The organism is Streptomyces sp. NBC_01622 (assembly GCF_045209635.1).
Lineage (GTDB): Bacteria > Actinomycetota > Actinomycetes > Streptomycetales > Streptomycetaceae > Streptomyces.
Window position 1 is genome coordinate 4810502 of the sequence record NZ_CP109293.1, and the last position, 115343, is coordinate 4925844.

102 protein-coding genes, 2 tRNA genes and 5 pseudogenes (2 of these 109 running past the window's edge) are annotated in these 115343 nt (G+C 70.4%); 47 read left to right on the plus strand and 62 right to left on the minus strand.

Annotated features, from left to right (window positions below; genetic code table 11):
• Together OH768_RS21580 and OH768_RS21585 are read right to left on the minus strand one after the other, a co-directional pair.
• Positions 1-2029 carry the 5' portion of an MMPL family transporter gene (locus OH768_RS21580; RefSeq protein WP_406455970.1) on the minus strand. Its footprint begins 194 nt before the window's first position, so the window shows 2029 of its 2223 coding nt (coding positions 1-2029); the start codon lies at positions 2027-2029; the stop codon falls past the left edge of the window.
• 130 nt (positions 2030-2159) lie between these two features.
• The gene (locus tag OH768_RS21585) at positions 2160-2759 is read right to left on the minus strand and encodes a TetR/AcrR family transcriptional regulator (RefSeq protein ID WP_406455972.1); all 600 of its coding nucleotides are present in this window, start codon (positions 2757-2759) and stop codon (positions 2160-2162) included.
• Positions 2760-2924: 165 nt separating this feature from the next.
• On the opposite strand from OH768_RS21585, the gene OH768_RS21590 reads away from it, so the two are divergent.
• Positions 2925-6194, plus strand: a complete 3270-nt coding sequence (locus OH768_RS21590) for a S41 family peptidase (protein WP_406455974.1) — start codon at positions 2925-2927, stop codon at positions 6192-6194.
• Between the two features lie 150 nt (positions 6195-6344).
• On the opposite strand, the gene OH768_RS21595 is transcribed toward OH768_RS21590, so the two are convergent.
• The 4 genes from OH768_RS21595 to OH768_RS21610 form a co-directional block, all read right to left on the minus strand.
• Positions 6345-6584: a hypothetical protein gene (locus tag OH768_RS21595; RefSeq protein ID WP_406455976.1), complete on the minus strand. Its 240-nt coding sequence runs from the start codon at positions 6582-6584 to the stop codon at positions 6345-6347.
• An 85-nt stretch (positions 6585-6669) separates the two neighbouring features.
• Positions 6670-7557 carry an SDR family oxidoreductase gene (locus OH768_RS21600; RefSeq protein WP_406455978.1) on the minus strand — a complete coding sequence of 296 codons (888 nt, stop codon included), beginning with the start codon at positions 7555-7557 and terminating at the stop codon, positions 6670-6672.
• Positions 7554-8489, minus strand: a complete 936-nt coding sequence (locus tag OH768_RS21605) for an alpha/beta fold hydrolase (protein WP_406455980.1) — start codon at positions 8487-8489, stop codon at positions 7554-7556. Before OH768_RS21605 ends, OH768_RS21600 begins: the two co-directional genes overlap by 4 nt.
• Positions 8486-9985 carry a flavin-containing monooxygenase gene (locus OH768_RS21610; protein ID WP_406455982.1) on the minus strand — a complete coding sequence of 500 codons (1500 nt, stop codon included), beginning with the start codon at positions 9983-9985 and terminating at the stop codon, positions 8486-8488. Before OH768_RS21610 ends, OH768_RS21605 begins: the two co-directional genes overlap by 4 nt.
• Before the next feature lie 192 nt (positions 9986-10177).
• On the opposite strand from OH768_RS21610, the gene OH768_RS21615 reads away from it, so the two are divergent.
• On the plus strand, positions 10178-10819 hold the full coding sequence (locus OH768_RS21615) for a MerR family transcriptional regulator (protein ID WP_406465392.1): 642 nt from the start codon (positions 10178-10180) through the stop codon (positions 10817-10819).
• Between the two features lie 15 nt (positions 10820-10834).
• On the opposite strand, the gene OH768_RS21620 is transcribed toward OH768_RS21615, so the two are convergent.
• Positions 10835-11638 carry an exodeoxyribonuclease III gene (locus OH768_RS21620; protein WP_406455984.1) on the minus strand — a complete coding sequence of 268 codons (804 nt, stop codon included), beginning with the start codon at positions 11636-11638 and terminating at the stop codon, positions 10835-10837.
• Positions 11639-11706: 68 nt separating this feature from the next.
• Here OH768_RS21620 and OH768_RS21625 point away from each other — a divergent pair, with 68 nt between their 5' ends.
• Positions 11707-12183 carry a GNAT family N-acetyltransferase gene (locus tag OH768_RS21625; RefSeq protein WP_406455986.1) on the plus strand — a complete coding sequence of 159 codons (477 nt, stop codon included), beginning with the start codon at positions 11707-11709 and terminating at the stop codon, positions 12181-12183.
• A 25-nt stretch (positions 12184-12208) separates the two neighbouring features.
• Here OH768_RS21625 and OH768_RS21630 read toward each other — a convergent pair whose 3' ends face one another.
• The 10 genes from OH768_RS21630 to galU all read right to left on the minus strand — a co-directional run bounded on the left by OH768_RS21630 (position 12209) and on the right by galU (position 22185).
• Positions 12209-12397 carry a hypothetical protein gene (locus OH768_RS21630; protein WP_406455988.1) on the minus strand — a complete coding sequence of 63 codons (189 nt, stop codon included), beginning with the start codon at positions 12395-12397 and terminating at the stop codon, positions 12209-12211.
• A gap of 117 nt (positions 12398-12514) precedes the next feature.
• Complete coding sequence (locus tag OH768_RS21635) at positions 12515-14581, minus strand: WD40 repeat domain-containing protein (RefSeq protein ID WP_406455990.1); 2067 nt, start codon at positions 14579-14581, stop codon at positions 12515-12517.
• Between the two features lie 188 nt (positions 14582-14769).
• Positions 14770-16383, minus strand: a complete 1614-nt coding sequence (locus OH768_RS21640; protein WP_406455992.1) for a hypothetical protein — start codon at positions 16381-16383, stop codon at positions 14770-14772.
• Positions 16384-16558: 175 nt separating this feature from the next.
• Positions 16559-16632 (minus strand) — tRNA-Ala (locus OH768_RS21645).
• A gap of 61 nt (positions 16633-16693) precedes the next feature.
• On the minus strand, positions 16694-17989 hold the full coding sequence (glpR, locus tag OH768_RS21650) for a gephyrin-like molybdotransferase receptor GlpR (RefSeq protein ID WP_406455994.1): 1296 nt from the start codon (positions 17987-17989) through the stop codon (positions 16694-16696).
• Between the two features lie 216 nt (positions 17990-18205).
• Entirely contained in the window at positions 18206-18844 is a 639-nt protein-coding gene (locus OH768_RS21655) for a GNAT family N-acetyltransferase (protein WP_406465393.1), read from the minus strand.
• A complete protein-coding gene (locus OH768_RS21660) occupies positions 18841-19383 on the minus strand; it encodes a molybdenum cofactor biosynthesis protein B (protein ID WP_406455996.1) in 543 nt (180 codons plus the stop codon). Before OH768_RS21660 ends, OH768_RS21655 begins: the two co-directional genes overlap by 4 nt.
• Positions 19380-19892 carry a cyclic pyranopterin monophosphate synthase MoaC gene (gene moaC / locus OH768_RS21665; protein WP_019066545.1) on the minus strand — a complete coding sequence of 171 codons (513 nt, stop codon included), beginning with the start codon at positions 19890-19892 and terminating at the stop codon, positions 19380-19382. The genes OH768_RS21660 and moaC overlap by 4 nt, the downstream gene beginning before the upstream one ends.
• Before the next feature lie 62 nt (positions 19893-19954).
• Positions 19955-21277: a gephyrin-like molybdotransferase Glp gene (gene glp, locus OH768_RS21670; protein WP_406455999.1), complete on the minus strand. Its 1323-nt coding sequence runs from the start codon at positions 21275-21277 to the stop codon at positions 19955-19957.
• Between the two features lie 5 nt (positions 21278-21282).
• Positions 21283-22185, minus strand: a complete 903-nt coding sequence (gene galU / locus OH768_RS21675) for a UTP--glucose-1-phosphate uridylyltransferase GalU (RefSeq protein WP_406456001.1) — start codon at positions 22183-22185, stop codon at positions 21283-21285.
• 132 nt (positions 22186-22317) lie between these two features.
• Between galU and OH768_RS21680 the strand changes: the two genes are divergently transcribed.
• Positions 22318-22899, plus strand: coding sequence for a 5-formyltetrahydrofolate cyclo-ligase (locus OH768_RS21680; protein ID WP_406456003.1), 582 nt, complete (start codon positions 22318-22320; stop codon positions 22897-22899).
• A gap of 47 nt (positions 22900-22946) precedes the next feature.
• Here the strand turns inward: OH768_RS21680 and OH768_RS21685 are convergent, their stop codons facing one another.
• Complete coding sequence (locus OH768_RS21685) at positions 22947-25697, minus strand: penicillin acylase family protein (RefSeq protein WP_406456005.1); 2751 nt, start codon at positions 25695-25697, stop codon at positions 22947-22949.
• A gap of 194 nt (positions 25698-25891) precedes the next feature.
• Between OH768_RS21685 and OH768_RS21690 the strand changes: the two genes are divergently transcribed.
• From OH768_RS21690 to mscL, 6 genes are all read left to right on the plus strand, one after another.
• Complete coding sequence (locus OH768_RS21690) at positions 25892-27472, plus strand: potassium/proton antiporter (RefSeq protein ID WP_406456007.1); 1581 nt, start codon at positions 25892-25894, stop codon at positions 27470-27472.
• A 278-nt stretch (positions 27473-27750) separates the two neighbouring features.
• On the plus strand, positions 27751-29013 hold the full coding sequence (locus OH768_RS21695; RefSeq protein ID WP_406456009.1) for an MFS transporter: 1263 nt from the start codon (positions 27751-27753) through the stop codon (positions 29011-29013).
• A gap of 69 nt (positions 29014-29082) precedes the next feature.
• Positions 29083-29412, plus strand: coding sequence for an FmdB family zinc ribbon protein (locus OH768_RS21700; protein WP_406456011.1), 330 nt, complete (start codon positions 29083-29085; stop codon positions 29410-29412).
• A 143-nt stretch (positions 29413-29555) separates the two neighbouring features.
• Positions 29556-30389 (plus strand): S-methyl-5'-thioadenosine phosphorylase, encoded by an 834-nt coding sequence (locus tag OH768_RS21705; protein WP_406456013.1) that lies wholly within the window; start codon positions 29556-29558, stop codon positions 30387-30389.
• Between the two features lie 156 nt (positions 30390-30545).
• Entirely contained in the window at positions 30546-31115 is a 570-nt protein-coding gene (locus OH768_RS21710) for a hypothetical protein (RefSeq protein ID WP_406456015.1), read from the plus strand.
• A 159-nt stretch (positions 31116-31274) separates the two neighbouring features.
• Positions 31275-31736: a large conductance mechanosensitive channel protein MscL gene (mscL, locus tag OH768_RS21715; protein ID WP_093628491.1), complete on the plus strand. Its 462-nt coding sequence runs from the start codon at positions 31275-31277 to the stop codon at positions 31734-31736.
• Positions 31737-31774: 38 nt separating this feature from the next.
• On the opposite strand, the gene OH768_RS21720 is transcribed toward mscL, so the two are convergent.
• Positions 31775-31963, minus strand: coding sequence for a hypothetical protein (locus OH768_RS21720; protein WP_406456017.1), 189 nt, complete (start codon positions 31961-31963; stop codon positions 31775-31777).
• Between the two features lie 112 nt (positions 31964-32075).
• Here OH768_RS21720 and OH768_RS21725 point away from each other — a divergent pair, with 112 nt between their 5' ends.
• The 4 genes from OH768_RS21725 (at position 32076) to OH768_RS21740 (ending at position 36742) form a co-directional block, all read left to right on the plus strand.
• Entirely contained in the window at positions 32076-33278 is a 1203-nt protein-coding gene (locus OH768_RS21725) for a low temperature requirement protein A (protein ID WP_406456019.1), read from the plus strand.
• Between the two features lie 128 nt (positions 33279-33406).
• Positions 33407-34435: a P1 family peptidase gene (locus OH768_RS21730; protein WP_406456021.1), complete on the plus strand. Its 1029-nt coding sequence runs from the start codon at positions 33407-33409 to the stop codon at positions 34433-34435.
• A 173-nt stretch (positions 34436-34608) separates the two neighbouring features.
• Entirely contained in the window at positions 34609-35835 is a 1227-nt protein-coding gene (locus tag OH768_RS21735) for an Ig-like domain-containing protein (RefSeq protein ID WP_406456023.1), read from the plus strand.
• 157 nt (positions 35836-35992) lie between these two features.
• The gene (locus OH768_RS21740) at positions 35993-36742 is read left to right on the plus strand and encodes a DUF6227 family protein (RefSeq protein WP_406456025.1); all 750 of its coding nucleotides are present in this window, start codon (positions 35993-35995) and stop codon (positions 36740-36742) included.
• A 15-nt stretch (positions 36743-36757) separates the two neighbouring features.
• Here the strand turns inward: OH768_RS21740 and OH768_RS21745 are convergent, their stop codons facing one another.
• From OH768_RS21745 to OH768_RS21775, 7 genes are all read right to left on the minus strand, one after another.
• Complete coding sequence (locus tag OH768_RS21745; protein WP_406456027.1) at positions 36758-37012, minus strand: hypothetical protein; 255 nt, start codon at positions 37010-37012, stop codon at positions 36758-36760.
• Between the two features lie 93 nt (positions 37013-37105).
• The gene (locus tag OH768_RS21750) at positions 37106-39139 is read right to left on the minus strand and encodes a fructose-specific PTS transporter subunit EIIC (protein ID WP_406456029.1); all 2034 of its coding nucleotides are present in this window, start codon (positions 39137-39139) and stop codon (positions 37106-37108) included.
• Between the two features lie 163 nt (positions 39140-39302).
• The gene (gene pfkB, locus OH768_RS21755) at positions 39303-40250 is read right to left on the minus strand and encodes a 1-phosphofructokinase (protein ID WP_406456031.1); all 948 of its coding nucleotides are present in this window, start codon (positions 40248-40250) and stop codon (positions 39303-39305) included.
• Positions 40247-41008, minus strand: a complete 762-nt coding sequence (locus OH768_RS21760; RefSeq protein ID WP_093628483.1) for a DeoR/GlpR family DNA-binding transcription regulator — start codon at positions 41006-41008, stop codon at positions 40247-40249. Before OH768_RS21760 ends, pfkB begins: the two co-directional genes overlap by 4 nt.
• A gap of 120 nt (positions 41009-41128) precedes the next feature.
• A complete protein-coding gene (locus OH768_RS21765; protein WP_406456033.1) occupies positions 41129-41644 on the minus strand; it encodes a hypothetical protein in 516 nt (171 codons plus the stop codon).
• 60 nt (positions 41645-41704) lie between these two features.
• A complete protein-coding gene (locus OH768_RS21770; RefSeq protein WP_406456035.1) occupies positions 41705-42436 on the minus strand; it encodes a Crp/Fnr family transcriptional regulator in 732 nt (243 codons plus the stop codon).
• Positions 42437-43818: 1382 nt separating this feature from the next.
• Complete coding sequence (locus OH768_RS21775; RefSeq protein WP_406456037.1) at positions 43819-45330, minus strand: MFS transporter; 1512 nt, start codon at positions 45328-45330, stop codon at positions 43819-43821.
• A 91-nt stretch (positions 45331-45421) separates the two neighbouring features.
• Between OH768_RS21775 and OH768_RS21780 the strand changes: the two genes are divergently transcribed.
• Complete coding sequence (locus tag OH768_RS21780; protein WP_406456039.1) at positions 45422-46405, plus strand: helix-turn-helix transcriptional regulator; 984 nt, start codon at positions 45422-45424, stop codon at positions 46403-46405.
• 48 nt (positions 46406-46453) lie between these two features.
• On the opposite strand, the gene OH768_RS21785 is transcribed toward OH768_RS21780, so the two are convergent.
• Both OH768_RS21785 and OH768_RS21790 read right to left on the minus strand, forming a co-directional pair.
• Entirely contained in the window at positions 46454-47170 is a 717-nt protein-coding gene (locus tag OH768_RS21785) for a TetR/AcrR family transcriptional regulator (RefSeq protein ID WP_406456041.1), read from the minus strand.
• A 470-nt stretch (positions 47171-47640) separates the two neighbouring features.
• On the minus strand, positions 47641-48639 hold the full coding sequence (locus OH768_RS21790; protein ID WP_406456043.1) for an RNA polymerase sigma factor RpoD/SigA: 999 nt from the start codon (positions 48637-48639) through the stop codon (positions 47641-47643).
• 181 nt (positions 48640-48820) lie between these two features.
• Here OH768_RS21790 and OH768_RS21795 point away from each other — a divergent pair, with 181 nt between their 5' ends.
• Positions 48821-49351, plus strand: coding sequence for a GNAT family N-acetyltransferase (locus tag OH768_RS21795; RefSeq protein WP_406456045.1), 531 nt, complete (start codon positions 48821-48823; stop codon positions 49349-49351).
• A gap of 51 nt (positions 49352-49402) precedes the next feature.
• Here the strand turns inward: OH768_RS21795 and OH768_RS21800 are convergent, their stop codons facing one another.
• A complete protein-coding gene (locus OH768_RS21800) occupies positions 49403-50194 on the minus strand; it encodes a dioxygenase (protein ID WP_406456047.1) in 792 nt (263 codons plus the stop codon).
• Positions 50195-50292: 98 nt separating this feature from the next.
• Here OH768_RS21800 and OH768_RS21805 point away from each other — a divergent pair, with 98 nt between their 5' ends.
• The gene (locus OH768_RS21805) at positions 50293-50799 is read left to right on the plus strand and encodes a MarR family transcriptional regulator (protein WP_362971869.1); all 507 of its coding nucleotides are present in this window, start codon (positions 50293-50295) and stop codon (positions 50797-50799) included.
• Positions 50800-50911: 112 nt separating this feature from the next.
• Here the strand turns inward: OH768_RS21805 and OH768_RS21810 are convergent, their stop codons facing one another.
• Positions 50912-52474, minus strand: a complete 1563-nt coding sequence (locus OH768_RS21810) for an MFS transporter (RefSeq protein ID WP_406456050.1) — start codon at positions 52472-52474, stop codon at positions 50912-50914.
• Positions 52475-52602: 128 nt separating this feature from the next.
• The gene (locus OH768_RS21815) at positions 52603-53247 is read right to left on the minus strand and encodes a TetR/AcrR family transcriptional regulator (RefSeq protein WP_406456052.1); all 645 of its coding nucleotides are present in this window, start codon (positions 53245-53247) and stop codon (positions 52603-52605) included.
• Positions 53248-53527: 280 nt separating this feature from the next.
• Between OH768_RS21815 and OH768_RS21820 the strand changes: the two genes are divergently transcribed.
• Together OH768_RS21820 and OH768_RS21825 are read left to right on the plus strand one after the other, a co-directional pair.
• Complete coding sequence (locus OH768_RS21820) at positions 53528-54811, plus strand: M6 family metalloprotease domain-containing protein (protein ID WP_406456054.1); 1284 nt, start codon at positions 53528-53530, stop codon at positions 54809-54811.
• Positions 54812-54896: 85 nt separating this feature from the next.
• Positions 54897-56567: an IclR family transcriptional regulator C-terminal domain-containing protein gene (locus tag OH768_RS21825; protein WP_406456056.1), complete on the plus strand. Its 1671-nt coding sequence runs from the start codon at positions 54897-54899 to the stop codon at positions 56565-56567.
• Positions 56568-56591: 24 nt separating this feature from the next.
• Here the strand turns inward: OH768_RS21825 and OH768_RS21830 are convergent, their stop codons facing one another.
• From OH768_RS21830 to OH768_RS21885, 12 genes are all read right to left on the minus strand, one after another.
• The gene (locus OH768_RS21830; protein WP_406456058.1) at positions 56592-57890 is read right to left on the minus strand and encodes an MFS transporter; all 1299 of its coding nucleotides are present in this window, start codon (positions 57888-57890) and stop codon (positions 56592-56594) included.
• A 91-nt stretch (positions 57891-57981) separates the two neighbouring features.
• Positions 57982-59238, minus strand: coding sequence for a helix-turn-helix domain-containing protein (locus OH768_RS21835; RefSeq protein ID WP_406456060.1), 1257 nt, complete (start codon positions 59236-59238; stop codon positions 57982-57984).
• A 174-nt stretch (positions 59239-59412) separates the two neighbouring features.
• Positions 59413-59553 (minus strand): hypothetical protein, encoded by a 141-nt coding sequence (locus OH768_RS21840; RefSeq protein WP_406456062.1) that lies wholly within the window; start codon positions 59551-59553, stop codon positions 59413-59415.
• Positions 59554-59800: 247 nt separating this feature from the next.
• The gene (locus OH768_RS21845) at positions 59801-60478 is read right to left on the minus strand and encodes an MSMEG_1061 family FMN-dependent PPOX-type flavoprotein (RefSeq protein WP_406456064.1); all 678 of its coding nucleotides are present in this window, start codon (positions 60476-60478) and stop codon (positions 59801-59803) included.
• 79 nt (positions 60479-60557) lie between these two features.
• Positions 60558-61802 carry an ATP-grasp domain-containing protein gene (locus OH768_RS21850; RefSeq protein WP_406456066.1) on the minus strand — a complete coding sequence of 415 codons (1245 nt, stop codon included), beginning with the start codon at positions 61800-61802 and terminating at the stop codon, positions 60558-60560.
• Positions 61803-61855: 53 nt separating this feature from the next.
• Positions 61856-63115: an ATP-grasp domain-containing protein gene (locus OH768_RS21855; protein WP_406456068.1), complete on the minus strand. Its 1260-nt coding sequence runs from the start codon at positions 63113-63115 to the stop codon at positions 61856-61858.
• Between the two features lie 69 nt (positions 63116-63184).
• Positions 63185-64618, minus strand: coding sequence for a hypothetical protein (locus OH768_RS21860; RefSeq protein ID WP_406456070.1), 1434 nt, complete (start codon positions 64616-64618; stop codon positions 63185-63187).
• Positions 64615-65883, minus strand: a complete 1269-nt coding sequence (locus OH768_RS21865) for an ATP-grasp domain-containing protein (RefSeq protein ID WP_406456072.1) — start codon at positions 65881-65883, stop codon at positions 64615-64617. Before OH768_RS21865 ends, OH768_RS21860 begins: the two co-directional genes overlap by 4 nt.
• A gap of 36 nt (positions 65884-65919) precedes the next feature.
• Positions 65920-67179: an MFS transporter gene (locus OH768_RS21870; RefSeq protein ID WP_406456074.1), complete on the minus strand. Its 1260-nt coding sequence runs from the start codon at positions 67177-67179 to the stop codon at positions 65920-65922.
• A gap of 16 nt (positions 67180-67195) precedes the next feature.
• On the minus strand, positions 67196-68500 hold the full coding sequence (locus OH768_RS21875; RefSeq protein ID WP_406456076.1) for a metallopeptidase TldD-related protein: 1305 nt from the start codon (positions 68498-68500) through the stop codon (positions 67196-67198).
• A complete protein-coding gene (locus OH768_RS21880) occupies positions 68497-69840 on the minus strand; it encodes a TldD/PmbA family protein (protein WP_406456078.1) in 1344 nt (447 codons plus the stop codon). Before OH768_RS21880 ends, OH768_RS21875 begins: the two co-directional genes overlap by 4 nt.
• Positions 69841-69894: 54 nt before the next feature.
• Positions 69895-70863 (minus strand): TauD/TfdA family dioxygenase, encoded by a 969-nt coding sequence (locus OH768_RS21885; protein ID WP_406456080.1) that lies wholly within the window; start codon positions 70861-70863, stop codon positions 69895-69897.
• A 240-nt stretch (positions 70864-71103) separates the two neighbouring features.
• On the opposite strand from OH768_RS21885, the gene OH768_RS21890 reads away from it, so the two are divergent.
• The 15 genes from OH768_RS21890 to OH768_RS21960 all read left to right on the plus strand — a co-directional run bounded on the left by OH768_RS21890 (position 71104) and on the right by OH768_RS21960 (position 85879).
• The gene (locus OH768_RS21890) at positions 71104-71964 is read left to right on the plus strand and encodes an isocitrate lyase/phosphoenolpyruvate mutase family protein (protein WP_406456082.1); all 861 of its coding nucleotides are present in this window, start codon (positions 71104-71106) and stop codon (positions 71962-71964) included.
• An 80-nt stretch (positions 71965-72044) separates the two neighbouring features.
• Positions 72045-73019: a 2,3-diaminopropionate biosynthesis protein SbnA gene (gene sbnA / locus OH768_RS21895; RefSeq protein ID WP_406456084.1), complete on the plus strand. Its 975-nt coding sequence runs from the start codon at positions 72045-72047 to the stop codon at positions 73017-73019.
• A complete protein-coding gene (gene sbnB / locus OH768_RS21900) occupies positions 73012-74115 on the plus strand; it encodes a 2,3-diaminopropionate biosynthesis protein SbnB (protein ID WP_406456086.1) in 1104 nt (367 codons plus the stop codon). The genes sbnA and sbnB overlap by 8 nt, the downstream gene beginning before the upstream one ends.
• Positions 74112-75791, plus strand: coding sequence for an amino acid adenylation domain-containing protein (locus tag OH768_RS21905; protein ID WP_406456088.1), 1680 nt, complete (start codon positions 74112-74114; stop codon positions 75789-75791). Before sbnB ends, OH768_RS21905 begins: the two co-directional genes overlap by 4 nt.
• 1 nt (position 75792) lies before the next feature.
• Positions 75793-76980: a nucleotidyltransferase family protein gene (locus tag OH768_RS21910; protein WP_406456090.1), complete on the plus strand. Its 1188-nt coding sequence runs from the start codon at positions 75793-75795 to the stop codon at positions 76978-76980.
• Complete coding sequence (locus tag OH768_RS21915) at positions 76977-77849, plus strand: hypothetical protein (protein WP_406456091.1); 873 nt, start codon at positions 76977-76979, stop codon at positions 77847-77849. The genes OH768_RS21910 and OH768_RS21915 overlap by 4 nt, the downstream gene beginning before the upstream one ends.
• Positions 77846-78973, plus strand: a complete 1128-nt coding sequence (locus tag OH768_RS21920) for a pyridoxal-phosphate-dependent aminotransferase family protein (protein WP_406456093.1) — start codon at positions 77846-77848, stop codon at positions 78971-78973. Before OH768_RS21915 ends, OH768_RS21920 begins: the two co-directional genes overlap by 4 nt.
• Positions 78974-78977: 4 nt before the next feature.
• Entirely contained in the window at positions 78978-81218 is a 2241-nt protein-coding gene (locus tag OH768_RS21925; protein WP_406456095.1) for an FAD/NAD(P)-binding protein, read from the plus strand.
• A complete protein-coding gene (locus OH768_RS21930; protein WP_406456097.1) occupies positions 81215-81940 on the plus strand; it encodes a maleylpyruvate isomerase family mycothiol-dependent enzyme in 726 nt (241 codons plus the stop codon). The genes OH768_RS21925 and OH768_RS21930 overlap by 4 nt, the downstream gene beginning before the upstream one ends.
• A gap of 62 nt (positions 81941-82002) precedes the next feature.
• Positions 82003-82545, plus strand: coding sequence for a thiamine pyrophosphate-binding protein (locus tag OH768_RS21935; protein ID WP_406456099.1), 543 nt, complete (start codon positions 82003-82005; stop codon positions 82543-82545).
• A 2-nt stretch (positions 82546-82547) separates the two neighbouring features.
• Entirely contained in the window at positions 82548-83096 is a 549-nt protein-coding gene (locus OH768_RS21940; protein ID WP_406456101.1) for a thiamine pyrophosphate-dependent enzyme, read from the plus strand.
• 75 nt (positions 83097-83171) lie between these two features.
• Positions 83172-83432, plus strand: coding sequence for a phosphopantetheine-binding protein (locus OH768_RS21945; RefSeq protein WP_406456103.1), 261 nt, complete (start codon positions 83172-83174; stop codon positions 83430-83432).
• Entirely contained in the window at positions 83429-84508 is a 1080-nt protein-coding gene (locus tag OH768_RS21950; protein WP_406456105.1) for a FomB family phosphonate monophosphate kinase, read from the plus strand. The genes OH768_RS21945 and OH768_RS21950 overlap by 4 nt, the downstream gene beginning before the upstream one ends.
• Positions 84505-85359, plus strand: a complete 855-nt coding sequence (locus tag OH768_RS21955; protein ID WP_406456107.1) for an EamA family transporter — start codon at positions 84505-84507, stop codon at positions 85357-85359. Before OH768_RS21950 ends, OH768_RS21955 begins: the two co-directional genes overlap by 4 nt.
• A 10-nt stretch (positions 85360-85369) precedes the next feature.
• Complete coding sequence (locus tag OH768_RS21960) at positions 85370-85879, plus strand: CYTH domain-containing protein (protein ID WP_406456109.1); 510 nt, start codon at positions 85370-85372, stop codon at positions 85877-85879.
• A gap of 506 nt (positions 85880-86385) precedes the next feature.
• Here OH768_RS21960 and OH768_RS21965 read toward each other — a convergent pair.
• On the minus strand, positions 86386-87078 hold the full coding sequence (locus tag OH768_RS21965) for a TetR/AcrR family transcriptional regulator (protein WP_406456111.1): 693 nt from the start codon (positions 87076-87078) through the stop codon (positions 86386-86388).
• 162 nt (positions 87079-87240) lie between these two features.
• Between OH768_RS21965 and OH768_RS21970 the strand changes: the two genes are divergently transcribed.
• Positions 87241-87918: an SDR family NAD(P)-dependent oxidoreductase gene (locus OH768_RS21970; RefSeq protein WP_406456113.1), complete on the plus strand. Its 678-nt coding sequence runs from the start codon at positions 87241-87243 to the stop codon at positions 87916-87918.
• Between the two features lie 944 nt (positions 87919-88862).
• Here the strand turns inward: OH768_RS21970 and OH768_RS21975 are convergent.
• The 4 genes and pseudogenes from OH768_RS21975 to OH768_RS21990 form a co-directional block, all read right to left on the minus strand.
• Positions 88863-89771: an NADP-dependent oxidoreductase gene (locus tag OH768_RS21975; protein WP_406456115.1), complete on the minus strand. Its 909-nt coding sequence runs from the start codon at positions 89769-89771 to the stop codon at positions 88863-88865.
• A 637-nt stretch (positions 89772-90408) separates the two neighbouring features.
• A pseudogene (locus OH768_RS21980) lies at positions 90409-91452 on the minus strand (LLM class flavin-dependent oxidoreductase).
• A 15-nt stretch (positions 91453-91467) separates the two neighbouring features.
• A pseudogene (locus tag OH768_RS21985) lies at positions 91468-92105 on the minus strand (NAD(P)-dependent oxidoreductase).
• Positions 92106-92339: 234 nt separating this feature from the next.
• The gene (locus OH768_RS21990) at positions 92340-92465 is read right to left on the minus strand and encodes a hypothetical protein (RefSeq protein ID WP_406456117.1); all 126 of its coding nucleotides are present in this window, start codon (positions 92463-92465) and stop codon (positions 92340-92342) included.
• Between the two features lie 412 nt (positions 92466-92877).
• On the opposite strand from OH768_RS21990, the gene OH768_RS21995 reads away from it, so the two are divergent.
• Positions 92878-92953: transfer RNA gene (locus tag OH768_RS21995), tRNA-Arg, on the plus strand.
• A 223-nt stretch (positions 92954-93176) separates the two neighbouring features.
• Here OH768_RS21995 and OH768_RS22000 read toward each other — a convergent pair.
• Together OH768_RS22000 and OH768_RS22005 are read right to left on the minus strand one after the other, a co-directional pair.
• Positions 93177-94529 (minus strand): annotated as a pseudogene (locus tag OH768_RS22000) (site-specific integrase); the annotation flags it as partial.
• The gene (locus OH768_RS22005; protein ID WP_406456119.1) at positions 94526-94660 is read right to left on the minus strand and encodes a hypothetical protein; all 135 of its coding nucleotides are present in this window, start codon (positions 94658-94660) and stop codon (positions 94526-94528) included. The gene OH768_RS22005 and the pseudogene OH768_RS22000, both read right to left, overlap by 4 nt.
• Positions 94661-94693: 33 nt before the next feature.
• Between OH768_RS22005 and OH768_RS22010 the strand changes: the two genes are divergently transcribed.
• The 4 genes from OH768_RS22010 (at position 94694) to OH768_RS22025 (ending at position 98701) form a co-directional block, all read left to right on the plus strand.
• Complete coding sequence (locus OH768_RS22010; RefSeq protein WP_406456121.1) at positions 94694-94972, plus strand: ion channel; 279 nt, start codon at positions 94694-94696, stop codon at positions 94970-94972.
• A 377-nt stretch (positions 94973-95349) separates the two neighbouring features.
• Positions 95350-96966, plus strand: coding sequence for an MFS transporter (locus OH768_RS22015; protein ID WP_406456123.1), 1617 nt, complete (start codon positions 95350-95352; stop codon positions 96964-96966).
• Between the two features lie 555 nt (positions 96967-97521).
• The gene (locus OH768_RS22020; protein WP_406456125.1) at positions 97522-98013 is read left to right on the plus strand and encodes a hypothetical protein; all 492 of its coding nucleotides are present in this window, start codon (positions 97522-97524) and stop codon (positions 98011-98013) included.
• Between the two features lie 121 nt (positions 98014-98134).
• Entirely contained in the window at positions 98135-98701 is a 567-nt protein-coding gene (locus OH768_RS22025) for a hypothetical protein (RefSeq protein WP_201056448.1), read from the plus strand.
• On the opposite strand, the gene OH768_RS22030 is transcribed toward OH768_RS22025, so the two are convergent.
• Positions 98619-99449: an IS5 family transposase gene (locus OH768_RS22030; protein ID WP_406456127.1), complete on the minus strand. Its 831-nt coding sequence runs from the start codon at positions 99447-99449 to the stop codon at positions 98619-98621. The genes OH768_RS22025 and OH768_RS22030 overlap by 83 nt on opposite strands.
• 683 nt (positions 99450-100132) lie before the next feature.
• Between OH768_RS22030 and OH768_RS22035 the strand changes: the two genes are divergently transcribed.
• Positions 100133-101059: a hypothetical protein gene (locus OH768_RS22035; protein ID WP_019067335.1), complete on the plus strand. Its 927-nt coding sequence runs from the start codon at positions 100133-100135 to the stop codon at positions 101057-101059.
• 977 nt (positions 101060-102036) lie between these two features.
• Here OH768_RS22035 and OH768_RS22040 read toward each other — a convergent pair.
• From OH768_RS22040 to OH768_RS22055, 4 genes and pseudogenes are all read right to left on the minus strand, one after another.
• Entirely contained in the window at positions 102037-102282 is a 246-nt protein-coding gene (locus OH768_RS22040) for a glycoside hydrolase family 15 protein (RefSeq protein ID WP_406465395.1), read from the minus strand.
• A 2-nt stretch (positions 102283-102284) separates the two neighbouring features.
• Positions 102285-103058 (minus strand): annotated as a pseudogene (locus tag OH768_RS22045) (glycoside hydrolase family 15 protein); the annotation flags it as partial.
• 24 nt (positions 103059-103082) lie between these two features.
• Positions 103083-104501, minus strand: a complete 1419-nt coding sequence (locus tag OH768_RS22050; RefSeq protein WP_406456129.1) for a DUF2252 domain-containing protein — start codon at positions 104499-104501, stop codon at positions 103083-103085.
• Between the two features lie 275 nt (positions 104502-104776).
• A complete protein-coding gene (locus OH768_RS22055) occupies positions 104777-106114 on the minus strand; it encodes a hypothetical protein (RefSeq protein ID WP_406456131.1) in 1338 nt (445 codons plus the stop codon).
• 176 nt (positions 106115-106290) lie between these two features.
• Here OH768_RS22055 and OH768_RS22060 point away from each other — a divergent pair, with 176 nt between their 5' ends.
• The 4 genes from OH768_RS22060 (at position 106291) to OH768_RS22075 (ending at position 108504) form a co-directional block, all read left to right on the plus strand.
• Positions 106291-106713, plus strand: a complete 423-nt coding sequence (locus tag OH768_RS22060; RefSeq protein WP_406465397.1) for a DUF6325 family protein — start codon at positions 106291-106293, stop codon at positions 106711-106713.
• A gap of 29 nt (positions 106714-106742) precedes the next feature.
• A complete protein-coding gene (locus tag OH768_RS22065) occupies positions 106743-107030 on the plus strand; it encodes an SHOCT domain-containing protein (RefSeq protein WP_406456133.1) in 288 nt (95 codons plus the stop codon).
• A gap of 403 nt (positions 107031-107433) precedes the next feature.
• Entirely contained in the window at positions 107434-107853 is a 420-nt protein-coding gene (locus OH768_RS22070) for an SHOCT domain-containing protein (protein ID WP_406456135.1), read from the plus strand.
• A gap of 366 nt (positions 107854-108219) precedes the next feature.
• Entirely contained in the window at positions 108220-108504 is a 285-nt protein-coding gene (locus OH768_RS22075; RefSeq protein ID WP_406456137.1) for a hypothetical protein, read from the plus strand.
• Between the two features lie 593 nt (positions 108505-109097).
• On the opposite strand, the pseudogene OH768_RS22080 reads toward OH768_RS22075, so the two are convergent.
• Together OH768_RS22080 and OH768_RS22085 are read right to left on the minus strand one after the other, a co-directional pair.
• Positions 109098-109358 (minus strand): annotated as a pseudogene (locus tag OH768_RS22080) (aminotransferase class IV); the annotation flags it as partial.
• Positions 109359-109517: 159 nt separating this feature from the next.
• Positions 109518-109682, minus strand: a complete 165-nt coding sequence (locus OH768_RS22085; protein WP_406456139.1) for a hypothetical protein — start codon at positions 109680-109682, stop codon at positions 109518-109520.
• A 96-nt stretch (positions 109683-109778) separates the two neighbouring features.
• Here OH768_RS22085 and OH768_RS22090 point away from each other — a divergent pair, with 96 nt between their 5' ends.
• Together OH768_RS22090 and OH768_RS22095 are read left to right on the plus strand one after the other, a co-directional pair.
• The gene (locus OH768_RS22090) at positions 109779-109994 is read left to right on the plus strand and encodes a hypothetical protein (protein WP_406456141.1); all 216 of its coding nucleotides are present in this window, start codon (positions 109779-109781) and stop codon (positions 109992-109994) included.
• Entirely contained in the window at positions 109995-110360 is a 366-nt protein-coding gene (locus OH768_RS22095; protein WP_406456143.1) for a transposase, read from the plus strand. It abuts the gene before it with no gap.
• Between the two features lie 189 nt (positions 110361-110549).
• On the opposite strand, the gene OH768_RS22100 is transcribed toward OH768_RS22095, so the two are convergent.
• From OH768_RS22100 to OH768_RS22120, 5 genes are all read right to left on the minus strand, one after another.
• Positions 110550-111020 carry a hypothetical protein gene (locus tag OH768_RS22100; RefSeq protein WP_406456145.1) on the minus strand — a complete coding sequence of 157 codons (471 nt, stop codon included), beginning with the start codon at positions 111018-111020 and terminating at the stop codon, positions 110550-110552.
• A gap of 110 nt (positions 111021-111130) precedes the next feature.
• Entirely contained in the window at positions 111131-111814 is a 684-nt protein-coding gene (locus tag OH768_RS22105; protein WP_406456147.1) for a hypothetical protein, read from the minus strand.
• Positions 111811-113463: a polyprenyl synthetase family protein gene (locus tag OH768_RS22110; RefSeq protein WP_406456149.1), complete on the minus strand. Its 1653-nt coding sequence runs from the start codon at positions 113461-113463 to the stop codon at positions 111811-111813. The genes OH768_RS22105 and OH768_RS22110 overlap by 4 nt, the downstream gene beginning before the upstream one ends.
• A complete protein-coding gene (locus tag OH768_RS22115; RefSeq protein WP_406456151.1) occupies positions 113456-114541 on the minus strand; it encodes a hypothetical protein in 1086 nt (361 codons plus the stop codon). The genes OH768_RS22110 and OH768_RS22115 overlap by 8 nt, the downstream gene beginning before the upstream one ends.
• Positions 114542-114722: 181 nt before the next feature.
• On the minus strand, positions 114723-115343 hold the final stretch of the coding sequence (locus tag OH768_RS22120; protein ID WP_406456152.1) for a serine/threonine protein kinase. 1263 nt of this gene lie beyond the right edge of the window; 621 of the gene's 1884 nt are visible here — the last part of the coding sequence; the start codon falls outside the window, past its right edge — the gene reads right to left on this strand; the stop codon is at positions 114723-114725.

A 115343-nucleotide genomic window follows, 5' to 3' on the forward strand; every position in this document is an offset into this window, starting at 1 on the left:
CGGCGATCGCGAGGCCGAAGCCGATCATCTTGATCATGGATTCGCTGGAGCTGATGAAGCCGGAGAACACCGCGATCATGATGACGGCCGCCGCCGTCACCACCCGGGCGCTGTGCTTGAAGCCGGTGACGATCGCCTGGCGCGGCTTCTCGCCGTGGACGTGGGCCTCGCGCATCCGGGTCACGAGGAACACCTCGTAGTCCATGGCCAGTCCGAAGACCACGCCGACCATGAAGATCGGCATCATCGACATGACGGGGCCGGTCTCCTCGACACCCAGCAGGCCGGACAGCCAGCCCCACTGGAAGACCGCGACGACCGCGCCGAGGGCCGCCATGACGGAGAGGAGGAAGCCGAGGGCCGCCTTCAGCGGGACCAGGATCGAGCGGAAGACCACGATCAACAACAAGAACGCCAGGCCCACTACCAGGATCAGGTACGGAATCAGGGCGTCGTTCAGCTTCTGCGAGACGTCGATGTTCATCGCGGTGGTGCCGGTGACCAGGACCGTCGAGTCGGTGTCCGTCCTGATCCGGGTGCCCGCGTCCCGGATGCCGTGGACGAGGTCCTCGGTCGTGACGGAAGACGGTTTGGAGTCCGGGATGACGGTGATCGTCGCGGTGTCGCCGTCCTTGTTGAAGGTCGCCGGGGTGACGCTGGTGACGTCCTTCAGGGACTTGATCTTGTCGGTCACCGTGGTGACGTCGGCCTTGGGGGTCTTGCTGTCCTTCGCGTCGACTACGACCATCAGCGGGCCGTTGAAGCCGGGGCCGAAGCCGTCGGACAAGAGGTCGTAGGCCCTGCGCTGGGTGGTGGAGGTGGGCTGCGAGCCGTCGTCGCCCAGGCCCAGTTCGAGGGAGGCCGCGGGGATGGCCGCCGCGCCGAGTCCGATCACGCCGAGGAGCAGGACGGCCAGCGGGCGTCGTACGACGAAGCTCGCCCAGCGGGTGCCCATGTTCGGGCGGGACGCCTTCTGCGCGGAGGCGGCGCGTCCGCCGCCCAGGAGCTTGCTCTTCTGGCCGGTCGGCTTGATCTTCCGGCCGGCGTAGCCGAGCAGGGCCGGGATCATGGTCAGTGCGATGAGGACCGCGATCGCGACTGTGCCGGCCGCCGCGACGCCCATCTTCGTCAGCATCGGGATGTTGACCACGGACAGGCCGACCAAAGCGATCACGACCGTCAGGCCCGCGAAGACGACCGCCGAGCCCGCCGTGCCGACGGCCCGTCCGGCCGCGTCCTCGCGTTCGCGGCCCTCGGCCAGTTCGGCCCGGTAGCGGGAGACGATGAACAGGGCGTAGTCGATGCCGACCGCGAGGCCGATCATCATCGCGAGGGTGGAGGTGGTGGTGCCCAGGTCGAGGGCGCCGGCCAGGGCCGTGATCGCCGAGACGCCGATGCCGACCCCGATCAGGGCGGTGAGCAGCGGGAATCCGGCCGCGAGGAGTGAGCCGAAGGTGATGACCAGGACGACTGCGGCCACCGCTATGCCGATGATCTCCGTGGAGCCCGTCTCGGGGGTCGCGGTGAGCGCGTCACCGCCGACCTCGACGGTCAGTCCCGCGTCACGTGCCTGTTGCGCGGTCTCCTTCAGGGCGTCCTTGGAGGCGTCTTTCAGCTCCATGCCGGAGACCTTGTACTTCACGGACGCGTAGGCGATCGTGCCGTCCTTGCTGACGGCCTTGCCCTTGAAGGGGTCGGCGACCGAGACGACCTCGGAGCCGTCGCCGAGGCCCTTGACGGTCTTCTCGATCGTGGCCTTGTTGGCGCCGGTGTCGAGCTTCTCGCCGGCCGGGGCCTTGAAGACGACCCGGGCGGTGGCGCCGTCGGCGCTCATCCCGGGGAAGCGCTGTTCCAGCAGGTCGAAGGCCTTCTGGGCCTCGGTTCCCGGTACGGAGAAGGAGGTGGATCCGGCTGCGGGCGCGCTGGCCGCGCCCACTCCCGCGAGGGTCAGCAGCGCTATCCAGAGGAGGGCGACGTAGTGCCGTCGCCTGAAGGCGAGCCGGCCGGCTTTGTAGAGGAACGTGGCCACGAGGGCGTACTCCCGGTCAGGTCGTGGGGTTCTTCGGGGCAGGTGTGACCGGCCGGTTGGGGACACGGCTGATCGGCCCGACGACGTGAGCGGTTACGTCAGGTGGGCTTGCTGGGTGTTGTGGGGTCGGTCAGGTGGTGGGTGCGCCCAGTGCGGGGAGCACTACGGCGTCGATGTACGAGGTCAGATAGGCCTTGGTCGGCGGCAGGTCCTCGATCACCGTGCGGGTGGCGAAGGCGCCGATCATCATGTGCACCACGAACTCCAGCGCGGGGCAGTCCGCACGGACCTCGCCCCGGTCGACTGCGCGCTGCATGACGACGCGGAACTCTTCCATCTCCGGTTCGACGAGGAGCTCCCGGAATGCCTGCAGCAGGTCCGGGTTGTTGTGCGTCGCCATGGCCAGACCCCGCATCAGCGCGGAGTTCTGCTCGATCCGGCAGTCGTCCTCGCGGGCCACCATGGCGTGCATGTCGCCCCGGAGTGTTCCGGTGTCGACGTCGGTGGGCCGGCCCGGCTTGTTGTGCCGCACCGCTTTGGCCACCAGCTCGGCCTTGCCGCCCCACTGGCGGTAGAGGGTCGCCTTGCTGGAGCGGGTGCGGGCGGCGACGGCGTCCATGGTGAGGGCGTCGTAGCCGACTTCGCGGAGCAGGTCGAGCACGGCCGCGTAGAGCTCGGCCTCGCGCTCGGGTGTGATGCGACTGCGACGCGCCGTTGCGACTTCAGTCATGCGACTCACCTTCCAGCTCCGAACGACACGGTTTCGTACATGACGAATGTAGCGCACCCTTCTACGAAACGAAACCGTTTCGTACGTGTGCCGGGTCACCAGTCGAGTCCCCTCGGTGATTTTTCATAAGTTGCTCCGGTCCGTCCCGCGGAAAAGCATAGGGACGTGAGCTATCTGCGCCTGCCGCACCTCAACGGAGACCTCCTGAGCTTCGTGGCCGAGGACGACCTCTGGCTGGCCCCCCTCGACGGCGGGGGCCGCGCCTGGCGCCTCACCGTCGACCGCACCAAGGTCGGCCACCCCCGCTTCTCCCCCGACGGCCACCACCTCGCGTACACGACCTGGCGGAGCCTGGTCCCGGAGATCCACCTCGTCCCGGTCGACGGCGGACCCGGCCGCAGACTCACCTACTGGGGCAGCGCCGACACCCAGGTCTGCGGCTGGACGCCCCCCGACGGGGAGGGAAACTCCGACATCCTCGCGGTGGCCTCGCACGGCGAGCCGTTCTCCTACTTCACCTGGGCCCACAAGGTCCCCACCGACGGCGACCCCGGCGGCCGGCTCCCCTGGGGCCCGGTCTCCGACATCCAGCTCGCCGACATCGACGGCGAGCACCGGACCCTTCTCCTCACCGGCACCCCACCGCACGAACCGGCCGCCTGGAAGCGCTACCGCGGCGGCGCCACGGGCCGCCTCTGGCTGCACGGCCGCCGCCTCCTCGCCGGCCTCGAAGGCCATCTGCACTCCCCGATGTTCGTCGACGGCCGCATCGCCTTCCTCTCCGACCACGAGGGCATCGGCAACCTCTACTCCTGTTCCTACGACGGCTCCGACCTGCGCCGCCACACCGACCACGACGCCTTCTACGCCCGGCACGCGGCGAGCGACGGCACCCGGGTCGTGTACCAGTGCGCCGGTGACCTGTGGATCGTCGACGACCTGTCGCCGGCCTCGGTCCCGCGCAGGCTCGACGTCCGCCTGAGCGGCCCGCGCCCCGGCCGTCGTACGTACCAGGTCCCCGCCGCCCAGCACGTCGACGGCATCTCGGTCGACGAGACGGGCCGGGCGAGCGCCGTAGTCGTCCGCGGCAGCCTGTACTGGCTGACCCACCGCGACGGCCCAGCCCGCACCATCACCGACACCCCGGGCGTACGGGTCCGGCTCCCCGAGATGCTCGGCTCGGGCGGACAGGTCGCCTACGTCACCGACGCGGACGGCGAGGACGCGATCGAGATCGTCTACCTCCCCCGCGCCACCGGCGACCGCGCCCCCCGCCGGCTCGCCTCCGGCGAGCTGGGCCGCGTACTGGAGCTGGTGTCGGACCCGGCGGGCGAGCGCCTCGCGGTCGCCGCGCACGACGGACGGCTGCTCCTGCTGGACGCGACCGAGGGCTCTGGGGGCACCCCCCGGACGGACTCTGGGGAAGGCGAGGTGACGGAGCTGATCTGCTCGATCAACGGGCCGGTCCGGGACCTCGCCTTCTCCCCCGACGGCAGCTGGCTGACCTGGTCCCACCCTGGCATCGGCCGCTCCCTCCGCCAGATCAAGATGGCCCGGATAAAGGACCGTCTGATCGTCGACGTCACCAACGGCCGCTTCGAGGACGAGAATCCGGTCTTCACCAGGGACGGCCGCTACCTCGCCTTCCTCTCCTGGCGCGGCTTCGACCCGGTCTACGACGTCCACACCGGCGACCTGTCCTTCCCGCTGGGCTGCCGCCCCTACCTCGTCCCCCTCTCCTCGGCCACCCCCTCCCCCTTCGCCCTGACCCCGGAGGGCCGCCCGGCCGCCGGGGGCCTCGACGCGGCGGAGGACGACGAGGGCGCGGACGGCGCGGTGACGGTGGAGGTCGAGGGCCTGGAGAGCAGGGTCACCCCCTTCCCGGTCTCGGCCTCCAAGTACTCGGCGCTGTACCCGGTTTCGGGCGGCGGCCTGGTCTGGCTGCGCTGGCCGATCTCGGGCGCGCTGGGCGAGACCTTCGCCAACCCGGACGACACCAGCGGCCGGCCGACCCTCGAGTACTTCAACATCAACAAGGCGAAGAAGTCCGAACTCGTGGACCACCTCGACTGGTTCGCGGTGAGCGGCGACGGCTCACGGCTGGTGGTGGTCGACGAGGACGAGCTACGAGCGGTCCCCTCGACGGAGTCCGGCGACGGAGATTCGACCGTCTGGATCGACCTGCGCCGCATCCTGCACGAGGTCGACCCGCCCGCCGAATGGCGCCAGTCCTACGAGGAGGCGGGCCGCCTGATCCGCGCCTACTACTGGGACCCGCAGATGTGCGGCATCGACTGGAACGGAGTCCTGGACCAGTACCGCCCCCTGGTGGAACGCGTCGCGACCCCCGACGACTTCGCGGACCTGCTCCGCGAAGTCCTGGGCGAGTTGGGCACCTCGCACGCCTACGTCACCCCGTCCCGCCGCAACGAGGGCCCTCCCCACTACCAGCGCCGCCAGGGCCTGCTGGGCGCCAACCTGGTCCGCAGGGAGGGAGGTTGGACGGTGACCCGCATCCTCCCCGGCGAGTCCTCCGACTCCAAGGCCCGCTCCCCGCTGGCCGGCACGGGCATCCGCGAGGGCGCGGTCCTGACCCACGTCGACGGCCGCCCGGTGGACCAACTCACGGGCCCCTACCCCCTGTTGGCGGGCGCGGGCGGCACAACGGTGGAGCTGACGTTCACCCCGGCGGAGGGCGAAGGCAGAGCACGCCGTGTAGCCGTGGTCCCCCTCATCGACGAACGCCCCCTCCGCTACCAGGACTGGGTGGCCAAACGCCGGGCGGTGGTACGGGAGTTGAGCGGCGGTCACTGCGGCTACCTCCACATCCCCGACATGGGCGGCTCCGGCTGGGCCCAGTTCAACCGCGACCTGCGCCTTGAGGTCTCCCGCCCCGCCCTCATCGTCGACGTACGCGGCAACGCGGGCGGCCACATCAGCGAGTTGGTCGTCGAGAAACTCACCCGCACCATCCTCGGCTGGGATCTGACCCGCAACGCCCAGCCGGTGTCGTACGCCTCAAATGCCCCCAGGGGCCCGGTGGTTGCGCTGGCGGACGAGGCGACCTCGTCGGACGGCGACATGATCACGGCGGCCTTCAAGCTGCTGAAGCTGGGTCCGGTGGTCGGCCAACGCACCTGGGGCGGAGTGGTCGGCATGACCGGCCGCCACCAACTCGGCGACGGCACGGTGATCACCGTGCCGATGAACGCGGCCTGGTTCGACGCCTACGGCTGGTCGGTGGAAAACAGGGGCGTAACCCCGGACTTGGAGATCCTCCGCACGCCATTGGACTGGGCGGAGGGCAGACACGCCCAGTTGGACGACGCGATCAGGCTGGCGCTGGATCTGCTGGCGATCCACCCGGCGGCAACACCGCCGAACTACAACGACGTACCGGACCGCTCGAGACCCAAACTCCCGCCACGTTCTTGAGAAACCGGCGGGCAACTCACCTAGGAGCGCGGGGCTGTATCTATTGCGGCTCCGCCGCGTGTGCGCGCCCGGCCCCTACCGGCCCCGCACCCAACAACGAAACGTGGGACGCCCCAATAACCCAGGGCGCCCCACGCAATCAGACTCCGACTAAACGTCGTAGTCCTGGTCCATCCGGTCCTCTTCACGCTGCATGCGCTCGGAGGTCTCGTCCCGCTGCTGCCCGCGCTGACGCGCCGCCTCGTCCGGGCGACCCTGGCCGCGCTCGCGCGCCTCTTCCGGGCGGCCCTGGCCGCGCTCGCGCGCCTCGTCCCGCCCCTGGCCCGCCTTCTCCTTGGCCTTGTTTGCGAGCTCTTCGGCCTTGTCCTGGAACTTGTCCTTCTTACCCATGTGGGTTCACTCCCGTAGTGGGGGGAAACGGCCCTTGACCGGGCCTCGACCAGATTCACACGCCCGATCACCCCCCGCATCTCGATCAGTCACCCTCCGTAGCACGCGCGGCCTCGTCGGCCGCCCCACCCGCGCCGACGAGCCCGGACCGCATCCCGTCGAGCCGCGCCCCGAACCGCCGCATCTCCCGCTGCCCCACCGCCCCGATGATCCCCGGCAGATACCCGCGCACGCCCTGCGTCCCCCGCAGCCACCCCTGCCCGTACACATGACTCGCCCGGCGCTCGATCCCGGCGACGATCCGGTCCACGGCCGGCCCCAGTGGATACGTCTTGTTGGCCGGCCACGGCAACCGCTGCCGCAGCTCCCGCATGACGTCGTCCTGATCGGCCCCGCGCACCATGTCCGTGTCGGTCCACGACAGATACCCGACGCCGACCCGCACGCCCTTGTAGCCGACCTCGGCGCGCAGGCTGTGCGCGTACGCCTCGACGCCCGCCTTGGACGCGCAGTACGCGGTCATCATCGGCGCGGGCGTGATCGCGGCGAGGGACGCGATCTGCAGCAGATACCCGCGGCTCTCCATCAGCACCGGCAGGAACGCCCGCGCGGTCACGGCGGACCCGATCAGATTGACCTCGATCACCCGCCGCCACGCGACCGGATCGGAGTCGACGAAGGGCCCGCCGCCGGCGACCCCCGCGTTGGCGACGACGATGTCGACCTTCCCGAACCGCTCCTTGACCTCCCCGGCCACCCGCGCCATCGCCTCGTGGTCCGTCACGTCCGCGTACCAGTGGCCGCTGTCGGTGTGCAGCCGCTCGGCGACCTGCTTGAGCGCGTCCGGCTCCAGCCCGACCAGCGCCACCTTCGCGCCCCGCGCGGAGAGCTTGCGGGCGAGCAGTTCGCCGACGCCCCGCGCGGCCCCGGTCACGACCGCGACCTGACCCTCCAGGCTCACCTTGTTGCTCATGCGCCCTCCTTGATCTGATCGCTCGGGTCCAACTCGATGTAGGTGGCGGCCAGTTCGCGGATCTTCCCGCTGACCAGCTCCGGCGCCTCGACGGGGGTCATGTGCCCGAGCCCCGTCAGCTCGGTGCTCCCGACGCACTGCGGCAGCGCGGCGACCAGCGCCCGCGCGTGCACCGGCGGCGTCATCCGGTCCGCCGTACCGACGACGACGGCCGTGGGCACCGCCAACTCCCGTACGCCGTGGTCGAGATCGAGGGAGTCGAGGACCTGCGACCACGCGTGCCGCACCGTCCTCGGACACGCGTGCACGATCCGCGCGCACGCCTCGACCATGTGCGGCGCGGAACCGGGTCCCATCGTCCCGTACTTCAGGATCCGGCGCGCGGCGGGCGTGACCGGCCCGAGCGGCGCCCGCGTGCCGAGGACCTTCCGGGTCAGCCAGGTCCGCGTCCGCCCGGCCCGCACCGGCACCACGAGCGACTCGTCGACCAGCCGCGAACTGCCCGTACTGCACAGCAGTACGGCCACCGCGTGCTCCCGGAACCGGGCCCGCCCGGCCGCCGCCAGCACGGTCATCCCGCCCATGGAGTGCCCCACGATCACGGCCTTCTCGCCAGGGGTGAGGGTCGCTTCGAGTACGGCTTCCAGGTCGTCGGCGAGCGCGCCGGTGCTGTAGGTGAGGGCCGCCGGACTGCGCCCGTGCCCCCGCTGGTCGTAGACGACGACCCGGTGGTCGACCGCCAAGTCCCTTGTCTGCGCGGCCCAGAAGGCCGTGGAGCAGGACCAGCCGTGCGCGAGGACGACGGCCGGCGCGCCCTCGGGGCCGTGCACCTCGACATGCAGCCGGGAGCCGTCGGCCGAGGTGACGGTCAGTTCACGGACGGGGACGGGCGGGGCGTAGGGCCCGGAGACGACATGCATGAGACGGCTCATACGGCGGCCTCGGCCTTCTTCTCGGCGGGCGCCCGTACGACCTCGTACTCGGCGAGGTGCACGCGCCGCGTGGCCGTGCGGAACTCGGCGGTCGTGCCGGGCCAGATGGTGGTGTTGCGGCCGTTGGCGTCGAGGTACCAGCTGGTGCAGCCGCCGGTGTTCCACACGGTCCGCTTCATGCGTTCCTGCACGCGCCGGTTCCAGGCGTCCACGGCGGCGGGCCGCGCGTCGAGGGCGACGCGTCCGCCGAGGACGTCCAACTGCCGTACGTAGTCGGCCATGTAGTTCAACTGGGACTCGATCATGAGGATCATGGAGGAGTTCCCGAGGCCGGTGTTGGGCCCGATGATGGTCATCCAGTTGGGGAACCCGGCCGCCGAGGCGCCGCGCAGCGCCTGCATTCCGCCCTGCCAGGCCTCGGCCAGCGTCCGCCGGTCCGCGCCGACGACCCGGTCGGCGATCGGCATGTCCGTGACGTGGAAGCCGGTGCCGAAGACGATCGCGTCGACCTCGGCCGTACTGCCGTCGGCACCGACGACGGTCGAGCCTCGCACCTCGCTCAGCCCGCTGGTGACGACGTCGACATTGGGCTGGGCGAGGGCCGGATAGTAGGCGCTGGAGAGCAGGATGCGTTTGCACCCGATGCGGTAGTCGGGGGTGAGCTTGGCGCGCAGGGCCGGGTCCTTGATGGAGCGGGCCATGTTCCGCTTGGCCAACTGCTCGACCATTCCCAGCTCGTTGGGCCGCTTGGTGAACGCCTGGACCTGCAACTCCCGCAGGCCCCACAGGAGTCCGCGGCGGGCCTGGGTGGTGAAGGGCAGCGCGCGGTGCAGGGCGCGTTCGGCGCCGCTGATGGCGCGGTCGACGCGGGGCATGACCCAGGGCGGGGTGCGCTGGAAGAGGGTGAGGCGTTCCACGTCGGGCTGGATCGACGGCACGATCTGGATCGCGGAGGCGCCGGTGCCGACCATGGCGACACGTTTGCCGCGCAGGTCGTAGTCGTGGTCCCAGCGGGCGGAGTGGAAGACCTTGCCGGGGAAGGAGTCGAGCCCCGGGATGTCCGGGATCTTGGGGTCGGAGAGCGGTCCGGTCGCGGAGACGACGAGGTCGGCGGAGTAGGAACCGCTGCTGGTCTCGATGTCCCAGCGCAGCCGCTCCGCGTCCCAAGTCATCATCTTCACTTCGGAGTTGAAGCGGATGTGGGGGCGGAGCCGGAAGACGTCCGTGACGTGCTCCAGGTAGCCGCGGATGTGCTCCTGCCCGGAGAAGGTGCGCGGCCAGTCGGGGTTGGGCGCGAAGGAGAACGAGTACAGATGGGACGGTACGTCGCAGGCGCACCCGGGGTAGCTGTTGTCCCGCCAGGTCCCGCCGACGCTGTCGGCGCGCTCCAGGACGACGAAGTCGGTGACGCCCTCGCGCCGCAGCCGCACCGCGGCCCCCAGCCCGCCGAACCCGGACCCGATCACCGCCACCCGCACATGCTCGTGTTCGGTCATCCCGTGCCCTCCCATACGACCGTGCAACCGCGCCAGTGAACGCTGGCGCAATCGGAGCGTAGAGCAGCTCCGTACTCATGGGTAGGGGGCGGTACGAGGACGTTTACATCAGCGGCTGCCGCCGCGGGTACCTGGGGTACGACGTAGGGTGCGTGCGTGGCGGAGAAGGCAGACCAGAAGCGCGAGTACCGCATGGAGGAACTGGCCGAGCGGGCCGGCATCACGGTGCGCACCCTGCGCTTCTACCGCGAGCGCAAACTCATCCCCCCGCCGCGCCGGGAGGGCCGTATCGCCTGGTACGACGAGACGCACCTGGCCCGCCTGCGCACGATCTCGGCGCTCCTCGAACGCGGCCACACCCTCAACGGCATCGCGGAACTCGCCGAGGCCTTCGACCACGGCCGCAACGTCGGCGAGCTGCTGGGCCTGGGCGCGCCCACCGAGGAGACCCCGGTCCGGCTCACCCCCGAGGCCCTCGCCGACTACTTCGGCGACCAGGCCACCCCGGAGAACTTCGCCGCCTCACTCGAACTCGGCTACCTCGGCACCGACGGCAGCGAGATCGTCCACATCAGCCGCCGCCTCCTCGACGTCACGGCCGCCCTGGTCCGCGAGGGCATCCCCCTCGCCGACGTCCTCGACGCGGGCCGCCGCGTCCGCGAACACACGGAGTCCCTCGCCGAACTCTTCGCCGACCTGGTCCTCGCCCAGGGCGGCACGACGGAGGACCTGCAACGGCTGCGGCCGCTGGCGAAGAGCGTGGTGGAGGCGGAGCTGTCGATGGCGATGGACCGGCGGCTGCAACAGGGCGGCCAGGGCCCTCAGAGGCCGTAGCCGACCGTCACACCGTCAGAGGTCGTAGACCACGGTCACCGGCGCGTGGTCCGACCACCGCTCGTCATGCGTGGCCGCCCGCTCGACATACCCCTTGACCGCCTTGGCGGCGAGCCCCGGCGTCGTCACGTGGTAGTCGATGCGCCATCCGCTGTCGTTGTCGAAGGCCCGCCCCCGGTACGACCACCACGAGTACGGCCCCTCCACGTCCGGATGCAGCGCCCGTACGACATCGACGTACGCCCCGTCCGCCGCGTCGAAGACCCGGGTCAGCCACTCGCGCTCCTCCGGCAGGAAGCCGGAGTTCTTCTGGTTGGCGCGCCAGTTCTTGAGGTCGGCCGGCTGGTGGGCGATGTTCCAGTCGCCGCAGACGACGACCTCGCGTCCGTCGGCAGCCGCACGCTCGCGCAGTTCCTTCAGATAGGCGAGGAACTCGTCCATGAACCGGATCTTCTCGTCCTGCCGCTCGGTGCCGACCTCGCCGGAGGGCAGGTAGAGGCTCGCGACCGTGACGCCGGGGAGGTCGGCCTCGACGTACCGGCCGCTTCCGTCGAACTCGGCCGACCCGAAGCCGACCCGGACGCGGTCCGGCTCGCGGCGGGTGTAGAGGGAGACGCCCGCGCGCCCCTTGGCGGCGGCCGGCGCGTGCACGACGTGCCAGCCCTCGGGGGTGCGGACGTGCTCCGGCAGCTGCTGCGGCTCGGCTCGCACCTCCTGGAGGCAGAGCACATCGGCGGAGGTCCCGGCGAGCCACTCCACGAAGCCCTTCTTCGCGGCGGCCCGCAGTCCGTTGACATTTGCTGAGGTCACAGTGAGCACTCCGGCACGATACCGGCACACTGGACGGAGTCCGGATCCTCCTTTCGAGCAGGTATACGATTTTCGGCGTGAATATTCGCACTGTTCCCTTCGACCACCCCGACGCCGTGAAGCTGAACGACGAGGTCCAGGCGGAGTACCACGTCCGCTACGGCGACGGCGGCGACTCCACCCCGCTCGCCCCGACGGACTTCGAACCGCCGCACGGCGTGTACTTCGTCGCGTACGACGACAACGACGACCCCATCGCCACGGGCGGCTGGCGCTCCCAGAACGCCAACGGGGAGGGCAACGAGGACGGCGACGCCGAGCTCAAGCGGATGTTCGTGATCGAGCAGGCGCGCGGCCTGGGTCTCGCCCGCCGCATGCTGGCCGCCCTGGAGGAGAACGCCCGCGCCGCCGGTCGCACCCGCATGGTCCTGGAGACCGGCACCAAGCAGCCCGAGGCCATCGCCCTCTACACGTCCAGCGGCTACGAGCCCTGCGTGAAGTTCGGCTACTACCGCCTCTTCGACGACAGCCGGTGCTTCGCCAAGGCACTGTGACCGCGGGCGCCGGTCGGCTCTCCGGTCAGGTGAGCACCAGCTCGCGGGCTGTCGCACCGCTGGGCCGGCCGTGCGCGACCAGCCCCAGCACCTCCCGCTCACACGCGTACTGGCTGAGCACCAGCACCAGCAGTCCCGGCCGCTCCGCCCGCGGCCGCCCGGGCAGCTCCAGCTCCGTCAGACAGCTGTCCCCGTTGTCCGCGTCGACCGCCAACCGTGAAATCCCGTACTCCTACGGCCCGTTGGGCGCGCCCGGACCGACCCGTCGCGTCTCTGTCACGCGGGGTCTCGGCGTCCGTCCCGAGGCCGTTCCTCACTGGGTGGGACGGGACTACGGCCGGCTCCCGGTGAGCGGCAGTGCGAGAACTCCGCGGCCGTGTCCGACGATCAGGTCCGAACCCGCGGCGGCCAGCGAGGTGAGCGCCACCTCCAGGGCGATGTGCCGCACTGTTCCGGTCTCCGGTTCCCACACCCGCAGGCCACGCAGGAGTCTGCTGCCGGTGACCAGGACCGAGCGCCCGCCGTCCAGCGTGGTGGCGGCGATGAGCGGGAGGCCGGCGGTACCCGTCGAGGACGGCAGGGCGTCGCCGACCGGATCACCGGTCGCGAGGTCCCACAGCATGACCACACCGCGGTCGTCCCCGGTGGCCAGCACGGTACGGCCGTGTGCGGCCACGGCCGCCACCGTCACCGCCCGGTGGTCGGCGTCGCTGAGGGCGTGTTTGCTCAACTGCACGGCCGCGCCCCGTTCCCAGGGGTCGTCGACGGCCGGATCCCACACGTGCACGCGGCCCCCGGTGTCCGCGGCGGCGATCAGCGTATGGCCCTCGGAGATCGGGAGGGCGGCGATCGAACGGATCGGACTGCCATAGGGGTTGAGGCTCCCGACGGACTCGCCAGTGGAGGGGTCCCACAGGCGGACCGCGCCCCGGGAGGTGGCGGTGACGAGCAGGGTCCGGCCGTCGGGGACGGTCGCGGCACACATCCCGATCACCTCGCCGCGCCGGTCGCCGGGGCCGGCGAGTTCACGGCGCTGCCGACCGGTGGTGGCCGGATCCCACAGGGTGATCGCCCCTGTCTCGCCTCCGGTCGCCAGAAGGACACGGCCGTCGGGCAGGGGCAGAGCCGTCATCGACCGGACGCGGTCAGGGTGGGCCGGCAGCGGGTCGTGGACGAGTCGGCCGTCGGCCGGATTCCAGAGGCAGACCACACCCTGTTCACCGGCACCGGCACCGGCACCGGCACCCGCGACGAGCGTCGGCCGACCGGGGCCGGCCACGACCGCAAGTGAGTTGACGCCCCCGATGGAAAGGGGCGCGGAATCAGAGAACTCGGTATCAGAGAACACCACCAGCCGGCCCCACCGTGTGCCGTCGGCCGTGAGCAGGGCACTTCCGTCCTGCCGGAGCCGGGCCGGCACTTCACCGGTGCGGCCTGCCGCCGCCGACGTCACCGTGGAAGCCGGTCCGTCGGCAGCCGTCGACTCCCCGCTCGGCTGGTTCTCAGGCTGCGCGCCGTTCGGGTTCTCCGCCAGGCCGTCGGCGATCGTCCAGGTCCGCTCGCAGTTCCAGCAGCGGAACTGCCCGGTGAGCAGCATCAGTTGACGGGCCCATTCCGCCCCGGCCCGCTGCGGGGTGCCCGTGGCCGCGACCAGGCCGGCGACCAGGGACAGGACGGCGGGCCATGGAGTCTCGGCGGATACCCCGGCCGCCGCGACGTCACGTGCCACCCGCAGAAAGGGCTCCCACCCCTCCCCCAGGGCCTCCTCGCGCAATGCCGCGGCGACCTCGCCCCAGGGGTGTTCCCCCGCTCGGACACGGACCGGATCGGGCAGCCCCGGTGCCTCAAGAGGCGGACGCACCGGGTCCACGAAGAACTCGGGGATCTCGGTATCGCTGCCGCACCCGGGACACAACACACCGAGGTGCCCTTCCTGCGGCTCAAGAGACCACAGTGCTGCGCCGACGCGGTGACCGGCGAAGGCGACACACGACAGCGCGAGGAAGACGCAGACCTCCGCCGGAGCACCGACGGCGAGGAGGCTCCGTACGGCCGACTCCTCGGCCAGCCGGAGCGCGGCGCCGAACCCCTCTTCCAGATCGGCCGGGACCGGGGGCCGGTCCTCCGCGGTCACGATGTATCCCAGGTCCACCCAGAAATCCGCGGTCTGTCCCGGCTGCAGGGCCGCTGCCGCCTCGACGAGATACGGCAGGGCCGCATAGGCCCCGTTGGAGACGGTCCCGTCGTCCAGCAGCCCTCCGGCCAGGTCGGTCCAGGTCTGCCGCCATGCATCGCCGGTCCCGGTGGCAGAAGAGATGGAGACAGCGCTGGAGGCAGCGGCTGAGACGGTGCTGGAGGTCATCTGCTGCAGGAGTACCTCCACCTCCTCGGCTGTCACACCGTCGAGGTCACGCCAACGAGGGCTGTGCAAAGGCAGTTTGGGAATCATGGAGTGAGGCTCGCAATCAGCGCCGGCGGTAGGGGTCGAGGGTCTGGCAGCCGCCGCTTCCGGCAACCCGGTCGGTGCGCACGTCAGTTGGGATGCCGTGGCCCGGCGGACGAGGTGGCAGGTGGTTCGGCAGGACGTCACACCCCGTCCCGATTCGTCATCTGATCGACGACAACTGCCACTGAACGGGGCACGATCGGCTCCAGCACCGGCAGCACAGCGGCCCAGCCGTCGAGAACCACGGCCTGTGCGGCAAGCCTGCGAGCGCGGGACGGCTCGGCCACCTCCGCGAGTGCGGCGAGTGCGCGGGCTCGTGTCGCGCGGTAGGCGATCGAGTGGGCCAGTACCTCGGCCCGGCCCGGGTCACCGCGCCGGGCCAACTCCTGGACGACCGCCACCAGAGCCTCGCCTCGCGCCCAGCGGTCGGTGATCACACGGGCAAGGGCCTCAGCCGCGTCCGTGTCGCCGCGCCGGGCCAACTCCCGGACCACCTCGATCAGTGCCCTGGCCTGTGCCCGGCTGTCGGTGATCGTGTGGGCGAGGACCTCGGCCGCGTCCGTGTCGCCGTAGCGGGCCAGCTCGCCCACGATCTCGGCCTGCCGCCCCGCGCGCAGTTCGGGATCGATCCGGTCGGCGAGGGCCATGGCACGCTCGACCTGCCCGCGCCGGGCCAGCAGGAGTGTCAGGGCCCTCAGCAGGATGTCGTGATCACGCCCGTCGCCGGTGTCGAGCAGAGCCTCAGCCCGGTCGGCCAGGGCGAGGGCCACGTCCTGGCCGGCGGTTTCCGCGACGGCGTCCAGCACACACGCCAGGTCCCGGGCGCCGAGGAAGGATCGGGGTGGGAGCGGGCGGGCGTCGCTCTCATCCAGGTCTCCGTCCAGGGGCACGTCCTGGTCGGCGGTTCCGGTGAGCGCCCACCCGCACACTCCGCCCCCGGCGCCGACGGGAGGTCTGGGCGGGGGACGCAGCAGGGCGTCGACCCGGTCCAGGTCTCCTCCCAGGGCCTCCCGGGCCAGTACCGCCGCCAGGGGCCCGGGCCCGGACCATGGTGACCGGTCGCGGAACTGAGATCGGGTGAAGTCCTCCACGCGGTCGGCGAGTGCGGCGGCCCGGCCGTGATCGCCGGTGGCGACGGCCACTTCCATGAGAAGGACGAGCACCTGTCCCGTCCCGTCGAAGACGAACGCGTTCACCTCGTCATCAGCGCGAGCGGCGAACCCGAGCGCCTCACGGGTGTCGCCGTCGTCCGCCACCGCTTTCGCCAGTACGGCCCAGGCCCTCGCCCAGTTGTGCGGGTAGCGAATCGTTTCCGCCAACGCTGCGGCCCGGTCACGTTCACCCGCAACGGCCCACGCCGATACGAGGGCGACCAGCGCTTCGTCCCGCAGCTGCCGCAGGGGAATCGACTCGGCCAGCGCCTGGGCACCGCACAGGTCTCCCGCGCCGACCGCGGCCTTCACCAGCGTCAACAGCTCCTCGCCCTGCTGGAGTTCGTCGCCGATCGTGTACGCCGGCTCGGCCGCGCGGACGAGATGGCCGGTGCGGGCGAGCGCCCCCGGGAACCACCCCCTGGTGAGTCCGGTCCCGGCGTCCCTGCCCACCGACAACCGGAGCAGGGCCAGCAGGCACGGCTCGAACCCCCTTCGTACGACGCCCTGTCCCGCGTGGCTCTCCGGCACCAGGCCTCGACGCCGCTCCCGTTCGCGCCTCAGGAACAGTTCTTGCCCCCACGGGGCCAACCCCTCCAGCATGCCCGCACCACTCCCTCGGTGAAGCCATCCCCCCGGCGTAGCATCCCCCACCGGCCTCCGACGCGATGCCCCGACCCGCCCTCCAACTCCCCCCGGACAGGCTCGAACGGCCCCGGAAAACGACAAAGATCCCGCCCGATCTTCCGACCGGACGGGATCTTGTTACTGTGTCGTGTGGACCTGTGGGGATTTGAACCCCAGACCCCCTCGATGCGAACGAGGTGCGCTACCAGACTGCGCCACAGGCCCTTGCAACGAGTGAAACTCTAGCATCCCCCTCAGGGTGCTTGGAAATCCGTTCCTTGCCTGGTCACTCGTTGGCCGCTCGGGGCCGCTCGCCGTCCTCGTACTGGTCGAACAGCGGGGTCCGACCGCGCTCACGGGCGCGGCGGGCGGAGGCGGCGCGGCGGGCGTCGGTGCGGCCGTCCGCCGTCGTCTTGTCGTCGTCCGACAGGTCCTCCGCCTCCTCCTCGTCCCGGGCCGCCGACCGCGCTTCCTGCTCCGGCGCCACCGAACTGGAGCGCGCGGAGCTCCACGCGTCGGGCGCCCCGAGGTCCACGTCGGAGGTGGCGCGCGGGGCGACCGGCGCGGTGACGTACGTCGGCAGCGGTACGGGTACGGGGTCCCAGCTGTCGCCCTGGCCCGGCCGGCGCTGCCGTTCGCGCTGCTGGTCGACCCACTCGGCGTGGTCGGTCTGTTCGACGAGGGCCCGGCGGTCGGCGGCGAGGGCGGACATCCCGGGGTCCGTCTCCGGTTCGGGTCCCTCCTCGGCGTCGTCGATCCCGGCGTCGACGGACGCGCGCCGGCGCGGCTGACGCTCCCGCAGTCGCTGCGCGGCGGCCTCGGCCTGGCGGCGGTCCATCTGGTAGGCGAAGCGGCGGCGTTCCTGGGAGCGCAGGTAGGCGATGTATCCGCTGAGCAGTATCGCCGGTACGCCGGGTGCCCACAGGAGAGTGAGTCCACCGACGGCGGCGACGACCGCGCCGAGCGTGAAGGCGAGGAACAGCATCACGGTGGTGCGTCTGCGCCGCGCGAGCACCTTCACGCGCCGGGCGCGCGCCGCGGCGGCCTCCTCGGCGGGGGTGCGGCGCGCGATCGGGACGTGCCTACGGGCGGGCGCGGGCTTCGCCTTGGGCGCGGACTTGGGCGTCTGGGCGGGGACGGGGGCCTGTTGGGCCGCCGGTTTGGCCGCTTGTTCGCGCGCCGGTTCGCGAACCGGCTCACGCACGGGCTCGCGCGCCGATTCGCGCACATGCTCGCGCTCCGGTTCCCGCGCCGCTTCCGGCCGGTCCGGGCCCGGCCGGCGGACCTGAGCGTGCACCTGGGGACGGGCCGGGGGCATGGCGAAGGCCCGGACGTCCACCGAGTCGGTGACGGCGTCCGGCACGACGGCGCTGGGCTCCCCCTCCTCGGTGGAGCGCGCCCGCAGGTCCTTGGCGTACCGGCGCTCCATTCCCGCCCGTCCGGACAGCAGCCGGATGGCGGTACTGAAGCGTTCCGTCGGACGGGCCTCGTTCAGCTCGTCCTGCCTACGGAGCCACATCGGCACCAAGTAGGCGGCCCAGGCCCCGACAATGACTGCGTAGATGAGGCCGCTGCTGCTCACGCCTCACACGGTAGAGGGGTTTGCGTGAGGCCATCTGCCAATTGAGCCGGTGTGTCGCACGATCTGGCTGATATTTCGAGCTTTTTTTGTGACCGATGCGATCAACAGGCCGCGGAGTTGGCAAATTCATTGCCCCAAGGCGGTCATCCGTCGATCACTTTCGAACACTTATTCCATTTCCGAGGATCCGTGCTTCCGGGCCCAACAGGCTCCCCGCTACGCGGGATTGTCGTGCGGTGTGCTCCGGGAGCGTGCCCGCTGCCAGCGGGCCAGCAACCCTTCGGGGACCTCTTCCGCGGTGAGCGCGAAGACGAGATGGTCGCGCCAGGCGCCGTCGATGTGGAGATAACGGGGCCTGAGCCCCTCCTCACGGAATCCGAGTTTCTCGACGACCCGGCGGCTGGGGCCGTTCTCCGGGCGAATGCAGACCTCGATGCGGTGCAGTCCCACGGCCCGGAAACAGTGGTCGACGACGAGTGCCACGGACGTCGGCATCACTCCGCGCCCGGCCACCGACTCGTCCACCCAGTAGCCGACGTGACCCGAGCACATCGAGCCCCAGGTGATCCCGGCGACCGTCAACTGCCCGACCAGGCGCCCCTGGTACTCGATGACGAACGGCAGCATCCGGCCCGCGTTCGCCTCGGAACGCAGGTGCCTGACCATCTGCCGATAGGTCGGCCGGTGCGCGACCGGCCCGCTGGGCGTGGGAGGCGGAATCGTCGCCTCCCAGGGGCGCAGCCAGTCCCGGTTGCGCCGGTTGACCTCGCGCCAGTCCCGCTGGTCGCGGAGTTTTATCGGCCTCAGGACGATGTCGCCGTCCGCCAGTACGGCGGGCCAGGATGGGCTGTTCAGCTCGCACCCCCACTGGTGTCGGCGGGTCTGGGGTGATCGCCGCCTCGGATCTGGTCGACGGCGTGCGCCAGCAGGGGTTCCAGGACGGCGAGGCCGTCCTTCACCCCGCCGGTGGAACCCGGCAGGTTGACGATCAGTGTGCGCCCGGCGACCCCGGCCAGGCCACGGGAGAGCGCCGCGGTCGGCACCTTCTCCCGGCCGAACGCGCGGATGGCCTCGGCGATGCCCGGCACCTCGTAGTCGATGACCGCGCGGGTGGCCTCGGGGGTGCGGTCGGTGGGCGAGACGCCGGTGCCGCCGGTGGTGACGACAGCGTCGTAACCGGCCGCTACGGCGGCTCGCAGGGCGGCCTCCACCGGGTCGCCGTCGGGGACCACCCGGGGGCCCTCGACCGCGAAGCCGAAGCCCTTGAGGCCGGCAGCGATCAAGGGGCCGCCCCTGTCCTCGTAGACGCCGGAGGCAGCGCGGTTGGAGGCGGTGACCACCAGTGCCCGGTACGGCGCGGGCAGCGCGCCGCCGGCCGGATCGTCGGGGTTCATGTCCGGCTCCAGTCCCCCGACTTGCCGCCCGTCTTCTCCTCCACGCGTACGTCCGTGATGACCGCTCCCTTGTCGACCGCCTTGACCATGTCGATCACGGTGAGCGCGGCGACGGAGACCGCGGTGAGGGCCTCCATCTCGACGCCCGTGCGGTCCGTCGTCTTCACGGTGGCCCGGATCCGTACGGCGTCGTCCGCGACCGACAGATCCAGTTTCACACCCGACACCGACAACGGGTGACAGAGCGGGATCAGATCGGGAGTGCGTTTGGCGCCCATGATCCCCGCGATGCGCGCGGTGGCCAGGGCGTCGCCCTTGGGGACCCCCTCGCCGCGCAGGAGTTCGACCACACGGGGCGAGACAAGGACACGTCCGCTGGCGGTGGCGGTGCGCGCGGTCACGTCCTTGCCGGACACGTCGACCATCCGGGCGGCGCCCGCGTCGTCGATGTGCGTGAGGCGGTCTTGCTCAAGGGGTCCGGGGGTGTCCCCCCGGAAAGGCTCAGTCATGCTGTGTGGCGCTCCCGGTCCGGGCGTGTTGTGCGCGACACGGTACCGCCAACCAGGAGTGCTCAGCCGAGCAGGACCACCTCGACCTCGGTGCCGGGCTCGACGGTCACGACGTCCTCGGGGACGACGATCAGCGCGTCGGCCAGCGCGAGGGCCGCGACCAGGTGCGATCCGGCGCCACCGACGGGGGTCACTTCGCCGTCGGCGTACGTCCCGCGGAGGAACTGCCGGCGGCCCTTGGGCGAGCTCAGCGCCTTGTCGGTGGTGAGGGTGGCGCGGGCCCTCGGGCGGTGGACGTCGTCGAGGCCCATCAGGGCGCGGATCGCGGGGCGGGCGAACAGCTCGAAGGAGACGTACGACGACACCGGGTTGCCGGGGAGGGCGAGCAGCGGGATGTGGTCGGGGCCGATGGAGCCGAAGCCCTGGGGTTTGCCGGGCTGCATGGCGAGCTTGCGGAAGTCGATCCCGGCGCCCTCCTCGTCCTCGTCGCCGACGGGGGACAGGGCTTCCTTGACGACGTCGTACGCCCCGACGCTCACGCCGCCGGTGGTGACCAGAAGGTCGGCGCGGACGAGCTGGTCCTCGATGGTGGAGCGGAGGGTGTCGGCGTCGTCGGCGACGGCGCCGACCCGGTAGGCGATGGCGCCGGCGTCGCGGGCGGCGGCGGTGAGGGCGAAGCTGTTGGAGTCGTAGATCTGGCCGGGGCCCAACTGCTCGTCGGGCTGGACGAGTTCACTGCCGGTGGACATGACGACCACGCGCGGGCGGGGGCGGACGCGGACCGTGCCGCGGCCGATGGCGGCGAGCAGGGCGATCTGCGGCGGGCCGAGGATCGTGCCGGCGTCCAGGGCGCGGTCGCCGGCCTTCACGTCGCTGCCCTTCGCGCGTACGTGCGCGCGTGCCTCGGCCGAGCGGTACACGTGCACCTGTCCGCCGGCCGCCTCGGGGGCCTGGCTGCGGGCGCGCATGCCCGTGACCGGTCCTTCGCCGAGGCCTCCGTCGGTCCACTCCACGGGGACGACGGCCTCCGCGCCGGGCGGCAGCGGGGCGCCGGTCATGATGCGGGCGGCCTGGCCGGGGCCCACGTGGAGGGGTTCTGCCTGGCCCGCCGCGACGTCGCCGACGACCGTGAGGACGGCCGGGTACTCCTCGCTCGCGCCCGTGACGTCCGTGACCCGCACCGCGTAGCCGTCCATCGAGCTGTTGTCGAAGGGCGGGAGCGAGACCGGCACCGTGATGTCCTCGACCAGGACGCAGCCCTGGGCGTCGAGCAGTTGCAGCTCGATGGGTTCCAGGGGGCGGACGGTCGCGAGGATGTCCTCCAGGTGCTCGTCCACCGTCCAGAGATGGTCGGGTCCTGTGGTACGGGTCGCGGCGGTGCTCAACGTTGCTACATCTCCTCGGCTACGTAACTGCGAAGCCAGGCGCGGAAGTCCGGGCCCAGGTCTTCACGTTCGCACGCGAGTCTGACAATGGCACGCAGATAGTCGCCCCGGTCGCCGGTGTCATAGCGGCGGCCCTTGAAGACGACGCCGTGCACGGGGCCGCCTATCTTCTCGTCGGTGGCCAACTGCTGGAGGGCGTCGGTGAGTTGGATCTCGCCGCCGCGGCCGGGCTCGGTCTTGCGCAGTATGCCGAAGATGTGGGGGTCGAGGACGTAGCGGCCGATGATCGCGTAGTTCGACGGGGCGTCGGCCGCCTCCGGCTTCTCCACCAGGCCGGTGACCTTGACGACGTCGTCGTCCGCGGTGGCCTCCACGGCCGCGCAGCCGTAGAGGTGGATCTGCTCGGGTGCGACCTCCATGAGGGCGACGACGCTGCCGCCGTGCTGCTCCTGGACCTCGACCATGCGCGCGAGGAGGGGGTCCCGGGGGTCGATCAGGTCGTCCCCGAGGAGGACGGCGAAGGGCTCGTGTCCGACGTGCGGGGCCGCGCACAGGACGGCGTGGCCGAGGCCCTTGGGGTCGCCCTGGCGGACGTAGTGCATGGTCGCGAGGTCGCTGGACTCCTGGACCTTGGCCAGCCGGCTCGCGTCGCCCTTCTTCTGGAGGGCCGATTCGAGTTCGTAGTTGCGGTCGAAGTGGTCCTCGAGAGGGCGCTTGTTGCGTCCGGTGATCATGAGTACGTCGTCGAGCCCCGCCGACACGGCCTCTTCGACCACGTACTGGATCGCGGGCTTGTCCACGACCGGCAGCATCTCCTTGGGAGTTGCTTTCGTGGCCGGCAGGAACCGGGTGCCGAGACCGGCTGCGGGAATGACAGCCTTGCTGATCCTGGGGTGCGACTGAGTCATGGCCGAACCTTATCCGGTGCCTTTGTGCTGAATCTGTGGCTCCGGTTAATACGCTCTCATATGAGCACATTGGAAAGGATACGGGTGGGACCTGTGCGTCACCTAGGACATGAACCCGAGCCTGACAAGCGAATGTTGCGACGAGAGCTCCTCACGGTGAGGAACAGGTTGACGGCCGATGACGTGCGGGAAGCCGCCGCCGCGCTCGCCGGCCGCGCGCTGGAGCTGCCCGAGCTGGCGCACGCGCGCACGGTGGCGGCGTACGTCTCCGTGGGCGGCGAACCGGGAACGCTCGCCCTGCTGGACGCACTCCGCGCGCGGGACGTCGACATCCTGCTCCCCGCACTCCTCCCGGACAACGACCTGGACTGGGGTGCCTACGACGGCGAGGACTCGCTCGCCCGGGTCCAACACGGCGGAAAGATGGCCCTGTTCGAGCCGTCCGGGAAACGGCTCGGCCCGGCCGCCGTGACGGCCGCCGACGTCGTCCTGCTGCCCGGTCTGGCGGTCGACGCGCGCGGGATGCGGCTGGGGCGCGGCGGGGGGTCGTACGACCGGGTGCTGGCGCGACTGGAGCGGGCGGGCGCGCATCCCGCGCTGGTGGTGCTGCTGTACGACTCCGAAGTCGTCGCGCACGTCCCCGCGGAGGCGCACGACCGGCCGGTGCGCGCGGCGGTGACACCGAGCGGCGTGCGCAGGTTCCCCGGGAACTGAAATGGCCCTCCACGCGCGCGTGGAGGGCCATTTCGGATGTCAGCTGCTCACGGTTTCAGCACCAGGGTGTCGCTCGTGCTGTTGTCGACCGACTTGGACGAGAAGGACCACGGCAGCAGTTCGCCGTTGACCCACTTGCCGGTCTGGTCGGTGTAGTGCGCGCTGAAGGCGTGCCCGGAGGCTCCGGTGAGGTTGATCCACTTGGACTTGTCGAAGTTGTCCAGGTTGACCACCATGCGCATCGACGGCACCCAGACCACTCCGTAGCCGCCGGCCGCGTTCCAGCCGGTGGCGTTGACCGTGGCCTCGCCGCCGCTGAGCTTCCAAGGGCCGCGGTTGAGGATGTACTGGACGATGGCGGGGCCCTCGGTGCCCAGGGTCTGGTTCTTCAGGAACAGGCGGTGCAGCCGGCCCCAGCTCCAGGTGTCGATGTCCTTGCCGAGCTTGGCGGTCAGCTCCCAGCGGGCGTCGATCATGGCGCGCTTGAACAGCTGGTTCATGTTGCTCGCGCCCGGACGGGTGCCCGACTTGGGGGTCGTCCACCAGTCGCTGGTGGGGTCGTCCATGAGCTTGCGGACGACCTCGAACCAGCGGTCGCCGCCGTCCGGCTGCGCCTGGTCCGCGTCGCGCTCGCCGCACTCGCGCACCTTCTGGTTGGCCTCGTCGGCGGGACCGGTCGTGTCGACCGGCGAGACGAAGAGGCACTGGCCCTTGACCCGCAGTTCCTTGGGCAGTTTGTTGCCGAAGGCGAGCTTGAGGATGTTGCGCCAGACCGAGTTGAAGTAGGCGGCAGCCGCCGAGTCGGCGTCCTGGGTGTAGTCCCAGCCCTCCAGGAGCTTCTGCGCCTGGCGCACGTCCGGGTCGGGCTCGTCGATCTTCAGCAGCTTGGGCACCAGCAGCTTGGCGATCTCGCTGCTGTCGTCGAGCTGCATCTGCCGCATGTCGTCGGTGGAGATCTTGCCGCCGCCGTCGATCTTCGACTGGATCAGATCGGTGATGCGCTGACTACGGGTGCCGTATCCCCAGTCCGTGGTGAGCGTGTACGGGTACTTGTCCTTGTCGATCACCGCCTGGTTGGCGGTGACGATGTAGCCGCGCTTCGGGTTGTACTCGTACGGCAGGGCGGCCTGCGGGATGTAGCCGGTCCAGTCGTACGTGGAGTCCCAGCCGGGCACCGGCAGCGAGCCGTCGCCCTTGCCGCGCACGGGGATCTTTCCGGGCAGCGTGTAGCCGATGTTGTTCTTGGTGTCGGCGTAGACGAGGTTCTGCGAGGGCACGTCGAACTTCGTGGACGCCGCGCGGAACTCGCTCCAGTCGGACGCCTTGTCGAGGGCGAAGACGGCGTCCATGGTGGTGCCCGGGTCCTCGGCGGTCCAGCGCAGGGCGATCGCGTAGCCGTCGCCTCTGTCTGGGGCCGCGGTGTCGACGGTGGCCTTCTTCCCGACCTTGACGAGTTCGTCGTTGCGGTCGGACAGCAGCGGGCCGTTGTTGGTCTCCCGGACGACGATCTTCTTGGACGCGCCGCCGGCGACCTTGATGGTCTCCGTGCGGCTCGTGAAGGGCCTCGTCGTGCCGTCGTACAGGTAGCCGTCGCCGGAGAGTTTCTCCAGGTAGAGGTCGGTGGTGTCGACCCCGGAGTTGGTCATGCCCCAGGCGATGTCCTGGTTGTGGCCTATGACGACGCCGGGCATGCCCGCGAAGGTGTAGCCGGTGACGTCGTACTGGCACTTGCTGGAGACCGTGCGGCAGTGCAGGCCCATCTGGTACCAGACGGACGGCAGCGACGCCTCCAGGTGCGGGTCGTTGGCCAGGAGGGGCTTGCCGGTGATGGTGTGCTCCCCGCCGACGACCCACGAGTTGGAGCCGATGCCCTGGCCGTTCACGCCGACGGCCGTCGGGAGGTCGTCCAGGACGTTCGAGAGGCCCGCGAGCTGGCTCGTGAGAGCCGAACCCGACGAGGACGACGTGGAGCCCGTCGTGCCGCTCGTGGACGAGCCGGTGGAGCCGTCACCGCCGTCGAACGTCTTGGTGTACTCGTCGTACTCGCCCTGGGTGACGATCGGCTGGTTGCGGCTGTACGGATAATCCGGGTACAGGTCCGCGATCTGCTGGGGGCCGAGGCGGGTGGTCATCAGCGCGCGGTCGATCTCGTCCTGCATGTTGCCGCGCAGGTCCCAGGCCATCGCCTTGAGCCACGAGACGGAGTCGACCGGGGTCCACTTCTCGGGCTTGTAGTCGTTGGTGAAACCGAGGGCCGCGTACTCCAGGGAGATGTCTTTCCCGTCCTTGCCCTGGAGGTAGGCGTTGACCCCCTTGGCGTAGGCCTGGAGGTACTTCTTCGTGGAGGCCGACAGCGTGGTGTCGTACTCCTTCTTGGCGACCCGGTCCCAGCCCAGGGTGCGCAGGAACTCGTCGTCCTTGACCTGGCTCTTGCCGAACATCTCGGACAGCCGCCCGGACGTCATGTGGCGGCGTACGTCCATCTCGTAGAACCGGTCCTGCGCCTGGACGTAGCCCTGTGCCATGAACAGGTCCGCGTCGGAGGACGCGTAGACCTGCGGGATGCCGTAGCTGTCGCGCTTGACGTCGACGGGCCCCGACAGGCCGTCGAGGGTGATCGAGCCCGTGGTCTGCGGGAGGGAGGCCCGGACCGTACTGACGGACCAGTAGGCGCCGTAGGCGATGCCCCCGATGATGGCCATTACCAGGACGAGAACCAATAGACGGGCTTTGCGCCCCTTTTTCCTGCCGGACTTGCCGGGCTTATGACCCGATGAGGCGGTGGTATTGGGGGGCATCGCTGTCCTTGCTGTCCTAACGCGAGCGGCAGGGCGGGCTGTGCTTTTGACTGAGCGCTGGAGCAACCATAGGCGCAGGCTTCCGAGCGACTTGACGCGGAGTCGGGTACCGGCGCGGACGGGCGTTCGATCTTGCCTCGGGAAGCGTCAAGAAAGCGTCAAGAGTTAGGTAAGGTAACGAAGTACTTGGATGCGTGGCGCCGCAGTCTCGCGTCCCCTGTACATGTGCTGCCGCCCCGGACGCGCGTCAGCCGAGGAAGGGAAGCCTTCTGACTGTCCACCACCTCGACCAGCTCCTGCTCGTCTGCTCGCTCGTCCTGCTCGTCGCCGTCGCGGCGGTCCGGATCTCCTCGCGCAGCGGGCTCCCCAGCCTGCTCGTCTACCTGGGGATCGGCATCGCCATGGGCCAGGACGGCATCGGCGACATCCACTTCGACAACGCCGAGCTGACCCAGGTCATCGGATACGCGGCCCTGGTCGTGATCCTGGCCGAGGGCGGCCTCGGCACGAAGTGGGCAGAGGTCAGGCCGGTGCTGTCGTCGGCCGCCACGCTGGCGCTGGCAGGGGTGGCGGTGAGCGTCGGCGTCACGGCCGCGGGCGCGCACTATCTGGTCGGACTGGAGTGGCGGCAGGCGTTCATCGTCGGGGCGGTGGTGTCCTCGACGGACGCGGCGGCGGTCTTCTCCGTGCTGCGCAGAATCCCCCTCCCCGCGCGCGTGACGGGCACTTTGGAGGCCGAGTCCGGCTTCAACGACGCCCCGGTGGTCATCCTGGTCGTCGCCTTCTCCACGGCGGGCCCGGTCGAGCACTGGTACGCGCTGGTGGGCGAGATAGCCCTGGAACTGGCCATCGGCGCGGCCATCGGCCTCGCGGTGGGCTGGCTCGGCTCCTGGGGGCTGCGGCACGTGGCGCTGCCCGCCTCCGGCCTCTACCCGATCGCCGTGCTGGCGATCGCGGTCACCGCGTACGCCGCGGGCGCCCTGGCGCACGGCAGCGGCTTCCTGGCGGTCTATCTCGCCGCGATGATGCTCGGCAACGCCAAGCTGCCCCACTGGCCCGCGACGCGCGGTTTCGCCGACGGGCTCGGCTGGATCGCCCAGATCGGCATGTTCGTCCTGCTCGGCCTGTTGGTCACCCCGCACGAGCTGGGGGACGACGTCTGGCCGGCGCTGATCATCGGCCTGGTGCTGACGATGGTGGCCCGGCCGCTCAGTGTCGTGCTCAGCCTCACGCCGTTCCGGGTGCCCTGGCAGGAGCAGACGCTGATGTCCTGGGCCGGGCTGCGCGGCGCCGTGCCCATCATCCTGGCGACCATCCCCATGGTGAACGGCGTCACCGGCAGCCGTCGCGTCTTCAACATCGTCTTCGTCCTGGTCGTCGTCTATACCCTCGTCCAGGGGCCGACGCTGCCCTGGCTGGCGCGCAAGCTGAAGCTGGGCGAGGGGCCGGAGGCCGCCGACCTCGGCATCGAATCGGCGCCCCTGGAGCGGCTGCGCGGGCATCTGCTGTCCGTCGCGATCCCCGCGGAGTCGAAGATGCACGGCGTCGAGGTCAACGAGCTCAGGCTGCCGGCCGGGGCCGCGGTCACCCTTGTCGTACGCGATGGAAAATCGTTTGTTCCGCTGCCCTCGACGGTCCTGCGACGCGGCGACGAACTCCTGGTCGTGGCGACGGATCCGGTCCGGGACGCGGCCGAGCGGCGGCTGCGGGCAGTGGGCCGCGGCGGGAAGCTGGCGGGGTGGCTGGGCACGGACAACGCCACGGCCGGTCATTAAGGGCATGTTTCGTACGGTTCACACGTTCACCAATCGCAGGTGAACGCGCGCGTGGTGCCCGTTTTCACAGGTCCACCGGGCTTCACTCCCTGTACGATGAAGGCACATTCTGATCGAACCAACTCTGCCTGACGCAGTGCTGGCGCGACCGTATGGCGGCCGAATCCCTCCTCCGCAGTGGGCACCGGTATCTACCGCAGTTCCGCGCAAGAGGACAGTGCTCGGCGCCGCCTCGACAAAGAGGTGCCGCGCTACCAGGTGGCAGAAAGGCACGGGCCGTGGCATCCACGGTCACCTCCCGTCCTGGATACGGGCAGCTGCTGCGTACGCGCGGCGCCTGGACGTTCCTGCTTCCCGGCTTCGCGGCGCGTCAGCCGTTCGCGATGCTCACCATCTCCATCGTGCTGCTCGTGCAACACACCACCGGCTCCTACGGCGCTGCGGGCGCCGCCGCGGCCGTCACCGGCGTCTCCATGGCCCTGTTCGCGCCCTACAGCGGACGCCTGGCCGACCGGCACGGGCAGCGGGCCGTACTGATCCCCGGCGTCCTGGTGCACTCCCTGTCGGGCCTGACGTTCACCGCGCTCGCGCTCGGCCACGCTCCCCTGTGGGCGCTGTTCGTGGCCGCCGTGCCGACCGGCGCCTCGGTGCCGCAGATCGGGCCCATGGTGCGCGCCCGCTGGGGCGTGAAGCTCCAGGACTCGCCCCTCATGACGACCGCCGCGGCCTTCGAGTCCGTCACCGACGAACTGACCTTCGTCTTCGGCCCGTTGCTCGCGACCGCGCTGTCCACCACCGTGAACCCGGCGGCCGGCCTGGTCACGGAGGCCGGGCTCACCCTGGTCGGCGGCCTGGTCTTCGCCGCCCAGAACGGAACCCAGCCCACGGTGACCGCCGACGGGCACGCGCGCGTGAAGCACGTTTCCGCGCTGCGCGTCCCCGGAGTGCGCGTACTGATCGCGACCTTCCTGGGCATCGGTTCCGTCTTCGGCGGCATGCAGGTCTCCCTGACCGCCTTCACCGAGTCGATCGGCGAACCCGGCCTGAACGGCGTCCTCTACGGCGCGTTCGCCGCCGGCAACATGCTCTCCGGAGTCGTCTGCGGTGCCGTCGCCTGGAAGATCGCCCCGCAGCGCCGCCTCCTGGTCGGCTACGTGGCCCTCGCGCTGACCGCGTCCGCCCTGTGGACCGCCCACTCGGTGCTGCTCCTGGCCGCCCTCGGTCTTCTGGTCGGCATGTGTATCGCGCCCGCCCTGATCACCGGCTACACCCTGGTCGAGGGGCTCGTCCCGGCCGGCGCCCGCACCGAGGCCTTCACCTGGCTGACCGGCGCGGTCGCCCTCGGCCAGGCCGCCGCCGTCACCGTCGCCGGACAACTGGAGGACCGCCTGTGGGGCGGCGCCGGTTTCCTGGTGCCGATGGCCGGCACGGTGCTCGCCCTGGGGACCCTGATCGCGCTCCGGTCCCGCCTCACGACCCGGCCCCACAGCCGCACCGTGGCACGTGGCGTCGGTCACCGCGTGCCGGTGGCAGTGGACTGATCCCCGGGAATAGGTCAGTATGGACGCTCGTTAGCACTCATTGAGTGAGAGTGCCAGGAGGAAGACACAGTGCCGACCTACCAGTACCAGTGCACCGAGTGCGGCGAGGGCCTTGAAGCGGTCCAGAAGTTCACCGACGACGCGCTGACCGAGTGCCCCAATTGCGGTGGCCGCCTGAAGAAGGTGTTCTCCGCGGTCGGCATTGTCTTCAAGGGCTCCGGCTTCTACCGGAACGACAGCCGCGGCTCCTCGTCGAGCAGCTCGCCGGCCACCTCGAAGCCGTCGACGTCCTCGGACGCCAAGCCGTCCACCCCGTCGACCTCTTCCCCGTCCTCGGACTCCAAGTCGAAGTCGTCGAGCTCGGGCTCCTCCACCGGCAGCAGCAGCTCCGCCGCGTAGACCGCCCAGGCCGCGCAGGACTTCTCGACCGCGGGACCCTGTCGTCGTACGACGACAGGGTCTTCGGTGTTTTCCGAGCCGGTTTCCACGGCGGTTCCCGGGCCGGATTCTGCGCCTTTTCGGCGGCGGCTAGTGTGCTGCTCATGGCGAACGCAGAGATCGGCGTAATCGGCGGCTCCGGCTTCTACTCGTTCCTGGACGACGTGACCGAGATCCAGGTGGACACGCCCTACGGGCCGCCCAGTGACTCCCTCTTCCTCGGCGAGATCGCCGGCCGGCGGGTCGCGTTCCTGCCCCGGCACGGACGCGGCCACCATCTGCCGCCCCACCGCATCAACTACCAGGCAAACCTCTGGGCGTTGCGCTCCGTTGGCGTGCGCCAGGTCCTCGGTCCGTGCGCGGTGGGCGGGCTGCGCCCCGAGTACGGGCCGGGCACGCTGCTGGTGCCGGACCAGCTGGTGGACCGTACGAAGTCCCGGGCGGCGACGTACTTCGACGGACTGCCGCTGCCCGGCGGCACGGTGCCGAACGTGGTGCACGTGTCCCTGGCCGACCCCTACTGCCCGACCGGCCGGGCGGCGGCGCTGAAGTCCGCGCGCGGTCGGGACTGGGAAGCGGTCGACGGCGGCACGCTCGTGGTGGTCGAGGGGCCGCGCTTTTCGACCCGCGCCGAATCCCTCTGGCACCAGGCCCAGGGCTGGTCCGTGGTCGGCATGACCGGCCACCCCGAGGCCACGCTCGCCCGTGAACTGGAGCTCTGCTACTCCTCGTTGACCCTGGTCACCGACCTCGACGCGGGCGCCGAGACCGGTGAGGGCGTCTCCCACGACGAGGTATTGCGGGTGTTCGAGGCCAACGTGGACCGGCTGCGGGGCGTGCTGTTCGACACGGTGGCCGCGCTGCCGGAGAACGGGGCACGGGACTGCCTGTGCGCGAACGCGCTGGGCGGGATGGATCCGGGGTTCGAGCTGCCGTAGCCGGGCGGAGTCCGAGGACTCGGGAGGTGCGGAACTTCCCGTTCGGGTGAGGGAGTTGTCCACAACCGGCCGGTGGCACACGGGCTCCGACGGCCCGCGACGAATTCCCGCATCGTGGGACCGCAAACCGATCCCTCGTCGCAGGTGGTGGTCCGCATGTCCCTGTCCTCTCCCGGTTCCCCTCCCATCTCCCCTTCCTTTCCGCGCCCGTTGGGCACCGACGCTCCGGCCACGTGCGAGGTGCCGCACTTCGCGCCGGTGCGGGTGCGCGGCGGGTGGTACCAACTGCGCCGGCTGCTACGGCACCGGAGGCGGGCCGTGGCCGCCGGACTCGCGGTGACGGCGGTCGCGCTCATCGCGGCGGGCCCGCGTGATATGGCGGAGGCGCGGCACGGCGAACGGCCCCACGGGCATCCGGTGGCCGATCCGGTACGGCAGCAGCGCCGGGCGGTCGAGTGGGTGTCGGCGGCGGTGCGGATCGCCGACGCCGGCACCGTCCGGCTGCTGCGGTCCGGCGACCGGGTCGATGTGATCGCGGCACAGGACACGGCGGCGGGCGGTGACGCCGAGGTGGTCGCGCGCGGGGCGCGGGTGACGAATGTGCCCGAGCCGCTCGACGAGGCAGCCGGCAGCGGTGCGTTGGTGGTGCTCTCGGTGCCGCGCGCCACGGCGGCACGGCTGGCCGGTGCGAGTGCCACGGCCCGGCTGGCGGTGACGATGTGTTGAGCCGTGCTCTCCGTATCGTGAGCCGCGCCTTCCGGCGCATGTGCGAATTCGTGTCAAGTCTCTCGTTCGAGCTACCGAATTGGACACGGCGGCCACGCCTTGACGTAGGTTGCGGAGCTGTTCGTTCCACACCGTGCGCGTGCGAGAAGAGGCTCCGAGTTGAGCGAGAAGAAGAAGGAACCGGGCGTCTGGCAGGGGTTCAAGACCTTCCTGATGCGCGGGAACGTCGTCGATCTGGCAGTCGCGGTGGTCATCGGCGCCGCCTTCACGAACATCGTCAACTCGGTGGTGAAGGGGCTCATCAACCCGCTCGTCGGCGCGATCGGCACGCAGAACCTCGACAGCTACAGCTCGTGCCTGAGCGACAGTTGCTCGGGCGACAAGGGCATCCAGCTGATGTGGGGCTCGGTCCTGGGCGCCACCCTCAGCTTCGTGATCACCGCGGCGGTGGTCTACTTCCTGATGGTCCTGCCGATGTCGAAGTACCTGGCCCGGGTGGAGGCCCAGCGCAAGGCCAAGGAGGGCACCCACGAGGTCATCGAGATCACCGAGCTGGAGGTCCTCAAGGAGATCCGCGACGCGCTCGTCGCCCAGCGCGGCAACGGACACCGGGAGCCATAGCAGACGGCTCGGATGTGCCGACAGCTGAAGCCGACGGCTCAGATGTGGTGGGGCGGCTTCTCGTCGAGGAAACGCTTGAGGTCGGCGGCACCGCCCTCACCTTCGGCCCGCTCGCCCCACCCGCGATCAGTGTCGTCCGAGGAGGGCCGGCTCAACGGGTCGTCGAAGACCAGCGCGGGCTTCGGCTCGATCGGATCGCGCGGCTCGGGGGCGGGGGCGGTACTCATACCTCCAGGGTACGGCCGAAGGGGCGCCTGACGGCGCCGCGGGCCGACCGGTCGGTCTCGGTCGACCCGGCCGCCTCTGAAATCCCCGCCGTTATCTGCTGTGCTTGTCCGCATGACGTCCGAGATTCCGAGACCCCTGCGCCCGCTCACCGCCCGCGGCCGGGACGAACCGCACCGGGTCGCCTCGCCGCTGGAGCTCTTCTTCGACCTGTGCTTCGTCGTGGCCATCGCGCAGGCGGGCGTCCAGCTGGCGCACGCCGTGGCCGAGGGGCACGCGGGGCAGGGCGTCCTCAGCTACGCGATGCAGTTCTTCGCGATCTGGTGGGCCTGGATGAACTTCTCCTGGTTCGCCTCGGCGTACGACAACGACGACGTGCTCTACCGGGTCATGACCCTGGTGCAGATCTCCGGCGTCCTGGTCCTCGCGGCCGGGGTCTCACGGGCCTTCGAACACCACGACTACCTGGTCGTCTGGCTCGGCTACGTGATCATGCGGCTGGCGATGGCCACGCAATGGCTGCGGGCGGCACGGGCCGCCACCGGGCCGGAGCGGACGATGGCATTGCGGTACGCGGGCGGCGTGCTGCTCTGCATGGTCGGCTGGACGGGCCTGGTAGTCCTGCCGGAACCGGCCCGGGGCTGGGTGTTCCTCGTGATGGTGATCGCCGAGCTGTCCGTACCGCGCTACGCGGAGAAAGACTTCCCTACGCCGTGGCATCCGCACCACATCTCGGAACGGTACGGGCTGTTCACGATCATCGTGCTCGGCGAGACGATCGCGGCGGCCACGGTGGCCGTGAAGTCGGGGGTGGACGAGCACGACGCGCTGGGCGAGCTGCTGCCCATCGCGGCGGGTGGGCTGCTGATCGTGTTCGCCGCCTGGTGGATCTACTTCGTGGTGCCGATCCACGGCCATCTCCGGTCCAACCGGCAGGCGTTCCTGTGGGGTTACGGCCACTATCTGATCTTCGCCTCGGCGGCCACGATCGGCGCCGGCCTGGAGGTGGCGGTCACGGAGGCCATCGGCAAGGCGCACATCTCCACACTGGCCGCGTCCGCCGCGGTGACCGTGCCGACGGCGCTGTATCTGCTCAGCGTGTGGGCGCTGCACGCCCGTCACTACAAGGTGGGTGCCGCCCAGCAACTGGTGCTTCCCGTGGCCGCGTTGCTGGTCGTCTGCTGCACCTTCCTGGGCTCCTGGGCGGTGCTCGCGGCGGGCCTGGTCTCGGCGCTGACGGTGGCGGTCGGCACGACCCTGACCACACTCACGGCCGGCGCGGAAAGCAGGGCCGAGGCGACGGCGCCGGTGGGCTGACCGACACCCAGAACCGGCCGAGCACCAGCGGAACAACCTCCGACGCCCAGCCGACCAGCACCCCAACAACCACCCCCACCGCGCCGCCGGTCCCCGAATCCGCCGCGCGCTGCGTGAGACTGAGCTCCATGACAGTTGACGCATTGACGGACGTGGCCGGCGTGCGGGTTGGCCATGCGACGCGGTCGGGGGACGGTTGGCTCACCGGTACGACCGTGGTGCTCGCGCCGGAGGGCGGGGCGGTGGCCGCAGTGGACGTGCGCGGTGGCGGGCCCGGCACCAAGGAAACCGACGCGCTCGATCCGCGCAACGTGGTGCAGCGGGTGGAGGCGATCGTGCTGACCGGCGGCAGCGCGTACGGACTCGACGCCGCGTCCGGGGTGATGGCCTGGCTGGAGGAGCAGGGCCGCGGGGTGCGGGTGGGCGCGGAACCGACGCATGTCGTGCCGGTGGTGCCCGCGGCCTGTGTCTTCGACCTGGGACGTGGTGGCGACTTCAGGGCCAGGCCGGACGCGGCCACCGGGCGGGCCGCGGTGGAGGCCGCCGCGATCAGCGGGCCGGGAGTGCGGGTGCGCGAGGGGTGCGTGGGCGCCGGTACGGGCGCCGCGGTCGGACCGATGAAGGGCGGCGTCGGGACCGCGAGCATCGTGCTGGAGTCGGGGATCACAGTGGCCGCGCTGGTGGTGGCCAACGCGGCGGGGTCGGTGACGGATCCCGAAACGGGCGTCCTGTACGGGGAGTTGTTCCAGGGGCGCGTGACGTATCCGGAAGCGCACGTCCACGAGGCCGCGCGCCGGCGCCTCGCCGAGACCGCCGCGAAGCACACGCCTCCTCCGCTGAACACCACGCTCGCGGTGGTCGCCACCGACGCGGACCTGTCCAAGGCGCAGGCGCAGAAGCTGGCCGGCACGGCGCACGACGGCATCGCGCGTGCCGTACGGCCGGTGCATCTGCTGCACGACGGGGACACGGTGTTCGCGCTGGCCACCGGGGCCCGCCCGCTCGACGCCGAAAACCCCCTCGCCCTCAATGACATCCTCGCGGCCGGAGCGGACGTGGTGACCCGGGCGATCGTGCGCGCGGTGCGTGCCGCAGAGTCGGTGGACGGGCCGGGCGGGGCGTGGCCGTCGTACGAGGAGCTGTACGGGAGGCGATAGGCGCCCTGTGGCGGTGGGCATCCCGTGTTTCCGGGGATCCGTCCCGGTGTTTGTCGCGGTTCTGTCACCGGATGGCGTTCGTGGGGAACGGCGGGAACCCGTGCGGGGGCGGGGGCCCTCTTTGTCCACGCATCGCAGCGGATCACGCACATCACACGAACCTGGAGCAGCCCGTGACAACGCCGGACATAGCAGCGCGGCGCGTACTGGGGGCCATCGCCGCCCTGGTGGTCGGCACCCTCACCCTCAGCGCGTGCGGCGGCAACGCCAGCGCGGATTCCGACACCAACAGCAAGGGTGGCGGCGGGACGTCCACCAAGACGTCCACCGCGAAGATCGTCATCTCGGCGAAGGACGGTTCGACGAACGCGTCCATCAACGCGACCGGCGTGCAGGTCAGCGACGGCAGGCTGACCGACGTGAAGATGACGGTGGCCGGGTCGGGGCAGGCCGTGGAGGGCGTGGTCTCCGCGAACGGCGCGAGCTGGAAGCCGAAGGAGCAGTTGGAGCGCGGCACGAAGTACCAGATCTCGGCGACCGCGAAGGATGCGGGCGGCAAGACCTCCGCGGCCAACTCCATCTTCACCACGGTCAGTTCGAGCAACAGCTTCATAGGGACGTACACGCCGGACAACGGGACGACGGTCGGTGTGGGGATGCCGGTGTCGTTCACCTTCGACAAGGTGATCGGCGACAAGAAGGCCGTGCAGTCGCACATCACGGTCACGTCCAGCAGCGGGCAGCAGGTCGTGGGGCACTGGTTCGGGGCGCAGCGGCTCGACTTCCGGCCGCAGGAGTACTGGAAGGCCGGTTCCAAGGTCACGATGAAGATCGACCTGGACGGCGTGGAGGGCGCGAACGGCGTCTACGGCGTGCAGAAGAAGACCGTGACCTTCACCGTCGGCCGCTCGCAGGTCTCCACGGTCGACGTGAACACGCAGACCATGACGGTGGTACGGGACGGCCAGACCCTCAAGTCGCTGCCGATCTCCTCGGGCAGCCCGGAACACACCACGTACAACGGGCAGATGGTGATCTCCGAGAAGTTCACGCAGACGCGGATGAACAGCCGGACGGTCGGGCTGGGCGGGGAGTACGACATCCCGGACGTGCCGCACGCGATGCGGCTGACCTCGTCGGGGACGTTCATCCACGGCAACTACTGGTACAACAAGGCCAATCCGCCCTTCGGTCAGACCGGCACCAGTCACGGCTGCGTGGGCCTCCCGGACGTGCAGGGCGCGCAGGGCGCGACGAACGCCAAGTGGTTCTACGACAACTCGCTGATCGGGGACGTCGTGATCGTGAAGAACTCCCCCGACAAGACGGTCGCCCCGGACAACGGGCTCAACGGCTGGAACCTGGCGTGGAGCGAGTGGACCGCCGGAAGTGCCGCCTGACCGGCAGGTTTTGACGGATCTTCGGGCCGCGCGGGAACATCTCGCGCGGCCCGCGCGTTTTCCGGGCATACGTTTTCTCGGTTCACAGGAATGATGTCGGACCGAGGGGCTACGGTATGCACCCACAAGGTGACATGCAGCAACGCCGGGAGAAGCCTTGAGCGTTCCGTACGACACGGCAGCGTACGAACCACCCGAGTCGCACGAGTCTCCGGAGGAGCACCTCGCGCGACTGCTCGGCCGTGCCCTGAACTCCTTCGAGCTGCCGGACGAGACGATACGGCTGATCCTGGACTGCGCGCTGGCGTACGACAGTTCGCTGCACTCGGCGCACCACAGCGCGGGCCTGCACCGGGAGACGTACCGGCACACGTGGCTGCTCACCGACGGTTCGGCGCTGACCCTGTGGGAGCTCGTCCACAACACCGTGCTGGGCCGTGAGGCGCAGCACGAGGTGTACGTCGACGAGGAGGATCTGCGGACGGCGACCGCGCGGCTGCCGATGCCGCCGGACACGACGGACTTCGAACTCCCGGTGCTGGTGCACCTGTCACCGATCCCCGAGCCCCGGCACTCGTATCGGGCGGACAACTCGGCGGACCACGCGCGCCGTCTATTGCGCCGCGCGGAGAACGCGGACCAGCCGGACGAGGAGACGGCGGCGCTGCTGGCGACGGCGTTCGCGCACCAGATCATCCAGGCCTTCGGCCGCCCGTACCGAGCGGGTCGCGCGGCGGTGTGCTTCTCGCTCTACGAGCACGCGTTCCTGCTGCCCGACGGCGCGGAGATCTCCCTGTGGGAGGTCGAGCACACGGCCACGCCCGACGGCCGTCACATGTGCGAGGTGTACATCAGCGAGGACGCGGCCCGGGACGCGATGGAGCGGCGGGCGGCGCAGGTCTCGTAAGACCCCGGGTCCGGCTCAGCGCCCGTCGCCGAGCTGTCGTACGAGACCCGCGAAGGCGTCGCGCTCGGCCGGGGTCAGTTCGACGGACTCCAGGTGGGGGGCCGTGTCGCGCTGGTTCGGGAGGCCGTAGAGCGGGTGGGCCGCGTGCCAGACGGTGGGTTCGGCGAGGGCGCGGCGCAGGATGCGCGTCAGGCCGAGCACCCAGGCGACGGTCGCCAGGGCGAGAACGGCCACACCGGTCAGCTGGAGGATCGAGACGTGCTCAGGCATGCGTTCCAGTAGACACCACGGTCCGGGACCGTGGTCCCGGACCGTGACGAATCTCGCAGTTGCCGTGAACACCTCACGGCGGGCCAAAAGCGGCTACGCGGCGACCGGTTGCTTGGCGTCCGCCGCAGGGGCGGATATGTCCTCCGGCGCTCCGGGGGCAGTGGCCCCGGCGGCCGGCTTGCGCATGCCCTTCAGTACGACGACCAGCGTGGTGGTGACGCACATCCCGACCGCGATGGCGATCAGGTAGAGGAACGGGCTGCCGATCAGCGGGACCACGAAGATGCCGCCGTGCGGGGCGCGCAGGGTCGCGCCGAAGGCCATCGACAGGGCGCCGGTGATCGCGCCGCCCACCATCGAGGACGGGATGACCCGCAGCGGGTCGGCCGCCGCGAACGGGATGGCGCCCTCGGAGATGAAGGAGGCGCCCAGGACCCAGGCGGCCTTGCCGTTCTCGCGCTCGGTCTCGGTGAAGAGCCTGCCGCGCACGGTGGTGGCCAGGGCCATCGCCAGCGGCGGGACCATGCCGGCCGCCATGACCGCGGCCATGATCTTCATCGCCGAGTCGCTGGGGTTCGACACCGCGATACCCGCCGTGGCGAAGGTGTACGCGACCTTGTTGACCGGGCCGCCGAGGTCGAAGCACATCATCAGGCCGAGCAGGGCGCCCAGCAGGACGGCGTTCGAGCCGCTGAGGCCGTTGAGCCAGTCGGTCATGCCCTTCTGCGCGGAGGCGATCGGTTTGCCGATGACGACGAACATCAGGAACCCGACGATCGCCGAGGAGATCAGTGGGATCACCACCACCGGCATGATCCCGCGCACCGCCTTCGGGATCTTCACCTTCTGGATCGCGAGCACCACACCACCGGCGATCAGACCGGCCGCCAGACCGCCGAGGAAGCCGGCGTTGATGGTGGAGGCGATCATGCCGCCGACGAAGCCGGGCACCAGACCCGGCCGGTCGGCCATGCCGTAGGCGATGTAGCCGGCCAGCACCGGGACCAGGAAGCCGAAGGCGACGGCGCCGATCTGGAACATCAGCGCGGCCCAGCTGTCGATCTGCGTCCACGCGAAGTGCTGCATGACCGAGGGCGCGGACTTGATCTCGTAGCCGCCGATCGCGAAGCCGAGGGCGATCAGCAGACCGCCGGCCGCGACGAACGGGACCATGTAACTGACGCCGGACATCAGCCACTTGCGGAGCATCGTGCCGTAGCCCTCGCCCGGCTCACCGCCGCGCTCGACGGGGGTGGCGGCGCCCGAACCGGCGGTCACCTCGCCCCGTTCCGCCTTGCCGCGGACCTCGGTGATGAGTTCGGCGGGGCGGTTGATGCCCGCCTTCACACCGACGTCGACGGTCGGCTTGCCGGCGAAGCGGGCCTTGTCGCGTACGGGCACGTCGTGGGCGAAGATCACGCCGTCCGCCGCCGCGATCACCGCCGGGTCGAGCCGGGTGAAACCGGCCGAGCCCTGCGTCTCCACGACGAGTTCGACACCGGCCTCCCGGCCCGCGTTCTCCAGCGACTCGGCCGCCATGTAGGTGTGCGCGATACCGGTCGGGCAGGAGGTGACGGCGACGATCCGGAACGGACGGTCGTCGTCCTCCGCCGTGTCCGTGCTGCCCGCCGCGGCGCCGGCGGAGGCCGCCGCCGGCGTCGCGGCGGAGTCTGTGGAGGCCGCGGGCTCGTCGCCGCGGATCAGCGCCGCCGCGCTCTCCGCGTCGCCCACCGACCGCAGCGCGGAGGTGAACTCGGCGTTCATCAGCTGCCGGGCGAGCGCCGACAGGATGGTGAGGTGGGCGTCGTCGGCGCCGGCGGGCGCGGCGATCAGGAAGATCAGGTCGGCGGGGCCGTCCGGGGCGCCGAAGTCGACGCCCTCGGCGCTGCGCCCGAAGGCGAGCGACGGCTCGGTGACGTACTCGCTGCGGCAGTGCGGGATGCCGATGCCGCCGTCGAGGCCGGTCGGCATCTGCGCCTCGCGGGCGGCCACGTCGGCGAGGAAGCCGTCCAGGTCGGTGACCCGGCCCTGGGCGACCATGCGCTCGGCGAGGGCACGTGCCGCCGCCTCTTTGGTATCGGCGGACAGGTCGAGGTCGACCAGGTCCGCGGTGATCATCTCGCTCATCGCGGGCTCCTTCGCACGCGTATCGCCCGGGGAGTGTTGTGGGCGGGGGTGGGGACGGGGGTACAGCGGTGGGTCGCGGTGGGGGTGGCGGCGGCGGTTAACAGCGGGGAGTGCCGCCGCCCGGTGGCCGGTTCGAGGGGCGCCCTGGAGGCCGTGGAAACGTTCATGCGACGGGCTCCGTCAGTACGAGGTCCACCGGGACGTCGGCCGTGACCGTCACCGCGGCCGAGTCGAGGTCGGCCGGGGTGGGCATCACGCTGCCGGGGAGCTGGACGGCTGCCGCGCCGTGGGCGACGGCCGAGGCGAGGGCCTCCGGGCCGTGGCCGCCGGCGATGAGGAAACCGGCCAGCGAGGAGTCCCCCGCGCCGACATTGCTGCGTACGACGTCGACGCGCGCGCTGCCGTACCAGGCACCCGAGGCGTCCACCAGCAGCTGCCCGTCCGCGCCCAGGCTCGCGAGGACCGCGCCCGCGCCCAACTCCCGCAGTTCCTCGGCCGCCTTGACCGCGTCGCCGACGGTGGCGAGGGGGCGGGAGACGGCCTCCGCGAGTTCCTCGGCGTTGGGCTTGACGACGTCCGGGCGTTCGCGCAGGGCCTCGATGAGCGCCGGGCCCGAGGTGTCCAGGGCGATACGGACACCGACCGCGTGCGCGCGGGCGACCAACTCGGCGTACCAGGACGGCGCGAGGCCGCGCGGGAGGCTGCCGCAGCAGGCGATCCAGTCGGCGTCACGGGACTGCCGGCGGACCGTCTCCAGGAGCAACTCCTGTTCGGCGGCGGTCAGTTCGGGGCCGGGTGCGTTGATCTTCGTGAGGACGCCGTCCGCCTCGGCGAGGGCGATGTTCGAGCGGGTGGCCCCGGCGACCGGGACCGGCGCGACCTCGATGCCCTGCGCGTCCAGCAGGCTGGCGACCAGCGCGCCCGGAGCGCCGCCGAGCGGCAGGACGGCGACCGTACGGCGCCCTGCGGCGGCGACAGCGCGGGAGACGTTGACGCCCTTGCCGCCCGGGTCCATGCGCTCGCCGGTGGCCCGTATGACCTCACCGCGGTCGAGGGAGGGGACCTCGTAGGTGCGGTCCAGCGACGGGTTCGGGGTGACCGTGAGGATCATGCGCGCACTACTTCCATGCCGCCGCGCTCCATGGCGGTGGCGTCTTCTGGGCTCAGCCCGCTGTCGGTGATCAGCAGGTCCACGTCGCTCAGGGCGCCGAAGCGGGCGAAGTGCTCCTGGCCGTGCTTGGCGGAGTCGGCGAGCAGCACGACGCGGCGGGCGGCGCCCATCGCCGCGTGCTTGACCGCGGCTTCGGCGAGGTCGGGCGTGGTCAGCCCGTGCTCGGCGGAGAAGCCGTTGGCCGCCACGAACACGACGTCGGCGCGGATCTCGCCGTACGCCCGCAGCGCCCAGGCGTCCACGGCGGCGCGCGTACGGTGCCGCACGCGCCCCCCGACGAGGTGGAGCTGCATGCCCGGGTGGTCCGCGAGGCGGGCCGCGATGGGCAGCGAGTGGGTGACGACGGTGAGCTCGGCCTCCAGCGGGACGATGCCCGCGAGGCGGGCCACCGTCGTACCGGCGTCGAGGATCACCGTGCCCTGCATGGGCAGCTCGGCGAGGGCCGCCTTGGCGATGCGGTCCTTCTCGTCGGCCGCCGTGGACTCGCGTTCGGCGAGGTCCGGCTCGAAGTCGAGCCGTCCGGCCGGTATGGCCCCGCCGTGCACCCGGCGGAGCAGGCCCGCGCGGTCGAGGGCCTTCAGGTCGCGGCGGATCGTCTCCGCCGTGACCTGGAACTCCTCGGCCAGCGAGACCACGTCCACCCGGCCGCCGTCACGGGCCAGCCGGAGGATCTCCTGCTGCCGCTCCGGTGCGTACATGTCCGTTCGCCTCCGACCAGTGCCCGAACTTGTGGTTTCGCCTGGGAGGCTACGCCCATATTTCCGGAAAGTAAACAGGTTCGGGCATGAGGCAGACATGAACGGGCACTGGTCGCTCGATCAGCCGTACCGTTCCGTCTTGATCCTCTTCTCGGCGGCGAGGATGGCGTGCACCAACTCGTTGCGGGCGGCCTCCTGTCGCATGGCCATGACGAGCTGGGCGCGGTGGTGGAGGACGGTGACCTTCACGGCCGGACCGGGGTCCGGCAGGGCGGTGGCGACATAGGCGCCGACCCGTTCGACGACCTCGGTCAGCTCGGGGCGGAGCGCCTCCACATGGCCGACGATCCCTTTGATCATGTTGCCGGCCTGCCGGATGTCCCCGAAGTCGGCGTCGGCGCAGGGCTTCTGGGCGAGCCGGCACTGGGCCTTGTAGAGATCGCCGAGCCACTCGGCGGGCTTGTCGAAGTCGGTGTTCGCCTGGTCCCTGCGACGGATCCTCTGCGTCCAGGCGAAGACCCGCCTGTGGTGCACGAGGGTGTACGTGCCGAGGACACCCATGAAGAGAGCGGAGGCGGCGGTCAGCGCGAGAGAACCCGCGCCGGTGCCGATCGCCAGCGTGGTGGTGGTCATCATGCTGTGATCCGTTCGGGGGTGGAGCGCGAGCGGTACGGGGTCCGGTGCGCCGGGGCCGTGTCAGATCCCGGCGGCGAAGTGACGCAGTGCGTCGACGTCGTGGACGACGAACTGGCGGTACCTGGCTTCGATCACGCCGTGGTAGCGCAGGGTCCGGATCGCGTTCTCCACAGTGGAGATGGCGACCTGGAGCGAGGCGGCGATGTCCTTCTGGCCCGGGCCGGTGATGACGGTCGAGCCCGTCCGCGGGTCGGGGACACCCGCGGTGTCGGCGAGGTGTGCCAGCAGCCTGCCGACGCGCTCGACGGGTGGCCGGGTGGCCATGGTGTAGAGGAGTTCGTCGCTGCGGTTGCGGTCCTCGAGGCTGCACAGGAGGGCGTCCTGGATGGTGTGCCGCCGGCGCAGCAGGACGTTGAGGTTGCGGGCCGGGCAGGGGACGGCCACGGTCGGGGTCAGGCACTTGGTGAGGACGCCGGAGTCGGGGGTGATGAGCTTGGCCTCGCCGACCAGCTGGCCCCTGCCCCGGAACCGCGTGACGGTGGGGACGTTCTCCCCGTCGCCCAGCGGGAAGCGGTCCTGCCGTACGACGCCTTCCCAGATGATGTACACGTCCGGGCCGTCCGGGCCCAGCGGCAGCAACGCGTCCCGGACGAAGGTGCTGCCCCGCAGTCCGGCCTGTAACAGGACCTGCCAGTCCTCGGCCGACAGGCGTTGCAGGAAGCTTCCCTCAGGCTGGTTCTCGTGGCCCAGGAGAAGCTCGGCCGACCGGGAGGTGTCGACGGTCGAGGGCATGTTCACTCCCCCGCTCCGGCGGCAGCGGTGGCGCGTGTCCCGGCGTACGCGCCCCGAGGGGCGTGATGGTGACGATGTGTCACGGGCGAGGTACCGCGGGGTCCGCGGCACGACGGCGGAATGACGCCGTCGTCGTTGACGGTGCGCATTGACCTGATCCCTTGCTCTGTCAGTGCTCTGGAACCCCACTGGTCAGCGGGGTTCCGGGTGGTGGGTCCTGCTCCCTCTCCGGGAGGTGCGACAGCGCCCGGGTGGTGAGGCCGGGCGGGTGGAGACAGTTGAGCGATGGAAACCGTACCGCTCGCCGTGAGTGAAGAGCCAGTCGCCTTTTCGAAGGCGGCGCGAGGAATAGCGATCATGAACCAGAACCCCTTACCGTGGGGTTTTGTTACAGAAGATCGCGCGTAATCCTGAAGTGAATACCACTGCACCCTATACGGATTTACCGATCCTGATTATTCACATGACCCCGCAGAGGGCGAGAGGCCCCTTCTCGGGTGAGCAACATATGACGCCCGCACAAACCGGCGGCAAAAACGAGAGGCCCCGGGGCACCACCCCCAGGACCTCCCGGAAAGGTCCGGACCCACCAGGGATCAGACCGGTGCCCAGTAAACACCACGGATGGCCTTTAGGTCACTCCCCGTCAGGCAACAAGGAGCCCTGAGTGCCCGGGGGCCAGCCGAAACCCCGGCCATGGGGGATGCACGGCGGGCAGCGCACCACCCCGCGCGCGCCTCCGGAACACCCCTCCGGGCGGCACGTTTTACCCCCTTTATGCACGCAGGGGCGAGACGACCCCGACTCCACCGGGCACTGACAGCGTTATCAAATGGAGGCCATCGATCAAGAGTCAACAGATCCGGCCAATACGGCTCAGCCCGAACGGCTGCCACCGCGACCGGAAGCACACACACCGGAACCGGCCGGGCGGGCCGCCCCTGCCCCCCGAATTAGTCCGCCACGACTTCCGCAATTTCTTTTCGAGAGGCAATCGAAGCCGACAGGAAATGCGGTTCTTCCGGGCGGGCGACGGAATCCCGTACGGGAATCCACAGTTCACCGCCGCACATCACCAAATATCGACTAATGGATAAGGGAACCACTCCCGGCCCACCCCTCCCGCCATCATCTTTCGCCCAGTCAGTTTTCTTACGGAACAGGGGAGTTGGACACGCGAGACATCCAAAGCCGGAGTGTTCACCACATAAGCACTGATTCTGGCACGTAATACTGCGTTCGGCATCGAGTGCGCCGCCGGACCTGCCCGGTGTACGCCCCCGTCCGACCACCGGCGTACGCCATCGTCCGGCCGGTTGCGCCGAGCGCCCCGCCCCCGGTACGGGGCGGGGCGCTCGACTGCGGTGCGTCAGCGGATGGCATCAACTCCCGTCGGAGACAGCCCCCTTGGCCACCCTCTTCGCCGCCGCCCTCCCCGGCAGCGCGAACATCAGCAGGAAGATCAGGCCCATCACCGCGGCCACCCAACCCAGCGCGTTCTGGAAGGCGTTGACGAACGCCGGGCCCACCTGGTCCGGGGCCAGCCGGTCGCCGATCGAGCCGAAGAAGACCACGGACACCAGCCCGAGCCCCAGCGCGTTGCCCATCTGCTGCACGGTGTTGATGAGTCCGGACGCGGAACCGGCGTACTCGCGCGGCACCTCGGAGAGGATCGTGTCGGTCAGCGGGGCGAAGATCAGGCCCATGCCTGCGCCCATCACCACCAGCGGGAGCGCCATCTGCCAGGAGGCGATGGCCAGTTGGTACCGGTCGGACTCCCAGAGGTAGAGCAGCACGCCCGCCACCATCACCAGCGCGCCGGCCTGCAGGACGTTGCGTCCACCGACGCGCGGCACCAGCTTCTGCACGGACATCCCGGCCGCCGCCGAGCAGGCGATCGAGAACGGTACGCCGGTCAGCCCCGCCCGCAGCGGGCTCCAGCCGAGGCCGGTCTGCATGTACAGCGTCCAGACGAGGAAGAAGATGCCGATTCCGACGCCGAAGACGGTCTGCACGGCGATGCCGGCGGCGAAGCTCTTCACCTTGAACAGGGAGAGTTCGACCAGCGGGGAACCGTCCCGCGCGGCTTTCCGCTTCTCGTACGCCACCAGTGCGCAGAAGACACCGACCGAACCGGACATCGACACGAACCCCCAGGCGGGCCAGCCCAGTTCGTCGCCCCGGGTGAGGGGATACAGCAGCATCAGCAACCCGAGGGTGACCAGGACGACGCCGACGAGGTCCAGCTTCAGGGCGCGCGGGGCCTTCGACTCGGTGATGAAGCGGCTGCCGAGGACCAGGCCCGCGATGCCGACGGGCAGGTTGATCAGGAAGATCGGGCGCCATTCGAGGCCGAAGAGGTTCCACTCGGTGAGCAGGGCGCCGAGCAGCGGTCCGGAGACCGCGCCGAGGCCCACGATCGCGCCGAACAGGCCGAAGACCTTGCCGCGTTCGTGCGCCGGGAAGGTGGCGTGCACGATCGACAGCACCTGCGGCACCATCATCGCGGCCATCCCGCCCTGCAGGATGCGCGAGGCGACCAGCATCTCCGGGTTCGCGGCGAAGCCGCACAGCGCGGAGGCGAGCGTGAAGCCGCCGATCCCGAGCAGGAACAGCCGCTTGCGGCCGTGGATGTCGCCGAGCCGTCCGCCAGTGATGAGTCCGGCGGCGAAGGCGAGCGCGTAACCGGCCGTTATCCACTGGATCTGGCTGAAGGAGGCGCCCGCGTCCCGCTTGATCGACGGGATCGCGACATTGACGATCGTGACGTCGACGAGGTCCATGAAGGCCGCGGTCATCACGATCGCGAGGGCGAACCAGCGCCGCCGGTCGGCCGTACGTGCCGGTTCCGTCGAGACGGCTGGGCTGTCCACAAGGAGTTCGGTGGAGGTCATGGCTCGAAGCTATGACCCCATTAGGTCAGATCGTGTCCTAGTTCTACGGCATCCTCGAATCCATGACGACGGTGACGACGACGGAGGACTCATGACCACGGACACTCCGGCCCGGCTCCTCCAGCTCCTCTCCCTCCTCCAGACGCCCCGCGAGTGGCCCGGCGGCGAGCTGGCCGACCGGCTCGGGGTCTCCCGCCGCACGGTCCGCCGGGACATCGACCGGCTGCGCGAACTGGGCTACCCGGTGCAGGCGACCCTGGGCGCCGACGGCGGCTACCGGCTGGTCGCGGGCAAGGCGATGCCACCACTCGTCCTCGACGACGAGGAGGCGGTGGCCATCGCGGTCGGACTGCGTGCGGGCGCCGGGCACGCGGTCGAGGGCGTGGACGAGGCGTCCGTACGGGCGCTGGCCAAGCTGGAACAGGTCCTCCCCTCGCGGCTGCGGCACCGGGTCGCCACCCTCCAGGCCGCCACCACCCCGCTGACCAGTGGCGACGGGGCGAGCATCGCGCCCGAGACGCTGACCGTGATGGCCTCGACGGTGGCCGGCCAGGAGCGGCTGCGGTTCGCCTACCGCGCGGGCGACGGCACGGAGTCGCGCCGCGTGACGGAGCCGTACCGACTCGTCTCGACCGGCCGGCGCTGGTACCTCGTGGCGTACGACCTCGACCGCAAGGACTGGCGGACGTTCCGGGTCGACCGGGTCAGCGAGCCGTTCGCGACGGGGGCGCGGTTCGCGCCACGCGAGCTGCCGACGGGGAGTGCGGCGGAGTATCTGCGGCAGTCGATGTACCGGCAGCAGGAGTCCTACGAGTACACCGTGACGTTCGCCGCGCCCGCCGACGTCGTCGCCGCGCGCGTCCCGGCCTGGATGGGCACGCCCGAGCCGCTCGACGAGCACAGCTGCCGCCTGCGCGCCACGACCGGCGACGAGGTCCGCTGGCTGGCCGCCCGGCTGGCCCTGCTGGAGTACGAGTTCACGGTGCAGGAACCGGAGGAACTGGTGCGCTGCGTAAGGGAGTTGGGGGAACGGCTGAGCAGGGCGGCAGGGGGCGGGCCGGTACGGCGTGAGTGAGGCGGCCTCACCCCCGCTCCATTGCGCCTCACCCCGCTCCGCTACGGCTTACCCCACCCCCCGCGCCGTCCCGATCTCCCCCCAGGGAAAGTCCCGCAGCGCCCGCAGGTTCCGCAGTGCCGACTCCGCCGGGCCGGCGAGCGTGCCCGGGTGTTCCTTTCCGGACGCCCAGCCCTCGACCGCGGTCCGGACGGCGGCGCTCGCGACGGCGGCGGCGAAGCGCAGCTCCGGGGAGGTCACGCCGGGGGCGCCGGCGGCGAGAGCGGGGTCGCCGTGGGTGACACGTTCCAACAGGACCTCGCCCAGGGTCCGTTCCGAGGCCTGGCAGACCTCCGCCCACACCCTGCGCAGGCCGGGGCTTGACTCGGCCATGCCGATCAGGGTGCGCACCCAGGTCCAGGAGGTCGTGGAGACGCCCACCCCGGGGGTCAGCGTGTGGCGCACCCCGTGTTCCAGGGCCTCCGGCACCGACAGCGCGGGCGGGGCCGCGCGCACCGCGTCCGCCCAGCGCTGGGCGCCGGCCGCGTAGAGCGGGGCGACGGCCTCTTCCTTGGTGGCGAAGTACCGGTAGAAGGTGCGCGGGGCGATACCGGCGCTCTGGGCGATGTCCTCGGCGCGGGTGGCCCGTAGCCCGTGTCTGGCGAAGAGCCCGGCCGCCGCCCGGGCGATCTGCATCCGGGTCTCGGCCTTGCGCCGCTCGGTCAGCGAGAGCGGTGTGGAGGGAGAGGCGGGACGGGAATCAGGGGCTGGGGTGGGGCTGCTCACACCGGCAGGCTATGCCGCTGTGGCACAATCTGCCATTCGGCGGGCCACCCCGGTGTTCAGGTACGGGGTGCCCCGCCATCCAGGCATGTCCGCACCTCACCCCGCCCTGCCGCGCGCGTCAAAAAGAGCCGGGCCCCGGCGCCTGGGGGGACAGGTGCCGAAGCCCGGCTCGGGAGAGTCCCGGCGCCGGGGGGGGATTGCGTCGGGACTTGGCTCAGTGGGTCACGGGGCAACGCCCGTGGCCCCAACTCCTGGGCTCTGAAGTCTTGTTCCCAGAGCCCCGCACGTTGAAGCGGCGTTGCGCAGCCATGTTTGCGCGGTCTCCCGCCACCCGGCGTACGCGGCCGGGCGTGCACCCGGACTCGTACGCGCCCCCGTGGTGCCGGGCCGCCTGACGGGGAACCGGGGAGCCATGCCCCCGGCAACCCCTCCGGCGCCCCCGCCGGAGGGGTTGCTGCTCAGGACCTGTCCTACGCCGCCGCGTCGAAACCGGTCTGGCTGGCCAGCTTCTTCAGTTCCAGCAGGGCGTGCTTCTCGATCTGGCGGATGCGCTCGCGGGTCAGGCCGTGCTCCTTGCCGACCTCGGTGAGCGTGCGCTCCCGGCCGTCCTCCATGCCGTACCGCATCTTGATGATGGAGGCCGTGCGCTGGTCGAGGCGGCCGATCAGGTCGTCCAGTTCCTCGCTGCGCAGCAGGGTCATGACGGACTGCTCGGGCGAGACCGCGGAGGTGTCCTCCAGGAGGTCGCCGAACTGCGTGTCGCCGTCGTCGTCCACCGACATGTTCAGCGAGACCGGATCGCGCGCCCAGTCCAGGACGTTCGTCACGCGCTCCGGGGTCGTGTCCAGTTCGGCGGCGATCTCCTCGTGCTCGGGCTCCCGCCCGTTCTTGCGGTTGAACTCGCGCTGCACGCGCCGGATCCGGCCCAGCTCCTCCACGAGGTGGACGGGAAGCCGGATGGTCCGGGACTGGTCGGCGATCGAGCGGGTGATGGCCTGACGGATCCACCAGGTCGCGTACGTCGAGAACTTGAAGCCCTTGCGGTAGTCGAACTTCTCGACCGCGCGGACCAGACCCGCGTTGCCCTCCTGGATCAGGTCGAGCAGGGGCAGGCCGCTACGGGGGTAACGGCGGGCCACGGCCACGACCAGACGGAGGTTCGACCGGATGAAGACGTCCTTGGCACGCTCCCCTTCGGCGACCAGGGCCTCCAGCTCCTCGCGGGTGGCGTCCGCCTGGGACTCCTCCTCGCCGTCGAGGACCTGGCGCGCGAACACGCCCGCTTCGATGGTCTGCGAAAGCTCGACTTCCTTGGCGGCGTCGAGCAGTGGTGTGCGCGCGATTTCGTCGAGATACATGCCGACCAGGTCGCGGTCGGCGATCTCGCCGCCATGGGCGCGAACACTGCGTGCCACGCCGGAGGTCTCGCCGGAGGCGGACTTACGACGGGCGACGGCACGGGTTGCCATGCGTGCTCCCTTGCGATGGTAGGTCAGCAGGTGTTCGTCAGGTGTTCCTGTGATGCCTCGGCACTCTTCTCGTGTGCCCTGCATCTGATGGAAACAACGACTGGAATCCGGACAGAATTCCCGACCCACTCCCCTATTTTTCTGATCTTGCAGTACCCTGTCCGGCCACAAGGGAGGTCCGATGCCGTCGGAACGTACAGAGGTGCAGGTCAGGCCGGGAGTCGAGAGCGACCTCGATGCCCTCACCGACATCTACAACCACTACGTACGCGAGACCCCGATCACCTTCGACACCGCCGCCTGCACGCCGGAGGAGCGCCGTCCTTGGCTGCTCTCCCACCCTGAAGACGGCCCATACCGGCTGAAGGTTGCCGTCGACGGGACCTTCCAAGGAAACTCACAGCGAATCCTCGGCTACGCCACATCCAGCCCTTACCGGGCGAAGCCCGCCTACTCGACCTCGGTCGAGGTCACCATCTACCTCGCCCCCGACGTCGGCGGGCGCGGCATCGGAACGCTGCTCTACAAGGCCCTGTTCGCGGACCTGGCGACCGAGGACGTCCACCGGGCGTACGCGGGCATCGCACAGCCCAACGAAGCGTCCACGCGGCTGCATGAACGCTTCGGTTTCCGGCCTGTGGGCACCTACCGGGAAGTGGGCCGCAAGTTCGGCCGCTACTGGGATGTCGCCTGGTACGAGAAGGAGTTGTAGCCCTTCCCGAAGGGAAGGGCAGTCCGAGGGAAGGGCCTTGTCGACGCGGGCTCAGCCGAACTGCACCGACCGCTTCGCCATCCCCATCCAGAACCCGTCGATCACCGAGTGCTGCGTGTCCAGCTCGCCGCCAGCCTCCGCCGCGCCCATGGTGACGAACAGCGGGGCGAAGTGCTCGGTGCGCGGATGGGCGTAGCGCCCGGCCGGTGCCTTGTGCAGGAAGTCGAGCAGGCCGTCCCAGTCGCGGGCCTCCAGCGCGCGCCTGCCCCAGTCGTCGAACTCGGAGGACCAGGTGGGCACTCCGCCGCCGGTGTGGCGCAGGGCGGCCAGGTTGTGGGTGAAGAAGCCGGAGCCGACGATCAGGACGCCCTCGTCGCGCAGGGGCGCCAGCCTGCGGCCGATCTCCATCAGCTTCACCGGGTCGAGGGTCGGCATCGACACCTGGAGGACCGGGATGTCGGCGGCCGGGAACATCTCGACGAGCGGGACGTACGCCCCGTGGTCGAGGCCGCGGTCCGGGACGTCCTGCACGGGGATGCCCGGGGCGCGCAGCAACTTCCGTACGGATTCGGCGAGTTCGGGGGCGCCCGGGGCGTCGTAGCGGACCTGGTAGTAGTGCTCGGGGAAGCCCCAGAAGTCGTAGACCAGGGGGACCGGGGCGGTGGCGCCGAGGGCGAGGGGGGCCTCCTCCCAGTGGGCGGAGACCATGAGGATCGCCTTGGGGCGGGGGAGGTCGGCGGACCAGGCGGCCAGCTCGCCGGGCCAGATGGGGTCGTCCGCGAGGGGCGGCGCGCCGTGGCTGAGATAGAGGGCGGGCATGCGCTCCGGTGCGGCGGTGGACATGACGGTCACTCCCCATGCTTGAACTCTCAACATCTATGGATGTGAGCGTACGCCGCATTTGTTTAACCTTCAAGGAGAGCTCTCGTACAGTGGAGTGCATGAACACGGCACCCGCATCCGCAGAACCCCGCTGGCTCACCGCCGAGGAGCAGCGTGTCTGGCGCTTCTACATGCACGCCAGCACCCTTCTGGAGGACCATCTGGACCGCCAGCTCCAGCGGGACGCGGGCATGCCGCACATCTACTACGGCCTCCTCGTCCAGCTCGCCGAGGCGCCGGGCCGCCGGCTGCGGATGACCGAGCTGGCCATGAACGCGAAGATCACCCGCTCCCGGCTCTCGCACGCGATCGCGCGGCTGGAGAAGAACGGGTGGGTGCGCCGCGAGGACTGCCCCTCCGACAAGCGCGGCCAGTTCGCGGTGCTGACCGACGCGGGGTACGAGGTGCTCAGCCGTACCGCGCCGGGCCATGTGACCGCCGTACGGCAGGCGTTGTTCGAGCGGCTGAGCCCGGAACAGCAGAAGTCCCTCGGCGAGATCATGGAGATCGTCGCCGAGGGACTTCAGCCCGACGAAGCGGGCGCGGATCTGCCCTGGCTCCGCTGAGCCGCTCAACTCGGCGGAGAACCAGGGCAGTTCCTGGGAGTCGTACGTACGGGGCGTCCCCTTCCCCGTACGTACGGATGGTGCGAAGGGGGTACGACCGGGTCGGGCGTCGTCAGTGGGCGACGACCGGGACCTTGAACTCGTCCTCGACTCCGTCACCGGAGGCGACCGGGTCGGAACCCTGCTTGCCCGCGTTGACGAGGACCGAGACGATGACCGCGGCCGTCACCAGCATGCCGACGGCGAACCAGATGGCGTTGGTGTAACCGTGCACCTGACCCTGGAGCGCGACCAGCTGCTGCTGGGTCTTGGAGGTACCCGCGCCGGCGATGTGGTCCTTGATGTACGCGGTCGTCGCGGAGGCGGCGATCGTGTTCAGCAGGGCCGTACCGATGGCGCCGCCCACCTGCTGCGAGGTGTTGACCATCGCGGAGGCGACACCCGCGTCCCGGGGCTCGACGCCCAGGGTGGCCAGCGACATGGCCGGCATGAACGCCGTACCCATGCCGAGGCCGAGCAGCAGCATCGCGGGCAGGATGATCGAGGCGTACGACGAACCGATCTCCAGCTGCGTCATCAGCAGCATGCCGACCGCGGCGACCAGGAAGCCGGGGCCCATGAGCAGGCGGGCCGGCAGGCGGGTCATCAGGCGGGTGCCGATCTGGGTCGAGCCGACCATCATGCCGACGATCATCGGCATGAAGGCGAAGCCGGTCTTGATGGGCGAGAAGCCCTTCACGACCTGGAGGTAGTAGGTGAGGAACAGGAAGGTGCCGAACATCGCGATGATCGCGATACCGAGCGAGAGGTAGATACCGCCGCGGTTGCGGTCGGTGATCACGCGCAGGGGCAGCAGCGGGGCCTTGACCTTGGACTCGACGATCACGAACGAGACCAGCAGGACGGCCGACGCGATGAAGAGCGCGATGGTCGAGGAGTCGCCCCAGCCGTCGGTCTCGGCGCGGGTGAAGCCGTAGACGAGCGAGACCAGGCCGAGGGTGGAGAGCAGGACACCCGGGATGTCGAGCGGGTTGCGGTTGCGGCCGCCCTCCGGCTCGCGGATGACGAAGTAGGCGCCGAGCGCGGCGACGATGGCGAACGGGATGTTCACGAAGAACGTCCAGCGCCAGTCCAGGTACTCGGTCAGCACACCGCCGAGGATGAAGCCGACGGCGCCGCCGCCACCGGCGATCGCGCCGTAGATGCCGAACGCCTTGGCACGCTCCTTGGCGTCCGTGAACATCACGGCGAGCAGGGAGAGCGCGGCGGGCGCGAGCAGTGCGCCGAAGGCGCCCTGGAGCGCGCGGGCGCCGAACATCATGGCGCCGGTGGTGGCGATTCCGCCGAGCGCGGACGCGGCGGCGAAGCCGGTCAGACCGACGACGAAGGCGCGCTTGCGCCCCCACAGGTCGGCTATGCGGCCGCCGAAGAGGAGGAGTCCGCCGAAGGCGAGGGCGTAGGCCGTGACGACCCACTGCCGGTTGCCGTCGGAGATGCCCAGGTCGGTCTGGGCGGACGGGAGGGCGATGTTCACGATGGTCGCGTCGAGCACGACCATCAGCTGGGCGAGCGCGATGAACGCGAGCGCTTTCCAGCGGTTGGCATGGGCTTCGTGCTCGGCGGCCTCGGAGGCCTTGTCGAGAGCGCCTGGGGCGCTTCGAGCTGTTTCAGACATGGTGGTACCCACTTCGGGACTTCGTGACGGAAAAATACGGAAGAAGGACGTGATCGGGGACGGCTCGTCCGCGAGGACGAGAGCCGGTGCTTGTTGTTGAGACGGGCGTGACGCTCTGAACTAATCGGTCAGGGCTGCCGGAGATCCTCCATGGTCGCGGCGGTGCCGGGCAGGACCGAGCGGGCCGGGGCCCGCAGTCCGTCCAGGAACAGCTGCAGGTGTCGGTGTACGAAGCGGTCGGCGCTGAGGCAACCGGTGCCGGCCGGGGGCCTGCTGAGCTGGGCCACGGCGACCATCACATCGCCGACACCCACGTCCGTGCGGAGCTGTCCGGACCGCCGGGCGCGGTCCATGACCTCGTCGATGAGCTGCTCGACCCGCTCCCGCGCGGCTTCCAGGTCCGGGTGGAACTGGTCGAACGTGCTGGAGATCATCGGGCACAACGCGCTGATCCGTTCGTCGGCGGACACGTGCACGAAGCGCTCCAGAGCGGCGAAGGCGTCGCCGGTCTCGTTGAGCGCCTGCTCGGCGGCCTCCGACGTACGGTCCATGACCGAGACCACTACCTCGCGGACGAGGGCGTCGCGGTCGGGGAAGTTGCGGTAGAGCGTGGCGTTGCCGACGCCGGCCCGGCGGGCGATCTCGTCGAGCGGCACATCGGGGCCGAACTCGACGAACATCTCGCGGGCGGCGGTGACGATCCGCTCCCGGTTGCGCAAAGCGTCGGCGCGCGGCCGGGTCACCTTTCGCTGTACGGGGGTCGCGGTCGTCACGGCGTACTCCTGAGGCTCGGAAGGTCTTGGACTGCTGACGCGATCCGGGGATCCACTCCCCGTTTCGCTCGGACACATGGCTAAACGGGGAAACGCTCCCCGGTTATTTCCCACTCAGCGGGACATTTGATGTGACCTGGGTCACATTTCGTTTGGTCCCTTTTCTCGCTCGACCACACGGTCGGTCTCCTCCAGCGCGCGCCCTCGCACCGCACGACACAGGGTGATCGAAAGGGTGCAGCCGGGGACCGGCGGCTGCCGTGGCGCGAAGGGTCCATGCATGCAGCCCAGCCGTCGGATACGCCCGCGCCGCGTGGCAGCCCTCGTGTCCGTGACCGTCCTGACCCTCGCGGTCAGCACCTCGGCCGGTACCGGACACCTCACCCCGGGCGCCACGACGGCGGCGGGCCCGATCGCGCTCGCCCGCACCTCCGTGCTCGGCGCCTGCATGATCAACGGCCCCCTCGACACCGAGATGTCCGAGGGCATCCCCACCCCGGGCGGCTACTCCCGCTCCACCGGCACGGTCCACGCCCTGACCCTGATGGTCGACTTCTCCGACGCCCCCGGCCAGGGCACCGCCATGGACCGCTACCACGAGTTCTTCCCGCAGACCCAGGAGTGGTTCCGCACCAGTTCCTACGGCCGCCTCGACTACCGCCCCGAGACCCCGATCAACCACTGGCTCCGCATGCCCAAGCCCTTCAAGTCCTACGGCATAGAGCGCGGCGCGCCCTTCGACCCCGGGTACCAGCAGCTCGTCCAGGACATCGTGGCCGCCGCCGACCCGACCGTGGACTTCCGGACGTACAACCTCCTGAACGTCCTCGTCACCCCGAACGCGGGCCCCTCCGCCCTGGACACCGTCCTCTCGGTGACGTTCGCCGGCAACACGGAGGCCCCTGTCGCAGACGGCGTCCCCGTCTCCAACGCCTCCTTCGTCTACTCCCGCCAGGACGACGGCTCCGGCTCCTACGCCCGCACCGGCTACCGCGTCCTCCCCCACGAGAACGGCCATGTCTTCGGCCTGCCCGACCTCTACACCCAGGAGGGCGGGGGCGCGGTCGGGCACTGGGACATCATGAGCGAGGACTGGGGCGCCGACAACGACCTCCTGGGCTGGCACAAGTGGAAGCTCGGCTGGCTCGACCCGTCCCAGGTCAACTGCGCGATGACCAGAGGCACTTCGGAGTACACCCTGACCCCACTGGAACGGCCGGGCGGCGACGGCACCCGCCTGGTCTTCGTCCCGCTCTCCCGACGGACGGGCTACGCCCTGGAGCTGCGCACGCGCGAGGGCAACGACGAGGCGGTGTGCCGCACCGGTGTCCTCATCTACAAGGTGGAGGCGGACGTCGACACCGGGATGGGGCCGGTGAAGGTGTACGACGCGCACCGGGACAGCGGGGGCTGCACGCGGAGTCCCAATGTGCACGCCGAGCTGTCGGACGCGCCGTTCACGGCGGGCGAGACGTTCAACGATCCGCGCCGGGGGATTCGGGTCGCGGTGACGGGGGCCGATGCGGAGGGGAAGTACCGGGTGACGGTTACGCGGACGCGGTAGGGGACGGGGGACTTGGGTTGGGACTGGGCTCCGGCCCCTGCAGGCTTACCGTAGGGGCTGCCGAGATCGCCGTACCGGAGAGCCGATGCCCGCTGAGACCACGTTGGACGACCGTGCCGGAGCCGTGCCCGCCGAGGCGGTCGCCCCGTTGATCCGCGGGGTCGCCGTGGTGCGTCAACTCACCGAGGCGGGCGGCACGTTGAGCCTCAGCGGGCTGGAACGGGCCACCGGCCTGGCCCGTTCCACGGTCGACCGGATCACCGCGACGCTGGGCCGCATGGGATACGTCCGTCTCGACGGCCGGGACACGGTTCTCACCCCTCGGATCATGGAACTGGGCAACGCCTACCTGGCCGCCCTGCGGCTCCCGTCCCTCCTGGACGCCCGCGCGGACGCCCTCGCCGACGAACTGGACGAGTCGGTGTCCCTCGCCGTAGCCGACCGGGACGGCATCCGCTTCATCCACCAGGCGACCCGCCGCCGCGCGATGTCCCTGAGCTTCCGCATCGGCGACCTGCTGCCGGCCGAACGCACCGCGCCGGGACCGCTGTTCGCGACCGAGTGGACGGAGCGCGACTGGGCGCGCTGGCGCGAGCGCCGGGCGGCGGACCCGGAGGACCGCGGGTTTCCCGCCGTACCCCCGCGTTCGCCGTCGTCCCCGGCACCCGACTTCGAACGGTCGGCCGCACAGGCCCGCGAGGACGGCTGGGCACTGGACGACCAGTTGATCGAACCGGGCCTGATGGCGGTGTCCGTACCGGTACGGGACCCCCGCACCGGCAGGATCGCCTGCGTGGCGAGCGTGGTGAGCCACACCAGCCGGCATACGGCGGCGGATCTGCGGAACACGCTGCTGCCGCGGTTGCGTGCGGCGGTCGAGGCGATGGAGGAGGACCTGCGCGCGGCACCCCAGCCGGACCCGGTGGCCGCGCCCTCGGGCCTGGCGACCTGGACGGGCGCGTCCAAGCAGGAACTGGGGCGGGAGTTCGTCGAATCCCTGGCCCGCGGACTGACGGTCCTGACGGCCTTCGGCGAGGGCCGCGCCGAACTGACCCTGACGGAGGTCTCCCAGGCGACGGGCCTGGCCCGCGCGACCGCCCGCCGCGCACTGATCACCTACGAGCACCTGGGCCTGGTCGCCGCGTCCGGCGACCGCCGCTTCACCCTGACACCCCGGGTCCTGTCGCTCGGCTTCCCGCCCCTCTCCCGTACGACCCTCCCCGACCTCGCGCTCCCTCACCTCACCGCCCTCGCCGCCCGTATCCACGAGTCGGCGTCCCTGGCGATCCTCGTGGGAGCCGACATCCAGTACACGGCCCGGGTCGCCACCAGCCGCGTGATGAGCGTGAACATCGCGGTCGGCACCCGTTTCCCGGCGTATGCGACGGCACTGGGTCGCGTCCTCCTGTCCGACGCCCCGCCGGCGACGCTACGGCAGGCCCTGGCCGACCTACGTCCCCTGACCCCGCACACCCTGACCGATCCCGGGGCGCTCTCGGCCGCCCTGGAACGGGTCCGGTCCCAGGGATACGCCCTGGTCGACGAGGAGTTGGAGGCGGGCCTGCGCTCACTCGCCGTACCGGTCCGCGACCGCACCGGCAGGGTCGTCGCCGCGCTCAACACGGCGACCCATGTGGCACGCCGGCCGGCCGAGAAGTACGTCGCGGACATCCTGCCCGAGCTGCTGGCGACGGCGGGGCGGATCGAGGCGGATCTGCGGGTGGCGGGGCGGTTCACTCGGGTGGCGAGGTCCTGACCCGGGAGAGAACTCGCCTGATGGCTATGCCTCGGCGGCCGGTTCCGGCAGACCGCGCAGCCGCACCACCCAGACGACGATCGCGGCCAGGGTGATCGAGGCGACCGCGATGGCCATGCCGGCCCGGATGCCGGCGGACACCGTGAGGCCGCTCGCGACCAGGGCGCCGAGCGGGACGCCCAGGCCGGAGGAGAGCATCCGGCGGGTGGTGTTGACCCGGCCCTGGAGCCCGGCCGGGGTCACCTCCTGGGAGTAGGTCACCGTGTTCACCAGCACGACCAGATAGGCGGTTCCCCAGGCGGCCAGCGCGACCAGCGCGATCCGCCAGTCGGTGGTGAGCACGACCACGAGTCCGAGCAGCGCGCCGACCGGCAGCACGATCAGCAGCAGCGGCAAGGCGTCGTAGCGGCGCCGCAGCCGGGGCAGCAGCAGGGAGCCGCCGATGCCGCCGGCGCTCCACGCCATGTAGAGTAGGCCGATACGGCCGTCGGTGCCGTGGACGCCGAGGACGCGGTCGGCGAAGACGACGAGCTGACCGACGATGGCTCCGCCGGAGAACGACTGCAGGGTGCCGACCACGGTCATGACCCGCAAGGTCGGATGCCCGGCCAGGAAGCGCAGCCCCTCACCGACGGACTCCCGGAACCCCGGTCGCGGACCCGGAGAACCGGCAGTGCGGGCAGGGGAGTTGGCGACGGCCCGGAGGAACAGCGCGGAGCCGGCGAAGCTCAGGGCGTCGAGCGTGAGCGTGCCCACGGGGTGGATGAGGGCTATAAGGACGCCCGCGACGCCGTTGCCGATGACGCGGACGACGGTCTCGGCGCCGTAGAGCGCGCTGTTGGCGTCGGGGAGCCCGTCCTTGCCGACGAGGGCGGGGACGAAGCCGTATCCGCCCGCGTCGAAGAAGAGGGAGAGGCTGGAGCAGAGGAACGCGACCACGACGACGTGTCCGACGGTCAGCGTGTGCAGGGCCTGGGCGACCGGCACGGAGGCGAGACACAGGGCGCTGAGGCAGTCGGTCACGATCATCAGGGTGCGCCGGTCGACGCGGTCGGCGACCGCGCCCGCGATCAGGCCGAACGCGAGGTAGGGCAGCGTGCCGGCAGCCGCGACCAGGGAGACCAGCAGCGGCGACCGGCTCTGCTGGAACACCAGGACGGGCAGCGCGACCGTGGTGACCGCGGATCCGAGGCCGGAGACGGCACGGGAGAGCCAGAAGTTCCGGAACGCCGGGCTCCGTCGGAGGGGCGGGACTTGCGGACCCCCTTGCGGGCCTTGCGGGGTCGGCGTGGTGGTGTCTCTGTCGTGTCTGGCATAAGTCATAAAAAAGGGTCGCCACCCGGCCCGGTCGGTTGGTGACCGGAGGTGTCGACCCGAAAGATGAACTGGGCCAATTATAGCAGGAGTTGGGGTTTCAGTGCGGGGAGAGCGTGCGCTCGGTGGTGACCACCGGCGGGGGCGGGGCGCTCTCGGCGATGGCACGCCACACCTCCGCGCTGAGGTCGGGCATCCGCGCCGCCTGCACCTGGGCGGCCAGTTCGCGCAGCCGGAGGTCCGCGCCGGGGTCGCCGCCGCAGCCGGCGAGCATCTCGCGCAGCAGCCGGAAGCGGATCTGGTCCCGGTAGGTCAGCAGATGCACATCGCTCTCGGCAGCCGCCACGAGCTCGGCGACGCGCTCCAGGTCGCCCTGGCGGTAGGCGAGTTGGGCCTTGAGGAGGAGCAACTCCTGTACGTTCCTGGGCGGACCGGCGAGCTTGAGCGCGGGCTCCGCCTCGGTGAGCAGGGCCTCGGCCCGGTCGAGGCGGGGCGGCAGGGCCTGGAGCGACAGACTCGCCGCGGCCAGCCTGAGGCGCATCCAGAGGGTGAGTTCCTCACGGCTGTCCAGCGCCGCGAGCGCCCGCTCGATGAACTCGAAGGCCTGGCCGAAGTTGCCTTGCCTGGCCCGGACGGTGGACGCGGTCCAGTAGGCCTCGGCGACGAGCGCGCCCTCGCCGTGCGGCAGGCTCTCGCACACTTCGGTGCTGAGGGCGGCCGCTTCCGCGAGGTTGCCGAGTTCCGCCTCGGCGGAGATGAGCAGGAGCTTGGCGCGGACCAGGTCCGCGGTCAGTACACGCAGTTGGTGCCGCCGGGTGAGCTCCAGCGCTTCCTGGGCCGAGCGCCGGGCACCCTCCATGTCGCCGAGGTTGCGACAACATCGGGCGATGCGCTGCAGGATGTAGACGTGCAGGGCCGGGCGGTTCAGCTCACGGCTCATCACGTCCAGGTTCTCCAGGACGGCGCGCTCCTCCTGGAACTCGCCGAGTGCCGAGTGCTGGCGGGCGAAGAGGTCGAGGGCCTCCCAGCGCGTGGTGGCGTCCACGTCGATGGCGGTGCTGAGCGCGTCGTTGAGAAGGTCCCGGATCTCGCCGTCCCGCTCGCCCTGCGGGCGGGAGGAGAGGGTCATGACCAGGTCGGCGAGATCGTTCTCGGAGTACTGGGCGAAGCTCTCGACGGGCACGGCCAGTTGCTCGGACAGGTACGCCACGGCGCGGTCGGTCGGGGGGCGGGCCCCGGATTCGAGCCTCGACAGGTAGGCGGCCGACATTCCGGGTCCGGTCAGTTCCGACTGCGACTTGCCCTGCTGCAGTCGCAACTGACGCAGGCGTCGGCCGAAGCTCGGCTGCTCCAGCATGAGTGAGATCCGTCCTTGAGGGTGATGACCACGTCAAGCCAGTGGCGCCCCGCACAGGCACGCACGGCCTAGAAGGCACTCAAGGGGGAGCCGCCTCAGCGACTCCCCCTGTCCAGGAGTATGGCAAACCTTGTCCATATTTGGCAAGGCTGCTTTTTTCTGGATCCTGACGCGTCAGGGCCAGTCTATGAGATCGGTGGTCTGCGCGGATGAGGCGCTCACCGACGCCCGTTCGGAGGACTGGACCGGTGCGTGTCCCGCAGCCAGGGACAGGGCTAGCGCCAGGGCGGCCAGTCCGCCGATGAGAACCTTCACGATGATCGATCCTTTGCCTTGTTTCCAGGTCGAGTGGGATAGGCGCGATCACCTTTGACCGCGGACAAGGCGCACTCCAGAGGTAGCCATCTCCCCCGTGCGGCCCGCCTGATTCCCTCAAGCTAGTCCCGACCCCTCGGTTTGGCAAGCGTTGACAAGAGTTGGCAATTACGGACTGTTCACTTCGCCATCGTGTTGACACCCCCCGGCATCCATGTGTTCTTCACCGGAGCGTTCGGCCCGCCGGTCACGGGTACAGGCGGCGCTCGTAGGCGGCCCCGTAACGCTCTTCGAGCACGTCAAGCGGTACGTCCTTCCACTCCGTGCGCTTGGCGATCCGCGCTCTCGACGGTGCCGCGTCCGGTGTCCACGAGCCGGGGTCCCAGACACCGCCCCGCATGAACGACTTCGCACAGTGGAAATAGGCCTCCTCCACGTCCACCAGAAGCGCCAGTTTCGGCCGATTGCCCCTGACCACCATCGAGTCCAGCAGCTCCGGCGAACGGACCAGCCGCGCCCGGCCGTTGACCCGCAGGGTGTCGCCCCGCCCCGGAATCACGAAGATCATCCCGGCATGCGGGTTCTGCAGGACGTTGAACCAGCTGTCGAGCCGCCGGTTGCCCGGCCGGTCCGGCACCGCCAGCGTCGTGTCGTCCAGGACCCGCACGAAACCCGCCGGATCGCCCTTCGGGGACACGTCACAGGTACCGTCCAGCGCCGCCGTCGCGATCAGCACCAGCGGGGTGTGCCGGATCCACGCCCGCTCGAACTCGCCGAGCCGCCCGCCCGCCTTGCCGTAGACGACCGGATTCGCCTCACCGATCAGATCGCGAAGCTCCTCCTCGGACGTGATCTCGACATGGCCGGAATCTGCCAGGACGTCACGGTCCCCGTCGACCCGATCCGGTCGGAGTGCGGGCCGCACCCGATCACCCTGGCCAGGATCTGCCGGAACGCCGGCGTCCCCGTCCGCCGGACCCCGATGCAGCTGGGGAACCGGCCGGTCACTCGGTGGCATCGGCCCAGGTCTCCGTGTGGACGGTGATGGCCGCGGCTGTCTTCTCGCACAGGGCGAGGGCGGTGTCCGCGTCAGGGCCTACCGCGACGACCTGGCCGATCCGGTCCCAGCTGGAGCGGAGGGGCCGTACCGTGTCGCCGACCGCGATGTCGAGGGCGACGGTCAGAACGTCCGGGTGTTCGGCGGCCGTCTCCGCGCCCTCCACCGCCGTCACCGTGCCCGGTTCCGCGCTCAGGAAGCGGGTCGCCGCGGCCTGTCGCAGCGGGGGCCGGGACGCCGGCTCCGGCAGGGTGCCGCCCGCCCAGGCGACGGTGTAGCGCTCGATGTCGAAGCCGTACGCCGCCTCCACCAGGTCCCGGATGCGGTCGCCGCCCGGCCGGTTGTGCGACTCGATCACCCGGGGTCCCCGGTCCGAGAGCCGTACCTCCGTGTGGCTCGGGCCCTCCTGAAGTCCGATCGCGTCGAGGAAGGTGTGCACACAGCGCTCGATCGCGTCGGCCGAGTCCGGATCCACCCGGGCGGGGACGACATGGCCGAGTTCCACGAAGTTGTCGGAGGTCAGCTTCTCGGTGATCGCCACGATCACATGCCGGCCGGCGAAGGTGAACGCCTCGACGCTGAACTCCGGCCCGTCGACGTACTCCTCCATGATGAACCGCTCGATGGGGAACGCCGACGCGAACTGGTGCTCCACACCGCGCAGTTCACGGGCGGTCTCCCAGACGCCGTCGAGTTCCGCCCCGGACCTGACCAGTTGGAGGCCGAGGCTGGCGATACCGTCCACCGGCTTCACGATGAACGGGTACCCGTGGGCCGCCGCGAACCGGTCGAGGCTCTCCCTGCCGTCGAGTTCCTCGGCGGCGACGGTGATCTCCGGTGCCACGGCGGCGAGATGACGGCGCATCAGGAGTTTGTCCCGCAGCAGCAGGACCACCTCGTGGGAGACACCGCCGAGGCCCAGCAGGTCGTTGATGCGGGCGGCGGGTTCCACCCCGGCCTCGCTCGTCGTCACGGCGGCCGTGAAGCCGTACACCTGATGGACCGCCGTGATCAGGGGCGCGAGCGCGTCCCAGTCCCGGTAGTCGACCAGCAGCGCGGCATCCACCACCTCGGCGTGGTCCGCGAGGAACAGCTCGGGGCGCTGCAGGAAGACGACCTCGTGTCCCTGCTCCTTGGCTTTGCGGACGTTCTCGATCCGTCCGCCGACGATCAGCACGCGCTGCTTGGACATCGAACTCCTCGCTGGGATGGGGGTGTTGAGGGGGCTTGGCCGGTGCGGGGCGGTCACGCGCCGGGGGCGGGCGCGTCCGTCTCCGCTGCGGCCGGGTCGATGTCCACCACGGCCTCGGTGACCAACCGCTCGGCCAGCAGGCGCAGTTCCGGCCCGGTCGGGCAGGTGAGCACCGCCCACGCGAGGCGGTCGCCCGAGTTCCGCGCGGGGCGCACCGGTACGCCGGGTGCGAGGCGGGCGTCGTGTTTGACGACCTCGGGCCTGGCCGCCCAGGCGGCAAGGTCCAGCGCGGTCAGCCGGCCCGGTTCCGGTGCCGACAGGAAGAGGCTGCCCGCGGCGCGCACCGGGGCTGTGGGAGTGTCCGGCACCTGGCCGAGGGCGAGCCGCAGACAGGCGGCGAAGACGTCGAAGTCGTGGGCGCGGGCGACGAGTTCGAGGATGTGGTCGCCCGGGGTGCGGACGGCCACCTCCATGATCACCGGATCGTGGTCGGCGCGCGCCCGGAACTCCAGGTGGACGATGCCGGTGCCGAAGTTCAGCGCCGTCACGACGCCCGCGCACAGGTCGTCCGCGGCCTTGCGCAGCAGCGGGCGGTCGGCGCCGTAGCCCGCTTCGTGGAACAGTTCGACGAAGTACGGCGGGCCGGTGGTCTCCTTGCGGGTCAGGTTGGTGAACAGGACCCGGCCCCGGTGCACCAGCGCCTCCACGCTGTACTCCTGGCCCGCCACGTACTCCTCGACCAGCAGCGGCCCTTCGTCGTCGCGCCGGGTCACCGCGTCGTCCCACTCCTGCGCGCTCGCGATCCGCTCCACGCCCTGACTGCCCTGCAGCGACACCGGTTTCACCACGACGGGCAGCCGGGCGAGGGCCCACTCCCGCTGGTCCGACAGCCGTGGCGTGTGCCGGTGGGCGGGCTGCGGCAGGCCCGCGCGGTGGAACTCGGCGCGCTGGAACGCCTTGTTACGGGAGACGGTGGCGGCGTCGAGACCGGGGCCCGGCAGCCCCAGGCGGTGCTGGACCATGGCGGCGGCCATGACGTGGGCCTCCGCGAACGCCCACACGGCGTCCGGGGCGAGCCGGCCGGCCAGGGTCATGGCCGGGGAGAGCCAGCTCTCGTCCCGGGCCGCGATCACCTCCGGCACCGGTTCGAAGTCCACGACACACGGGAAACGCCCCGTCAGGGCCGCGTACCGGGCGGGTGTCTCGACGACACCGACACGCAGGCCCGCCTGCTGGGCCGCGTGCAGATAGCCCTCGGCCATGACACCGGCGCCGATCAGGAGGACGGTCTGCTGCTGTCGCGGGTCTGTCATAGGGCTCTCCGGATCCGTGTCTTTCCTGCTTGTCTTCCGTGTCTGGCGAGGGGTGCCCGGCGCCGGGGGTCAGCCGCGTCCTGCGGGTGTACCGGTCGTACGGTCCGTGGTGGCGTCCGTCGCGGCGGCGCACAGCAGGTCCTCCAGGTCGGCCAGCCGGCGTTCGGCCCACCCCGGGGACCGGACGTCCGTGTCGATCTGCAGGAGCAGCCGGACGCCGGAGCCGTCGACGTCGGCGCTGAGGTAGTGGGCGGACCGCCAGAGCATCGCGCTGTCCACCCACTCGGTCTCGGCGTGGGCCGCGGCTCTGCGCAGCTCTTCGGCGTCGGTCTCGCGGACGGGCAACGCGGTCGCCCGGGGGCGGTAGTTGAGGGTGGGGACGCCGTCCAGCCGTACGCCCCGCTCCCGCTCCACCGTGGCGCGCAGTTCCGCCAGGGCGGCGGGCGGGCAGGGGCCGGCCGCGTAGGCGCGCAGCGAGGCGGCGGCGGTCCGGCGTACCAGTTCCGCGAAGGACGCGTCCTCGGTGTCCGCGCAGCACAGCACCGGCTGGGAGCAGGGGACGACCGCGTCCACCGTCTCCGGGCGCAGCCGGTTCGCGGAGATCAGCTGGACGGCGCCGTACCGCTCACCGGTTTCCACGGCGTCGAGTGCGAGGCCGGCCGCGGCGAGTACGGCGGCGGGGCTCGCGCCGGTGCGGGCCGCCAGCGCGCCCACGGCGAGGTCGAGCGCGGCCGATCTCAGGCGCAGGAAGCGGAACCGCTCACCGGTACCCGGCCGACCGGCACCGGCGGGCGCCGCGGGCATGCGGCGCAGCACCCGCTCGGCGTGGAGCAGGGCCCGGCGGGCGGCCCGGTCCCCCGCCTCGGACGCCTCGGCCTCGGCCAGCTCGCGCGGTCGCAACCCCACGACCCCGGCCCCGGGCGCCGTCCGCGCGACCGGGTCCGCCCGCGCACACCGCTCGACCAGAAACGCGCTGACCGGCACCAGCGCGTAGGCATCCACGGCGACATGGCTGAAGGCCAGCGCGAGATGGCGGGGCTGCCCCCCGGCCGCGACCAGGGCGGCCCGCAACGGCCACTCCTCGGCGACGTCGAAGGGGCGGCGGGCCAGCTCCGCGAGCACGGTGTCGGCCACGGCCCGGATGTCGTGGGGCGCCACGACCGCCGACGGCGCCGCCGCATCATGCACCGTCACCATCAACTCGCCCTGGCTGTACGCCTGTTGGGTGGGAGGGTCGGTCCGGGTCAGTCGGCTGCGCAGGGTCTCGTAGCGCTCCATGAGGGCGCGCAGCGCGGCCGTCGCCTGTTCCTCGCTCACCCCGGGGCGGAGGGGGTAGAGGCGGGTGATGGCCAGGCTTCGGCCGTGCGGGCGGGCCGCGTCCGTTTCCGCCAGGTAGTACTGCTGGCTCCAGGTCAGGGGGGCCGGGCCGGTGCCGCCCGCCTCGAAGGGGACGGCCACCGTGCGTGGGGGGACCGGTGCCGCCGGGCCGGGCTCGGGTGTCATGCGGGCCGGTCCCCCGCGCCGGCCGGGGACCAGACGAAGGTGAGTTCGTCGCCCGCCGCGTGCGCCCGGCCGAGTGCCTCGTCCCGGTCGGCTCCCTCGGCGATGATCCAGGCCGCGCGGTCCCGGTTGGAGCCGTTGGCCTCGTACGTGATGCCCGCCTGTACGCCCGGGCGGAGGTGCACCTCGTGGACGCCCTTGAGCGCCTTGGCCCGCGGTATGCCCTCGACGGCGTCGAGACGGCCGCTGCGCCGCAGCATCAGGAAGTGGATCGCGGCCGTACGGTCGCAGCGCAGGGTCAGGTCGGGGGTGTCGCCGAGCAGCGCGATCATGTGGAGTCGGCACATGTCGACGCCGCTGGCGATGCGGACCGCCTCGGGGATGCGGTCGCCCGCGATCCGGCCGTTGACCTCGATGACGCGGGCGTCCGTGCCGTCGGCGGTGAGCTTGAGTTCCACGTGCGCGGGACCCCAGGTGACCCCGATCGCCCGTACCGCCTGCTCGGCCTTCTCGACCAGGAGCCGTTCGCGCTCGGGCGGCAGGGCCGCCGGGAAGACGTGCCCCATCTCCAGGAACAGCGGCGGCTCGCTGCCGATCTTCTCGGTGAGGCCGAGGACCTTGCCGTGCACGATCTCGGCCGAGTACTCGGCGCCGGGCACGCACTCCTCCACGACCACCTTGGGTGTCACCGTGTGGCCGAGGTACTCGCCCAGTTCCATGACCTGCGTGGTGATCGCGGCGACGGCGTCGGCGGAGTCGCAGCGGCGGACGAAGAGACTGCCCGTCAGGTCCAGCGGCTTGACGACCACGGGGTAGCCGATGCTCTCGGCGGCGGCCACGGCCCGGGCGGGGGACTCGGCGACCCGGAAGAGCGGGTTGAGACCGGGTGTGTCCGCCATGGCCTCGCGCATCGCCGCCTTGGAGCGGCAGATCGCCACCGCTTTCGGGTCGGGGCCGGCCAGGCCGAGGCGGGCGGCGGCCTCCGCGCCGATGTCGCAGTAGTACTCGTACACGGAGGTCACGCCGATCACCTCGCCCCGCGTGCCGAGTTCGCGGCAGAAGTCCACGACGGCGTCGACGGAGTCCACGTCGCAGGCCTGGATGTCCACGCCGAGTTCGGCGTAGTCGTGCAGCAGGGAGGGGTGCAGCGCGGCCGGGTCGGCGGCGACGATGATCGGGGTGACGCCCTGTTCCAGCAGGTAGCGGGCACAGTCCTGGCCCGCGCCGGTCCACGGCGAGTCGACGAAGACCACGAAACGGGTAGACATGATTGCTCCATTCACTTGCTCAGGGGGCGGTGGGCGTCACTTGCCCAGGGGGGCGGTGTGCGCCAAGGGGAAGTCCTCGGGCGCGGGCAGGTCGCGCATGGTCCGCAGCCGGGAGCAGACCAGCCACAGTCCGCCGGCGCTCATCCCGGCCCCGGCGATGAACAGGGCGGTCCGTACGCCGGCCCACTCGCCCAGCGCGCCGCCCGCGAGGGAGCCGAGCGGCAGGATCCCCCAGACGAGGAAGCGCACGCTGGCGTTCATCCGGCCCAGCAGATCGGGCGGGCACAGCGCCTGGCGGATGCTGGCCTGGCCGACGTTGTAGACGATGATTCCGAAGGCGGTGGCGAACCAGGGGCCGGCGAACAGCAGCGCGGCCCAGCCGTCGCCGGCGAACGGGATCAGCAGGGTGGTGGGCACCGTCGCGAGGTAGCCGAGCCGCATCGCGCGGACCTGGCCGAGCCGGAGCGCGAGCCGGCCGGAGAGGGCCGCGCCGAGCACTCCGCCGACCCCGCCGATGGTCATGAGGACGCCGACGAGGGTGCCCGAGAAACCGATCTCGTCCACCAGCAGCAGCGTCACCAGCGGCAGGGTCATGGCGTAGAAGAAGTTGTAGGTGGCGGCCGAGCCGGTGAGGGCGCGGAACACCGGGTGGCGCAGCACGAAGCTCAGGCCGGCCCGGATCTCGGCGCCCATGCGCCGGTCGGGGCGGGCTTCGGGGGCCGCTTCGGCGGTGCGGATGCGGGAGAGCAGGAACACCGACAGCAGGTGCGCGGCGGACTGGGCGCACTGGGTGGCGGTGGCGCCGGCGAGTTCCACGAGGGAGCCGCCGAGGGTGGGGCCGACCGTCCGGGAGACCGAATTGGTGCTCTCCAGCCGGGCGTTGCCCTCGACGAGCCTCTCGCGGCCCACCACGACGGGGATGTACGACTGGTAGGCGATCTCGAAGAACACGGTGGCGAACCCGATCAGCAGCATGCCCGCGAGCAGGACCGGGAAAGAGATCCGGTCCAGGTAGAAGCCCACGCCGATGAGGATCATCAGGGCGGCCCGCAGCAGGTCGCAGACGATGAGTACGGGACGTCGTCTGACCCGGTCGACCAGGACTCCGGCGGGCAGTCCGACGAGCAGGAAGGCGAAGGTCTGTGCCGCCTGCAGCACGCCCATCTGCATCGGGGTCGCGGCCAGTGTGGTGGCGGCGAGCAGCGGGATGGCGGTCCTGCTCGTGTTCGTCCCGATCATGCTGGCCGTCTGGGCGCCCCAGAAGAGCCGGAACTCGGGGTTCTTCAGCAGTGACATCTGGGCTCCCCGTGGCCTAGCGGCCGGTCGTGAGGCTGGTGGTCCATACCCCGGGGCCGGCGACGAAGGAGTTGTGGGCGCGGTTGACCCGGGTTCGGCCGTCGTGTCCGTCGAGGTTCCGCAGCAGCTCGAAGACGTTGCCGGCGAGGGTGATGTTGCCCGCGTTGGCGCGACTGCCGTCGGGCCCTACGACGACCGCGTTGGCGCCGATGGAGAACTCGCCGGTGATGGGGTTGGAGGTGTGGGCCCCGTTGGCCTGCACGACGTGCAGGACGGTGCGGCCGGGCCGGAACTCGGTGCCGAGGTCGGTGGTGTGACGCAGCCGCAGATATCCGGGCTGGACGGTGACCATCTCGCCGTCGGGGCCGCGCTGTCCGGAGCCGGTGCCGGTGGTGCCTGCCTCGGCCGCCGTGCGGCGGGCGCTGAGGAAGCCGCGCAGGGTTCCGTCCTCGATCAGCGTGGTGGGTCCGCAGGCGGTTCCCTCGCCGTCCCAGGGGACGGGGAGCGGGCTGTCGGGTGCGGTCGGATCGTCCACCAGGGTGACACCGGGTGAGGCGACCGCTTGGCCGGGGCGGTCGGCGAGCGGGGAGCGTCCTTCGAGGACGGAGTCCAGCTGGAAGGCGGGGACGACCAGTGAGAGCAGCTTGACCAGGACCCGGCCGTCGACCAGGAGGTCGTCGTAGGCGAGTCGTGGCACGGGTTTGGTGGCCAGCAGGCGGGCCAGGCCGATGAGTTCGGGCAGTTCCTCGGTGGCCAGCCGGTCGAGGAGGCCGGGCACGGAGCGGCCGTAGGACTGGTGGCCGATGTGGCCGATGCCGTCGCCGCGGGCGGTGATCCGGGTGTGCAGCTGGACGACGCCGGTGTCGTAGCCGATGGGCGGGGTTCCGGCGCGGTGCAGGCGGATGCGGGAGCGGTCGGCGCGGGCGCGGAGTTCGACCTCCAGGCCCCCGTCGCCCGTGCTGAGCCTCCGGAGCCGTTCGGCGGTCTCGGTGTCCAGGTGCGGTGGCGGGGTGTCGGGGGTCCGGTGCGGCGGGCCCGGGGCGGGCGGGGGCGGCGGGACCGCGCCGGTGTCGGACAGCGCCCGGCCCACCGCGAGGGCGGCGGTGACCAGGGCGGGGTCGTGGGAGTCGGGGACGTTCTGGACGGCGTAGCCCTCGGTGCCGTCGGCCCACACGGTGAGGGCGGTGGCACCGGTGGCCACCTCGCTGCGGCGTTCGACCGTGCCCCGGCGGCAGACCAGTTCGTCGGTGCGCCGGCGCAGTGTCCACACCTCGGCGTCGGCGCCGTGCCGTGCCGCTTCCTCGATCAGGGTCTCGCTCATCGTTCGGTACCGCCCACCAGGAGCGAACCGACCCGGAGGGTGGGGCCGACCACGCCGACCGTCACCCACTGTCCGAACTTGCCGCACTTGGCGGCGCCCACCGTGCTGTCGTCGGCCACGGCGTCGATGTCCCGGAGCACCTGCGTTCCCGTTCCCGTGATGGTGGTCTCTTCTATCGGGTCGGTGACCCGCCCGTTCTCGATGAGGAAGCCGTTGGTCACCCGGAAGGTGAACTCGCCGGTGGACTCGATGACTTCGCCACCGCCGACGTGCTGGGCGTAGATGCCGTGCTCGGTGGAGGCGATGAGGTCGGCGACGCTGGAGGTGCCGGCCGCCAGGCAGGTGTTGCTCATCCTGGGCTGGGGCGGCTGGAGTGCCGTGGTGCAGCGGCCGTTGCCGCTGGAGGCGCGGCCGAGGCGGGCCGCGGACTCCTGGTCGGTCAGGTAGCCGGTGAGGACGCCGTTGTCGATGAGGGTGGTCGGGCCGCCCGCGGTGCCCTCGTCGTCGTAGGTGTAACTGCCCACCGCCAGCGGCACCGTGGGGTCGTCGGTGAGGGTGACGAGGGGGGAGGCGATGTGCTCGCCGAGCCGGCCGGCGTAGACGGAGCCGCGCAGTACCTCGTCGCCCTCCAGCGGGTGGCAGCAGGCCTCGTGCAGCAGGACCATGCCCCGGCCGCCCGCGACGACGACGGGGAGCCGGCCGACCGGCGCGGGTCTGGCGTCGAGCCCGGTCACCGCGCGGCGGGCCACTTCCTGTCCGGCCGCGCGGACGTCGATGCCGCTCAGCGGGCCGCTGACGCCGGGGGTGTAGAAGCCGGTGGCGACGCGGCCGGCGCGGCGGGCTATGACCCGGATCGTGAGGTAGCTCAGCAGGCGGTGTTCGTCGTACAGCCCGGTGTCGTCGGCGAGCACCAGGTCCTGGTCGCCGAGTTCGAAGTCCACCACGACCTGGGCGACCGAGGGGTCGAACTTCCGGGCGGCTTCCTCCAGTTCGGCCAGGGCGCCGAGGGCGGCGGACAGCTCCATCCACTCCGGCACGGGACCGGAGTCCGGCGCGCGGTGGCGGACCGGGGCCCGGGTGTCGTCGGCGGCGAGCCGGGCCACGGCCGGGTCGAGGCCGGAAACGGCACGGTGCAGGTAGGAGTCGCGCAGCACATAGCGGGCGGCGGTGGCCTGGCCGCGCTGCACGCTGATGTCACGGATCCGGCCTTCGGCGTAGCGGCCGCCGACGCGGTGCCAGGACTGCGCCGCGGCCGAGGTCGCGACGCAGTCGTGCGGGCGCCGCCGGCGTATCTCGGCGGCCAGGTCGTGGCCCACCGTGCGGAGGGAGTCACTGGGCATGGGTGTTCTCCTCGGCTGGACGTGCCGCGCCGCGCGCCGGCGGGCGGCGCGGGGCTACTTGCTCGACCACATGCGGAACATGTAGCGGTTGACCTGGTCCGGGCTGTCGGTGTCCAGGTCGATTCCCCGGGGCGCGAACCGGTCGTAGAAGGCGGTGCGGGTGTGCAGGAACCGGTCGTCGGCGGAGACCAGGGTCTGGCCGCGTTCGAGCCGGATGCGGTACTGCACGGACGACTGGTCGAGCACGGCGTCGAAGAAGTCGAGGGCGGCGCGCTGTTCGTCGGTGATCGGCTCGCCCTTCTTCTCGTGGGCGACCTCGATGTACGTCCGGAAGTAGCGGACGAGCGGTTCGCCCCCGGCGGTGTAGCGGATGATCGGGGAGCGGAAGAAGCCGGTCTCCGCGCTCAGGGACATGCCGCGCTTCTCGAACCAGAAGTCCTGGGTGAGGATCTTGAGGACGTCGGGGTGCTGCGCGAGGACGTCGTGGACGGGCTTCGCGTCGACGAGGATGCTCTCGCCGCCGATGTACGCCGACTGGCCGCAGGAGAGCAGCAGGTAGTCGATGGGGTCGACGTCGTTGACGGCGTCGTTGTGCATGTACGAGCCCTGCTTGGTCTGGTGGTAGCGGGCGCCGTCCGCGATGGTCTTGCGGACGCCCCGGTCATACACCTCGATCAGCCGCCAGCCGTCGGTGTTCTGCACCATGGGCCGGCCCAGCGCGGTGCCCAGCACCCAGGCGTACAGGGCCTGTTGGCGCAGTGAGCGGACGCCCGCCACACGGTCGTAGACGATGAAGTGGGCGCGGGAGTCGATGACGTCCCGGCTGCCGTCGACCTCCGCGGCGAAGCGCGGTACGGCGGCGAGGTCGGCCTCGACGGCGTCGACGCGGCCCTGCGGGTGCTGCCGGTCGAGTGCGGCCACATAGCCGGCCAGTTCGCTCTGAGCCTGCTCCGAGAAGGTGTGGAACGCCTCGGCGGGGACTTCCAGAGTGCGTGGATGAGTAGGCACGAGCGCGGTGCTCATTCTCTGCTGTTCCTCTCTGTTTCCCGTCGGCCCGAGCGCCGGGCCAGAACGATTGGAGCACGTTGGCAATTAGTTGACAAGTCATTGACAATGCTTGCCAACCGCTCTAGATTTTTACACCGTGCCGATCGATCAAACGCCTCAACGGCTGGATCTCGGCAGTTCACAGCAGCGCAGCGCACAGCTCAGCGCTTTGGCAAGGATTGCCATCCCACTGTCAAAAGACCAGGAGTTTCAGGCGTGCAGCGACCCATATACCCCTCATTCCGCTCCGTCCTGGCGGACAACGACGTCGTCCGGGTCGCGGGAGCGAACCACGCACTGGGCGGACTGCTGGCCGAGGAGGCCGGCTTCCAGGCCGTGTGGTCGTCGAGCCTTGAGGTCTCCGCGTCCCGCGGCCTGCCCGACGCCAGCATCCTGAGCATGACCGAGTACCTCGAAGCCGCCGCGAACATCCAGAAGGTGCTGCGCATCCCGGTCGTCGCCGACTGCGACACCGGCTACGGCGGCAATCTCAACGTCGGGCACATGGTCCACGAATTCGAGGCGGCCGGCATCACCGGGCTCTGCCTGGAGGACAAGCTGTTCCCCAAGATGAACAGCTTCGTGGCGGGCGGTCAGACTCTGCTGGGCACCAAGGAGTTCGCCAAGAAGATCAAGATCGCCAAGGAGGCGCAGGCCTCCACGGACACCTTCGTCATCGCCCGCACCGAGGCGCTCATCAGCGGCCTGGACGTGGCCGAGGCCCTGGACCGCTGCCGCACCTACGCCGACTCCGGTGCGGACGCCGTCCTCGTCCACTCCAAGGCGAAGACCCGCGACCAGGTCGTCGCCTTCCTCGACGGCTGGGACTTCCGGATCCCGGTGGTCATCGTCCCGACCACCTACCCCGACTGGCACATCGACGACATCCGGCAGGCGGGCGTCTCCGTCGTCATCTACGCCAACCATGGTCTGCGCGCCACCGTCAGCGCCCTGCGCGACACCTACCGCTCCGTGTACGAGAACGGCGACACCACGGCCCTCGAGGGGTCCATCGCCTCGGTCAAGGACATCTTCGCGCTCCAGGGCCTCGACACCTGGCAGAAGCTCGACAGCTGATCGTCAGGACGGCCGCGCGGCGCGCGGGACGAGCGGACGGCGGCCGTGAGCGGGCCGGCGCACAGAAGCGGACAGGACCCTTGGCAATCATCTCCACTGCGGACGACCTGCTCGACAGCGACGTCTACATCGACCTGGACCACACGCTCGGCATCCCGCTGCACCTCAAGTGCGAGGGCTTCAACTTCGCAGGATCCGTGAAACTCAGGGCCGCCACGTCCATGGTCGTCACCGGTCTGAGGAACGGTCTGATCGGCGACGGCTCCACCCTCGTCGAATCCTCCTCGGGCAACCTCGGCGTGGCCCTCAGCGTCGTCACGGCGGCCCGGTCGATCCCCTTCGTCTGTGTCACAGACCCCAAGTGCAACCCGGCGACGGTCAAACTGATGCGGGCTCTCGGCAGCGAGGTCGTGGTGGTGGACCGGCCCGACGCGAGCGGCGGCTACCTCTCCGCCCGCAAGGCCCTCGTACGGGAGCTGTGCGAGAGCAACACCGGCTATGTGTGGCTCAACCAGTACGAGAACCCGGCCAACTGGCTCGCCCACTACGAGAACACCGCGCCCCTGATCGCCAAGCAGTTCCCCGACCTCGACGTGCTCTTCGTCGGCACGGGGACCGGCGGCACGCTCAACGGCTGCGCCCAGTACTTCCGGGAGAACCGGCCCGGGGTGCGCATCGTCGCGGTGGACACCGTCGGCTCGGTCAACTTCGGCCTGGCCGCGGGCCCCCGCCATCTGCCCGGGCTCGGCGCCGGCGAACCCATGCCCTTCGTACGGCGGGACCTGGTCCACGACGTGGTCCCGGTGCCGGAACGGGACGCCGTGCGGATGTGCCGGCGCCTGGCCCGGCACGGATTCCTCCTCGGCGGCTCCACCGGGACCGTCGTCAGCGGTGCCGCCGGCTGGCTGGCCGAGCACGACCCGGGCCGGTCGCTGAACGCGGTGGCCATCTCGGCGGACCTCGGCGACCGCTACATCGAAACGGTTTACGACGACTCGTGGGTCCAGCACACCTACGGCGACCTCCACACGGAACGGGAAGGCAGCAATGGCTGAGCAACAGGCCGGACCGCCGGGATTCTCCGTCGTCCCCGGCGCGGCCGTCCACCGGAGTCTGGCGGGACGCCGCGCGGAGATCATCGACCTGGTCGAGGACGCCTACCGGCTCCACGGCGAGGGACGGACCGTGAACCCGCCGTCCTACTTCCTCCGGTTCCCCGACCGGCCCACCGCACGCATCATCGCGCTGCCCGCGTCGGTCGGCGGCGGGGTCGGCGCGGCCGGCGGGGCGGGAGCGGACGGCGAGGTCCGCGCGGCCGGCGGGACAGGCGTCGACGGCATCAAGTGGATCTCCAGCTTCCCCACCAACCTCGGCCTGGGCATCCCGCGCGCCTCCGCGCTGCTGCTGCTCAACGACCCGCGCACCGGCTACCCGTACGCCTGTCTCGAAGGGTCGATCATCAGCGCGGTGCGCACCGCCGCCTCGGCCGCCTCCGCCGCCCGCAGGCTGGCGGAGCAGCGCGGCACCCCACGCCGGATCGGCTTCTTCGGCACCGGACTCATCGCCCGGTACATCCACGACTACCTGTCCGAACCGGGCTGGCACATCGACGAGTTCGGGGTGTACGACCTCAGCGCCGAGTACGCCGCCTCCTTCGCCGAGCAGGTCCTCGGACCGACCGGCGCACCGGTGCGGGTGCACCCGGACGCCGAGTCACTGGTCCGCTCCTCGGACCTGATCGTGTTCGCGACCACCGCGGCCACCCCGCACGTGGTCGACCCCTCGTGGTTCGACCACAACCCCCTGGTGCTGCATGTGTCGCTGCGCGACCTGGGCACCGACATCGTGCTGCGCAGCGCCAACGTCGTCGACGACGTCGAGCACGTGCTGAAGGCCGACACCTCCGTGCACCTGGCCGAACAGCGCACCGGCGACCGCGACTTCCTGGACGCCACGCTGTACGACGTCCTCACCGGCAAGTACACCGCCCCTGCCGACCGGCCCGTGGTCTTCTCCCCGTTCGGCCTGGGCGTGCTGGACCTTGTCGTCGGCGCCCACGTGCACCGGCTGGCCACCGCGGCCGGCGACACCGTCCCGATCGACGGCTTCTTCCACGAGCTGGACCGCCACCAGAGCGCGGGCACCTCATGACCGCGCCCCTCACGCCGGCAGAGCTGCCGCTCGCCCCCGGCGCCGCCGACCGCGCCCGCGAACTGGGCCTGGGCCGGGAGAGCGGCCCGACCGACACCGCGTCCGGCGTGCTGGCCCGAGTGGCCGGCACCGCGGCACGGACACCGGAGCGCACCGCGGTCACCGACGGCGAGTCCACTCTGTCGTACGCCGGACTGCTCGCCCGCGTGGGCCGGTTCCGCGCGGTGCTGAGCGCGGCCGGCTGCGCGGCCGGCACCGTTGTCGCGGCCGTCGGCGACCGCTCGGCCGACACCGTCGCCGCGTTCCTCGCCCTCGAAAGCCTCGGCGCCGTCTATCTGCCGATCGCCCCCGACTGGCCGGCCCAGCGGGTCGCCGAGGTGCTGGCGCGCAGCGGGGCCGGCCTGCTGCTCGACTACTCCGGCGCCCCGGGAGGCGGCGGCCCGCGCGGCCGTACGGCCGTGACCGCCGCCGCCGGGCTGGGGACGGCCACGGTCGCGGCACCCGGCGGCGACGGCCCGGTGGTGCCCGGCGCGTTCGCCGACGAGGACCCGGACCGCTCCCTGGAACCCCGCTACTGCATCTTCACCTCCGGGACCACCGGGCGGCCCAAGGGTGCCTCGGTGGAGCACCGCGGCATGATGAACCACCTCTGGGCCAAGGTCGAGGACCTCGGTCTGACCGGGGCGGACCGGCTGGCCTTCACCGCTCCGCTGGTGTTCGACATCTCCATCTGGCAGATGCTCGCCCCGCTCCTGGTCGGCGGCGCCGTCGTCGTGGTGCGCGAGCCGGAACTCGCCTTCCCCCGGCGGCTGACGAACGTCCTGGAGCAGTCCGGCGTCACCGTCGTCGAACTGGTGCCGACCGTCGTCGGCTGGATCACCGAGCAGGCCGAGCGGCGCACCGGTACGACCCTGCCCGCGCTGCGCTGGCTGATCTCCACCGGCGAGGAACTGCACACCGGCCTCGCCGCCCGGTTCCTGGCCGCCGCGCCCCATGTCCGGCTGCTCAACGCCTACGGCCCCACGGAGTGTTCGGACGACATCACCCACCACGAGGTGACCGCGCCCGACACCGCCCGCGCCCGGCTGCCGGTCGGCGCACCGGTCGGCGGGGCCCGGCTCTACCTCCTCGCCCGCGAGGACGACGGACGGTGGCGGGCGGTCGACGCAGGCGAGAGCGGTGAGCTGTTCGTCGGCGGAGTGGTCGTCGGACTCGGCTACCTCAACGACCCCGACAACAACGCGGCGGCGTTCTTCACCGACCCCTTCGACCCCGGCTCCCCCACCGGGCGCGTGTACCGCACCGGCGATCTGGCCCGGTTCGAGGACGGCGTCGTCCACTACCTGGGACGGGTGGACCGGCAGGTCAAGGTCGCCGGGGTGCGCATGGAGCTGGACGAGATCGAGGTCGTCCTGCGCCGTCACCCGGCGGTCGACGAGTGCGCCGTCGTGGTGCCCGTCGTCGACGGGCGGCCCGAACTCGCCGCCTACTACACGCTGCTCGGACCCGTCCCCGCCGAGGAGTTGAGGGCCGCTCTGGCCGAGGCGCTCCCCGAGGCCATGGTGCCGCGCCGGCTCACCGAACTCCGAGCGCTGCCGCTGACCCAGAACGGCAAGACCGACCACCGTGCGCTGCGCCAGCTGACGCAGGACGGCTCGACCCCGGCAAAGGTGTGACATGGCACGCGAGAACACGACCCGAGTACCGGCCGCCGACGCTCCCGCCGCCCGCGAGGTGACCGTCGACGACCTCCCCACCCACGCCCGGCTGCTGCTGACGCTCGCCCGGCCGCGGCCGAGCGCGGCCGACGTCACCCGGATCCGTGCCCTGGCGGCCCGGCCCGACCACGACTGGGGCGCCTTCCTGGAGGCCGCCGCCTGGCACAAGCTGCTGCCCCTGGTCGGCCGGCACGTCGACCGGTACCGCCTGGACCGCAAGGCGGGCGAGTCCCCCGGCTTCCCCTACTCCTGGGTGTTCATCGGCGCCTATCTCGCCAACCGCGCCCGCAACCAGGCGCTCGCCGACGAGTTCGGCCGCGTCTTCGCCGAACTCACCGCCGCCGGGCTGCGGTTCGCGGTCCGCAAGGGCTTCTCGCTCGGCGAGGGCGAGTACCACGACCCGGCGCTGCGCCGCATCGCCGACCTCGACGTCCTGCTGGCCCGCGACGACGCCCCCGCCGCCCACGAGGTGCTCGCCCGGCTCGGCTATCTCCAGGGCCAGGTCGCCGAGGACGGCGAGCGCATCGAGCCGTACAGCCGCCAGACCCAGCTGTTCTGGAAGCTGAACCTCAGCAACCAGCTGCCGTACCGCAAACCCGGTGGCCGCCCCGACATCACCGACTTCAACGTCGACATCTGCCACGACATCTTCCAGAAGAAGTCCGGAGTCTCCCTCGCCGCCGAGGAGTTGCTCGACCGGGCCGTGCCCGTGGTGCTGTGCGGGGTGCCCGCCTGGGTGCCGGCCCCCGACGACCGGCTGCTCGACCTGTGCTCGCACCTCCACAAGGAGGCGGTGAGCCTGCACTTCTTCGAGAACAAGCAGGACCTTCAGCTCAGCAAGTTCCTCGACCTGAGCCTGGTGGCCGAGGCCACCGACGACGACGCCTGGCAGCGGTTCCTGGAGCGGGTCCGCGAGGTCGGTGCCGAGGCGATCGTCTACTACGCCCTGCACTTCACCGCCGTGCTGTACCCGCACTCGGTGCCCGTATGGGTGCTCGACAAGGTACGCCCCGACGACACCGACTACCTGGAGCAGTACGGCTCCCTCGACGGGCGGACCGCGCGCTGGCAGCAGAGCTTCCTCGCCCGGCTCTTCGACCCCGGCCGGCACACCGCGGGCACCGCCTCGAATGTGCCGCTCCAGTGACCGGCCCCGGCGCGCGGGCCGGTGAGCCGGGGCTGCTCGTCCTGAAGGTCGGCGGCAGCCTCCTCTCCGACAAGCGGGACACCGGCGAGACCGACTGGACGGCGATCGACGACTACGCGGGGCTGCTCGCGGACCTGGTCGCCGCCTTCCCCGGCCGGGTGGTCCTGGTGACCGGGGGCGGCGCGCTCTGCCACCCGGTCGGACTGCGGATCAAGGCGGCGAAGGACGACCCGTACGCCGCCGTGGCCCTGACCGAACCGGCGTTCCGGATGCGCTGGGCCTGGACGACCCGGCTGCGCGCCAGGGGCGTACGGGCCGTCCCGCTCCAGGTCACCGCCATGTTCGAGGAGCGCCCCGACGGCAGCCGGGTCTCCCACGGCGCGGTCGTCGGCCGGCTGCTCGCCGAGGGCGCGCTGCCCGTGCTGTCCAGCGACTGCTACCTCACCGCCGAGGGCACCCTGCGCATCCTCAGCAGCGACGACGTTCCCGCCACCCTGCTGGACCTCGGCCTCGGCCCGGTCCGGGTGGTGGCCCTCACCGACGTCGACGGCATCCACACCGGGGGCCCCGGCTCCCCGGTGCTCGCCCACCTCGACCCCGACGAACCGGCCGCCGCCCGCGGCCTGTTCTGGACGGACGCGTGGGACGCCACCGGTGCCATGGAGGGCAAGGTCGCGGCGCTGGCCGACTCCGCCCGGCGCGGCGCCGAGTGCGTCATCACCCGCGGCGACCGCACGGCGGCGGACCTCAGACATCTCTTCGCCCCGCTCCCGGACTGGCCGCGCGACACCCCGCGCACGCTGATCGCGCGCCGCGCCCCCGGCGGCACCACTCCCCCGCCCGCCCTCTTCCTGGAGAACGCCCCATGACCACCGCGTCCGACCGCCGGGACCGGGTCGTCCTGCTGAACCCCGGTCCGGTCAATGTGCACGACCGGGTCCGCGCCGCCCTCGCCTCGCCCGACGAATGCCACCGCGAACCGGAGGCCCAGGAACTCCTGGTCGGCGTGGCCGGCAAGATCGCCGAGGTGTGCGGCGGCGGGGACTCGCACACCGCCGTACTGCTCACCGGCTCGGGCACGGCGGCCCTGGAGGCGGTCGTCAGCTCCGTCGTACCGCCCGACGGGCGGCTCCTCGTCCTCGACAACGGGCACTACGGCGAACGGCTGCTGCGCATCGCCCGCGTCCACGGCATCGGCGTGGACCACCTGGAGTTCGGGTGGGCGAACCCGATCCCGCCGGAGGAGGTCGACCGCTTCCTGGGCGAGCACCCCGGCATCACCCATGTCGCCGTGGTCCACCACGAGACCAGCACCGGCATGCTCAACCCGCTGCGGGAGCTGGGCGCCGTCGTGGCCCGGCACGGCCGGTCGCTGATCGTCGACGCCATCAGCAGCCTGGGCGCCGAGGAACTCGACGTCGTCGCCGACCACGTCGACTGGTGCGTCGGCACCGCGAACAAGTGCCTGGAGGGACTGCCCGGGATCAGTTTCGTCTGCGCCCCCCGGGAACGGTTCGCCGCGCTGGAACCGCTGCCCGCCCGCACCTTCTATCTCGACCTGTTCGCCGGCTACCGCGCCCAAGTCCTCGACCGCAGCCCCCAGTTCACCCCCGCCCTGCAGGTCCTGCGCGCCCTCGACACCGCCCTGGACCTCACCCTGGAGGAGGGCGTGGCCGCCCGCGGCCGCCGCTACACCGACCGGGCCCGGGAGATCCGCGAAGGCCTGGAGCGACGCGGCATCGAACTGCTGCTGCCCCCGCACCGGCGGGCCGCCTCGATCACCAACGCCCATCTGTCCAACGGCCTGACGTACGACGAACTCCACGACGGGCTCAAGGAGCGCGGCTACGTCATCTACGCCACCCAGGCGAAGTCCGCCGGGGTGTTCCGGCTGGCCAACATGGGCCAGCTCACCGCGCCCGACATCGCCGGCCTGTTCGCCGCGTTCGACGACGTCCTGAGCAAGCACGAGACCGAGAAGAAGGAGTGGTGAACCGGTGACGACCGACAACTCCCGTGCCGCTGCGCCGATTCGCCTGGCCATCGTGGGCGGCGGACCCACCTGCACCTACGTACTGGAGCGGCTCGCCGCCCTGGTGCGCGCGGACGACCGGCCCGTACCCCTGGAGATCGTGATCTACGACCTCTCGGGCGAGTTCGGTCCCGGGCAGGTGCACAGCCCCGACCAGACCAGGACCAGTTATCTCAACCGGGTCGTGGGCCAGGTGGCGTTCGCCGCCGACGAGAGCGTCGTGGCGGCCGGCCCGCTGCTCACGGCCGGCGAGCGGCCCACCTTCCTGCAGTGGTGCCGCAGGAAGTTCCAGGAGACCGGCGACAAGCGCTTCGACCTGGTCGCCGAGGACTGGCCCAAGCGCTATCTGCACGGCCTCGCCCTGAAGGACCAGTTCACCCAGTACGTCGAGATCCTGCGCGCGGCCGAGGGCGTCTCGGTGACGCTGCGGCGGTCCGAGGTGGTGGACCTGGAGGAGCGCGGCGAACGGTTCGGGATCCTCACCGCCGACGGGGCGACGCCGTACGAGGCGGACTACGTCCTGATGCTCACCGGGCACTCCTCCAACCGGCCCGAGCTCGACCCCCGCCAAGCGGCCTGGGCGGACTTCGCCGACCGGCACCGGGCCCATCTGATCCCGAACGCCTACCCGTTGGAGCGGTCCCTCGACCCCGCGTTCACCGGCCCCGGGACCACGGTGGCCTGTCTCGGCATGGGGCTCACCGGTATCGACGTGCTGCTGTATCTCACCGAGGGCCGGGGCGGCACCTTCGAACGCGGCGCGGACGGCCGGCTGGAGTACCGGCCGTGCGGACGCGAGCCAGACTCCGTCGTCGCCTTCAGCCGCTCCGGACTGTTCACCTTCGCGCGCCCCTACAACGAGAAGGAACGCGACATCGCGGCCCTGGAGTACAAGGGCCCCTTCCTCACCACGGACGCCGTGGCCCGGCTGCGCGCCACCGTGGGCGTGCCCAACATCATCGGCGGCCAGGAGAAACGCCAACTCGACTTCGAGGCACACGTCTTCCCGCTGATCCTGCTGGAGATGTCGCTGATCCACTACGGCACCCTGTACGGCGCCGAGTTCCGGGCGGCGGCGATCCGGGCGGCCCGGCCCGGGTACGAGAAGTTCCTCGCGGACGCCGACGCGTTCGCCGGCCACCAGGAGGCGGCCTCGTTCCTGCTGGCCCCGCTGGAGGAGCTGGCACGGTCCGCCGCCGCCCGGGTCGACGAGGCGCTGGCGGGCCGCGCGGCAGCACAGGACGGGCAGCCGTCCCTCACCGCTCTGCTCAGCTCCTTCCTCACCGTGGTCCACGGCGCCGACCAGGCCGCGAAACTGCTCGAACTGGCCGACGCCCCCGAGGAGTTCGCGACCGCCGTGGCCGCCGCCGAGTCCCCGTGGCGGCACCCCCGGCGCGCCGCCGAACACCGCTTCTCCTGGGAGCGCACGATCGCCCCGGTCCCCCGCGACGGCTACCCGGACGCGGAGGCGTACGTCGAGACCTTCCTCGACTTCCTCGACAGGGACATCCGCTGGGCGGCCCAGGGCAACCTGAGCAACCCCGCGAAGGCCGCCGCCGACGCGGCCTGGCGCGACCTGCGCGGGGTGGTGATCGACGCGGTCGACTTCGGCGGGCTGCGCGCCTCCTCGCACCGCACCTTCCTCGGCGTGTACACCCCGCACCACAACCGGCTCTGCCAGGGCGCCTCGGTCGAGGCCATGGAGAAGGTGACCGCGCTCATCCGCTCCGGCCACGTCGACATCTCGGCAGGACCCGGCGCCCGCGTGGAGACCGACGAGGACACCGGCCGGTTCCGGGTCGGCGGGCCGGTGACCGGCACCGTACGGCAGGCCGACGTACTGGTCGACGCCCGGGTGCACTCCTTCGACGCCGAGCGCGACGTGATGCCGGTCTACCCCAATCTGCTGCGCCGCGGGCTGGTGCGGAAGTGGACCAACCCCGGTGTCGGAGAAGGGGACTTCGTCCCCGGTGGCCTGGACCTGACCCCCGAATTCCATCCGGTGCGCGCGGATGGCACGGTCGAGTCACGGATCACCTTCCTGGGCCCGCCCAGCGAAGGGGTGATGTACCACCAGATCGGCGCGCTCCGTCCGAACAAGGACCACCACGTCATCCGGGACATCCTGTGCTGGATCAACGCGTTCATGCCACAGGGGGCCCCGGCCGGCACGGAGCCGAAGGACATCGAAAGGACCCCGGCATGAGCAACACCCCCTACAACGCCCCGGAGTACGGCGGCATCGAGATCCCGGAGCGGCTGAAGGAGATCACGGCGGCCCACGAACGGCTGCGCGCCGAGGCGGCCGGACTCACCGAGCAGGACGCGCGGGCCGCGATCGAACTGCCCGGCTGGACCCGCGGCCACGTCCTGATCCACCTCGCGGACCTCTCCCGGGCCTTCGCCCGGCAGGCCCGGTACGCCGTCGAGGACCGGACCGTCGAGGTGTACGACGGCGGCCGGCCCACCCGCGACCGGCGCATCGAAGAGCTGCACGACCGCCCCGTGGAATGGCTGCGCGAGCAGCTGAAGGAGGGCCTGACCGCCCTGGAGGAGGCATGGGCGGCGCTCGGTCCCGACGACTGGGACCTGCCCTGCGCCTACCGCAACTCCCCCTTGTTCGCGACCCAGTTGGCGTGGTGGCGGGAGACCGCTCTGCACGGCGTCGACCTCGGCGCGGGCGACCGCTCCGAGGACTGGAGCGCCGCGCTCTCGGCCCATGTCGTCACCTTCCTCCAGGTCCGGCTGCCCGAGGGCACCTCCCTCGTCGCCGAGGACACCGGCCAGGAATGGCACAAGGGCACCGGCGACGGCGCCGAGGTCCGCGGCTCCCTGCGCTCGCTGGCCGCCTGGATCTCGGGCCGCCCGCACCCCGCGGCACCCACCACGACAGCCGCCGCCCTCCCCGAACTGACCGCCTGGCCCTGACCGGCCCGTGCCGCGCGTCCGACGGGCGCGCGGCACCCGTACCCCGGAAGTGAGTTCACGTCATGACCGTCACCCAGACCGACCCGGCACCGGCCGGGCAGCTGGAAACCCCGGCCCAGCAGCTCGTCCGGGCCTTCGCCGAGCGGGGGTTCACCCACTTCACCGGGGTGCCCTGTTCCCTGCTCAAGGGAGTGTTCAAGGTCCTCGAAGGCACGGAGACCCCGCTCGCCGAAGGGCTGTCGTACTTCCCGGCACCGCGCGAGGACTCCGCGCTCGGCGTCGCCTCGGGCCTGGCCGCCGCCGGAGCCCGGCCGGTGGTCCTCATGCAGAACTCCGGCCTCGGCTACTCCCTCAACGTACTGACCTCACTGAACCTGATCTACGACCTGCATGTGCCGCTGATCGTCAGCTGGCGCGGTCACGACGGCAACGACGCGGTGGAGCACGACGTGATCGGCCGTGAACTGACCCGTCTCCTGGACGTGTTCGACCTGAAGCACACGGTCTTCGACCCGGAGCAGCCCTACGCCTCCGTCGACCGCTGCCTGGCGAAGGCCGAGGACGGCCGCTTCACCCCCGTCCTCATCGTGAAGGAAGGCATCTGAGCATGTTCGGCATCCAGGACGCGATCCGCGCGGTCACCGAGAAATACCCCACCTCGCTGTACGTGTCGACCTGCGGGTTCATCACCCGCGACCTCTACAACATCGCCGACCGGCCGCAGAACCTCTATCTGGTCGGCTCCATGGGCATGGCCGCCCCGGTGGGTCTCGGCGTGGCCCTGGCCCGCCCCGACAAGCACGTCGTGGTCCTCGACGGCGACGGTTCCTTCGCGATGAACCTCAGCGTGCTGCCGATGATCGCCGAACACGCCCCCGACCTGGTGCACGTGGTGCTCGACAACGGTCTGCACGAGAGCACCGGCGGCCAGCGCCCGGTCCGTATCGGCGACCCCGCCGCGCTGGCCCGCGCCGCCGGCTACCCGGCCGCGTACACCGTCGACTCGGCGGAGGGCCTGGCCGCCGCGCGGCCCGAACGGGGTGTCACGTCCCTGCTGCACATCAGCTGCGCCCCGCGCGGCGGACACGCGGGCGCGCGCGTGCACTGGACCCCGCAGCAGGTGGTCGAGCGCTTCCGCGCGCAAGCGGTCGCCTGAGCCCCGGCCGGACAAGGAACACACCTCATGGGCCGGAAACGAACACCGCTCATGGACCGGAAAGGAACACCGCTCATGGAAGAGACGACCGCGGTCCTGGAGCCGGCCGTCCGGGAGATCCTGCTGCCCCTCCTCGGACCGTCCACCGACCCCGCCGCCATCGGTCCCGACACCGACCTGTGGCAGGCCGGCCTGGACTCACTGGGCAGCGTGTCCCTGATGGCGGGCCTTGAGGACACCTTCGGCATCGAGTTCCCCGACGCCCTGCTCACCCGCGAGACCTTCTCGACCTTGGGCCGGATCGTCACGGCGCTCGACGGCCTGGTGCGCTCATGACCCTCGACCTGCGGCAGCTGCCCCGGCGTTCGTCGAGACTGGTCGACCTGAACCTGCTGAAGATCAGGATCTCCTCGAACCTGCCGGAGTTCGACGCGTACGCGTACTTCTCCCGTTTCTCCGGTGAGGGACCGTCCGGTGAAGGACCGTCCGCGGAACCGGCCGACTACGAGATCCACTGCATCGATCTCGACCTCGACCTGGACCGGGACGCCTTCGACACCGAGGAACTGCGGGCCCGCGCCGACCGCACCCTGCGCGCCAAGCGCTTCCGGGCCGGCTACTACCTGAACCACATCTTCGGCGCCCCCGCGTACCTGATCACCGAGGGCCACCGGTCGTACGTCTTCGGGCACCGGCTGGAGCGTACGGTCTGGCCCTATTTCGTCAAGCGGATCCTGACCGACTTCGCCGTCGACCACGGCTATCTCCACCTCAAGGCGGGCGGGTTCACCTTCGACGACGGCAGCGCCACGCTCCTCGTCGGCCCCAACGGCGGCGGCAAGACGGTCTTCCTGACGCAGGCGTGCCGCGCCGGGGCCAGGTTCCTGACGAACACCCACGTCCTGGTGCGGGACGGCGTGGCCTTCGCCGTCCCCTCCGCGGTCCGCATCCGGCGCGACCCACAGTTCGACGACCTCATCGAACGACACCGGCTCACGCCCCATGTGGAGAGCGGCGACCACCTCGCCGCTCCGGAACTGCTCTTCCCGGGCACCCCCGCGGACACCGGCCGCATACGCAACATCGTGATCACCGACCACGACCCGACCGGCCACCGCGGCTTCGAACCCATCTCCGCCGAGCAAACCACCCTGTTCCTCGACCAGTTCGCCTCCGCGGTCACCAACTACGGCCTCAAGGACGACCTCCTCGCCCACTTCGGCGGCGACTTCGAGAAGTTCACCGCCGCGCTGGCCACGACCAGAACCCAACTGACCGAACTGGTCGCACACGCCCGCTGCTTCCGGGCCAACGTCGACATGCTCGACGCCGGCTGCAGGACGGAGGTGCTGGGGGAGCTTGCCGGTGGGGTGGTGGCCGGGTCGGCCGCGGCGGTGGGGCCGGCCGGGTGACGCCGCTGGTCGCGCTGGTGGTGTTGCTGGCGGCGGTCACCCACGCCAGCTGGAACGCGATCACGCACCGGATCAAGGACGAACTGGGCGGTCTGACCCTGGTCGGCATCGGTCGCGCGGCCTCGGGTGCGCTGCTCGCCGCCGCGGCCCCGCTCCCCGCGGCGGACGTCTGGCCCTTCCTGATCGCCTCCGGCGTCCTGCACGTCGGCTACCAGGTGGCGCTGATCACCTCCTTCCGGCTCGGCGACTTCGGCCAGGTGTATCCGATCGCGCGCGGGGTCTCCCCGACCGTGGTCACCCTGTTCGCGATCTTCGTCCTGGGCGAACGGATGGGCACCGCGGCCACCGTGGGCATGGTCCTGGTGACGTCGAGCCTCGTCGGCCTCGCCCTGTGGGGCGTCCGCGGCCGGTCGCGACACCGCCCGCAGTGGCCGGCGATCGCCATGGCCGCCACCACCGGACTGACCATCGCCGCCTACACCCTCGTCGACGGCGTGGGCATCCGCACCGCCGGCGCGGCCCTCGGCTACATCGGCTGGCTGATGGTGCTCGACGGCACGGCGATCCCCACCTACGCCGCGCTGCGCCTGCGCGGCAGACTCGCCGCACGACTGCGCCCCATCGCGGCGCCCGGACTGCTCGGCGGCGTGCTGTCGGTCGTGTCGTACGGCCTCGTGCTGTGGGCCCAGACCCGGGCCCCGCTCGCACCGGTCGCGGTGCTGCGGGAGTCCAGCGTGATCGTCGGCGCGGCCATCTCCGTGTTCCTGTTCAAGGAGCGGTTCGGCGGAGCCAGGATCGTCGCGGCGAGCGTCATGATGACGGGCATCGCCCTGATGCTCGCCACCACCTGAGAGGAGCGGCATGGGCCAGGAGATAGAACGGAAGTTCCTGCTGAAAGGCGACGACTGGCGCACCCTCGTCACCGGAACCACGCTGCTGCGTCAGGGCTACCTCTCCACGGACCCCCGGCGCGAGGTACGAGTCCGGACGACGGACGACACGGAGGCCTTCCTCACCGTCAAGGCCAAACAAGTCGGCCCGGCCCGCGCCGAGTTCGAATACGCGATCCCGGTCGAGGACGCACAGGAACTACTCACCCACCGCACCGGCGGACTCGTGGAAAAACACCGCCACCACCTCACGACACCCGCCGCCGGCCAATGGATCGTCGACGAATACATCGGAGCCCACACGGGCCTGATCGTCCTGGAGATCGAATGGGAGCACGCGGAGGACACCTCCCTGGTCCTCCCGCCCTGGGTGGGCACCGACGTCACCGGCAACCCCGCCTACTCCAACGCGACCCTGGCGTCGGCCGCCAAGGCCCGCACGGCCCCCACGGCCCCCACGGAACAACTCGGCACCCCCTGAAACACCCCCACTGACCACCGCCGCCCGCCCCCGTGCCACCGGAACGCCCCACATCGCGTACGTCGATCGCCTCCTGGAGGACCGGGCGGGCGTGGAAGCCGTGGTGCGCGGCGCCCCCGTGCTGTCCGGCTGCCCCGCCCGGCTGGTCGACGAGGAGCGCGGGGTGCGGGTCCGGGGGGATACCGGCGGGCGGCGCGACGCCTTTGCGGACCCGGCCGACCTGGCCTGGACGTGCGCACCGCTGGTACCGGCCGACGTCACGGACAGGCAGCCCCTGAATACCGACACGGCGCCCACGGGTTCAGGGGACGTCCGGCACACCTCCGCCCCCCTCTGGCTGAAACACCCCGGGCCTCACAACGGGGTCCACGCCATGGTGCTGGAGCGTGCCGCGGCCGCCGTACGGCTGGTCATGGAGCGGACCCGGGGGCGGGCGCCCACCAATGACCGGCGTGCGGCGGACGTCAAAGAGCGCGTTCGGCCGCACTTCCGGTCCATGGCGCCGGTCACCTGCCTGACTCGGGCGCCGCAACGCCCGCCGGGTTGGCGCGGAGCATGGCTTTGTAGAGGGCGTCGTGCTCGGGCGAGGCGGGCAGGGGGCCGCGGGCCGGGGCCTCGAAGGACTGGATCATGAGGGCTACGACACGTCGCCAGGCGTCGGGAGCGGCGTCGCCGCAGGCGTTGACGACGCCGAGGTTGGCCATGTGCAGCAGCACCAGATCCGAAGGGTCGAAGTCCTCGCGCAGCCGGCCCGTGGCCTTGGCGCGGCCGATGAGCTCCACCATGCCCTCGTACGCCTCGTTGCGGCGCTTCTCCATAGCCCTGGCGGTGGGGAAGGTCATGGTCAGTACGTCGGCGAAGCCGTTGTCGGCGGCCTGCATCGCGCAGGCGGCCTCGATGTAGCCGGTGAAGCCGTGCCAGGGGTCCCGGTCGTCGAGGGCGGTGGCGACCGCGTCGGCGTAGGCGTCCATGCGGTCGGCGAAGACGGCTGCGACCAGCGCCTCCTTCGTGGGGAAGTGACGGAAGACGGTGGCGATCCCGACACCTGTCTCGCGGGCCACGGAGGCCATGGAGGCACCCAGACCGTCGCGTCCGAACACGGTGCGCGCGGCGGCGAGGATCCGGCCGCGGTTGCGCTCGACGTCACTGCGCACAGGCTGGGCGGTGGGGGCGTCGGAGTGCTGGTCGCCGGGGGTCATGAAGGCAGTCTAGCAATCGGAAAGCCCTATCCATTTCGTGTGCTACGGTGCTCGCAGTGAACCGGAAAGGGCTATCCGGATCCCAAAATGGATAGCCCTTTCCGTATTCCTCACCCCTCCACGTCGTCCGCCACCACGACGGCATTCCACGAAAGGATCACTGTGACCAGCATCGCCATCGTCGGAGCCGGCCCCCAGCTGGGTCTGGCCATCGCCCGTACCTTCGGCTCCCAGGGCTTCGATGTCGCCCTGATCTCCCGCGACCGCGAGAAGCTCGACAACCTCGCGGGCAAACTCACCGCGGAGGGCATCACCGCCGCCGCGTTCGCCGCGGACGTGCTCGACCGCGACGCGCTCAGCCAGGCCCTCAAGGACGCCGCAGCGAAGTTCGGCGGGATCGATGTCCTGGAGTTCTCCCCGGTGGGGACCTTCGGCTCCACCGTCCTGGCCACGCCCGTCGAGACCGAACCCGCGAACGTTCAGCACGAGATCGAATTCCAGCTCTACGGCGCGATCGCCGCCACCAGGGCGGTGCTGCCGGCGATGCGGGAGGCCGGCTCGGGCACGTTGCTCTACACCACCGGAGCGGGCTCCATCGACCCCGTGCCGCAGGTCGCCAACGTGAACGCCGCCGCCGCGGCACTGCGCAACTGGGTGATCAACCTGCACAAGGAACTGGACGGCACCGGCATCCAGGCCGCCCATGTCGGCATCGACGTGTCGATCGGCACGCCGGCCGTCCCCGGATTCCCGACGGCCCAGCCCGAGGAGATCTCCCCCGTCTACTGGGACCTGCACACCACCAAGCGCGACCAGGCCGAACTCGTCTTCAGCCGCTGAGCCCGCGCCAAGGGCCGAGTCCCGCCAGCAGCTCTTCCATCCTGGCAACGGGCGCCCGCCACATCGGTGAACTCACCGGCCACCCATGGCGCCCAACGGGCACTGGAACGTCACGAGCAGTACCCAGAGAGTAGCCGTGCTCCCTGACCTGAACGGCGCACTCGTCAGCCGGCAGCCCGGCTTCGTCGGCGTCGGCGGACAGGTACCCGCACAGGTTGTACCTGGGTACCTACGGCGGGAGAGGCGAGATGAGGCGTCACCACTGTGGGTGTGTCGGTGAGCGGCGTGCGCAGGCGATCAGGAACGTCGGTGCGAGCAGGACTGCTCAGCCGTGTCGCGGCCCCCGGGGCATGCCGAAAGCGGATGCCCGGCAGGCGTGTGGACCAGTCGTGGGCGGCGTGGACGGCGGGAGCGGCGCAGCCGTCCGGGCCACAGATCGCCGCGTCGTCGCCGGCGACGAGAACCGTGGGGTGGGTCTCCTCCCAGACCTGGCGCAGGACGCCGAGGAGGGTGTCGGTACGCTCCAGTCGCCCCGGGTGGCGACGGCGAAGGCCGCGGTGGTGACTGCTCGTGCAGACTGGCGGGGGGTGGCTCCTCCGCAGTTCGGCCACGCGGCGGCGACCTCCCACCTCGCGCTGTTCCAACGGCCCAACCACCGGCGGATCCGCGATGTCCCGGGGAGCGACAAACGCGACAGGCCACTACTTCCACGAGCCACCGCCCTACACCCGACCAGTGGAAACGCACCCCTCAAGCCCGGAAGGACGACAGCTGCCAAGCGCCGCCCTGAACGGGCACTCGACGCCGGCTTCCCGCCCACAACGCCCATGTACAAGGTGGTCGTCACCCAATCCCCGATGACCGTATGACGGCGGGAGCCCGGGCACACCGAGCCATCTTCGTATGCCCGGGCTCCCGGCTGGGGAATCGGTTCCTGGGGCGCGCTACGGGTGCACGACGATCTTTCCTTGTACGTGCCCGGTTTCGCTCTGAGCCATGGCCATGGCGGCGTCCGCAAGCGGAAGGTCGGTCGTGATCACGATCTTCAGCTTGCCGTCGATCGCCATCTGTGCCGCCTCGGCGAGGATTCGGTCGCCATCGGTGGCCCTGGCCGTCGACAGCGGGATGCCCAGACCGGCACCGGCGGGGTCGGCGATCGTGACAATGCGGTCGGTGGTGCCGCCACGCAGTTCGATGGAGTCAGGCAGCGCCCCCTGACCGGCGATGTCGTAGACCGCGTCCACGCCGTGCGGCGCGATGTCACGAACCCGGCTCACCAGGCCCTCACCGTAGGCAAGGGGAACGGCGCCGAGGGAACGCAGATACTCGTGATTGGCGGCGGAGGCCGTGCCGATGACCGTCGCTCCCCGAGCCACCCCCATCTGAACGGCAACCGTTCCGACGCCACCGGCCGCTCCATGGATCAGCAGAGTGTCGTCGGCGGTGACGCCCAGCAGGTCGAGATCGCGTGCAGCGGTGAGAGCGGCCACGGGAAGCGCGGCGGCCTCCGCCCAGCCCAGACCGGAAGGCTTGCGGGCGAACACGGAGGCGATGGCCTGTTCCGCGTACGCTCCACCGGCGATCAGCCCGAAGACCTCGTCACCGACGGCGACGCCGGTCACGCCCTCCCCCACCTCGTCGACGACTCCGGACGCCTCGTTGCCGGGGATCGCGGGGAATGTCGTGGGGAAAACCTCCGCCAACCACCCGTTGCGGATCTTGTGGTCCATCGGGTTCACCCCGGCCGCACGCACCTGAATCCGGACCTGTCCAGGACCGGCGTGGGGTTCGTCGACCTGAGCCAACCGCAGGACCTCGGGTCCGCCGAACTTCTCGTAGGTGATCGCTTTCATCTCAGCATCCCTATCTGTCGTGGGGCGGCGTCCGGATGCCGGTCAGCGACGAGGCGCTCTGTGCGCCAGGTCGCGGAAGCCTGGAAGTCATCCGGTCCACCTCGATGCGTACGTTGTGCGCGCAGCACCATGTTGAGCTGCAAAGGCAGCGCGCACAAAAGGAACAAACTTGTGCGTGCCCGGGGGTCGTCGAAAAGACAGAGCGCGAGTTCCGAACGGCAACTCAGCCGACGGAGACCGACGGGATCGTCAGCCATTCGGGGACGCAGCCATCCGGTCGGCACTGTGACCCACAGGCCGGAAGCGCAGGTCGCCGCCGACCGCGTAGCCTGCACCGCCGGTGGGAACGTTGCGCAAGACGCCGGTGTCACCGGCGCCTGATGCTGAGTCTGTTCGTGCGCGTCGGCCAGGGATGCCCGTGCAGCGGGATGAGGGGAGCCAGGCCAAGGGCCCGCCCCGTGCCATTACGGCGACCCCGCTACGAGAGGGTGATTGTCTGGTTTGGAGCCTCGATGTACCAGGACTCAGTGGTCCAGTCCCGGCCGTTCCGCGTGTAGTGGACGTCAACCACGCGAGCAGCGCAGCTTCCTCAAAATCGGCGGCTGCGAGGAGGCCATGTCCTCCGCCTCTTTTCTCGCTACGGTTTCGTCGCCACTTCGGCGCGGATCTGGGGGAGGACTTTCGTGCCGAGCAGTTCGATGCCGCGCAGGAAGTCGCGCTGTGGCATACCGCCGACGTCCATCTGAAGGATCTGGCGGGCGTGGCCGAGCAGGCCGTGCAGATGGAGGATGCGGTCGGCGATCTCGTCGGGGCCGCCGACGAAGACCATGCCGTCGGGGCCGTATTGCGCGGCGCGGTCGGCTCGCGAGGGGGCGGGGCACCCCAGTTCGGCCAGGCCCTCGGCCATCATGCGGTGCTCGTGTTCCAGGTAGGTCGTCCGGGCCTGGGCGTCGGACTCGGCGACGAACCCGTGCACGGCGACAGCGATGTCGGCCCGCTCGGCGGGGTGGCCGGCCTGGGCCCAGGCGGTGCGGAAGGCGTGCCCGTAGCGCGCCCAGTGCTCGGGGGTGCCGCCGAGGATGCCGAGGAACATCGGCATCCCCGACTCGACGGCTCGGGACACCGAGTCGGGGCTGCCTCCGGTGCCCAGCCAGATCCTCAGCGGCTGCTCGGGGCGGGGAAAGACGGTGACATCTTCCAACGACCGTCTGCGGTGCGGGCCTTGCCAGGTGACGTTCTCGCCGGCGTTGACGGCCATCAGTAGGGCCAGTTTGGAGGCGTACAGCATGTCGTAGTCCTCCTCGTCGTGGTCGAAGAGCGGGAACGTGATCGTCGACGAGCCGCGTCAGGCGACCAGCTCGATGCGTCCGGGAGCCGGCGACGCGGCGGTCGCGAGCTGCTGGAACACCCGGATCGGGTCGTCGGTCGACAGGACGGTGACCGCGGTGCTGAGCTTGATCCGGTGGGTTGCGGCTGCGGCGGCGTCGACCACCGAGGTGGGTGAGGACAGCGGCATCGCCCGCATGTGGTGCTCGCCCACCCCGAAGAAGTCCAGTCCCACCTCGTCGGCGAGCTTGATGGCCTCCAGCACATCGCGGAGAGCCTGGGCGGTGGGGCCGTGGCTGCCGTCGGGCAGCCGCGGGGTGTTGCCGAAGGAGTAGACACCGAGTTCGAAGGTCATGGCGGGGTCCTGGCCTCAGTTGCTGATGGCGGGCATGGTCCGCAGGTAGCGGGCGTCGGTGAGCTGGGAGACGAGGAACGCGGCGATGTCGGCGCGGCTCATGGCGGAGGCGACCTTGTTGTGGCCGAGGAAGCCGGAACGGATGCGGCCGGTGGCGGGCTTGTTCGTCGGGTTGGTGATGCGGGCGATGGTGTAGTCGAGACCCGAGCCGGTGACGGCCGCGGTCATGCCCTTCAGTTCGGCCAGCGCGTTGGGGATCGTCAGCCCGGCCATGACGGGCAGCACCTTGTGCTTCCAGTGCGGCTTGTCCTGCGGATCGGCCAGGGACGGCGTGGCCAGTCCGATGAACCGGTCCACCTTCTTGGCCTCCATGGCCTGCACGATGGTGCGGGTTCCGTCGGTCACCGGTGTGCCGGTCGCAGACCGTTTCAGGGACGGGCCGAGCGCGCTGATCACCGCGTCGGTGCCGCTGAGGGCCTGCTCGACGGCGTCCCGGTCGGACAACTGGCCGGTGACAACGGCGAGTTGGGAGTGGGTGAGGGTGAGCTTGGCAGGGTGCGGACCAGGGCGGTGACCTGGTGGCCGTCGTCCAGAAGTTGTTGGACGACCAGGCTGCCGATGGCGCCGGTCGCGCCGAAGACGGTGACACGCATCAGGAATGGTTCCTTGCGGTGAGGGTCAGAAACTGAAGGGGGTCAGAAGCTGTAGGGGCCGAAGCGTCCCCAGGCCACCAGAGCGGCCAGGATCAGCAGGGCGGCGTTGAAGGCGATCGCGCCGGGTTACCTGCGGCGGGCGTGGGTGATCGCGGCCAGGGCCATCACCACGATCAGTCCGGTCGCGGGCCGGCGGGGTCAGCGCGGGGGCGATATCGGTGGCCGCGAGCAGGATCAGCCCATGGCAGCGGCCAGCTCCATGAAGCCGATGAAGCGGATGAAGCGGAGGGTGGCCGACGAGTAGCCGACCGTCTCGTGCACCCTGTCCTTGGGCTGGGTGGACTTCACGAAGCCGGCCATGGCGAAGAGGGCGGGCGATCAGCACGGCCTGCACGCCCTCCATGATCAAGGGGCGACCTGCCATGCCGGCCGCCGGCGAGACAGCGCCCCGTGGCCCCACAAACCGACGCAGGGAGCAGAACGGTCCAACCGCCCTCGCCCCCGCCTTCTCAACGCCCACCAATCATTCGCCACCAGCCGCAGAAACGGCAGCTCAGAGGGTCTCTAGCTCGCCGCCCCGCTCCCCTGTCCCTATACAGAGGACAGCCGCCGACGCGTATCCGCTACGCTGTCCTTGGTCGGTCGTTGGTACGTCGCGTTGTCTGCTCAGGTGACAGTGCGGAGAGCGTCGCACTACGTTTGACCAGCGGGCTTGTGCTCCTTGTCGAAGATCCGCAGCCTGGGTTTTCAACGAGGTTCTCTACAAGCCCCCGCCTTCGTAGCTCAGGGGATAGAGCACCGCTCTCCTAAAGCGGGTGTCGCAGGTTCGAATCCTGCCGGGGGCACCATGTAATACCGCTCTGACCTGGGGTTTATCCCCCAGGGAGGGCTACTACTCGGCCTCGGACTCCTCGTCCGGGGCCGTTTACGTGAGCGGTGCGTGAGCGGACGGAGAGTTGATCTCCGGAATTCTCCCAACGGATCAGCATCATCCGGCACGGACTCCGGGCCGGGATGCTCCGCGTCGTCGGGCTCGGCCTCCGCTTCGGGGACCGGGTTTTCGGAGGTGGCGCGGGCGCGCGGGACGAGCCGGGCTGCGGCCTCGGCGATCGCCAGGTCCGTTTCAGGGAGCAGGCTCGTGTACGTGTCGGCCGTGATGGTGATCGATGAGTGGCCGAGCATCTCCTGGATGTCCTTCAGGTCGGCCCCGGCCGGTCTCCACCCAGGCGTTCTCCCACTCCTTACGGTCCTTGTCCTGCTGGGCGCGGTGCCGCTCGAGGGCCTGGACCGTATCGGAGTCGAGCGCGATGGTCCGCGCGCCGGTGTCCGTCTTGGGGTCGTCCTCGTACACCTCCCAGCCGTCCACGACGAGTTGCTTGACGACGGTGATGAGCCCGGCGTCCAGGTTGGTGTCGGTCCACTTCTGCCCGCACGCCTCGCCCCGTCGCAGTCCACGGAACGCGATCAGGTGGAACAGCGCGTACAGGCGGTCCTCCGCGACGTGGTCGAGGAAGAGGCCGGTGTGTGTTCCGGCGTCCAGACCATCACTGACGACGGCTTCTCGCCGGTGCGCTTCCAGTGAAGGACGCGCTCCTCGGTCCATACGAGGGCCTTGGGTCGTTTGCCCGCCTCCAACTCGACGTGGGCGGCCGGGTTGAAGGTGATGAGCTGCTGGGCGATCGCGGCGTTCAGTGCGGCCCGTAGGGTGGAGCGGACCCGCTGGCGTGTAGCCGGACCGACGATTCGGCGGTAGGGCTCCATCTCGGCGATGGCTGCCTTCATCGCCTTGCGGCGGGCGCGGGGCTCGCGGCCCTTCCAGGGGGGCTGGGCGAGGTCCTCGAACGCCTTGTGGCGGGCCGCGTTGCCTTCGGCGATCTCAACGTTGGCCTCGGCAATGGCCTCGAACATCTCCGACAGGTGGGCGACCCGGAGGCGGTCCAGCCGGTAGTGCCCGATCCTGGGTTTGAGGTGCACCCTGATGTTGCTCTTGTCGCGGCTGATGGCGCTCTGCCGCCCCTTCTTGCCCGCCAGCCACATGTCCAGCCACTCGCCGACCGTGAGCCTGCTCGTCAGGTCCAGGCCGTGGCTGAGGCGCTTTCGGGTCGCCTCGATGTTCGGCAGCGGGGCCTTCTCGTCGGCCACCTTCTCCAGCAACTCGGCTATCTGGGCCAGGCCCTCGGCGTCGTCGGCGTCGGCGAGGCCGACGAGCGCGCGGACATGGTCGAGGTCCGCCTGGGCGGCCTTGAGGGAGTCGTAGCCGGCGCGGCTGAAGGAGCGACGGGTGCCGTCTTCGCGGGGCGGGAGTTCCTGGCGTATGGAGTACGAGCCGTGCTTGCGGCTGGAGAGCTTGGGGCATTTCTTGCCGAGCGGCTTGGCGGTGTGGGGGTCACGGCAGTAGCAGCGGCGGTGGGTGGAGCCCTTCAAAGATCGTTCTCCTCGGTGGTGTCGGTATCGGGTGGGTCGACGTCGGCGAGCTGCGGGGGCAGGTGGGGTGCCGCCGCCTTCGCGGATGGCGTCGCGGTGGCTGCTGCTCGCAGCTTCAGTGAGTCCCTCACGAGAGAACCGACTCGCTCTACTTCACACTCACCGTGTTCAGCACGGTCGGCTTCGGCGACATCACCGCCGTCACGCAAACGGCCCGCGTCCTCACGATGGCTCAGATGACCGGCAACATCCTGCTCGTCGGCGTGGCGCCCGTGTGGTGGCCGGTGCGGTGCAGGCCGGTCTGCACCGGAAGGAGGAGAGGGACAGGTAGCGGGGAGGGGAGGCCGGTGCGCGGAGACAGGGCCTCGGCGATCACGACGGCGGGCGGACGTCAGGCGACCACGCGGTCTGCGCATCGGCGTCGCGCCAAATCAGCGAAGTGATCTTTGACCTGCGGGAGGTGTGCGAGGGGGCATTGGGTGCACGCGTTCTCCGGATGTCCGAGCCTGGAGGACCAGCAGCGCATCGGGCAGGAGGAAGCTCCAGGGACTGTGGTGCTGTGTGAGCCGCCCGGTGAGCTGGAGGTCGTCGACGGGCGGCGACGTGCGGCAGGGGGCGGGCGGCGGAGGGATCGACGCCGTCGTGCTGAAACCAGGTAGCCGTCGAACACTCACATCGCCGCGCAGTCAGGAGTCCGACTGCCTGTTCACGCACGCGAGGCGGCTGCCTCCATTGCCCGTCCTCACCTCGTCGCCGCCAAGCGGCTGACCGCCGCGGCAGGTCGCGTGGCCTACCGCGGAACAATTGCCACTATTCACCCATGGCACCCCTTGCAGATGCTGCTGTGAAGCCGGCGACAGGGCGCCTCGTCCTGATGACGCTCGCGGCAGGTCAGTTCCTGATGGCCCTCGACAGCTCTGTCATGAACGTGTCGATCGCGACCGTGGCCGAGGACGTGGACACGACGGTGACCGGGATCCAAGGGGCCATTACGGCCTACACCCTCGTGATGGCAATGTTCATGATCCCCGGCGGCAAGGTCGGTGCCCTGATCGGCCGCAGACGTGCCTTCATGATCGGCTGCGCTGTCTACGGCTGCGGCTCCCTGGCCACGGCGCTCGCACCGAACCTGACGGTCCTGTTGATCGGCTGGGCGTTCCTTGAAGGGATCGGAGCCTCGCTCATTCTGCCCGCGATCGTGACACTCGTGGCGAGCAACTTCGCCGTCGAACGCCGTCCCGCCGCCTACGGACTCGTCGCGGCCGCAGGCGCAGTGGCCATCGCACTGGGGCCACTCATCGGGGGTCTCGCGACCACGTACTTCTCCTGGCGCTGGGTGTTCGCCGGTGAGGTCGTCATGGTGCTCGGCATCCTGCTGCTCGCCCGCCGCATCACCGAGGCGCCGATCGGCGAACGCGCGCGGATCGATGTCATCGGCGCCGTGCTCAGCGCCCTCGGGCTCGGGATCTTCGTCTACGGGGTGCTCCGCTCGGACGAATGGGGCTGGTTCCAGCCGAAACCCGACGCGCCTTCGTGGCTCGGGGTTTCGCTGGTCGTGTGGTTGATGCTGGCCGGTCTGCTGCTGATCTGGCTCTTCCTCCGCTGGGAGGCCCGCGTCGTGCAGCAGCGCAAGGAGCCACTCGTCGCCCCGGCCATGCTGCAGAACAAGCAGCTCACCGGCGGCCTGACGATGTTCTTCTTCCAGTACCTTGTGCAGATGGGCGTGTTCTTCGTCGTACCGCTCTATCTGTCGGTCGCCCTGGGCCTGTCCGCGCTCCAGACCGGCGCCCGCATCCTGCCCCTCTCACTGACACTGCTGGCGGCCGCGATCCTGATCCCGCGCCTCCTCCCCGACGTCTCGCCGCGTCGGGTGGTCCGGCTCGGGGTCCTCGCGCTGCTCGCGGGCGCCGTGGTCCTCATGGCCGCGCTCGACACCGACGCCGGCGGGGAGATCGTCACCATCCCCCTCCTGCTCATCGGGCTCGGCATGGGCTCGCTGGCGTCCCAGCTCGGTTCGGTCACCGTCTCCGCAGTCCCGGAGGCCCAGAGCGCGGACGTCGGCGGAGTCCAGAACGCCGTCACCAACCTCGGCGCCTCGATCGGCACGGCACTCGCCGGGTCGATCATGATCGCCGCGCTCGCGTCGTCGTTCCTGACCAGTGTCGAGCAGAACCCGGCGGTCCCGGACCAGGTCAAGAGCCAAGCCTCCGTCGAACTCCAAAGCGGTGTGCCCTTCCTGTCGGACGCTCAGCTGAAGGGAGCTCTCGACGACGCCGGCTTGAGCGCGCAGACATCCCAGGAAGTGCTCGACGCGAACACCGAAGCAAGGCTCGACGGCCTGCGCGCCGCACTCGCCGCACTCGCCCTCGCCGCTCTCCTCGCCTTGTTCTTCACCTCACGGATCCCGACGACCCAGCCTCGCGCGACGAGGTCGTAGACCCCAGCGGAGGAAGCGAACATCAACCTGAAGGGTCAGGTGACCAACCGCTGATCGCCGATCGGCCCGATCCGGCGTATGCACCTCACTGGGCCTCCACCAACCTTGAGTCGCAGGTCAAAGGGCTGGCGTGACCGATGTTCGGGGTGCTCACGCTGGTCGTGGGCGACAGTCTGAGCAGTAGATCGTCACGTCGCGGAAGAGTTCGCCGCCATCGAGGAGCAACGACCATCCACTTGTGTCTGAAGGGGACTTACTTGTTGCGACGCCTGCTCGCGCCGCAGTCGACGCCGCCAGCGACGCTTGCACGGCACACTGGGCGCCAACCTGGCGGCCGACCACAGGACGAGGAGAGCACTCTGGTACCGGCTGCGCGAGTGCATCGCAGGGCCCCGAACGGGCGACAAGGCCCTTGCCCCGGAATGCGAACGTCCTGGCCCGGCCCTTCACTGGAGAGGCGGCCACCAGCCGCGCGCGGCACCCGCCCGGGCATCCGGGAGACACCCCACTGCTTTCGCCGCCCGGGCGGAGCGTCCCGACCCCGCTGGAGACGACATGTCCGCACACCGCACGCGCTGGGCCGCGGGCGTGCTGATCACGGCGCTCACCGCCACCGCGCTAACCGCCTGCTCCAACGGCGGGAGTCCCTCGTCCACCGCCAGCAAGGCCGCATCCGCCGCCTCCTCGGCCGCTGCGTCCCTCGCCTCCCAGGGCTCCGACGCGCTGGCCTCCGCGACCGCCGCGGCGGGCAAGAAGCTGGACGAGATCAAGAACGGGACCGACGTCAAGAACGACGTGACACTGGGAACGCCGGACACCTCCTCAGGGCGTGCCACGGTCAAGGTCACCGCACGCAACACGGCCGACTCGACCAAGTCCTTCGCCGTCCAGGTCAACTTCCGTGACACCGGGGGCAATCTGCTCGACACGGCCGTCGTCACCCTCTCGGACGTGGCGGCACGCAAGGACGGAACCGGCTCCGCGAGCAGCAACCGTTCACTCTCCGGCGAAGTGCGCGCCGAAGTCGGGCGGGCCCTGCGCTACTAAGTGCGTTGTGGCAAAGGGAGTCCCTGTTCGATGAGCAGGGGTTTCTTCGTGTGCGGGGCATGGGCGCGGAGGGGTAGGGGCAGGCAGCGGGCGGCTTGTTGTTGATCGAGGAGAGTGTGCGATGCCGTCGGTGCTGGGGTTGATGGAACGGCGTGAGGCGCGGGCGAGGCAGGAGCTGGAGTCCTGGACGGAGGTCCTGGAGCAGGCTCAGGCGGAGGTGGATGCCGCGCGGGAGCGAGTTGAGCGGGCCAGGGTGGGGCGTGAGGAGCTCGTGTCGGTGCTGGCCGAGGAGAGCACGGTGAGTTCGCCGGTTTCCGTGCCGTCCGGTGGTGCGGTGGTTACCGCTGTGGGATCGAGTGGCTCCGGCGCGGGGTACGGCGAGCAGCCGCCGGTGTGGCGGTCGGGCATGGGTGAGGAGGTGCTCAGCGGCCTGTATCGGGAGGTGTTCGCCGCGGTGGTGGCCGCTTCGGAGCCGGTGAGTGGGGCGGAGCTGGCGCGGGCGGTGGGCCGGGAGGCGGAGATCAAGAACGAGGTGGAGAAGATCCGTCACCGTGCCTACGTGCTGGAGAGGCGGGGCTGGCTGGTGCGGGAGAAGGACGGACGGTTCACGCCCGCGCCCGCAGCAGTCGGTCGGGACGCTTCTCCGGCCAGTGCGGAGCGTCCCCGGCCAGGCGCCGGGACAGCCTGATCGTGGCGGCCCACCACACCATCTGCTGGTGGTGATCGGCACGGCGTTCGTGGTCGCGGTTGAGGCGGCGTGAGCGGGAGAGCCAGCTCAGCGTTCGCTCCACCACCCACCTGCGGGCCAGTACAACAAATCCGCGCTGCCCGTCGGATCGGCGCACGACCTCGGCCCGGACCCCGTGGCGGGCGAACGCCTTCGCCAGCGCCGGACCCTGGTAGGCGCTGTCGACCCACAGCAGTTTCAGCAGCCGGCCCGGCTGCTCCATGAATGTCTCCAGCAGCGCGGGGGCGGCCTTGGAGTCGTGGACGTCCGCGGTGGTCACGGTGACCTCCAGGAGCAGGCCCTCGGTGTCGGTCAGGACGTGGCGCTTGCGCCCGTCGCGTGATTTACCGCCGTCGTATCCGCGACTGTCCTCGCCGACGGTCTCGGAGGCGTCCACCGACTGGCTGTCGATGATCCCGGCACTGGGCTCGGCATTGCGGCCCGTGCGCTCCCTCGCCGTCCGGCGCAGGCGCTCGTAGAGTTCCCGTACGTAGTTGTTGGTCCGCCAGCGGCGGAAGAAGTCGTAGACCGCCCGCCAGTACGGGAAGTCGACCGGGACGGCCATCCACTTCACGCCGTTGTCGACGAGGTAGCGCACAGCGTCGAGCATCTCGCGGTGGCAGTGCGCCTCCGGGCGCCCACCTCGTTTGAGCAGCCAGGCCGGTACCGGCATCGCGGAGCGGACCTCGGCCCATTCCCCGTCCGTCATGTCACTCGGATAGCACCGCGCCCGCCGCCCCGGAGCGATCGAACCGAACCTGTGCACGTAGCAGTCACACTCCGGAGTGGCCGTGATGGACGCGGGCGCAGCGGAAATGGTCAACTGTCCGGACAACGGGTCTCCTTGACCGTGACGGGCTTCAACAACCACGTCACTACCGGGAGGCCCGTTTCTTCATGCCCGCGACCCCACCGGCACCTCTGTCCGAATGATCACCCGCGCCGCACACATCGAACAGGGACTCCCTTTGCCACAACGCACTCAGCGGTGAAGGTGTAGAGGGCGGCCCAGGGCTCGTGGGGAACGCGTCCCGCAGGTCACGTTCCGGCGGGGTCAACTCGTCGTAGGAGAGCGCCTGTTCAGGATAGTGATCTCCTCTCGCCCTCTCCTGGGAGGGCCAAGGTTCTGGGGTGGTCAGAAGTGATCCTCTCTGCCAGGCTGGGCGGCTCGCGCGTCGAGAACGTGGAAACGGGGAGCGGCAACGGGTCGGACCCCGGGTGGCGTGCAAAGGAATCAGAGGGAGCGCAGCAGTGAGCGGTATGAGTTCTGAGAGCGAACAGCGGCAGCAGCCGAGCAGACGTGGAATTCTGCGAACTGGGGCGGGGATCGCGGCCGTTGCGGCGACGGGTTCAGCGTTTTCGCTCGGGGCGGCGGGGTCGGCGGCGGCGTCCGTGCCTTCCTCCAAGCATTTCCTGCTGTCCGGCGCCGGAGGGAATCCGGTCTGGCGGGCACCGCTGCACCAGCCGACCTGGGCCATGCAGTCGTTCGCCTTCGACAGTGTCAACAGCCACATCTACTTCGCGCAGCACCGGATCGGGGACAGCACGGGTCACAACGGAGATCTGTGGATCTCCAAGACCGATCTCTCGGGGAACGTGCTGGACATCATGGCGCTGCACGGATTCGGCCACGGTTCGTCGATGGGCGTGGAGTCGACAGGGTCGGGATCGGAACCGTATCTCTGGATCGAAGGCTCCGACTCCGACGACAACGGGGCCGGGGAGAAGCTGTCCCGTTTCCGGTTCGTCGCCGGGCTGACCCTTGACTACTCGGACCATCCGGCAGTCACCATCTACGACCGCACCCCGACGATTTCCAGCTTCGTCAAGCTCCCCCGGCCGGCGATCGACACGTACAGCAACCGACTCCTGATCCGTTACGCGACGGACGCGACCGCCAAGCGTCTCTGGCGACTCGCGGTGTTCGACATGGACGACGCGGTAGCCGGACGGCTCAGCGACGGCTACCGGCTCGTAGAACGGGCGATCCCGAACAACGGCGAGATCCCCGGACTCGAAGACACCGACTACTTCCAGGGCATCGTCTCCTGCGGGGAGTACGCCTACCTGACCTACGGCCGCGCGAACAACACCTCGTACCTTGTCACTCTCGACCTGAACGACTCGGGGGCTTCGGTCTACGACGTCTTCGAGACGAGCGCCGGGGCGTCGCTGCCCGGCCGCGAACCGCAGGGCATTGCGACCTGGATGGTCTCGGGCCAGCCGCGACTGGCCTTCGGCTTCTCGTCGAAGACCGCAGCGAGCCCCGACGACCTTCTCGACGCCAGCGTCTTCTACAAGAGCGACTTCATCAGCTGACGAGCGCCACCGGCCAGGACAGTAGGCGGCTCGTCTTTCACTCGCCTTGGGGGACGGGCCGCGTACATCACGGTCAGGCCGAAAGGGGCCCGTTGTGTCCCAGAAGCCAGAGACCCCCCGCAGGTCGAATGCGGGGGGTCTCTGCTTTTCCGGCCTGCCTAGACGGCGAGAGGCAACCTGCTTGCCGTCGACTGCTCAGCAGGCGGGTAACGGGAAGGTCGTGCCATGACTCGATCCTTTCACGAAATCGAGTCTCCATTCGAACCGGGGCGGTTCACACACCTCGAACGAAATCCGGTTAGCCACAACGCACTAACCGAGGCGCATCGGCCGTCGTGCCCCAGGAAGGTACGCCTGGACAGCACATCACCCGATCGCAGGCAGATCGCCAGCAGCATCCCAAAAGGAGATCAGAGCCGCATCCAGTGGCGGCCCTCATTGAGCACTGTGCATCGTGACGTTGCAGGTCATGGGTCTGGCGTGTGCTGTCTTCGGCGTGCTTGTGCTTGCTGGTCGTGAGCGGCAGTCTCGGACGTAGATCGTCTGGCAAGGGTGGGTTTGCGGTTCCCGCCCGCCGTCACGGGTTGCGTCCCTACGCTCCGGCGTATGACGGACCCCGAGGTGCTGGAGCGGATCACCGTGTGACGCGCGGAATTTGACGGACTCGGAGAGCAGCTGGTCAAGCAGCTGTCCCAGGTACGGGCCGAGCGGGAGGAGCTCGCCGTGGCGGTGTCCCGGACCGTGCGCCGGGGGTGGACGAGTCCGCGCTGCCGGTGCACTACCAGCAGTTTGGCAGCCGGGCACGGCTGCCCCAGGAGCAGTGTCGCCAGGACCATCGCCGCGATCGGGAGGCGTAGTACCGCCGCGAGTCAACGACGAGGACGGGCATCTGCCCCACTGCATCAGGCCGCGCCGTGACGGCAGGCAACCTGGTTCTGGGGACTGGAGCGCGCCGAGCGGCTCAGTTCCTCCATACGCTACCGCTGGGGAGGCCAGGGCGCGTCGGCTCCGGAGTGGGCGTAGGCCAGGTTGAGTGCGGCCGAGATGACGCCGAGATGGCTGAATCCCTGAGGGAAGTTGCCGAGCAGCTCCCCGGTGTCGGGGTCGATCTCCTCCGCCAGCAGACCGAGGTCGTTGGCGCAGTCCAGGACGCCGACGAGGTACTTCTCTGCCTTTTCGATGCGACCGGCACGCGCCAGGGCGGACGCCAGCCACAGGTGCAGAAGACGAACGTGCCCTCCTCGCCGGGCAGGCCGTCCGACGAAAGGTAGCGGTAGACGTGGCCGTTGCGGGTCAACTCGGCTTCCGTCCGGTCGATCGTGGCGAGGATCCTGGGGTCGTCCGGTGGCAGGAAGCCCCGCAGGCTCACCTGGAGCGAGGATGCGTCGAGGTCGTCGTGGTCGAACGCCTGGAGGAACGCACCGGTTTTGGGGTCAACTCCCTTGGTCTCGAGAGTCGTCCGAATCTCCTGGCGGGCTTGCTCCCAGTGTTCCCGCAACCCCGGCTCCTGAGCCAGCTCGGGGGCCATGTCGAGGAGGCGGATGCCGCAGTCCACAGCGGCCCATGCCATCAGTTTGGAGAAGACGAAATGCCGGCTCCGGCCGCGGATCTCCCAGATGCCCTCATCGGGCTCCTGCCAGCGTTTGATGTTGAGGTCCACCACGTCGCGCAGGAACCGCGCGCCGCGCGGGGCGATGATCTGCTGGCCGCGCAGCTTCAGGAGGAGCAGCGTCGCCTCCAGCAGTTCGCCGTACGTGTCCAGCTGGAACTGGTCCCATGCGCCGTTTCCCACGCGGACCGGGCGAGAGGCGCGGTAGCCCTGCAGGTGGTCCAGATCGATCTCGTGCAGCAGTCGTTCACCGCGGATGCCGTACATGATCTGCAGGTCCTCGGCCCGGCCTGCGGTCGTGCGCAGCAGCCATTGACCGAACCCCTCGGCTTCCTCCAGACCGGTACCCGTCGACGAGACCGTCCAAGGCCGTGGCTTCCATGCGGCCACGGCCTTCCCGTGTGCTGTACCTCTTCAGGCCGCGTCGGCGGTCAGTTGCCCGCTGCTGATGGCGTCGACGAGTGTCTGGTGGTCCTGTTCGTTCTGGTCGGCGTAGCGCTCGGCGAACGTCACCAACGCCCGGTCGAAGGAGTCGCTGCCTCCCAGGTAGGCGGCGATGGCGATGCGGTCGCCGGACCTCGCATGGGCGCGGGCCAGGGTCGCGCCGCAGAGTGCGCCGAAGGTACGCATGCCTCGCGGCACCATGTCCTCGGCCACCGCGACCCCCTTCCAGTCCCGCAACTGCCGTACGTAGAAGTCCCGCCGCCGGCCATCGAGCCCTTCGACCCGCTCCCAGCCCAGGAAGATGTCGCTGGTGGCCTGCATCAGCCGCTGCCCGGAGACGACCCGCTCGCCCTGCGTCCGGAAACGGGGGCCCCCGATGTGGCGTGCCAGCACCGACTCGTCGGCCTCCTTGGCCTGGAGGAACAGTGGATCCTCGTCATCCCTGCCCAGCAGGAGCACGATCCAGCAGCGGGTGCCCACACTGCCGACCCCGACCACCTTGCGGGCCATGTCGGCCACCCGGTACTGCTCCAGAAGGAAGCGCCGGTCCGACTGCAGGGTCGTGCTATAGCGCTCGATGAGCTGGCGGATCTGCTGCTCCAGACTGCCGCGCTGAGCATCCGGCAGCAGGTCATGGAGGGGGGTGATCAGCGGCGGATCGGGAGCGATACGGCGCTTGCCGTCGGTGACATGGGTCAGTTTGCCGAAGACCTGAAGGGTGTCGCGGGAGCGCGCCTTCGCCGTAGCCTTCGCCCAGCGGTCACGGCCACGCGCGGACAAGTCCGCCCCGAACCGCTCACGCACCCAGTCCACGTCGAACTGGGCGTACCAGACGCTCAGATTGCCCATCCCGGCGAAGTCGCGCATGTGCTCGCGGTAGGACCGAACCGTCGCCTGCACGATCGCTGCCCGCTCCCTGCCGCTGAAACCGTTCAGCCGACCGGCGATGACGAGGCTGGCGGCCAGGCGTTTGACGTCCCACTCCCAGGGACCCGGCAGCGTCTCGTCGAAGTCGTTGATGTCGAACATGAGGCGGCGCTCGGGCGAGGCCAGCAGCCGGAAGTTCAGCATGTGCGCGTCGCCGCACAGTTGCGTCGTGAATCCCGACCTCGGCGTGTCCGCGAGATCCGCGGCCATGACGGCGGCGGCCCCCCGGTAGAAGCGGAAGGGCGACTCGGCCATCCTGCCGTAGCGAATCGGTACGAGTTCGGGCACCCGTGTCGCCGACTGCTTCTCGATGATCTCCAGCGGATCCGGCCGCTTCGGCCCGGGTGCGAACTCGGCGTGGCTGCTGCGGGGTACGGCGGCCCGCGCCGCCTTGCCGAGTGCGGCCCGCTCCTGCGGGGTGCGGTGCCGTAGCGCGTGTCCGTCCAGCCTGTTCTCCGTCATGGCAGCGGCTCCAAGAGGTGGATTTCCGACGCGCAGGCGATGCCGATGGCGATGACGATGGGCGTCGGGGGGAGGATTGACCGCTCTGATGCGTGCAGGCCGTGCCTGAGGCGTCGCTGCGCCCAGGGCACACGGGCCACTGCTTCGGGGCGTGCTCCGACCCGGGTCGTGCCAGAGGGGCATACAAGCTTCCCCAACTCAACGTATCCCTGAAGGCGGTTTCCGGCGAGCCGAGGCGATACGGGCCTCGTACGGGCTCTCTGTCCGACTACGCGTCAGTGAGCAGCCGCGCCGGCCGCCGAGTCAGGAGGCTCGGCGGAGCCGCTGTCCAGGAATTCGCGGATCAGGAAGCCCACCAGCACGATCACCGTGGTCCACACCACAACCATCGTGGTCGGGTAACTCCAGGTGAACAGGACGACCGCGGCGACCACCAGGATCGCGACCCCGATCCACCACTTGAAGCGGTGCACGAACCGCCCGACCGCACCCAGGCGAAGCCCTCCCGACTCCGCCACGTCGCGCAGGGCGCCGATGCTCCCGCGGCAGCCCCTGCGAACGAACACGGCGACCCGGGACGGCCCGCTGAGAAAGGCGCCGAGCGCGGTGATGAGGGCGACGGCACCGAGCGCCCGTACACCCGCGCGCAGGAATCTGATCAGCGCGTCGTACACCGCTCCGGCGGCGGCCGGGGACGCACCGGAGGGTAGATGGTCGAGGTAGACGTCACGGAAGACGGTGAGTGTGATCCCCAGGAACAGCATGGCCGCGAACACCGCCAACGCGGCCCCGATCAGCGCGTGCCGGCGGTTGAACGCGGTGTACACACCCGCCGCGGCCACCAGCAGGGCGATGACGGGCAGCCAGCTGCCCATGATCTCCAGGACCCTCATATAGGTCTTGATCCTGCCGATGTCCTTCGACTGGACCACCACGAAGTCCGTGTGGACATCCGGGATCTTCGCAGCCACTCCCAGGCCGGCACTGACAAGCCGCTCCTTGACCTGGGCCACCAGCGGTGCCACGTCGATGGCCACCTGGTCGTTCTTCAGCGAGACCGCACCGCCGCCCTCGCCCGTCAGCGCCTTGTCGACGGCCGAGTGCACCCTGCGGTTGCCCTCCACCCAGACCGTCTCGAAGGCACTGCTGGCGACCACCCGCTGCACCGTGCCGCTGACCAACTGCTTCAGACCGCTCGTGATCGGCCCGTCCAGGCTGCCGACCAGCTGGGCCGCCCTCGGCGGCACGCCCTTCGCCGACACGGCGTCCGTCAGCTGCTTGACCAGCGCGTTCACGTCGATCTGTGCCAGCACCACGTTGGTGACCCGGTTGGTGACCGCCTGCTGCACATCCGGATCGGAGGCCAGCGGACCCACGGTGGCGACGTAGCGGTCCGTGTCCCGCACGATGCTGTTCGCCCAGACCGCGACGACGGACAGCAACGACAGCAGGGCGGCAAAGAGGATCAGCAGGACCGAGCCCGTGGACCGTAGCCGGTGATGCCGCGCCGCCTCCGGGCGAGCGGCACTCTCCAGGGCGCCCACCCGGTGCCGCAGTTCATCGAGTTCGCTGCGCTCGCGGGCCGAGAGTTGCTCGTCGCCATCGTTGCTCATGGGCACAAGAAGATCCGCACGGTGCAGCACACGCGACCCGGGTGGGCCCGACGGGTGAGTCCGCCACGAGGTGCGACCGCCGTGGTCCGGTGATGCAATGGCATGGGGGAAGACAGTCAGAGCCCAGAGGTGACGCCGTGAGCGACGCATTCAATGAAGTCGACACATCCGGCGAGATGGGACCGATCGACTACCTGGTCGTCGAGTTTCCCGGTAACCGAATGACCGGCGAGGGCCTCCCCCTCCTGGTCGACCTGGTGGACCGTGGCCTCATCCGCATCCTCGACCTGACGTTCATCCGGAAGGACGCCGACGGATCCGTGGCCGTTCTGGAAATCGGCGATCTCACCGGCGACGGTGCACTCGACCTGGCCGTCTTCGAGGGAGCGTCCTCCGGGCTGCTGGGCCAGGACGACCTCGATGAAGCAGCCGCCGCCCTGGAGCCCGGCAACTCCGCGGGCGTCCTGGTCTACGAGAACCTGTGGGCCGCGCCGTTCGCCGCCGCCCTGCATCGCGGCGGTGCCGAACTGGTCGCCTCCGGAAGAATCCCGGCGTCGGTCGTCATGGCCGCGCTCGACTCGACCGAAGCCACTTCCTGAAAAGCAAGGGAGTGAGAAGGGAGACCATCATGCCGGGTCTCATCCGAGGAGTCGCCCGCACGGCCGTCGTCGCCGGGACGGCCACCGCCGTATCGAACCGCGTGTCCCGCCGCCAGCAGGGGCGATGGGCCGCCCAGCAGGGATACGAGGAGCCCGCGCCGCACCCGGCATACCCTGCTGAGTCGCCCGCGGCTCCGGCGGCCTCCGACATGACCAGCAAGATCGAACAGCTGAAGCAGCTGGGCGAGCTCAAGACCCAGGGCGTCCTCACGGAAGCGGAGTTCGAGGACCAGAAGCGCAAGCTCCTCGGCTCCTGACCGCGCCACGGCGCGGGCTGGGTCGAACGCCGCCGCTCCCGGTCCCTTTCCAACAACTCCCTGCCTCATCGGCGTTGGCGTGTTGCCGGCACGCATCGCGGCTCTGGTGGCCATGGATGCCTCCGCCCCCTCGTACCTGCTCAACGTCGGCAGAAGCCGGCGTACCGCTGGAGAAGATCCAGGGGAATGCTCCTGGCGATCGCCCGTGGTGGGCAGCGCCTGGGTGGTTTTCCGTCGCCCGCGCCATCGGCGAAGCCTTCGGGCTGGAACTCCCCGCCGATGAGGAGCAGTGACGACCGGTCCGGCCGGGGCGACAGACCCCGGCCGGGCTCAGCGAGGATCCGCCGGACCTTCCCCCGCACGCGACGGAACCTCGACACGGACGAAACCAACAGGAGAAGCAATGGACAGTTACGTGAACCTGGCCTACGACTACCCGGTCCTCGGAGCCTTCTGGACGGTCATGTGGATCTTCCTGTGGGTCATGTGGATCTTCCTGCTCTTCCGCGTCGTCTTCGACGTCTTCCGCGACGACTCCATGAACGGATGGGCCAAGACGGGATGGCTGGTCTTCACGATCGTCCTCCCCTTCCTGGGCGTCTTCGTCTACGTCATCGCCCGGGGCAAGGACATGGGCAGGCGTGAACAGGAGCACGCCAGAGCCAAGTTGGAAGCAACGGACCGCTACATCCGCGAGACCGTCGGCACCACCGGTCCGGCCAGCGAGGCGGACCAACTCGCCAAGCTCTCGGACATCCGCGCCCGCGGCGACATCTCCGACGAGGAGTTCCGCCAGGCCAAGGAGAAGGTCCTCCACCCGTAACCGCACGCTACATAAGCAACATCAGAAGGGAAGAGCCCGGAGCTGCCCAGCCATCTGCCCGCGGGGTCGACGGTGCGGTCGCCGCTGTTCCGTGCAAGGCGCGCCCATCGGTCCGAGAATGACGAGACAGGGCGCCGGCTGTGGAAGGGGCCGGGTCGGCGGTAGGGCCCAGGGGCGGCAAAGAGCCCACGCAGCTGCGACGGCAGCGCACTCGCGCGCCAACGGCCGGCATGGGGAGCGGAGTGGTCTCTGGCGCCGCTCGCACGGTCCGCGTCGTCCAGGACATGGTCAACCCACCCGGTCGTGTAAGGCGTCCTGAGCCTTGGTCGGGATGCGAGCTGGCTCCCCCCGTTGGATGGTGGAGTCATGAACCAACAGCACCACCGCTCCCATCGGACGATCGACATCGACACACGGCTCGTCGCGACCGGTGCCGTGCTCACCGCGGCCGGTGCCGTGGTGGCGTGCGCCGGCCTGGCCATCGGGGCCTTCGCCGTGTTCACGGCAGGTCGGCGCATGATCCGCGACATGGACGTGCCCCCGGCCCAGCAGGCGGCCGCGAAGTGGCAGCAGGCCAAGGAGGCGTCCCGAGCGGGTATGACGGCGTGGCAGTCCGCGTCTGACGCCCAGAACGGGTCGCTCGCCCGCTAGTGCGGCGAAGCCACTCCATCCACCGGGTCCCGAGCCCGGTGTCGGTGGAGCGATGTCTCCTGTCGGGGCTACACGGGGTCTCCGGACCGCCTCCGTAGGCGAGTGAATCGAGGCTCCCCCTGTGGACCAGGTGGGCGCGCGACCGGCTCAACGTGGCCGCGCCGGCGAAGACTCACTGGTCAGGCCGATGCAATGCGTGCGCGATGCGTGAGCCGACGGTAGAGCAACGGCCATCACGAGCAGGACCAAGCAACATCACGGATTCCGTCCCACTCCTAAAGCGGTGTCGCAGGTTCGAATCCTGCCAGGGGCGCCAGTCACACTGCGTATTCCCGCAGGTCAGGGCCATCAACGGCCCTACCTACGGAACTACCTCTGGTGCACAGCGAGTCAGCCACCGAGGAAGATCACCTCTCTTGTGCGGCATGCTCAAAAGTGGCATTGCCGTAGGTGGGGGGCGCGCCTTAGCGGTTTTGGGACCCCCTGGCGAGGTGCGCAGGTTCGAACCATACGGGGTAGCTGGCAGCAAGCACTTCCGTCACGCTCTGCCATACCGGCTGTTCAGGGATGCGTACCGACGCCGGACCGAGCCCCACAGCTGTGGCGGTGCCGCACGCGCAGACTTCGGAGATGGAGCCGTCTTCGGTGCCGCGCCGCCACTCGTCCACGGAGATCCGGTCCTCCGCCACGCCGTAGCCGTGGTCCGCGGTCAGCTGCAGGAGCGAGGCACGGGTGACTCCGGGAAGCAGCGAGCCGGTCAGGGACGGCGTGACGACGATGGCGCCCTTGCCGGTGCCGCGTACGAAGAACAGGTTCATGCCGCCCATCTCCTCGACCCGGCGGCGCTCCCAGGCTGTCCTCTATTCGGCTTCAAGGTCGTCCGCTGCCCGGCGGGCGAGGTGGTTCCGGATGAGCGCCCCTTCCTAGGTGCGTGGGATGCCGAAGCGGCGGGGCGAATATGGGGCGACAGCTTTCCACCTCGAGTCCTCCAGGGGAGTCCACTCCTATGGATGTCAAGCGGCTTCAGTGAGGTCGCTTTGAGCGGTATGCCGGGTGACGGTGCGGTGGTCGAGGAAGCGAATGAGGACGCGGTAGATCTCGCGGGCGACGTGGCGCTTGAGGCAGCGCATGATGTCCTTCTTCGACAGTCCCTGCTGGGTGCGCCGTTCCACTCCCATCCCTGTCTCCTCGAGTGCAAGGCGGGCTGCCCGTGATCCTCATCGGTATCGACCCCCACAAAGTCCTCCCACACCGCCGGCACCTTCCGCCAGCTGATGCGCTGGTGCGAGCAGTGGCCCGAACGCCGCTTCGCCATTGAAGGCGCCCGCGGCCTGGGCCGCACACTCGCCCAGCAGCTGGCCGCCGCGGGCGAGAACGTGGTGGACGTGCCCTCCACACTGTCGGCCCGAGCCCGGCTGCTGGCCACCGGCGGCGACCTAATGGCAGACCTGCGCCGCCTGGACCGGCAGGTCAAGGACAACGAAGCCTAGATGCGTGACGCTCTCGCCGCGACCCGCACCACGCTGACGGCCCTGCCGGGCCTGGGCACCGTGCTGGCCGCCAAGGTCATCGGCCACGTTGGCGACATCAGCCGCTTCCCCACCGAGCATCACTTCGCCGGCTGCACCGGCAGCGCACCCTTGGACGCCTCCAGCGGCAACAATGTCCGCCACCGGCTCAATACCGGCGGCAACCGCGCGCTGAACTCGGTGCTGCACGTCATTGCCATCTGCCAGATCCGCGACGGCGGTCGCGGACAGGACTACTACCAGCGCAAGATCGCCGAAGGAAAGACACCGCTGAAGCCCGCCGGGCCCTCAAACGGCTGCTGTCCAACGTGGTCTACCGGATCATGAAACGAGACCAACGGGACCACCTCGCTCAGGCCGCTTGACACACAGAGGCGCTATAAGGTCACGAGCGCCCGTCCGGACACGTGCGAAGCAGCTCCTCCGAGCGGATCGACAAATCCCGAACATGACAGTCGAGACGTCGGTCAGTCCGTGAGTCAGACCCGCCGGAGAAGCCATGTCACATCCTCACTGTCAGTCCTCGTTGGGGTCGAGGACGCGGCCCTTGAGCCTGACGGGGCTGGCGGCGCCCACCCGGAGCTCGCCGTCGGTGTAGCGGCCCGGCGTCGCGCCGTCGATGGCGGTGACCTGGGCCCCGTAGCCGAGGCACTCCTGGTTGGTGGACAGGTACGGGTTGTGGGTGAAGGTCAGCGTGCGGCCTCCGTCAGCGAGAGTGCCCTGGGTGGTCTTGAGATTGCCCTTCGCCTGGAGCGTGTTGACGTCGTGGTAGGCCCAGGAGAGCCAGCCGGTGAACACGAAGCCCGTGGGTGCCTTGAGGGTGAAGGTGATGTCGCCGGGGTTCACCGGGTCCGGGACGGTGTTGAGGATGCCGAAGCTGAGGTGGGCAGGCACCCCTCCCGGTGCGTCCTCGACGATGCCCTGCTGGAGGATGTACAGCTTGTTCTCGGCTCCCGGCTTGACGGGTGCCTGGGTCTGCGTGGCCATGATTTTCCTTCCGTAGGTGAGTGGTTTCCGCATGGGCGGATCCGCCGGTGGCGGGCTTGGGGGGGTGGGCTCGCTCATGGGCCGTCGGGACCGGAGACGGACGCCTTGAGCTAGGTGGGGGGCGTGGTGGCGGTGGGCGCGTTGTCGGCCAAGAGAGGGCCGAGGACGACGAGGGCACCGAGGGCGATGTCCTCGTAGAGGTAGAACCCCGCTTCCAGGGGCGGCAGTTCGTCATCGGCGCCCTCGCCGTCGGCGTCCGGGGCGGTGTCGTGTCCGGTGCCGTTGCCGGTCTCGCCCTGGGGTGCGGGCGTGCCGAGCAGGTCGGTGAAGTCCTGCGTGGCGCCCTGGAGGGCGGCGCGGGCGGTGGTGGCCAGCAGGCGCAGGGGGAGGTCGAAGGCGACGGCGGTGCGCTGGCCGGGGATCGGTTTCGCCGCGGCGGAGTCCTCGGCGGTGGCGGCGGCGACCCACTGCACGGGCAGGGTGCAGGCGGAGATGATCCGCTCGGCGGACATCAGGGGCGGGGGGTCGCCGTGGACCATGAGGTCTTCCCACTCCATGAGGTCGAAGAGGAACTGGCCGCCCTTGTAGAGGGGCCAGGGCCGGACCGTGTCGAGCAGGACGCGGGCACGTGCGGGTTCGCGTTGGCGCAGGGACAGACCGTGCCGGGCCAGGGTGCACAGGCACTGGCGCAGACAGCTGTTGACCTGGCCGAGGAATCCGAACGCCCGGTGGTCGGTCGGGGTCAGCGGGCCGGTGGCGGTGGGATCGGCCGGCGGGGGTGCGGTGGTGGTCACAGTGGCCTTGAGGTGACGTAGTGGGCGATCTGCCGCAGGACGGCTTTGCCTTCGTTTTCGGGGATGACGCGCAGGTCTTCTTCGAAGCGTGCGATGCCTTCGGCGGCGAGCCGGTCGGCGAGGTCGGTGGCGTACTCGATGGATCCGTGCCGCCGCATGGCGGCGAGGAGTTCCTCGGCGTGTTGCTGGGTCTTGTCGACGCGGCGTTGGCGCAGGACGTCGAAGAGGCGGGGGCGCTCGTGGGTGTAAGCGGTGCGGAAGAGGTGGATCAGCATCACCGTGCGCTTGCCTTCGAGCAGGTCCCCCAGGGGTTCCTTGCCGTAGAGGGCCTCCTCGCCGACCAGGTTCAGGATGTCGTCCTGGATCTGGAAGGCGATGCCGATGAGGCGGAACGCCTCGTCGAACCGGCCCAGTACGGCCGGGTCGGTGACGCCGGCGCAGACGGCGCCGATGCGGCACGGGCTGATGCAGGTGTACCAGCCGGTCTTCTTGGTGCTCATCGTGAAGTAGGCGTCGTCGGCGTCGGGGACGACGTCATGACGGATCCAGCCCAGCTCCATGGCCTGGCCCTCGATGGACTCCCGGCACATGTGCACCGCCTCGTGGATGAGGCCGAGGGTGCGGACCAGGCCGAGTGTTTCGAGGTTGGACAGGACGGCGTCGACGGCGAGCAGGTTCAGCCCGTCGCCGACGTTGACGGCCAGGCCCAGGCCGTGTTCCTCGTGCATGGTCGGCAGGCCGCGCCGGTGCGTGGACTCGTCGGCGATGTCGTCGTGGACGAGGAAGCCGTTGTGGAACAGCTCCAGCGCGGCAGCGGCGCGTACGGCGTCGTCGGGGCGACCGCCGAAGGCGGCGCAGGCCGCGATGGTCAGGGTGGGCCGCAGTCCCTTGCCCTGCCGCGCGGGATAGGAGCGCATGAGGTCGTACAGCTCGGCGCGCGGCTCGCGGTCCGGCAGCAGCCGTTCGATCTCCTCGTTGGTGCGCGCCCGACACCGGCGCATGGTCTCCATCAGGTCCGCGTCACGGACGGTGTCCTCCAGTGACCAGCTGGTGCTGGTGTGTCCGTCCCAGAGCAGGCGCGGGGCCCTGACGGTGGTGTCGCCGATCAGTGCGGGCGGTGCGGGCGCGTCCTCGGGGGAGCGCCGGGCGAGGAAGTCCAGCGCCGTCCAGTCGACCGGCTCGGCGGCCGGCTCCAGGGCGGCGGGTGCCGCACTTCCCCACAGCTGGGGGGCCTGTTCTCGGTAGGCACCCCAGAGTTCCTGCATGCTGCGCAGGCCCGCCGCGCGCTGGGACAGCAGCGTGAAGGCCCGCCACACGGCGAGGGTGTCCTCCTGGGAGCCGCGGACGTCGAGGCTGTCGGGAAGGACCTGGTCGACGGGTGGGCGCTGGAGGTCGAACAGCAGGTTCATGGCGCGGTTGTCGAAGGCGACCTCGACGTCGGGATCCGGGCAGCGGTCCTGGCGTACGACGATACGGCTGTGCCGCGCGGTGAGCGTGGCGTGGCTGCCGTCGTTGAAGTGCAGGCCGAGCCGGATGCCGTGCAACTGGTCGGCGGCTGCGGCGAGGATGGCCGGCGCCCGGTCGGACAGGGCGGCGACGGTCTCGTCCAGCAGCCCGGCACCCGTGAACGCGGGCATGGTCTCAGTCATGGGCGCCACCGGCGAACTCCACGATGCCCTTCGTGTGAAAGCCGATACGGCGTCCGCCGACCCGGCCCTCCACCGTGCACGGGCCGAGGGTCTCGTGCACGCTGAACGGGTGCAGGCTCGTCTCGGACGGGTTGGCGATCCGGCCCGCCGTGTGCGAGCGGAAGTCGAGGACGAGACGGTCGTCGCCGAGCCGGGCGGTGATCAGCAGCCGGCCGGGCACCTCGGCCATCGGCGGGGTACCCAGCACGTCCGCCAGCGGCGGTACCAACGCCACCCGGTCCCGGTCCAGGCTGCCGCTGACCGCGACCCGCAGGTTGCGGCGCGGAAAGTGACGGATCATGCGTCCGTCGCGCCACAGCATCACCGACCCGTTGGCCGCATCCGCCGGACGCGCGGGCTGGATCAGGGTGAAGACCACGGCCGAGGGCGGAGCGGCATCGGCCGGGCCCGAAGGGTCGTTGACGAACCCGAACACCCAGCCCCCGAGCGTGGGCCAGGCCCACCGGCCGCGTACCCGTTCGTGGTAGCCCAGCAGGGACGTCTCCGTGGCCGTGCCGTCGCCGTGCCGCAGGGTGCCGGTGCCCAGGACGCCGGGTTCCGACTGCCACCGCAGGTGCTCGTCCTCGCCGAAGGGCGCGCACTGCGAGGTGCAGGGCCTGCTGGTCCGGGTCAGCCGTACGTCGGCCGCCGGTGTCTCCGACCGGGCCGCCACCCGGAACGTGCCGGACTCGCCGTGCGGATGCGGTAACCGGAATGCCGACCAGGGCAGTTCGGGCTGTTCGGCGTTGAACTGCGTCGCGCTCCAGCCGTGCCCCTCCTCGTGGAGGAGAAGGATCGCCATGTGCTGTCCCTCGGCTGCCGTTCCGGTGCCGCTGCGCCGTCCGGTGGCCGGGGCGCCCGGATCCGCGAAGAACGTGCCGGTGGAGGACCCCAGGACGGACAGGTTGGCGATCAGAGCCTGCCGGCCGCACCGGGACAGGAACGCGTAGTGCAGCCACTTGCGGTCGAGCGGATGAGCGAGCGGGGCATGCGGGAAGGGGCCCGGAGGCCCGAGCCTCGGGAGGGTGGGAGTGGACACGTTTCGAAAGCTAACCCACCGTGGCGAATATGTCACACGCAGTAACGTTCACGCGGGTGACCCGAACACACAAAAACGTTTACTTGCACACGGGGGGTTTGAAATCGCAAAGAGCCGCCTGTGGCGGAATGTCCGCCACAGGCGACTCAAGGGCTCGCGCCGGCTCTCGCCTCGGTTCTCGCTAATCCTCGTCGTCGCCGAGAACGCTCGCTTTCAGGCGCACTTCCGGCTGGCCCGCGATCACCGCTCGTCCGTCGGTGTAGCGTCCGGGCTCGGCGTCCGTCCGGGCCCGGACGCCGAGGGTGTAGACCAGAGCCGCCGCCGGATTGCCGGGGGTGTTCAACCGGGGTTCGTCCGTCACGGACAGCAGCTTGCCGTCCTCCCGCACCGTTGCCGTCGGCTCCGGGGCGGCGACCACGGAGCCATCCACGCGGTAGTACGCGCACGTCACCCGGCCGTCGAAGACGAGACCCGTCGGAGCGGTGAAGCGGTGCTCCACGCGCTCGGGGGCCCAGGGGTCGATGGATGAGACCCGCACGTGGATCAACTCGCTGCCGCCGCGCGGGATTTCCACTCCGACTTCCTGACGGACCAGCAGCCGCGCGGTGGCGGCGGCCCCGTCTCCGTCCTGAGCACGGCCGGCTTCGCGGTCCGGCCCAGGTTTCCCTTCCGGCTCCGGCTTCTCGTCCGGCTCCGGCTCCAACTCCGGCTTCCGGTCCAGCTCCGGCTCCGGCTTCCGGTCCGGTTCCGGCTTCTCGTCCGGCTCCGGCTCCAACTCCGGCTTCCGGTCCAGCTCCGGCTC

What these genes read in the sequence shown, in the direction of transcription:
- OH768_RS21585 (WP_406455972.1), bottom strand. Translation starts at nt 2,759, where the DNA reads ATGACTGAAGTCGCAACGGCGCGTCGCAGTCGCATCACACCCGAGCGC.
- OH768_RS21595 (WP_406455976.1), bottom strand. Translation starts at nt 6,584, where the DNA reads ATGGGTAAGAAGGACAAGTTCCAGGACAAGGCCGAAGAGCTCGCAAAC.
- OH768_RS21600 (WP_406455978.1), bottom strand. Translation starts at nt 7,557, where the DNA reads ATGAGCAACAAGGTGAGCCTGGAGGGTCAGGTCGCGGTCGTGACCGGG.
- OH768_RS21605 (WP_406455980.1), bottom strand. Translation starts at nt 8,489, where the DNA reads ATGAGCCGTCTCATGCATGTCGTCTCCGGGCCCTACGCCCCGCCCGTC.
- OH768_RS21610 (WP_406455982.1), bottom strand. Translation starts at nt 9,985, where the DNA reads ATGACCGAACACGAGCATGTGCGGGTGGCGGTGATCGGGTCCGGGTTC.
- OH768_RS21615 (WP_406465392.1), top strand. Translation starts at nt 10,178, where the DNA reads ATGGAGGAACTGGCCGAGCGGGCCGGCATCACGGTGCGCACCCTGCGC.
- OH768_RS21640 (WP_406455992.1), bottom strand. Translation starts at nt 16,383, where the DNA reads ATGCTGGAGGGGTTGGCCCCGTGGGGGCAAGAACTGTTCCTGAGGCGC.
- OH768_RS21660 (WP_406455996.1), bottom strand. Translation starts at nt 19,383, where the DNA reads ATGAACCCCGACGATCCGGCCGGCGGCGCGCTGCCCGCGCCGTACCGG.
- moaC (WP_019066545.1), bottom strand. Translation starts at nt 19,892, where the DNA reads ATGACTGAGCCTTTCCGGGGGGACACCCCCGGACCCCTTGAGCAAGAC.
- galU (WP_406456001.1), bottom strand. Translation starts at nt 22,185, where the DNA reads ATGACTCAGTCGCACCCCAGGATCAGCAAGGCTGTCATTCCCGCAGCC.
- OH768_RS21680 (WP_406456003.1), top strand. Translation starts at nt 22,318, where the DNA reads ATGTTGCGACGAGAGCTCCTCACGGTGAGGAACAGGTTGACGGCCGAT.
- OH768_RS21685 (WP_406456005.1), bottom strand. Translation starts at nt 25,697, where the DNA reads ATGCCCCCCAATACCACCGCCTCATCGGGTCATAAGCCCGGCAAGTCC.
- OH768_RS21705 (WP_406456013.1), top strand. Translation starts at nt 29,556, where the DNA reads ATGGCGAACGCAGAGATCGGCGTAATCGGCGGCTCCGGCTTCTACTCG.
- OH768_RS21710 (WP_406456015.1), top strand. Translation starts at nt 30,546, where the DNA reads ATGTCCCTGTCCTCTCCCGGTTCCCCTCCCATCTCCCCTTCCTTTCCG.
- OH768_RS21720 (WP_406456017.1), bottom strand. Translation starts at nt 31,963, where the DNA reads ATGAGTACCGCCCCCGCCCCCGAGCCGCGCGATCCGATCGAGCCGAAG.
- OH768_RS21725 (WP_406456019.1), top strand. Translation starts at nt 32,076, where the DNA reads ATGACGTCCGAGATTCCGAGACCCCTGCGCCCGCTCACCGCCCGCGGC.
- OH768_RS21730 (WP_406456021.1), top strand. Translation starts at nt 33,407, where the DNA reads ATGACAGTTGACGCATTGACGGACGTGGCCGGCGTGCGGGTTGGCCAT.
- OH768_RS21745 (WP_406456027.1), bottom strand. Translation starts at nt 37,012, where the DNA reads ATGCCTGAGCACGTCTCGATCCTCCAGCTGACCGGTGTGGCCGTTCTC.
- OH768_RS21750 (WP_406456029.1), bottom strand. Translation starts at nt 39,139, where the DNA reads ATGAGCGAGATGATCACCGCGGACCTGGTCGACCTCGACCTGTCCGCC.
- pfkB (WP_406456031.1), bottom strand. Translation starts at nt 40,250, where the DNA reads ATGATCCTCACGGTCACCCCGAACCCGTCGCTGGACCGCACCTACGAG.
- OH768_RS21760 (WP_093628483.1), bottom strand. Translation starts at nt 41,008, where the DNA reads ATGTACGCACCGGAGCGGCAGCAGGAGATCCTCCGGCTGGCCCGTGAC.
- OH768_RS21765 (WP_406456033.1), bottom strand. Translation starts at nt 41,644, where the DNA reads ATGATGACCACCACCACGCTGGCGATCGGCACCGGCGCGGGTTCTCTC.
- OH768_RS21770 (WP_406456035.1), bottom strand. Translation starts at nt 42,436, where the DNA reads ATGCCCTCGACCGTCGACACCTCCCGGTCGGCCGAGCTTCTCCTGGGC.
- OH768_RS21775 (WP_406456037.1), bottom strand. Translation starts at nt 45,330, where the DNA reads ATGACCTCCACCGAACTCCTTGTGGACAGCCCAGCCGTCTCGACGGAA.
- OH768_RS21780 (WP_406456039.1), top strand. Translation starts at nt 45,422, where the DNA reads ATGACCACGGACACTCCGGCCCGGCTCCTCCAGCTCCTCTCCCTCCTC.
- OH768_RS21790 (WP_406456043.1), bottom strand. Translation starts at nt 48,639, where the DNA reads ATGGCAACCCGTGCCGTCGCCCGTCGTAAGTCCGCCTCCGGCGAGACC.
- OH768_RS21795 (WP_406456045.1), top strand. Translation starts at nt 48,821, where the DNA reads ATGCCGTCGGAACGTACAGAGGTGCAGGTCAGGCCGGGAGTCGAGAGC.
- OH768_RS21800 (WP_406456047.1), bottom strand. Translation starts at nt 50,194, where the DNA reads ATGTCCACCGCCGCACCGGAGCGCATGCCCGCCCTCTATCTCAGCCAC.
- OH768_RS21805 (WP_362971869.1), top strand. Translation starts at nt 50,293, where the DNA reads ATGAACACGGCACCCGCATCCGCAGAACCCCGCTGGCTCACCGCCGAG.
- OH768_RS21810 (WP_406456050.1), bottom strand. Translation starts at nt 52,474, where the DNA reads ATGTCTGAAACAGCTCGAAGCGCCCCAGGCGCTCTCGACAAGGCCTCC.
- OH768_RS21820 (WP_406456054.1), top strand. Translation starts at nt 53,528, where the DNA reads ATGCAGCCCAGCCGTCGGATACGCCCGCGCCGCGTGGCAGCCCTCGTG.
- OH768_RS21825 (WP_406456056.1), top strand. Translation starts at nt 54,897, where the DNA reads ATGCCCGCTGAGACCACGTTGGACGACCGTGCCGGAGCCGTGCCCGCC.
- OH768_RS21830 (WP_406456058.1), bottom strand. Translation starts at nt 57,890, where the DNA reads ATGACTTATGCCAGACACGACAGAGACACCACCACGCCGACCCCGCAA.
- OH768_RS21835 (WP_406456060.1), bottom strand. Translation starts at nt 59,238, where the DNA reads ATGCTGGAGCAGCCGAGCTTCGGCCGACGCCTGCGTCAGTTGCGACTG.
- OH768_RS21850 (WP_406456066.1), bottom strand. Translation starts at nt 61,802, where the DNA reads ATGTCCAAGCAGCGCGTGCTGATCGTCGGCGGACGGATCGAGAACGTC.
- OH768_RS21855 (WP_406456068.1), bottom strand. Translation starts at nt 63,115, where the DNA reads ATGACAGACCCGCGACAGCAGCAGACCGTCCTCCTGATCGGCGCCGGT.
- OH768_RS21860 (WP_406456070.1), bottom strand. Translation starts at nt 64,618, where the DNA reads ATGACACCCGAGCCCGGCCCGGCGGCACCGGTCCCCCCACGCACGGTG.
- OH768_RS21865 (WP_406456072.1), bottom strand. Translation starts at nt 65,883, where the DNA reads ATGTCTACCCGTTTCGTGGTCTTCGTCGACTCGCCGTGGACCGGCGCG.
- OH768_RS21870 (WP_406456074.1), bottom strand. Translation starts at nt 67,179, where the DNA reads ATGTCACTGCTGAAGAACCCCGAGTTCCGGCTCTTCTGGGGCGCCCAG.
- OH768_RS21875 (WP_406456076.1), bottom strand. Translation starts at nt 68,500, where the DNA reads ATGAGCGAGACCCTGATCGAGGAAGCGGCACGGCACGGCGCCGACGCC.
- OH768_RS21880 (WP_406456078.1), bottom strand. Translation starts at nt 69,840, where the DNA reads ATGCCCAGTGACTCCCTCCGCACGGTGGGCCACGACCTGGCCGCCGAG.
- OH768_RS21885 (WP_406456080.1), bottom strand. Translation starts at nt 70,863, where the DNA reads ATGAGCACCGCGCTCGTGCCTACTCATCCACGCACTCTGGAAGTCCCC.
- sbnB (WP_406456086.1), top strand. Translation starts at nt 73,012, where the DNA reads ATGGCTGAGCAACAGGCCGGACCGCCGGGATTCTCCGTCGTCCCCGGC.
- OH768_RS21905 (WP_406456088.1), top strand. Translation starts at nt 74,112, where the DNA reads ATGACCGCGCCCCTCACGCCGGCAGAGCTGCCGCTCGCCCCCGGCGCC.
- OH768_RS21910 (WP_406456090.1), top strand. Translation starts at nt 75,793, where the DNA reads ATGGCACGCGAGAACACGACCCGAGTACCGGCCGCCGACGCTCCCGCC.
- OH768_RS21920 (WP_406456093.1), top strand. Translation starts at nt 77,846, where the DNA reads ATGACCACCGCGTCCGACCGCCGGGACCGGGTCGTCCTGCTGAACCCC.
- OH768_RS21930 (WP_406456097.1), top strand. Translation starts at nt 81,215, where the DNA reads ATGAGCAACACCCCCTACAACGCCCCGGAGTACGGCGGCATCGAGATC.
- OH768_RS21935 (WP_406456099.1), top strand. Translation starts at nt 82,003, where the DNA reads ATGACCGTCACCCAGACCGACCCGGCACCGGCCGGGCAGCTGGAAACC.
- OH768_RS21940 (WP_406456101.1), top strand. Translation starts at nt 82,548, where the DNA reads ATGTTCGGCATCCAGGACGCGATCCGCGCGGTCACCGAGAAATACCCC.
- OH768_RS21945 (WP_406456103.1), top strand. Translation starts at nt 83,172, where the DNA reads ATGGAAGAGACGACCGCGGTCCTGGAGCCGGCCGTCCGGGAGATCCTG.
- OH768_RS21950 (WP_406456105.1), top strand. Translation starts at nt 83,429, where the DNA reads ATGACCCTCGACCTGCGGCAGCTGCCCCGGCGTTCGTCGAGACTGGTC.
- OH768_RS21960 (WP_406456109.1), top strand. Translation starts at nt 85,370, where the DNA reads ATGGGCCAGGAGATAGAACGGAAGTTCCTGCTGAAAGGCGACGACTGG.
- OH768_RS21965 (WP_406456111.1), bottom strand. Translation starts at nt 87,078, where the DNA reads ATGACCCCCGGCGACCAGCACTCCGACGCCCCCACCGCCCAGCCTGTG.
- OH768_RS21975 (WP_406456115.1), bottom strand. Translation starts at nt 89,771, where the DNA reads ATGAAAGCGATCACCTACGAGAAGTTCGGCGGACCCGAGGTCCTGCGG.
- OH768_RS21990 (WP_406456117.1), bottom strand. Translation starts at nt 92,465, where the DNA reads ATGGCCGGCTTCGTGAAGTCCACCCAGCCCAAGGACAGGGTGCACGAG.
- OH768_RS22015 (WP_406456123.1), top strand. Translation starts at nt 95,350, where the DNA reads ATGGCACCCCTTGCAGATGCTGCTGTGAAGCCGGCGACAGGGCGCCTC.
- OH768_RS22020 (WP_406456125.1), top strand. Translation starts at nt 97,522, where the DNA reads ATGTCCGCACACCGCACGCGCTGGGCCGCGGGCGTGCTGATCACGGCG.
- OH768_RS22025 (WP_201056448.1), top strand. Translation starts at nt 98,135, where the DNA reads ATGCCGTCGGTGCTGGGGTTGATGGAACGGCGTGAGGCGCGGGCGAGG.
- OH768_RS22030 (WP_406456127.1), bottom strand. Translation starts at nt 99,449, where the DNA reads ATGACGGACGGGGAATGGGCCGAGGTCCGCTCCGCGATGCCGGTACCG.
- OH768_RS22050 (WP_406456129.1), bottom strand. Translation starts at nt 104,501, where the DNA reads ATGACGGAGAACAGGCTGGACGGACACGCGCTACGGCACCGCACCCCG.
- OH768_RS22055 (WP_406456131.1), bottom strand. Translation starts at nt 106,114, where the DNA reads ATGAGCAACGATGGCGACGAGCAACTCTCGGCCCGCGAGCGCAGCGAA.
- OH768_RS22060 (WP_406465397.1), top strand. Translation starts at nt 106,291, where the DNA reads ATGGGACCGATCGACTACCTGGTCGTCGAGTTTCCCGGTAACCGAATG.
- OH768_RS22065 (WP_406456133.1), top strand. Translation starts at nt 106,743, where the DNA reads ATGCCGGGTCTCATCCGAGGAGTCGCCCGCACGGCCGTCGTCGCCGGG.
- OH768_RS22070 (WP_406456135.1), top strand. Translation starts at nt 107,434, where the DNA reads ATGGACAGTTACGTGAACCTGGCCTACGACTACCCGGTCCTCGGAGCC.
- OH768_RS22075 (WP_406456137.1), top strand. Translation starts at nt 108,220, where the DNA reads ATGAACCAACAGCACCACCGCTCCCATCGGACGATCGACATCGACACA.
- OH768_RS22085 (WP_406456139.1), bottom strand. Translation starts at nt 109,682, where the DNA reads ATGGGAGTGGAACGGCGCACCCAGCAGGGACTGTCGAAGAAGGACATC.
- OH768_RS22090 (WP_406456141.1), top strand. Translation starts at nt 109,779, where the DNA reads ATGCGCTGGTGCGAGCAGTGGCCCGAACGCCGCTTCGCCATTGAAGGC.
- OH768_RS22095 (WP_406456143.1), top strand. Translation starts at nt 109,995, where the DNA reads ATGCGTGACGCTCTCGCCGCGACCCGCACCACGCTGACGGCCCTGCCG.
- OH768_RS22100 (WP_406456145.1), bottom strand. Translation starts at nt 111,020, where the DNA reads ATGGCCACGCAGACCCAGGCACCCGTCAAGCCGGGAGCCGAGAACAAG.
- OH768_RS22110 (WP_406456149.1), bottom strand. Translation starts at nt 113,463, where the DNA reads ATGACTGAGACCATGCCCGCGTTCACGGGTGCCGGGCTGCTGGACGAG.